Here is a 115,343-nt window from a genome sequence, read left to right as displayed (position 1 = left end):
ACATTACAATCTGCGGTGAGTTAAAACACGGAAAAGGAAATGTCACAGAAGAAATGACAAAAGAAGAATGTATGGGACATGAACTGGTTGTATTAGGAGACGAATATGCAGGCGCAGATACGATTAAGGCATGGGCAGAGTCTGGCATGAAGTTCATGGGAGTTGCCAAGGGAACACCCGCAACCGTAGATCACAATGCGATCAAAGAAGCAGGTCTGGAATTATCTTATACACCTGGAAGAAACCGTGTTGCAGTTGCAGAATTTACAATCGGACTTATGATCGCAGTTGCAAGAAAACTGACATTGAGTTGTACAGGATTATCCAAGGGAGAACATGTAGGAGAACCTATGGAAGACATTTATGACGTACCGGATGTAAAGAATGTTACATTTGGACCTCTGGATGAGAAGCATCCATTTGTGGATTACGGAATCGGATTTGAATTATACGGAAAGAAACTTGGTGTTGCAGGATATGGTGCGATCGGACGTGAAGTAGCCGTAAGAGCAAAAGCATTCGGAATGGAAATCCTTGCATATGATCCATACATGCCGGCAGAGAAGATCGAAGCAGACGGAGCAAGAGCTGTTGATCTGGACACTATGCTTGCAGAAAGCGACATGATCAGCATCCATCTCCCGGTTCTTCCATCTACAAAGGGGATTGTAAATAAAGACTGGTTCTCTAAGATGAAGCCAACTGCTTATGTGATCAACACAGCCAGAGCAGCCGTTATTGATCAGAAAGATTTCGTAGAAGCACTTATGAACAAGACAATCGCAGGTGCAGCTGTTGATGTGTACTGGAAAGAGCCGGTACCGGCAAATCATCCACTGTTATCTATGCGTAATGTAGTATGTACACCTCACATGGCAGGACTTACAACAGACGTAGATAACTGGTCAGGTACGATGATGGGAGAAGAGATTACTGCTTACCTGAAAGGTGAACCAAGAAAATATATATGGAAAGTAAAAAAATAAAAATCAGAAACAAGGAATAAAGGAAATGTAATGGGCTGTTCTTCAGCCCATTTTCAAAAGGAGGATCTATATGGGAGCCAAATGTTGTAAAGGAAAAGAAAAATACCCGCATTTGTTTTCGCCAATCAGAATCGGTAACATCCGATTAAAAAACCGTATTATCGCAGCACCGACAAGTCCTAGTATGATTACGACAGAAGGACACTTTACACCGGAAATGACTGCTTATTTGGAAGAGAAAGCTAAAGGAGGAGTTGCTGTTGTAACGTATGGGGAATCAATCGTACATTCTGCGACAGGAAAATCTCATAACAAACAGTTACAGTTAGATTCATTCGGAGTCAAACAGGGAATGGCACAGACTGCACGTGCGATCCACAATGCCGGAGCTTATGCCAATATCCAGCTGTCACACGGTGGAAAATACGGCGGACTCGTCAGCGTAGGCGGTGACCAGGATGGCTGTGAAGTTGCATATGGTCCAAGCCATGAGATGACACCAGCCGGGGAAGTACAGGAGATGCCGAAAGAGCTGATCCTGGAGATCGTGGAATCTTATAAGACAGGAGCAAAACTGTGCAAAGACTGTGGATTCGATATGGTACAGGTACATGCAGCACACGGATGGCTGTTCTCACAGTTCCTTTCACCTGTGATGAATCAGAGAACGGATGAATTCGGAGGCTCTCTTGAGAACCGTGCAAGATTCCTTATGATGGCACTGGATGCAGTCAGAGAAGGTGTCGGACCAAGATTTCCGATCGAGATTCGTATCTCAGGAGATGACCTGACAGATGTCGGACTGGGACTGGAAGACTGTGTAAAAGTTGCAAAAATGGTAGAGGATAAAGTAGATCTCTTTAATGTATCCTGTGGAAACCATGAAGATCCTGCCATGTTCTGTCGTACCCATCCATCCGCATTCTTCAAGCGTGGCGTGAATGTATATCTGGCAGCCGAGATCAAAAAAAATGTAAGCAAGCCGGTAGCCTGTGTCGGATCGTTAAATGACCCTGCACAGATGGAAGAGATCATTGCAACCGGACAGGCAGATATCGTAGAGATCGGAAGAGCACTGCTTGCAGACCCATATCTTGCCAAGAAAGCACTGGAAGGAAATGCAGAAGATATCACACCATGCCTGAGATGTTATGAATGTTTCGGAGAGACTTCCAAGAGTGAGACTGTAAAATGTACAGTAAATCCAACTATGGGACAGCAGTATCCGGAGAAGACAAGAAAGCAGACCGCAGACACGAAGAAGCGTGTCCTGATCGCAGGCGGAGGTCCGGCCGGAATGGAAGCAGCGATCACGGCAGCTTTAAGAGGCCACGATGTAACACTGGTAGAAAAGAGCGGCGAACTTGGCGGTAATCTGCATCCGGCAGGAGCGGCATATTTTAAAGAAGATATCCGTAAATTATGTAAGGTCCTGATCAGCCGTGTAGAAAAAGCAGGTGTGAAAGTAGTTCTGAATACAGAGGTCACACCGGAGTATGTAGAAACATTTGACCCGGATGCATTATTTGTGGCAATTGGATCGAATGAACTGCGCCCGCCGATCAAAGGTATGGATCTGCCACATGTGATAATGGCGATCGATGCAGAGCTTCATCCTGAAAAATTAGGAAAGAAAGTTGCAATCATGGGAGGCGGACTTGTCGGAGGAGAAGCTGCAGTATCCTTCCACCATGAAGGCAAAGAATGTTCGATCATTGAGATGAAGAGTAAGATTGCAGGAGAAGTGAATTCGTTCTACAGAGGAGGTCTGATGCCGGAGATCGAGAAAGCAGCCACATGCTATGCCGATACTAAGGTAAAAGAGATCGTTCCAGAGGGAGTACTTTGTGAGAAAGACGGAAAAGAATTCGTAATAGAAGCAGATTCTGTTGTATGTGCACTCGGATTCCGGGCACCATACGACAAAGTCGATGCATTATGCGATAAAGTGGATGAATATTATATCATCGGTGACTGCAAGAACGTCGGACAGATCTATCACGCAACCAATCAGGCTTATTACGCAGCAATGCGTCTGTAAAAAAGGAGGGAAAATGGATGGAGAAGCTGAATATTCTGCTTATCACCGGAATTGTAACAGATGAACACACTCCGCTTATGAACCCGATGATCCGCTATATGTTGGAATCAACAGAGAGATTTAAAGTTAAAATTACGGAGGAATTTACGGGGTGTACTGCTGAGACACTGAAAAAATACGATGCAGTATTTATTAATTATGATGGCAAGGAATCCATTGAGACACCGTTTGTGAACTGGGGAAAGACAGCAGAAGAGGCACTTTATGAATATGTAAAGAATGGCGGCGGATGTGTTCTCTTACATACTGCAATTATGAACCCTACAGGACGTGTACACGATGATGAATATGTAAAGCTTGTCGGATTCGATTTTGAACTGAAGGGGGCTGCCGGCGATATTAACGGCGTTCGTAAGAATCCGGCATTGGAGTATGTCATTCATACGCACCGGGATGCGCATGAAATTGTGGCTGTAAACCAGGAAAGCTGGATGACGGTTCAGGAAGACGTATTTGCGAATGCAAAACAGGTGGATCCGGACATTACGGTACTGGCATCGGTGACAGACAGACTGGAAGACTATGATCTTAATAAGATGCAGGATCATGTGGCAGCCGTTTATAAAGGATTCGATATGAGCAAACTTCCGGGCATCAATGAGGAAGTACCGGTGGTATGGACACACAACTATGGAAAAGGACGTGTATTCGTATGCGCAATCTGCCATGGCCCGGACACGTTATGCCGTCCGAATATGACTTCTATGCTTTGTCGAGGTACCGAATGGGCTGCTTCAGGAGAAGTCACGATTCCATATCCAGATATTCAAGGTGAACGACGCAAGAATGCATGGCCGTTCTACAACAATATTACATGGTCTCAGATGGGTGAGATTAAAAAATGGTAACCTTTTAAAATTTTATTTTCTTTTGTGGGACAGGTATGGCTTTTGCTGTACCTGTTTTTTTGAGTTAAATTATATTGCCGTAATAAAGCGGAAATTATGAAATTGTCTTCTGCACAAGAAATATCTATACTGAATTTAACAAATAAAGCATGAACATTTGAAGCAGTGCTTCGTCCATGGAATAAAAATGCAATACAAGGAGGATACAGTGATGAACAGAGAGGAACTTTTAGCAAAAATTATTGAATTCGCAGCAATGGCATTCAACAAAGATGCAGCTACAATCAATGAGAACACAAATATCTCAGAAGAATTAGGGGTGGCATCTTCACAACGTGTAGCAATGAGTGCTTCCATTGAGAATGATTTCGATGTCATGATTCCGGTTGCAAGATTTGGAAAATTTGAAACTATCGGAGATCTTGTTGATTTTGTAATGGATGAGATGTAAGGAGGAAATTATGGTACACAATGTAAAACTTGGAAAAAATATGAGAAGTGTATCGATTGTTGGAATCGGTGCAACACCATTTTTTAATGGCGTACAGAATGAAACATACAAAGGACTTACGAACGGGGAACTCTTTGGACATGCTGCACTGGATGCAATGAAAGATGCTGGAGTAGAGCCAAGAGATGTGCAGTACTTCTTCCACGGATCTGCAAACCCGCACGTGCTGAACAACTGTATTACACCGAACCTTCAGGTGGCAGACTGGTTTGGAATGAGAGGAAAAGGATCATTATCTCATTCGGAAGGTTGCTGTACCGGTTACATTGCACTGGAGGAAGCAGTATTCGCAGTCGCCAGTGGAGCGTATGATGTTGTGCTTACAGGATGCAGCGAACAGGGAACAGGAATGCCAGATGGAAACACACCGGATCATATGCGTGTTCCACTTACTTCAGAAGTATTATTCCCGGATCTGGATTCCATCTTTGACCGTGCTTATGGAAGATACCTTGGAGGTGGTCCTGGTATGAACCATGATGACTGGATCAACTATTATGCAAAAGAAAATGGACTGACACCGGAACAGATTGATGACGTTCTTGCACATCAGGCATATCATTTCCGTCGTGCGGCAGAACTGTGCCCGAGAGCAATCCGACGTACACCATTTGACCAGATGGCAAAAGAGGCTGGATATGATGATGTATGGGAATATATGAGATCCAGTCATAACCCGAAGATGACACAGTACTTAAGAACTGCAAGTGATTCCTGTGTTGCTGACGGAGCTGCGGCATGTATCGTCGTTCCGACAGAGATTGCTCATAAGTTTACAGATAAGCCAATCGAAGTATTAGCAGTTGGAGCATCTGTACTGGATGCAATCGTTCCACATCTTGAAAAGAAAGCAACTGCAGAAGCAGCACGTCAGGTATTTGAGGCAACAGGTCTGACAGCTGACGATATGGATCTTGTTATGGTCAACGATTTTATCGGATCTTCTGCATTCCTTGCAGCTGAAGAGATTGGATATCTTCCGAAAGGAGAAGGATGGAAGTATGTTCTTGACGGAAGAATCGCTTATGATGGAGACAAACCAATGAATACGAACGGAGGAAGAACTTCTTACGGACATGCATTCGGTGCATCCGGAATGGCAGACGTCTTTGAAGCAGTTACTCAGATGCGTGGAGAAGCCGGAGAACGTCAGGTTAAGAAACTTCCGAAATATACCTTCCTTAGAGGATTTGGTGGAGCGCAGAACGTTCGTGCAATTATTTTGAAATCTAATTTTTAAGGAGGTATAAAGATGAGTCCAGAGAGAATGAAAACAGAAGAATTTTGGAATCCGGAACATATTGTTGAGAAGTTCTGGAATGGATTAAAAGATGGTGTGATATACGGAAGAAAATGTAAGGAATGTGGAGCAATCGAATTTCCTCCTCATCTTGCATGTAATAGCTGCGGATATCATGAAACAGAGTGGACAACACTGACCGGAAAGGGAGAGTTAAAAAGCTTTGTGTTCACAGGTGTTCTGAATGCAAGACTGGAACTGGAAGACCGTGGTCTGAAATATGTATGCGGTGAAGTCCAGTTAGATGAAGGACCTGCCATTAATGCTGTTATTCTTGGTGTAAACAAGAAGAAAGCAAGAGAGATTGATGGAAAACTTCCGGTACGTGTCCGCCCGGTATTTTACGATATGGGAAGATATACGACGTTATTTTTTGAATTAGATGAGTAATACAGGACAACAGTAACAGTATGGAGGAAAATTCCATGAACGTATTAGAACAGATTTATGCGAAAGCAAAAGAAAATCCACAGAAAGTGGCTTTTCCGGAGGCTTCGAATGAGAAAATGATGCAGGCCGCTTATGAAACTGGAAAAGAAGGATACATCATTCCGGTTCTTGTGGGGGAAGCAGAGAAACTGAAAGAACTTGCTGAAGAAAGAGGCTATGATCCATCGGTATTTAGTTTTGTAGATATTCATGATGAGACATACACAAATGATGTGATCAGAAGATATGTAGAACTTCCGGATACAATTTTTAAAGAGAAGGCAATTGGAAGACGTATGCAGGATCCACTGTATTATGCAATGGCAATGCAGAAAGTCGGCGATGCAGATGTTACATTTGCCGGAATCGATAACACAACTGGTGATGTACTGCTCGCAGGTCAGATGATCATTGGAATGAAGCCGGGAATCAGTACAATTTCAAGTATCGGACTGGCAGATATACCAGGATATGAAGGCAGTGAAGGCTCTCTTCTGGCTGTCGGTGACAGTGCAGTGTGTACAAACCCGGATGCTGAGCAGTTGGCAAGCATCGCAATATCAGCGTGTGACACGGTGCAGGAACTTCTTGGCTGGGAGCCGAGATGTGCGATGGTATGTTATTCTACACTTGGAAGTGGTCAGGGAGAACTGATTGATAAAGTGACGGAAGCTCTGAAAATTGCAAATGAACTTCGTCCGGAACTGGCAATTGATGGAGAGTTTCAATTAGATGCAGCTATCGTTCCGGCGGTAGCGGAAAAGAAAGTAAAGCGCGAAAGTAAAGTAGCCGGTAAAGCTAATATTCTGATCTGGCCTGATCTGAATGTTGGAAACACAGCAGTAAAGCTAATCCAACAGTTTGGTCATGCGAATGCATATGGACCGATGCTCCAGGGATTTAACAGTATTGTATGTGACTGCTCAAGAGGAGCACCGGTAAGTGAAATCAAAGGAAACGTTGTTATCTCGGCGGTACGTGCTGCTGAGAGCAAGAAACGAGTTTAACAGAAGGTTCAGGACCTTCGTAGCAAACAGATAAAATGTGCCCATGATTTAAGTTCGTTTGATAACATAAGATAGCCGGATCTGAACAGGAGACGGACAATGTACCTTGTACATTGGAAAACGTAAAAGAAAAATCTGTCAGATCCGTATCAACTCCAATTCCATATTTTTTAACGTAGGCTTCCTTCAATGTCCACAGGCGGTAAAACCATTCCCGATTCTCGGAAAGGTCTGCATTGTGGGACTGAAGGAAGTCTTTTTCAGATTCGGAGAGTGCACGGTCAACTAAGACATCCGGATAATATCCGGGAAATTCAGCATCGATTCCGATCGGACGGTCATGAAAGACGCAGGCAGCGAGCTGGTCACAGTGTGTAATGTTAAAACAAATTTCCGGGTGGTCTGGCAGGTATGGTTTGCCATTAGCGTCGGTTTTCAGGGCCTGTTCCAGTTCTTCCGGTGAAAAGGAAAGCTGGAAAAGATCCTGCAATCCCTGAAGCAGAAGCGTATGTCCAAGGTTGTGTTCCTGTGAGCTGATAGCGGAAATGGAGTCAGAAATAGGTGTATAATAAGCGTAATAGATAGTTGGCATAAGTGTTTCCTTTCTGATTTAGAAATCAAAATTCAAATAATACAACGATAAATCTTTTGTATATTATAACCCGTCGGAGAAAGAAAATATAGTGAAATCAGGTGAAAGAGTATGATCTTAAAAAGAGAGTTTGGAGAATTATATTATGAAGTTCGCGGAGAGGGAAAGCCTCTTCTTCTTATACATGGTGTGATTGTGGATGCAAGTCTGTATGAACAGACGGCAGAGATATTATCCAGGTATTATAAAGTGATCTGTTATGATCGGAGAGGATATTCCAGAAGTAAATGTAAAAAAACTCCGGAATTTCGCATGGAAGATCAGGTAAAGGACATTTTGGATATTCTAAACGAGTTGAAAATAGATCGGATCATTGTAACAGGTGCAAGTGCCGGAGCGGTAGTGGGACAATATTTTTTACAGAAATATCCAGAAAAAGTAGAATATTTACTCATGTATGAACCTGCGATGTTAGGAAACATGATGCAGGAAGAGGAGACATTTAAAAACTGGGCAGAAGAAACAGAAGAATTGATCAGAAAGCGAAAGTATAATATGGCATTACTGCGTTTTTCTAAACATATAGGGTATCAGGATCCAAGAAGTCCTCAAAAGTCAGAAGAGGTATCGTTGCGGGAACTGGATAATGTAGAGTATGCATTCAATAAAGAGATTCCTGTACTTTTAAGATATTATCCAGATATAGATAAGATGAACCAACATGCTGATAAGATTACGATTGCAGCAGGAGAAAAGAGCGAAGATTCTGTGTATGTGCAGGCAGCAATCCGGCTGGCCGCGCAAATAGGAAAGAAGGTTGTCTATTACCCGGGAGGGCATAATCTTCCGTATGATCTTCCGTTAGAGTTTGCAATTTGTGTAATAGGGACACTTGCTATAGTGAAAAAATAATCTTTCTTTTTATTTCCGTTTATATATGGCAAATATGCTTTTGTGACAAATACAGAAGTCTGCTATCGTTAAATCAACATAGAAAAGATAGGCGGAGGGTTTTTTTAGATGTCAAAAGTAGAAAGTTATTTGTTGGGCATGGATTGCGGAACAACGAACTTAAAAGCAATTATATTAGGAGAAGATGGAACAGTTGTTGCGGAGGCAAGCAGACCAAGTACCTTTATGGATCTGAAGTCTGATATGCGGGAACAGGATGCAAATGAATGGTGGAGTAATACAGTAGAGATTTTCAAAAGCCTTGTAGAACAGGCGGGACATGATATTGTAAAGAGAATCAGAGGTATTTCCATCAGTTCACATACAGTTACCATGCTTCCGGTGGATGCAGAGGGAAATCCCCTGAGAAATGGGATTACATGTCAGGACAGCCGTTCTATAGAGGAATTGCATTATATTGTAGAGACAATAGGTTATGACAGGTTTGTGAAAATTGTAGGTGGACGGCCTGCAGTTGCATTTCTTCCAAATAAGATTCTATGGTTTAAAAAGCATGAACCGGAATTATTTGCAAAGACAGTGTGTTTCCTTCAGGCAAGTTCCTTTATTAATTACAAGCTGACTGCGAAGATGACGATGGATATCGATCAAGCGACCAGAACACAGTGCATGGATATCAGCACGATGGAATGGTCCAAAGAGATAGGGGATGTTATTGGAGTGGATTTGGATGCAATGCTTCCAAAGCCGAGACTGGTAGATGAAATCATCGGATTTGTAACAGAAGAAGCGGCAGAAGAAACAGGACTGGAAGAAGGGATACCGGTCATTGCAGGCTGCAGTGATGCCATGGCATCAATGCATGCAACAGGCATGAGCCGTCTCGGAGAAGCAGGAGAATCGTCAGGAACCACATCACTTGTATTTGTGGGAAGTGATACGAAGAGTGCACCAGATATTCCGGTTGTCACAAAGCCATGTACTATTGATGGAATGCCATGGATCTTTGATGCACCGATCCAAGCAACTGGTGCATCATTAAAATGGTTTATTGAAAAAATGGCAGCAGAAGAAGTTGCATATGCAAAAGAGCATGATCTTAATATCTATACTTATCTGAATGAACTTGCTCTGGAATCAAAGCCGGGGGCCGGCGGCTTATTCTTCTTCCCATATCTGCTGGGAGAACGGGCACCGCTCTGGAATGAGTATGCAAGAGGTATGTTCATTGGAATGGGCATGGATATGAAGAGAAGCGATCTGGTCCGTGCGGTATTTGAAGGAACGGCTTTTGCACTCAGACATGTCATGGAGACGGTGAAAGAAGCCGGAGCGACAGCAGAATTGCTGCGTATCTGCGGAGGCGGAGCCAAGAGCCGTACATGGTGTCAGATTAAAGCTTCTATGTTGAATATGCCGGTATATGTGATGGATGACAAGTCGGGAGACGTTCCGGTAGGAGATGCACTAATCGTCGGACATAAGCTGGGTGTGTTCCCAGAACTTACAAAAGCAGCTGAGAAGATCGTAAAAGTCAACGAGATTATCGAACCTGTTGAAGAATGGGTAGAAGCCTATGACAAACTGTACCCATACTATGTAGAAATGTATAAGCATCTGGATACAGATCTGAAATCTCTGAAAAATACAGTCGATCAATTATAATAATGTGAAAATAAAACTGCCGGTATAGAAAAAGTGTACCGGCAGTTTATATGTCTTAAGTATTCTTAACTATGCGCCACACTTTACTCACTGTAAAATCAAAAATGCAACAAATTTCGTAAAAAAATATCACCAAAATTTAGACTGTATTCCAAACATTTATTTTAACAAAATTACCTCTTTCATTTTCGCCTGTTATAGAGTATCATATTACTTGCACAATATCTTGTGCGGAAATGATGTTGAAAAAACAATATTTAGTAGTATTTGAGGGTGAGCACATACTACATCGGCAATAAAAACAAGAGAGGGATAAACATGAACGCAGAAATAAAGACGAACGTAATTAAGAGAAACGGCGAAGAGGTAGCCTTCGACCTGGAGAAGATCATTAATGCGATCAAAGGTGCAAACAAGGACGTCGATAAACTGCATCGGATGAATGAATATCAGATTATGGCAGTGGCGGACAACGTTGCAAAGAAAATTGAGGAATCCACTCATGCTGTCAATGTAGAAGATATACAGGATATGGTAGAGACCGGAATTATGGAACTGCGCGGCTATGAAGTCGCACAGAAATATGTGCGCTATCGTTATAAAAGAGAACTGATGAGAAAGACGAATACAACAGATAACGGAATTCTTGCACTTCTGGAGCATATGAATGAAGAGGTGAATCAGGAGAACTCTAACAAGAATCCTGTGATCAACTCTACACAGCGTGATTATATGGCCGGAGAAGTAAGTAAGGACTTGTCAAGACGTGTCCTTCTTCCGGAAGAGGTTGTACGTGCGCATGAAGCGGGAATCATTCATTTCCATGATTCCGACTATTTCGCACAGAAAGAGCATAACTGTGACCTGATCAATCTTCAGGATATGCTTCAGAATGGAACTGTCATTAGTGAGACCATGATCGAGAAGCCGCACAGCTTCTTTACAGCATGTAATGTAACGACACAGATCGTTGCACAGGTAGCAAGTAACCAGTACGGCGGACAGTCATTTACACTGGCACATCTGGCACCGTTTGTCGATATCAGCCGTAAGAAGATCCGCAGAAATGTAATCGCAGAGCGTGAAGAATGCGGAGAAGCTTTAGATGAGACAATTATCAATAAGGTGACAGAGCGCCGTTTAAGAGAAGAAGTAAAGAGTGGTATCCAGACAATTCAGTATCAGCTTATCACATTAATGACATGTAACGGTCAGGCACCATTTGTGACGATGTTCATGTATCTGGATGAGGTAGAAGAAGGCAGAACCCGTGATGACCTGGCTATGATCATTGAAGAAGTGATGATTCAGAGAATGCAGGGAGTAAAGAATGAAAAAGGTGTATGGATCACACCGGCATTCCCGAAACTGATCTATGTACTGGATGAGGATAATATTACAGAAGATTCCAAATACTGGCATCTGACAGAACTGGCAGCAAAATGTACCGCAAAACGTATGGTACCGGACTACATCTCAGCCAAAATCATGAAAGAGATGAAGAATGGAGAAGTATATCCTTGTATGGGCTGCCGTTCATTCCTTACTGTAGAAGACAGCCAGAGAAATCCGGACGGAAGCCATAAGTTCTATGGACGTTTTAACCAGGGAGTTGTAACGATCAACTTAGTTGATGTTGCATGTTCATCAGAAGGAGATATGGAGAAATTCTGGAAGATCCTGGATGAGCGTCTGGAATTATGTCACAGAGCACTGAGATGCAGACATGAACGTCTCCAGGGAACGGTTTCCGATGTTGCTCCGATTCTGTGGCAGAACGGTGCACTTGCAAGACTGAAGAAGGGTGAGACGATCGATAAATTATTATTTAATGGTTACTCCACTATTTCGCTTGGATATGCAGGACTTTATGAGATGTGTGTACGTATGCTTGGCAAATCACATACCGATCCCGCAGCAAGACCATTTGCAATGCAGGTAATGCAGAAGTTAAATGATAAATGTGAAGAGTGGAAAAAAGCAGAGAACATCAGCTATTCTGTATACGGAACACCGATGGAATCTACCACATACAAATTTGCAAAATGTCTGCAGAAGCGTTTTGGAATCATCAAGGGTGTAACAGATAAGAATTATATTACGAACAGCTATCATGTACATGTATCAGAGAAGATCGATGCATTCAAGAAACTAAAATTCGAAGCAGATTTCCAGAAGCTTTCACCGGGAGGAGCGATCAGTTACATCGAAGTACCGAATATGCAGAATAATATTCCGGCGGTACTTTCGGTTATGCAGTATATTTACAATAATATTATGTATGCAGAGCTGAATACAAAGAGTGATTACTGTGAATGCTGTGGTTATGACGGAGAGATCCAGATCAAGGAAGATGAAACAGGAAAGCTGATCTGGGAATGCCCGAATTGTGGTAACCAGAATCAGGATAAGTTATTCGTGGCAAGAAGAACCTGTGGATATATCGGAACACAGTTTTGGAATCAGGGACGTACGCAGGAAATCAAGGACAGAGTATTGCATCTGTAACATAAATGAAGATATGTCCAGGTTATATTAACTTGTGATGTTGATAAAGATTATAGCAGGAGTATATCGAAAGATATGCTCCTTTTCTAATTTGTCTATTCTTCGTGTTTAAACATGAATCAAAATAGTATATAATTAATAAATAGCAAATGACGCAAGGGGAAATATAAGAATGGATAAGAAAAAAATGATTGGTGATATCGTGACCAGCATAACCGATAAGGAATTAAAAAAAGACTATTTTTATAATGCGGTGCCACTTGCAGTGATTCTTGGAAAGGATGCTAAAGAAGGGACATTATGGGCAGCATTTGCAAGTTATGCACCGGGATGTAAGATGATAGAAGTTGCAGCTATATGTGATAATACCATACTTGGAAGCGGTAAGAAGGGGATTCTTTTCAGTACAGAAGGAATCTATGGATCTATGTTTAACAAGAATAGGAAACAGGGACCGATAGCCATGCCGATAAAATATGAAGAACTGGATAGTGCCAGACCGAGCCCGAGAGATAAATCAGAGGTAGAACTGGTATTTAAAGGTGGAAGAGTAGAAAAAATATATGTTTATACCTATACAGGATTTGTTATTACTGCATTGAACCGTATCTTAGAAGAACTGAAAAGAGAAAAAGAACGGGAAAAAGAAGAAAAAATCCGCAAAATACAGCAGGAAAAACAACTAGATACAGAAACCATATATGAAACGACGAAAAATCCACCGAATGGAATCCGGACCAGTTTTTATGGGATAAGATTTGTGATTGATTTCATGGAGGAAAAAGAGTGTGGGCACCGCAAGTATAAACTAATGGAGGTTATTGAAGACGAAGATGATCAAGTCAGTAGTGTACTTGTAGGATGGGATGACAGGGAAGAAAATCCCGTGTACACGACTACCTATTTCTCATATACTCCAAGAGAGGGCTTCATAGATGTGTACAGGCTGAGAGATGAGCTGAAAATGCTGAAACTGGAGTTTGCCTTCCATTATCCGGAGCAGCAGGAAGCATGGAAAACACTGGAAAATGACGAATTCATGTGGGCGATAGGTGAAAATTATCAATACGTGAGAATGGAAGAGAATGTAGAATATCCGATCATTGAGGTAATACATTCCAGAGAGGAATAAAAGGAGACTTTACAAATCATGAATTACGGAAATATAAAAGAATGCGACATCGCAGACGGACCGGGCGTCAGAGTCAGCCTGTTTGTATCCGGCTGCAGGCATCACTGCAAGGGATGTTTTAATGAGGAGACCTGGAATTTCAACTATGGACAGCCATACACAGAAGAGACGGAAGCGGAAATATTGAATTCGCTGGATTCTAACTTCATTCAAGGATTCACTTTGCTCGGAGGGGAACCGTTCGAGCCGGAGAATCAGGTGGAACTGGTAAAGCTTTTAAAGAAAGTAAGAGAAACATATCCAAAGAAAGATATCTGGTGTTACAGTGGGTATCTTTTTGACCGGGATATGATCCCGGGAGGCTGTGTGCATACGAATGTAACTGACGAAATGCTGTCTTATATTGATGTGCTGGTAGACGGGGAGTTTAAGGAAGCATTAAAGGATGTGACACTGGTGTTCCGGGGAAGTCAGAATCAGAGAATTATTAATGTGCAAGAAAGTAAGAAACAAGGAAAAGTTGTACTAGAAGATTATTGATACTGGTGATGAGAATATAAAGTATCATGCAATGAAAAATATTATATATAGAAGAAAGATCATAAAGATGTATTATTGCTATGCAGGAAATAAAAAAGCAGGAGATTATTTCTCCTGCCAGATGCGTAACATCTTGATGATCTTTTCTTTTTCCGCAACTGAAAAACCACGGAATACATTGAGCACTTCGTCATTTAACTGGCGCTCTTTTTCATCCAGAGGAGGAAGATCTCTTCCCGCATCCAGAATCGTGTCCACGGATACGTTACAAAGCTTTGAGTAATAAAGAAGAACTCTTAAGTTAAGCTTAGCACGATTGTTCTCGACATTGCTGACAAAAGGAACAGTACAGTTCAGATCTTTTGCTACCTGTTCCTGAGTGATACCGCGTTCACTTCTTAATTGTTTCATTTTTAATCCGACTTTTGAAAAATCTACTTCGTTCATTGCTGGGCTCCTTTGAATTGTAATGTATAACGATATTATATAAGTATATATTATTATAAATCTTGCCAATAATCAATACAGAAAAATTTACTTTTCCTTAAAAAAATAGTATAATTAAAATAACTTATACAAAAGACAGGATGATAAGACTAAAAAGGAGGCAAAAAATATGTTGACATGTATTTATGTAGTTGAGAAGATTGATGGTGACTATGCGGAACTGAGACGTGTGGATGCGCTTGCACAGGATCAGGAAGAAAACAAGGTGATGGCAAGAGCACTACTTCCGGCTGATATTATGGAAGGAAACAAAATTCTATATGAGAATTTACAGTACCGTCTGATCACAGAGTAAGATCAGGGCGGATATATCAATTTTGAATGAGCGTACATATAAAATTGAGATATACAACAAAATAATGAAAAGTAAGAAGTGTAACAGTATAAAAGCGGTTACACTTTTTCTGTGCCCAAAACAATAGACAATCTTGAAAAAATGTCGTATTTCACAAAGAAAACGAGAGGATTTTCTCAAGAAGAAAATCGAAGAAATCGCTGTTTTGTAGAAAAAGAAGGGAATTGAAAAATAAAAATTGTGCATTTTCCTTGTGAAAAAATAAATGGAAATTGGAACTACCATTTCGGCGTGGAAATTTGATGAGAAAAATAAAAAAATTAAGAGAAATAAAAGTAAAAATACACAAAAAAATAATGAAAAATTATGCAAAATAGACAGCGGACAAAACGATTGACATTTTCAAAAAATAGCAGTAAACTAGCAAAAAAATTATGAAGGAAGGGGATAGTACGGAAAAGCTTGTTGAAAGCCTTGTAGAAGAACTTAACTGTGAAACCGTATTTACCATCCCGGTATTTGGAGGAATCGCTGTTGACGAAGGTGTTGTTGTAACTTGGATCATTATGGCGGTTCTTACTATTCTAAGTATAGTATTCGTAAGGAATCTAAGCGTAGAGAAACCGGGAAAGGTACAGCTTATGCTGGAATCAGTAATTGGCTGGGCACAGGATTTCTTTGAAGGTATTATAGGAAAAGAAAACAGGGGATATATTCCATATCTGATGACGGTAGCGCTTTATCTTGCAATATCAAATGTCATCGGGCTGTTAGGATTTAAGCCTCCGACAAAGGACATGAACGTAACAATCGCACTTGCCGTTATGAGTATGTTCGTGATCGAGTGGTCCGGTATCCATAGAAATGGTCTGGTTCACTGGTGTAAACATTTTGCAAAGCCAGTGCCGATCGTAGCACCAATCATGATACTGGAGATCGTAATCCGCCCACTGTCGCTTTGTATGCGACTGTTTGGTAATATGTTAGGCGGGTTTGTAGTCATGGAACTGATCAAACAGGTCGTTCCTTTAATTGTGCCGATACCGTTTAGTTTTTATTTTGATATATTTGACGGATTATTACAGGCATATGTATTCGTATTCTTAACTGCATTATTTATGACAGAAGAGATGGAATAAGGCGAATCAGACATTTACAACATTTAGTATAAGAAAACATAAGACAAGAAAAGGAGAACAAATTATGAGTGGAACAATTATCGCAATTGGAGCAGGTATCGCAGTACTTACAGGTATCGGAGCCGGTGTTGGTATCGGAATCGCAACAAGCAAAGCAGTAGATGCTATCGCAAGACAGCCGGAAGCAGACGGAAAGATCAGAACATCCCTGATCCTTGGTTGTGCACTTGCAGAGGCAACCGCTATCTACGGTTTCATTATCGCACTTCTGATCGTCCTTCTTTTGAAATAATGTTTGCTGACGATAACAGATTAAAAGAAGGGAAAGGCAGGTAGAGATATATGCTGAGAATAGATTTTAATCTAGTGCTGACGATCATCAACCTGATCGTTCTGTATCTGATTCTCAGAAAGTTCCTGTTTCGCCCGGTCATGGACATTATGGAAAAGCGGGAAAAGATGATTGCAGACGGAATCGGCCACGCGAATGAGGAGCAGGACAAAGCGCATGCTCTGAAGAAACAGTATGAAGATGCATTGAATGGAGCAAAAGAAGAATCCACAAAGATGATCGAACAGGCGAAACTGGATGCAAAACAGGAATACAACCAGATCCTGAACGAGGCTAACGAGAAAGCAGACAAGGTTATGAAGACAGCAAGAGAAAGCCTGAATCAGGAAAGAGAACAGGCCTTTGATGATATGAAGGCACAGGTTGCAGGGCTGGCAATGGATGCTGCGAAGAAGATATTACTTGAGAATGCTGACAACATAAGCGGCGTGAATGCATATGACCAGTTTTTGAAAGATGCAGGTGATTCCCATGACAGCGAAGAATAGAAAAGAAGCAGAGCCGGTATTCTGCCAGGTGGCAGCCCTCCGGTATGCGAAAGTTCTGAATGAACTTGGTATTTCGAAAGAAGCTGTCCTGGAGGCAGGGAATATTTTCGAAAAATCACAGGAATTGAAAGCAGCACTGGTTAATCCAGTGATCACAAAAGAGACAAAACACAATATCATTGATAAAGTATTTTCAGAAGAAATGAGAACATTTCTGAAGGTTGTCTGCGATCATGAAAAGATGACGATCGTAGAACAGATCTTTGCAGCATACGAAGAATTACAGAATCAGGCAGCAGGAGTTAAGACAGTCTATCTTCGTTATACAGCGCTTCCAAGTGAAGAACAAAAGAAGCAGATGGGTGACTTTATCAAGAAGAAATACGGTGCCGGAGACATCAAATGGGTTATGGCAGAAGACAAGGCACTGATCGGCGGATTTATCCTGCAGGTTGACGGAAAAGAATATGACTACAGTGTGCAGGGCCGTCTGAACCGTTTACAGCGGAAATTAACAAATTAACATGGAGGTGAAGGAATTGAGTGCAATCAGCTCAGATGAAATTATCTCTATATTAAAAGAAGAGATAAAGAATTATGACGTAATAAGCAGAGATCAGGAAGTTGGTACTGTCATCTCTGTTGGTGATGGAATCGCCTCCGTATACGGAATCGACCACGCAATGTATGGCGAGATCGTCACATTGGAGACAGGTCTTAAGGGCATGGTACAGGACATCAAGGAAAACGAGATCAGTTGTATCCTGTTCGGAGATGATTCAGAGATCAAACAGGGCACAAAAGTGTGCCGTACAGGTAAAAAAGCAGGTATTCCGGTAGGAGAGGGTTATATCGGAAGGATCGTAGATGCTCTTGGAGCACCGATCGATGGAAAAGGTGAGATCAAAGCAGACGGATACCGTCCGGTAGAGAATGAGGCACCTGGAATTGTTGAACGTAAGTCGGTAAGCGTTCCGCTTGAAACAGGTATCCTTTCTATTGATTCCATGTTCCCAATCGGACGCGGACAGAGAGAGTTGATCATCGGTGACAGGCAGACCGGTAAGACATCTATTGCAACCGATACGATCATCAACCAGAAAGGAAAAGATGTCATCTGTATCTATGTAGCCATCGGCCAGAAAGCATCAACTGTAGCAAGACTTGTAAATGATTTAAAAGCACATGACGCACTGGATTACACCACAGTATTCTGCTCAACAGCCAGTGAGTGTGCGCCGCTTCAGTATATTGTACCGTATTCGGCAACAGCACTTGCAGAGTATTTCATGTATCAGGGAAAAGATGTATTGATCGTATATGATGATCTTTCTAAACATGCAGTAGCTTACCGTGCCATTTCTCTGCTGCTTGGACGTTCGCCTGGACGAGAAGCTTATCCTGGTGATGTATTCTACTTACATTCAAGACTGCTTGAACGAAGCAGCCGCTTGAGCGAGGAAGCAGGCGGAGGTTCTATCACAGCACTTCCGATCATTGAGACACAGGCAGGAGATGTATCTGCATACATTCCTACGAATGTTATCTCTATCACAGACGGACAGATCTTCTTAGAGAGTGACCTGTTCAATGCAGGTATGCGTCCGGCCGTTAACGTTGGTCTTTCTGTATCCCGTGTAGGTGGAGCCGCACAGACAAAGGCAATGAAGAAAGCCAGTGGTAGTGTCCGTATCGACCTGGCACAGGCAAGAGAGATGGAATCATTTACCCAGTTCAGTTCAGACCTTGACGATGCAACAAAGAATCAGCTGAAATACGGAAGCTGTCTGACAGAACTGTTAAAACAGCCTCTGGGACGTCCGTTAAGTCTTCATGAGCAGGTGATCACACTTTGTGTCGCTACGAATAAACTGATGCTTGATATTGACACAAAGAAGATCAAAGAATTCCAGATGGATATGCTTGCATTCTTCGACAGAGAACATAAAGAAATCGGCAAAGCGATCGATGAGAAGAAAGTTCTGGATGATGAACTGAAAGAGCAGATTCTTGCAGCAGCAAAGGAATTCAAGGAAAGAAGATAAGCGGGTGTAGCTATGGCAAATGCAAAAGAGATTAAGGAAAGAATGGCCAGCATCGAAGAGACGAGAAAGATAACAAATGCCATGTATCTGATCTCTTCTTCGAAGATGAAACAGGCCAAGAAAAAGCTTGCTGACACAGAACCTTTCTTCTATGCCATGCAGGCAGAGATCGCCAGAATTTTGCGGCATGTGCCGGATATGCACAGCCAGTTCTTTGATGGCCGTGAGAGTATCCCGGCTGAGGAAAGAAAGATTGGCTATATCGTTGTAACTGCTGATAAAGGACTTGCCGGGGCATATAATCATAACGTGATCAAGGCAACTGAAGAACTGTTAAAGAAACCGGGAAAGCATAAATTATTCGTACTTGGAGAAGCCGGAAGACAGTACTTTGCCAAGAGGGAAGGAATTGAGATGGATACTCAGTTTCGTTATACCGTCCAGAATCCAACATTACACAGATCGAGAGTCATTTCTTCGGAGATGGTAGAACAGTTCAGAAATGGAGATCTGGACGAGATCCACATCATATACACACGTATGATCAATGCTATGACAGCGGAGACTGAGGAACAGAAGCTCCTTCCTATGAAGAAGACGACCTTCCTTCCGGAAGATATGCCGGCTCTTGTCGGAACCGGACTGTATCAGGAAGATATGGTGTTCTGGCCATCCACACACAGTGTGATGGCGAACATTGTTCCGAACTACATCAACGGTATCGTATATGGATGCCTGGTAGAGGCCTACTGCAGTGAGCATAATGCCAGAATGCAGGCAATGCAGAATGCAACAGACAGTGCAACAGATATGCTGAACGAATTAAATATTACTTATAACCGTGTCCGTCAGGCAGACATCACACAGGAATTGACAGAGATCATCGGCGGAGCCAATGCGCAGAAACGGAAGTAAGATACAAAGTTCACAAATGGCGGAACTGTATACAGAACAAATAATAACCACGAAATAATAAAAAAGAAAGTGGGCAGCAGTAATATGACAAAAGGAAGAATCGTACAGGTCATGGGACCTGTCGTAGACGTAGAATTTAATAGTAGAGAAGAACTTCCATTTATCAAAGATGCCCTGGAAGTAGGCAATGGCGGAAAACGTTGCGTCATGGAAGTAGCCCAGCATGTAGGTAACAACATTGCACGTTGTATCATGCTGGCTTCCAGTGAAGGTCTGCAGAAGGGAATGGAAGTTACCGCTACCGGAGCTGGTATCAAAGTGCCGGTAGGTGAGAAGACTCTGGGACGTCTGTTCAATGTACTTGGAGAGACGATCGATAACGGAGAACCAATTAAAGACAGCGAAGAATGGGTTATCCACAGAAAAGCACCAAGCTTTGAAGAACAGAGCCCGGCTGTCGAAGTATTAGAGACAGGGATCAAGGTCATTGACCTTCTGACACCTTATGCGAAAGGTGGTAAGATCGGTCTGTTCGGTGGTGCCGGTGTAGGTAAGACCGTACTGATCCAGGAGCTGATCCATAACATCGCAACAGAACATGGTGGATATTCCATCTTCACCGGTGTCGGAGAGCGTTCCCGTGAAGGTAATGACTTATGGACAGAGATGAGAGAATCAGGTGTACTTGATAAGACAGCTTTGGTATTCGGACAGATGAATGAACCACCTGGATCTCGTATGCGTGTCGCTGAGACAGGACTTACAATGGCAGAATATTTCCGTGATGTAGAGCACCAGAATGTGCTTCTCTTCATCGATAATATCTTCCGTTTCGTACAGGCTGGTTCGGAAGTATCCGCACTTCTCGGACGTATGCCGTCAGCCGTAGGTTATCAGCCGACACTGGCAAACGAAATGGGTGCCCTTCAGGAACGTATCGCTTCTACAAAGAACGGATCTGTAACATCCGTGCAGGCCGTATATGTACCAGCCGATGACTTGACGGACCCGGCTCCTGCAACAACATTCTCGCATTTGGATGCAACAACCGTACTTTCCAGAAAGATCGTTGAACAGGGTATCTACCCGGCTGTAGATCCACTGGATTCGACATCCCGTATCCTGGAGCCTGCAGTTGTAGGTGAAGAACATTACCAGGTAGCACGTAAGGTACAGGAGATCCTTCAGAAATACAAAGAATTACAGGACATCATTGCAATCCTTGGTATGGAAGAATTATCCGAGGAGGATAAGCTGACAGTAGCTCGTGCAAGAAAGATCCAGAAATTCCTGTCACAGCCATTCTCAGTGGCTGAGACATTTACCGGTGTTCCTGGAAAATATGTTCCACTGAAAGAGACTGTTCGTGGATTCAAAGCGATCATTGACGGAGAGATGGATGAATATCCGGAAAATGCATTCTTCAATGTGGGTACGATCGAAGACGTGATCGCGAAGGCGAAGGCAGAAGGAGTGGCTTAGTATGAGCACATTTTCATTGAAAATTATATCCACGGATAAGGTCTTCTACGATGGCAAATGTGAATATCTGGTGATTCCGACTATAGACGGGGAAAAAGGTATTCTGGCTCATCATGAGAACATGGTCATTGCAGTGGAGATCGGAGAACTGCGTTTCCGTAAGCCGGACGGCGAGTGGGTAACAGCAGTTGTATCCAAAGGATTTGCAGAGATCGTGAATAACCGTGCTTCTGTACTGGTCAATACGGCAGAGCGTCCGGAAGACATCGATGTGAAGCGTGCAGAGGAAGCAAAGGAACGAGCCGAAGAGCAGCTTCGTCAGAAGCAGAGCATTCAGGAGTATTATCTGTCACAGGCTTCTATGGCCCGTGCCATGACACGACTGAAAGCGTCCAGAAACAGACGCGGGGATATCTGATCTGAGAAATTAATAAAAGCTATGATAAAAAGAGCTGTCGTTTTACGAAATGTATTCGTGAAAACGACAGCTCTTTTTGCGGTGATTTATCTTGTATGCCGCCTGTAGCTTGCAGGCGTCTCTTCATATTTTTCCTGGAATAATTTATAAAAATATCCTTTGTTATGATATCCCACAGAATCAGCAATTTCCTCAATACTCTTATCGGTCGATACAAGTAGATGCTCTGCACGCTCGAGACGGATCTGCTGGAGATAAGCGGAATAGGTAAGCCCGGTCTTACGCTTGATCAGGCGATTGAAGTAATCTTCCTGATAGTGGAATTCATTTACCAGATCCTGAATGGTGATATCTCTAAAATGTGCCCGGATATAATCTGAGATCTCTTCGAATACGATCCAGTTCATCGTCTGCTTCTGCTCTTTGGAAAGAGAAAAATCATACTGCGTACTTAAGATCCTGAATATGCGGAATAACAGACCTTTTGTGATGTATCGTGATCCGCTGTCCGGCGAATAAGATTCTTTCAAAAGCAATAAAAGACTGTCGTCCAGAGCTTCACTTGCTCCGGCTGATGGACGGAAATGCAGGAATTGCTGGACATCCTTTTGCTTTAATAAGGCAGACTGCAGGAAAGAAAGAATCTTCTGCGGGGTGCTGTTCTCGTTCATGATCTCCGTAAACATATCATTGGCGATTCCAAGAAAAAGAACCACTCCCGACTGGTCCGTCAGACAGTCCTGATGCAGGCAGTTCTTGTCGATCAGGCAGAGTTCTCCTTTTTGGAATACGACATCTTTATTCAGTATCCGCTGATGAAATTCCCCATCTACAACGTAAGAAAGCTCCAGATAATCATGCGTGTGAAGCTGCGTATATTCTCCATCCGAATAAGAATAATGGTAACAGAAATTCTCCGGGGAGGGCATCATTGTTGCATACAGATTACCAGGAGAATCAAAGTTCCAGCATAACAGGAAACTGCGGTCCTGACTGAGTAACGGATAAGTCTTAACTTCCTGGACGGACTTGGAATATTCCGGACAGATAAGTCTTGCGCCTAATTTATGGTTTTCCGGAAGAAGCCGGGCATCAGGTCCTGTGATCCGGCGGCAAAAATCGGATAAATTCATACAAATACCTCCTTGACATCTAGTATGATTATACCATAACAGAGGTCGGAATAGGTAACAATTTTTCCAAAAGTGCAGAGTTTAGAGATTGAGAAAGTAAGTTTGTATTTTTATAATAGAGACATAATAAAGCTGTAGACGAAACAGAAAATTTGAATGAAAAGGAGTAAAAAATATGTTAAAAACAAAAAATTATCAGTTTTGGTTCTGTACAGGATCACAGGATCTTTATGGAGATGAGTGTCTTGCACACGTAGCAGAGCATTCAAAGATTATCGTAGATGCGTTAAATAAATCAGGAAACCTTCCATATGAAGTCGTATGGAAACCAACCATGATTACAAATGAAGTAATCAGAAAGACATTCAACGAAGCGAATACAGATGAGAACTGTGCCGGTGTTATCACATGGATGCATACATTCTCTCCTGCAAAATCATGGATCTTAGGATTACAGGAGTACAGAAAACCATTACTTCACTTACATACACAGTTCAACCGTGAAATTCCATATGACACTATCGACATGGATTTCATGAATGAGAACCAGGCAGCACATGGTGACAGAGAATATGGACACATTTTCAGCCGCTTGAATATGGAGCGTAAAGTTGTTGCAGGATATTGGGAAGATGAAGACGTTCAGAAACAGATCGGATCATGGATGCGTACAGCAGTTGGTGTTGTAGAAAGCAGCCACATCAGAGTTATGCGTGTAGCTGACAATATGAGAAACGTTGCTGTTACAGAAGGTGACAAAGTAGAAGCTCAGATTAAATTCGGATGGGAAGTAGATGCTTATCCTGTAAATGAGATCGTTGAAGCTGTAAATGCTGTATCTCAGGCAGATATTGATACATTAGTAGAAGAGTATTATGACAAATATGATATCCTTCTGGAAGGAAGAGATGAGAAAGAATTCCGTGAGCATGTAGCAGTGCAGGCTGGAATCGAACTTGGATTTGAAAGATTTTTGGACGAGAAGAACTATCAGGCAATCGTAACACACTTCGGAGATCTTGGTGGACTGAAACAGCTTCCGGGACTTGCAATCCAGAGACTGATGGAAAAAGGTTATGGATTTGGAGCAGAAGGTGACTGGAAGACAGCTGCTATGGTACGTGTTATGAAGATCATGACTCAGGGAATGAAGGATGCTAAGGGAACTTCATTCATGGAAGACTATACATACAACCTTGTACCAGGAAAAGAAGGCGTTCTGGAAGCTCATATGCTTGAGGTTTGCCCGACAATCGCAGATGGAAAGATCAGCATTAAAGAGCAGCCACTCAGCATGGGTGACAGAGAAGATCCGGCAAGACTTGTATTCACATCTAAGACCGGACCGGCTGTTGCAACATCTCTGATTGACCTCGGAGACAGATTCCGTCTGATCATCAACGATGTAGACTGCAAGAAGACAGAGAAACCAATGCCAAAACTCCCTGTAGCAACAGCATTCTGGACACCACAGCCGAACTTAAAGGTTGGAACAGAAGCATGGATTCTGGCAGGAGGAGCTCATCATACAGCATTCTCTTATGACTTAACAGCAGAGCAGATGGGTGACTGGGCAGCAAGCATGGGAATCGAAGCCGTATACATTGATAAGGATACAACAATCAGACAGTTCAAGAACGAACTCCTGTGGAACAGTGTTGCATTCCGGAAATAATTGAAATTATCACATAAGCAGTAACATTTCATTTTGCAGGGGATATCAAATAGATATTTCCCTGCAAAAATAGTATAATGGGTAGTATATAAAAAGAAAACTTATAAAAATAATATTAGGAGGAAGCGTACAATGAGTAACATAAAAGAAATCATTGAGAGCGGAAAAGCGTTTCTGGGAATCGAATTCGGTTCTACAAGAATTAAAGCGGTACTGATCGATGAGGAGCACAATCCAATTGCATCCGGAAGCCACACATGGGAGAACCGTTACGAGAACGGACTGTGGACTTACTCTCTGGATGATATCTGGACAGGTCTTCAGGACAGTTACCGTGACATGGCAGAAAATGTACAGAAAGAGTACGGAGTAACAATTAAAAAACTCGGAGCGATCGGATTCAGTGCCATGATGCATGGATATATGGCATTTGACAAAGAAGGAAAGCTTCTTGCACCATTCCAGACATGGAGAAACAGCAATACAGGAAAGGCTTCTGAAGTGCTGGTAGATTTGTTCCGGTACAACATACCACTGAGATGGAGTATTGCGCATCTGTATCAGTGTATCCTGGATAAAGAAGAGCATGTAAAAGATATTGCATTTATGACAACGCTTGCGGGGTATATCCACTGGCAGATGACAGGTGAGAAGGTTCTTGGTGTAGGTGATGCATCCGGAATGTTCCCAATTGATATGAATACAAAAGATTACGATGAAGAGATGATCCAAAAGTTCGATAAACTCATCGAAGGTGAGAACTATCCATGGAAAGTAAAAGAGATCCTTCCTAAAGTTCTGGTAGCAGGAGACGCAGCCGGTATCCTGACAGAAGAAGGAGCAAAGAAACTTGACCCTACAGGCAATCTGGAAGCAGGAATTCCACTTTGTCCTCCGGAAGGAGATGCAGGAACAGGTATGGTAGCTACAAACAGCGTAGCACAGCGTACAAGCAACATTTCCGCAGGTACTTCATTCTTCTCTATGGTTGTCCTTGAGAAGCCTCTGAAAGATTTGCATACAGAGATTGACATGGTTACAACACCTGACGGAAGTCTGGTTGCTATGGTGCATTCCAATAACGGAACCACAGACCTGAATGCATGGGTAAATCTGTTCAAAGAATTCGCAGATTCTATCGGAGCAGACGTGGATATGAACCAGATGTATGGAACACTTTACAATAAAGCACTGGAAGGCGATGCTGACTGCGGCGGAATCCTTTCTTACGGCAACTATGCAGGAGAGCCTATCACAAATGTAGAAAAAGGACGTCCGATGGTAGTAAGAACACCGGAGACAAAATTCACTCTGGCGAACTTCATGAGGTCTCATCTGTACACAGCACTTGGTGTTATCAAAGTCGGAATGGACATCTTAACAAAAGACGAAGGTGTAGAGATCGATACTGTTCTCGGTCATGGAGGACTCTTCAAGACAAAAGGTGTCGGACAGAAGATTTTGGCTGATGCGATCAACACACCGGTCGTAGTTATGGAGACAGCAGGAGAAGGCGGACCATGGGGAATGGCTATCCTGGCTGAGTACATGGTAAAACGTGCAGAAGGTGAGAAACTGGAAGATTATCTGAAGAATAAAGTATTCGGAAGCAATGCCGGAAGCAGAATTGATCCGGATCCGGAAGGCGTAGCAGGATACGAAGCATTTATGGAGACATATAAGAAGGGACTTGACGTAGAGCGTAGAGCTTGTGCTGATCTGTAAAAGCTGTCATATTGTGTAAAAGTAGAGGGGACACGGTGATGTCCCCGTATCTGTTATGATATAGAAGAGGTAAAGGAGATAAGAAAAATGCTGGAAGAATTGAAAAAAGAAGTATATGAAGCAAACATGCTTCTTCCAAAATATGACCTGGTAACATTCACATGGGGAAATGTAAGCGGAATCGACCGTGAAAAAGGTCTTTTCGTAATCAAACCAAGTGGAGTAGATTATGATAAATTAACACCGGAAGACATGGTTGTTGTTGATCTTCAGGGAAACAAAGTAGAAGGAGACTTAAATCCATCTTCTGATACAGCGACACACGTAGAACTGTACAACAGATTCCCGAATATTGGCGGCGTTGTGCATACACATTCTCCATGGGCAACAAGCTGGGCTCAGGCAGGAAGAGGAATTCCTTGTTATGGAACTACACATGCAGATTATCTGTACGGAACAGTACCATGTGTAAGAAATCTTACAAAAGAAGAAATTGACGAAGCTTATGAGAAAAATACAGGTGTCCTGATCGCAGACAGATTCGATGAAGATGATCTGGATTATGTTGCAACACCTGCAGTACTCTGCAAGAATCACGGACCATTTACATGGGGCAAGGATGCTCACGAAGCAGTTCATAACGCAGTGGTATTAGAGGAAGTTGCCAAGATGGCAGCAAGATGCGAAATGATCAACCCGGACGTAAAACCTGCACCACAGGAATTACAGGATAAGCATTACTTCAGAAAACATGGAGCAAATGCTTATTATGGACAGCCAGGGAAATAAATGAATTGGTGTTAAAAAAGGATTACAAGAGACACTGCCAGTGATGACAGTGTCTCTTGTAGTCTTGGTATTCATTCGGTTTTATACTGTTGTGAACAGGTCGACAGACTGTCCGGTCATAACTGCCGGTGAATCTGCCAAAAGGTAGATGATTGCTTTTGCAACATCTTTTGAGCTTCCCATCGGGCAGCCGTCCTGTCCTACAGAGTGGTTGTAGACTCTCTGTCCCGGTGTGTCCACGATTCCAGGAGATACGGCATTGCATTTGATTCCGTATTCTTTGGTCTGGATAGCAGTTGTCTTGGTCATGGTTACGATACCGCCTTTTGCAACAGCGTATGCACCCATCTGAGATGCAATACGACCCATTCTTGAAGATACATTTACGATATCTCCTTTTTCTTGTTTTATCATTACAGGTACAACATTTTTAGTTACAAGGAATGGGATTCTCAAGTTTGTTTTGATGATCTGATCCCACTGTTCTTCTGACCATTCCCAGATCTTAATTGCCTGATGTTCGATATTTTTGTAGATCTCTTTTGGGTATCCGCCTGCATTGTTAACGAGAATATCAATTCTTCCGTATTTATCAACAACAGTTTTGACCATGTCGGCAACCTGTTCTCCGTCTGTAAGGTCTCTGGAAAGTGAGATTGCTGTTCCGCCGGCATCTTCGATCATTTTTACTGTTTCATCAAGATCAGACTGTGTTCTTGCTACTGTTACGACAGTGGCACCTTCAGCAGCAATAGCAAGTGCTGCGTCACGTCCGATTCCTTTTCCTGATCCTGTTACGATTGCGATTTTTCCTTCTAATTTACCCATGACATATATCCTCCAAAATTATATTTATACAAGCCTTGCTGTTTCAGCAAAGAACTGAATGTCTGTAGCTTCGATGTAGCTGTTACCGATTTCATGAAGTAGTATGACGTTGAGATTACCGTTCAGATTCTTCTTGTCTAAGGCGATCGCTTCGGTTAATGTCCCAAGAGTGAGACCGCATTCAAAAGGAAGTCCGTAGGTTTTTAAAACCTGCTGGATACGGTCTGCAGTTCCTTTTGGTGTTAATCCTTTTTCCTCGGCAATCATGGTAATCTGATACATGCCAATGGCAACGGCTTCGCCATGACTTTCCCGCTGATAATGGAAATGTTGTTCAATGGTGTGAGCCAGTGTGTGTCCGAAATTCAGTAACATACGCTCACCTGTGTCAAACTGATCATTTTCTACAACCATTCGTTTGATATCTACACAGCGTGTGATGATGGCAGGCAGTTCTTCTTTTAAATCTTCAAAAGAACTGTGTGATTCCAAGGTACTAAATAAATCCGCATCTTTGATGCAGCCGTATTTGATAACCTCTCCCATACCATCGTTGATAAATCGTTCCTTCAGCGTGTTAAGTACCAGTGGATCGATCAGCACCAGTGAAGGCTGATAGAATGCGCCGACCAGATTCTTGCCTTCCGGAAGGTCTACTGCGACTTTTCCACCGACAGAAGAATCAACCTGCGCCAACAGTGAAGTTGGGATCTGTACCAGTCTTACACCTCTTAGATAACTGGAAGCGGCAAATCCTGCAAGATCACCGATGACACCGCCGCCAAGAGCAATGACCAGATCACTTCTGGAAATCTTTGCTTCCAGCATGGCTTTGTAGACTGTCGGAAGTGTCTGGAAATCCTTGGTGGCTTCTCCGTGAGGGAGTACCAGATGATGGCATTCATAATCTGAATCCAGTGTACGGATCAGTGTATCTCCGTATAGAGGAAATACATTATCGTCCGAAATGATCATAATGCGTTTGCCGTGATACATCTTACGGATATAGTTCCCTGCCTGGGACAATATATTATTTTCAATATAAATAGGATAACTGTCTTTTTCCAGATTAACTGTAAGTTTCATTTTAAAGCTCCTGTAAACTATGAGGCTGCATACATTAGATGGATTTTCCGACTACATTTGCAATCTGTGCAACCTGTTTGAGTAATTCGTCGTATTTATTAGGTTTTAATGACTGTGCTCCGTCGCAGAGTGCAGATTCGGGATCGTTGTGTACTTCTATCATCAGTCCGTCTGCTCCGGCGGCTATAGCAGCCATTGCCATGGAATCTACTAACCACCATTTTCCACCTGCATGACTTGGGTCAACGATGATTGGAAGATGTGTCAGTTTACGAAGTACAGGTATACTCTGAAGATCCAGAGTATTTCTTGTATAGCTTTCGAAAGTACGGATTCCACGTTCGCAGAGGATGACATTTTCATTACCGGATGCCATGATGTATTCTGCTGACATGATCCATTCTTCGTAAGTAGCATTCAGACCCCTTTTTAAGAGGATTGGACGATCAAGCTGCCCCAATTCTTTTAACAGGTCGAAGTTCTGCATATTACGTGCACCGATCTGGATAAGATCTACTTTTTCGTTAAATACATCAAGGTATTTGTCGGACATCAGTTCAGTTACGATCGGAAGACCGGTCTCTTCTTTAACTGCGGTTAAGATATCAAGACCTTCAAGCCCGAGTCCCTGGAATGAATAAGGGCTTGTTCTTGGCTTGAATGCACCTCCGCGGAGTAAGTTGGCTCCGGAAGCTTTTGCTGCCCGGGCAATTTCAAGAACCTGTTCGTATGATTCTACGGAACAAGGACCGGCGATCATTGCAAGATTGTCTCCGCCGACTTTTACGCCGGATACATTGATAATGGAATCTTCCGGATGGAATGCACGGTTAGCTAATTTGTACGGTTCCTGTACATGCATAACTTTATCAACTGCAGAATCAATCTCGAATAATTTGGAATCAACTTTGGCTGTGTCACCGATACAGCCGATCACTGTCATCTCCTTGCCTTGTACAATATGTGTGTCAAGACCTCTCTTTTTGACCATGTTCTCAACACGAGAAACATCATCTTTTGTAGTATATGGTTTTAATACGATAATCATAATTAATATCCTCCAATATGTATGATCATTGTGCCTGTGTGATATTTTCTTTCTCGTGTGAATCTGTTGTGGTCGCACTGTAAAATATTCGCACTGCAAAACTTTAAATACTTAAAGTATAAAACTAATGATATATTAACGCAATGGAATTTGATTGTCAATACTTTTATTGGATAAATTCTTTCATTTTTTTAAAAGTGTGTTAGACTAAAATTGTATAGTAAAAAGGGAGTGGGAAAATGGTAAATGTATGGGCAGCAGATATTACACCACTATTAATAGAAGAAATATATCGTGCATATTATAACAGGGTGCCAAAGTGGAGAAAGGAAAAAGCGGATAAGCTGCGGAATGTGGCAGACCGTGCAAGGAGTGTCGGTGCATGGATCTTATGGGAGAAGATACAAGAGATGACCGGACTTCAGGAAGATGCTGTATTCAATCTGTCGCATTCGGGAAAGTATGTATTGTGCGCCTGCAGTGACCGGGAAGGCGTGCAGGTCGGATGTGATGTGGAGATGACGGGAGCATTAAGGATGTCAGTAGCTGAACGCTATTTCTGTCCATCAGAATGTAAGATCATCCGTGCAGGTGCGGATGAAAAAGAACAGGCAGAATGGTTCTACCGTTTCTGGGTATTAAAAGAAAGCTTTATGAAAGCCACCAGGAGGGGCATGGGACTGGATATGCGGACATATGAATTTGCCTGGAGGCCGGATGGCATACCATATATGAGAAAGCAGCCGGATGAATATCCCGGGATCTACCTGTGCAGGGAATATGAATTGAAGCAGGGGGATGCAAGAGCCGCAGTGATTACGACAGATGATGAAATCGGGGGGAGATTACAAGAAGTCAGACTTGCTTAAAAAGGGGTGTATGAACATGAGACAGTTAAAGACGAAATGGGCAGACAATATAAATGAAAAGAATGTATTAGGGGAATATCCAAGACCATTGATGCGCCGGAAAAGTTATGTGAATCTGAACGGTGTGTGGAAATATGCAATAAAAGACACAAAAGGATTTCCAAAGAAAATGAACGGAGACATATTGGTCCCGTTTTCACCGGAGGCAGCACTGTCGGGAGTCGGAAGACAGTTAAAGCCGGATGAGTTTTTATGGTATAAAAGGAGTCTTCCGGAAGAGATAAGACCAGAAGCAGGAAGCCGCTGGCTGCTTCATTTCGGAGCTGTGGATCAGTGTGCAGTTGTCTATGTAAATGGAAAGAAACAAGGAAAACATGTGGGCGGATATCTGCCGTTTTCATTCGATGTTACGGATGCATTGCAAGAAGAAAGAAATATACTGACAATAAAAGTAAAAGATTATTCCGATACATATTATTACAGCAGGGGAAAACAGAAATTAGAAAATGGCGGGATGTTCTATACGGCGCAAAGTGGAATCTGGCAAACGGTATGGATGGAAAAGGTTCCGGAGTATCACATCAAAGATCTGAAGATCACACCGCTTTATGATCAGTCTTCCGTTATGATACAGCTGGAAGATGCCGCCGGAAGAAAAGATATCGACTATGATGTGACGGTAACGGCAAGAACGATGTGGCCGTTAAAAACTGCCGGTAGGACAGGGAGACCATGTATGGTGAGAATTCCGCATATGAGAAACTGGAGTCCGGAGGATCCGTTTTTATATGATGTGCATATAAAGATGGGGAATGATTCGGTAGAGAGTTATTTTGCCATGCGTAAGATAGAAGTGAAGAATGACAAAAACGGAATCCCGAGGATCTTTTTGAACAACAAACCATATTTTCAAAAAGGAGTTCTGGATCAGGGATACTGGCCGGACGGCTTGTATACACCACCGTGTGATGAAGCAATGATCTATGATATCCAGAAGATGAAGGATCTGGGGTTTAATATGATCCGGAAGCATATCAAGATAGAACCGCAGAGATGGTATTATCATTGTGACCGGATTGGCATGCTGGTATGGCAGGATATGGTGAATGGAGGACGTGAATATAAGAGCTGGTATGTTACCTGGCTGGCAACAGCTATGGAAGGAACACATATCCGTGCAAAGGATACAAGGCTGCATCTGATGGGACGTCAGGATCCGACCGGACAGAAACAGTTTGAAAGTGAAATGAAAGAAACGATCCGGCGGTTATATAATCATCCGTCCGTTGTGACATGGGTGATATTTAATGAGGGCTGGGGACAATTCAAGACGAGGAAGATGACAGACATTGCTCTGGCAGAAGATCATACCAGATTGATTGATTCTGCAAGCGGATGGTTTGATCAGGGATGTGGGGATATCAAAAGTATTCATGATTATTTCTTCCCGTTGAATATCACACCGGAAAAGCGGGTGACAGCGCTTACCGAATTCGGGGGATACTCGCTTCAGATTCCGAAGCACAGTATGTATGAAAAAGATATTTACGGATATAAGATATTTAAAAGAAAAAAAGATCTCAGCAGAGCGTATGAAAAATTGATAAAAAAACTCGTTATCCCGAATATCAGCAGGGGGTTAAGTGCGACGGTCTATACGCAATTATCGGATATAGAAGAAGAGGTAAATGGAATTCTTTCTTATGACAGAAAAATAGTAAAAATCGATGAAAATGTGGTGAGGGAATGGAACGAAAAACTTCATTTTTAACCGGAAATTCAGGGAAAATTGATGAGTTGCGTAGTTGACGTGATTTCGGTGATTTGTTAGAATATAAAAGGGAAAAATAAAGATTTATCAAGATAGAAAATTGTTTACAAAACCATAAAAAAACACATGAGGAGAGTATGGGAGCGTAAGAATAATTAAGGAGGAAGACGATGTTGGAATTAACATTTGGAGAACAGGTCAAGATCATTCTGAGCCGTAAAGGAATGACCATCAAAGAACTTGCAGAAAAGATAGAAAAACAGACAGGAAAAAAGATGTCGCGCCAGAACCTGACACAACGTCTCGGAAGAGATAATTTCCAGGAGCAGGATATGCGTATGATCGCAAAGATTCTGGAATGCCCGTTCTATTTAGATATATTAGAAGAACATGAAGACCGCACAGAGAAACCGGTGAAAGAACAGAAAGCTGCAGAACCGGAACAGAAAGAGGCACCTACAAGAGCGGAAGAAAGGGATATTACGATTGGAGAACTGGTCGATATTCATAAAGAATTAGATGCGATTGAGAAGAAGAAAAGCAAGAAAAAAGCAAAGAAAGTTGTAGAAGAGAATCCGGAATATGTCCAGGAGACGATTTTTGACTTCTTTGTGAATGAGAAAGCAGCAGAGCCGGAAGTAGAAGCAGAGGCGGAAGTGGAAGCAGAGCCGGAAGTAGAAGCAGAGCCGGAAGTAGAAGCAAAGCCGGAAGTAGAAGCAGAGCCGGAAGTAGAAGCAGAGGCGGAAGTAGAAGCAGAGGCGGAAGTGGAAGCAGAGCCAGTATATGAAGAAGCAGAGCCGGAGTATGCAGAAGAGCCGGAAGTAGAAGCAGAGCCGGAGTATGCAGAAGAGCCGGTATATGAAGAAGCAGAGCCGGAGTATGCAGAAGAGCCGGTATATGAAGAAGCAGAGCCGGAAGTGGAAGCAGAGCCAGTATATGAAGAAGCAGAGCCGGAGTATGCAGAAGAGCCGGTATATGAAGAAGCAGAGCCGGAGTATGCAGAAGAGCCGGCATATGAAGAAGCAGAGCCGGAGTATGAGGAAGAGCTGGAAGTAGAAGAGCCGGAAGTAGAAGAACCGGAAGTAGAAGAACCGGAACCAAAGAAGACTGAGACAGAGAAGAAGGCACATGGCTGGAGAGCATTTTTCGGAATCCATAAAAAGCATGAAGAACCGGTGAAAGAAGAAAAAGAGGAAGAAAAACCGGAAATCCAATATCATGAATTTGATTATTCAGAAGATGGAGAATCAGGAGAACTTGCAGAAGAGTTTCTTCCAGATGAACCTGAGGAAGCAGAGACATATGCCGCAGAGACAGAAACGGCTGCTTATGAAAATGCAGAACAGTTAAATACGAACTATGATGCAGGACATCAGAACAGGTATGCACAGGAGAATGAAGAGGATTTATTTACATCAACGGAAGAGGATCTTGAGAAAGGGGAACTTAACCCTTACACCGGACATGAATATGAATCGAACAGTGTAAGAATGCATCCGAACCGGATCGGCTATGTGCAGGTATATGACCGTGGAAGTCATCAGTGGACAGATATGACGGAGTGGGCGTTTCTCGGATATCAGGAGCGTAAGAAAGCGTTACTTGGCAAAGATTATGAGCCGCCGATCTATCTGGATTAATGGAAAATGAACTTAAGAAAGTAATGCTGTAAATAAGGTGTTCAGCCGGAGATCCGGCTGGACACTTTTTGACAAAAAGGAGGATGTAAAATGGAGTGGACAAGACTTTTATCGACAAAGAGACAAAGGCCGGGCAGACATCAGGATGTACGTTCCGCCGATACCGATCTGAGAAGCGAATTTGAAAAGGATTACCACAGGATCATCGGAAGTGCATCATTTCGGAGACTTCAGGACAAGACACAGGTATTTCCATTAGATAAAAGTGATTTTATTCGGACCAGGCTGACCCATTCTATGGAGGTATCATCGCTGGCAAAATCGCTGGGACAGAATATCGGCGAAAGCATACTGGCACATAAGAAAGATACAAGTTTCACTCCGGGGATGAAAGAAGATATTTGCAATATTCTTCAGTGTGCAGGACTGATTCATGACATTGGAAATCCTCCGTTCGGACATTATGGGGAGTTTGCGATCAGAGAGTGGTTTGAACGGAATCTTCCGGTGTTAAAATATCACGGAACACCGATAGAAGAATTACTGGAAGAACAGATGAGGGAAGATTTTTATCATTTTGAAGGAAATGCACAGGCGCTCAGGCTGGTGAGTAAGCTTCATTTCCTGGTAGATGAAAATGGAATGAATCTTACCTATGCGCTTTTAAACACAATTATAAAATATCCGGTGGCATCTACACAGATCCGGCCAAAGTCCGGGGATATCCGTGAAAAAAAGATGGGATATTATTATGCGGACCGGGAGTTATTCGAAGATATCGTGATGGAGACAGGGGCGGGAAATTGCAGACATCCTCTGACATTTATTCTGGAGGCAGCAGATGATATTGCATATAAAACGGCAGATATCGAAGATGCATTTGTGAAAGGGTTCATTACTTATCACAGTCTGCGGGATGAATTGCGGAAGCTTCAAAACAGGGAAAAGAAGCTGGCAGTTCCGGAACAGGCGGAATGGAATAGGTTCCGGCCGGCAGATAAACTGGTGGAATTATATGAACGTGCAAAGAAAAACGGGGTAGATAACCCCGGAGATTATGCAGTGAAAAACTGGATCGTAAAGGTACAGGGAGTTCTGATCGGATATGCAACATCTGGATTTACTACTCATTACGATGAGATTATGAATGGAGTATATAAAACAGATTTATTCGCAGATACACCGGCGGAAGGACTTGTAAAATTACTTGGAGAGATTGCATGCAAATGTGTGTTTAAGTCAGAAACAATCTACCGGATGGAAGTGAAGGAAGCAGTGATGCTTGACAATCTGATGGACCGCTTCATGGGTGCGATAATTAAATATGATGATCCGGCACAGAAACTGAATTCTATAGAAGAACGGCTGGTTTCGTTTATTTCCAATAATTACAAAAAAGCATACCGCTATCATGCGGAGGGACAGCCAGACATTTACCGGTTGTATCTGAGATTATTACTGGTTACGGACTATATCTGCGGAATGACCGACAGCTATGCGAAGAGGTTGTATCAGGAATTGAATGCGATTATGGCATAAAAGAGAATATTTCAGAATAGATTGTGATAAATAGCCGTAAACAGGAGTGGGTATTTTGAGACGGTTTATTCGATATCTGTATGAATACGAACAAGAGAAGAAGATGCGGAATGTAGGCTTCGTAAAAATAGAACAGGATATGGAACAGTGTGTGATCCATGTACACGGAAAAGGATTCCGGATGGAAGAAGACGCAAAGGGACTGGAAGTATATTTGTTCTGGAATCAGGATGAAAAATGTACCGGAATCAATATGGGAGTGACAGAGCCGCCGTCTCCCGGACTGAATTATCAATTGTGTTATACACCGGAAGATATGGGGGAGAAAGAAAATTATGGTCTGGTCAACGGAATTATTTTGAAAGACATAAGCGGGCACTGTTATGCTGCAGTGTGGAATGACGATGCGGTAAATATCTGTCAGATGGAAAAGTGGGAGATGGCGGAGGAAGAGACGCATGAAAAAGAAAAGAGTAATGCAGAGGCTTCAGAGGAACAGGAAGTAAAGGAATGTGAGAAAAGATACAAAGTCAGAAAAATCCAACGGAAAGATATGGTATGTCTTCCGAGATGTGAATGGAAGCATGCGAACAATAGTTTTCTGGTTCATGGATATTATAATTATCATCACCTGATATTGACAGTCTGTGATGGTCAGTTAAAATTAGGAGTACCTGGAGTATATCATCCACAGGAAGCAAAAGCAGCAGAAAGTTTTGGGTTTCCGGAATTTCTGCCGTTTGAGGAGACCGGACTTGCGCTTACGGAAGAAGAAACGAATGACAGAGAGACATTCGGATACTGGTGCAGAGATGTCCGCGGATCGGAAGACTGCGCAGATATACAAAGAAAAATATAATCAGATGGAGTGTGGAAATGCAAAGTACAGATGAAAAATATATGAAAGAAGCAATCAAACAGGCGAAAAAAGCTTATGCGATCGGAGAAGTACCGATCGGGTGTGTGATTGTGTATCAGGATAAGATCATAGGAAGAGGGTACAACCGGAGAACGATTGACAACAATACCCTGGCACATGCGGAACTGGCTGCGATCAGAAAAGCAAGCAGGAAAATGAATGACTGGAGACTGGAAGATTGTACGATGTATGTGACACTGGAGCCTTGCCAGATGTGTTCCGGTGCAATCGTACAGTCCCGGATGACAAGGGTGGTAGTCGGTTGTATGAATCCAAAAGCCGGTTGTGCGGGATCTATCTTAAATCTTCTGGATATGCCGGAATTTAACCATCAGGTGGAATTGACGACAGGAGTCATGGAAGAAGAATGCAGCCAGATGATGAAATCATTTTTTAAAGAATTAAGAGAGGCAAGGAAGAAGAAAAAGCAACTGGAAAAAGAGCAGACAGAGGAAATATAAGAGACAGGTGACCAGATGAATGAAAAGACGGTAGGAATGCTGATCGGTAAGAAGAATGTATATGAATATCCGGAACTTTCCAATGCAGTTACCTGTATGAATTATGTAAACAAAGAGACCGAGATACCGCCGGTACTGATGATGCACGGACTTGCAGATGACAAAGCATGGAGATCCGGCATTCTGGACAGAGAAGAATAATTTGGTATAATATAAAAAAATATCCACATGCGGGAAACTGGTATGCTCCCCGTCAAGAGGACAATAAAAAATAATAAATTTTTGTATCGTCAGCCATGCTATGGCTGGCGATATTTTATGCTGCTTTTGTATATTGCTCATGATATTTCATTGGTGTCATTACATGCAGTTTCCTTTGAAGTCGTTGGTTGTTGTAGTAATCTATGTAATTAGCTATCGCAGTAATCAAAGAGCTTCTGTCATTAAAACGCTGTTTATAATACATTTCTCGTTTTAGAATTCCCCAAAACCCTTCCATTGGTCCATTGTCAATACAGTGGGCAACTCTAGACATACTCTGCTTCATATGATGTTTTTTTAATCTAGTATAAAACTGTGCGCTTGTATATTGAAAGCCTCGATCAGAATGAACTAATGGGTGTGCATCTGGCTCCTGACGAACAGCCTCATCAAACGTGTCCATAACTAATGGATTATCATTATGATCGCTGATTTTAAAGGAAACAATCCTTCTATCATATAAATCTAAAATAGCACTCAGATAAACTTTATGAACTTCTATTCCGTTGTAGTATTTAAATTCAGAAACATCTGTAAGCCACTTTTCATTCGGTTTTTCGGCGTGAAATTCACGGTGTAAATAGTTTTTTGCTATGTGATCAGGATTTCTGTCTCCTCTGGTACAACTCTTAGGTTTCCATTTAATATTTGATTTTATATCGTATTTCCTACAAATACGAAGTACTCGTTTATCATTCACATGAATTCCTTTATGTCCATCTAATTCATCACGAATCCTTCGGTATCCCATATCTGGATGCTGGTGATGAATCCTTTGGATTTCAGTGGATAGTCTTTCGTTTCGAAGTTCATTATTACTTTTCGGATATTTTCCCCAGCGGTAATACGCAGAACGTGTAACATTAAGATATTTACAAAGTCTATCTATGGGATAATGCTTAGTAGACGATAGTTTTTGGATGGCTTCATATTCGGCTAACCGATGGATTAAAGATAGCGACCCCTCCTTTCCAGTTCTCTGACTTTTTTTAACAGATCATTCTCCATTTGTAAGTCTAGATTTCTTCTTTCCAGTTCAGCTATCTTGTCACGTAGCTCTTCTTCAGGTGTTCTGCTTGGAAGAGAAGCTATACGACGTCCACGTCTGTCTTCCAGACCCGCTTGACCCATCTTTTCGTATCGTATTACCCAATTGCGAACTTGTTGATAGGAACAATCATATTTGAGTGCCATTGCACCATAATTCTTATCATTTGCAAGACAATCTGTTACTATTTTTAATCTCTCATCAAGTGTAGTGTTCTTTGCCTTTTTCATGTAAGCACCTCCAGTGGATGTTTTTAATATTCCACCAGAATTATACACCTTAATCCAATCGGAAAGCTGTCTGTGTGAACGAATTCCGTATTTTGTGCAAATATCCTGAAGAGATCCTTCTCCGTTAAGATAATCATTTATAGCAGATATTTTTAAATCTTTTGAATAAGATTTGTTTTTCGGTTGATTGAGTAATCCAGTTGGTCCATCATACTGATAAATAGAAATCCAATTTCGAATACTATGATGATCAACTCCTAATTCTTTTCCTGCTTGCTGTATGCCAATTTCTCCTGCAAGGTAGCGTTCGACTATTTTTACTTTTTCTACTGGTTCTATCTTACTCTTTCTGAACATGAAAATACCCCCATATAGGACTTTTATATTTCATTGTCCTATATGAGGGTAGCATATCAAACTGCAGTGGATATTTTTAATATCTGTTTATTTTATTATGTGCATTGCGCTTCGAACGAGCCTTCACAGACGTTACCTTAGTAGTTAACTCAGCCCAGGCACCCTTACGGCACCCGGAAGATTCCACTTAATGCTGCTTCATTCCTGACCTGACATGGTTCATGGAGTTCCGTCGCGTAAGACCCAAACATCAACGCCACTTTCCAAGGGCAGCTCTGCAAAAACAAGCCCTCTGCGCAATATCACCCCTGCTATAGCGGATTGCAGGTGCAAGGTACCGCTAACACCCCGGCTGCACAGCTCAATATTTTAACGTGTTCCGGACAAAAAGTCAATGGAAATGTTGTAAAAAAGGCGATACCAATTTATAATACCTAGATATATGAGGATTTATCTTATCCGGTATATGACCGGAGGAGAGATTCTGATCTGGAGGAAAGCATAATGAAGATATTACTGGCAGCAGTCAATGCAAAATATATACATTCCAATCTAGCGGTCTACAGTCTGAAAGCCTATGCCGAAGATCCGGCGGTGGAGATCGGGGAGTACACGATCAATCAGCAGAAGGATGATATCCTGATGGATATCTATAAGAGAAAACCGGACATCCTCTGCCTTTCCTGCTATATCTGGAACCTGGATTATATAGAGGAGATTGTGTTGGAAATCGGAAAATTACGCCCGGATATGCCAATCTGGCTTGGTGGTCCGGAAGTTTCCTATGATGCGCAGGATGTGTTAAGACGTCTACCGTGTGTCAAAGGTGTAATGAAAGGGGAAGGAGAGAAGACATTTAAAGAAATTTGCCGGATATACCGAAATGAATTCGAAAAAAAGAAAGAGAATGTGGATAACTCCTGGAAAAAATCAGAGAGTGTGGATAACCAGTTAAAAAATGTTATAGGCATTACTTTCCGGACAGAAGAAAATGAAATCATCGATAAACCATGGCGGCCGATCATGGATTTAAGTGAGGTTCCGTTTGTCTACGACCACATAGAAGATTTTGAACACAAAATTATCTATTATGAGACAAGCAGAGGCTGTCCATTTTCCTGCAGCTACTGTCTGTCTTCGGTAGACAAGCGCCTGCGGTTCAGAGATATAGAACTGGTAAAGAAGGAACTGCAGTTTTTCCTGGACCATAATGTTCCGCAGGTGAAATTCGTCGATCGTACATTTAACTGTAAGCACGATCACAGTATTGCAATCTGGAAATATATCATGGAGCATGATAATGGAATCACGAATTTCCATTTTGAGATTGCGGCAGATATTCTGAATGAGGAAGAACTGGAATTGTTAGAACAGATGCGCCCCGGACTGGTACAGCTTGAAATAGGTGTGCAGTCAACAAATCCGAAGACGATTAAAGAGATCCACAGAGTTATGGATTTTGAAAAAGTATCCAGAATCGTGAGGAGAATCCAGGAGAGAGGAAATGTACACGAACATCTGGATCTGATTGCGGGACTTCCATACGAAGATGTGGAAAGCTTCGCACATTCTTTTGATGATGTCTATGCATTAAAACCAGAACAACTCCAGTTAGGATTCCTGAAAGTGCTGAAAGGATCATTTATGCAGGAACATCAGAAGGAATATGGAATTGTGCACAAAGCGCATCCACCGTATGAAGTACTTTATACAAAATGGATTTCTTATGAAGATGTATTGAGGCTGAAAGGCGTGGAAGAGATGGTAGAAGTGTATTATAACAGCCGTCAATTCACGAACACGATGGAAGAACTGGAAAAAGAATATGATTCTGCATTTGATATGTATGACCGGCTTGCCGCTTATTATGAAGAAAATGATTATAATTCAGTTCAGCACAAGCGGAGTGCAAGATATGAGATCCTGTTAAATTATGTGAGAAAATATCACAAAGAAAAAGAAGATTTATTCCGGGAAGTGCTCACTTATGATTATTATCTGCGTGAAAATGCAAAGAGCCGTCCAGGATTTGCCGGAGAATATCCGGTAACGAAAGATGCTGCAAGAGCATTTTATGAGACAGAAGAGGAGACGCATGAGTACCTTCCAGATTATGGAAAATACGACAGAAATCAGATGCGTAAAATGACGCATCTGGAATATTTCAAACTGACAGATACATATATTTTATTTGACTATCAGAACAGAAATCCGCTGAATCAGGAGGCAAGAGTCTGTAAGATAGAGAAAATTAAATTATGAAAAGGGCGTACGATCTGCAGTGTAAGAAGTCCGAAATGTGAGGATTGTTTCTTGCAAAAATATTGTAAAGAGTATAAAATGTAGAGAAATACGTTACTGTTTACGTAAAAATTGATAAGAATGAGAAGAAGCAGTAACGAAAATATAATCAAAGAAGGTAGAAGAATGAATTTCAACAATAAAAGAACAAGAAGAATTGTATCAATTGTTGTGCTTATCGTCATCATTGCCATGGTAGCAACGATGATTATTCCGTATCTTGTATAAATATAAAAGGGGAACATAATAAACATGAAGTTAGAGACACAGACAGAACAGCTTATAAGCGAAACAGTTACCGTCTACGGTTTATCTCCGCAGATCGGTGTCCATGCACTTGCACAGACTGTGAACGCACTGGCGGCACAGGGTGCAGTGTTCTCTGTCTGCCCTGATATAACAGAGGATGAGGAGCAGGAAGCGGATATCCGGAGTGAGGATATGCAGGATACGCATGAACCATCTGCAGGCATTAGTGTACAGATCGCCTATCCGGAATACGTGTTCAAATCCAGAATCCACAAGATTGAAAAGCTTCTCAAAAAAGCATGCAAAAAGTATAATATCATGCTTGCAGGAGTACAGGCATCTGTCAATCCGGCGGTTCGGGCGATCGCAGTGACGGTTACAGGAATCGCAAAGGCTCCAAAGGAAGAAGCATGGAACCGGGAAACCGCACGAGCCTGTAAGGATATTGTGTTCGCAGGGCATGCAGGAATGGATGGTATGCTCCGGATCACGGAAGAAAAAGAACAGGAACTTAAGACTCGTTTTGCGCCAGTTTTCATGAAGCAGATAAAGTCATACGGACAGCAGATATTTGCTCCAAAAGAAATCGAAGCCGCAAAAGCCGGGGGCGCATTTGTCGTACGTCAGGTCGCAGATGGCGGGATCTTGGCAGCACTGTGGAATCTGGCACTGGAATTAGAGCAGGGACTGGATCTTGATATGAAGAAAATCAGTATTTTACAGGAAACGATCGAGGTATGTGAACATTTCCGGCTGAATCCATATCAGATGATATCTACAGGAAGTTTTCTGGCTGTGACTGACAATGGGGAAGTACTGGCAGATGCGCTGAACAATCAGGGGATTACAGCAGCAGTAATCGGACATACAACAGACAACAACGATAAGATCTTAAGAAATGGAGAAGAGATGCGTTATATCGACCGTCCGGCTCCGGATGAGATCTTGAAGCTATATAGCGGAGGTATGAATGATGGAAGAATTAAGAAAGCAGATACTCCTGTATCTGGAGAAGCATAGCAGGGTGGACCTCGGAGAACTGGCAGTTCTTCTTGGAACCGACGAAGTAACCGTAGCAAATGAGATTTCTGCCATGGAAAGAGCAAAGATCATCTGTGGCTATCATACACTGATCGACTGGGATAAGACAGGAACAGAGTATGTGAATGCCCTGATCGAAGTAAAAGTAACACCACAGCGTGACACGGGATTTGATAAGACAGCAGAACGGATCTGTAATTATCCGGAAGTATCAGCCGTATATCTGATCTCCGGTGATTTTGATATGATGGTTCTGATCGAAGGCAAGACTTTGCAGGAAGTGTCAAGGTTTGTATCAAGTAAATTATCACCGATCGAAGATGTCACAGGAACCAGCACACAGTTCGTACTGAAGAAATATAAGGATCACGGAACAATCATGTTCGGACAGAAAAAAACAGAAAGGATGCTTGTAACACCATGATGAGAAATCCATTATCTAAGAAAATCACAGGCATCGAACCATCTGGAATCCGTAAATTCTTTGATCTGGTAAGTGAGATGCCTGACGCAATATCCCTTGGTGTAGGAGAACCTGATTTTGACACACCATGGAGAATCAGAGAGGAAGGTATCTACACCCTGGAACAGGGCAAGACTTTCTATACATCGAATGCAGGTCTTAAAGATCTGAAGATCGAGATCAGCAAATATCTGGAACGTAAGATACATGTAGAATATGACCCGGATCATGAGATCATGGTGACGGTCGGAGGAAGTGAAGGAATCGATGTGGCACTGCGCGCAATGCTGGATCCGGGAGATGAAGTACTGATCCCGCAGCCGAGCTATGTATCGTATTTACCTTGTACCATTCTGGCAGACGGTAATCCGGTTGTTATTCCGCTTCAGGAAAAGAACGAATTCAAACTGACGGCAGAAGAACTGGAGGCAGCAATCACGCCAAAGACAAAAATGTTAGTCATGCCATTCCCGAACAACCCGACAGGATCAATCATGACAAAAGAAGATCTGGAGCCAATTGCGGAAGTTGTGAAAAGACATGACCTGTATGTGCTTTCGGATGAGATTTACTCCGAACTTACATACAAGACAGAGCATGTGTCTATTGCATCTCTTCCGGGAATGCAGGAAAGAACACTGGTAATCAACGGATTTTCCAAAGGATTTGCCATGACGGGATGGAGACTTGGTTATATCTGCGGACCGTCTGTGATCATAGAACAGATGTTGAAGATCCATCAGTTTGCGATCATGTGTGCGCCGACCAACAGCCAGTACGCAGCCATCGAAGGCTTGCGTCACTGCGAAGATGAAGTGCAGCAGATGAGAAATGCATACAACCAGAGAAGAAGATATCTGGTAAATGAATTTGCGAAGATGAAGCTGGAATGCTTCGAGCCATTCGGTGCATTTTATATCTTCCCAAGTATCAAAGAATTCGGTATGACTTCCGAAGAATTTGCAATGCGTTTCCTGGAAGAGGAGAAGGTTGCAGTCGTACCGGGAAGTGCGTTTGGTGAGAGTGGGGAAGGGTTCCTGCGTGTATCGTATGCGTACTCACTGGAAGATCTGAAAGAAGCGATCGGAAGACTCAGTCGGTTTGTTGAGAGACTGAGAAGCCAGAAGTAAGGTTGACGGAAGCTGATTTGAAGAGAATTTAAAAGAAATAATAGAAATAGAAAAGCCGTCAGGGAATATTAATGTATGAATTAGAATTATATTCCCTGACGGCTTTTGTTATTGCTATGCAGCTTCTGCAGATATCAGAAAATACAGGATGAATTGTATAATCCGGAATTTACTCTTACATTTTTGGAAAAAATCTTGACTTGGAGCGAACTCCAAGTGCTATAGTAATGAACGGAAAGGTGGTGTCTGGATTGACGATAAAAGAAGTAAGTGAAACATATGACATTTCCGCTGATACCCTGCGTTATTATGAACGCATCGGCATGATACCGGAAGTAACACGTACGGCAGGCGGAATCAGAGACTATCAGGAATCAGACCTTGGATGGGTGGAGCTTGTGATCTGTATGAGAAAAGCAGGACTTCCCGTGGAGGCACTGATCGAGTATGTAAAATTATATCAGGAGGGCGACGAGACATTTGAAGCAAGACTTCAGCTTCTTTCGGAAGAAAGAGAGAAGTTAGAAGAGCAGAAAGCGCAGATAGAGTCAGCGATCAACCGGCTGAATTACAAAATTTCCAAATACGAAGAAGCAGTAAAGACAGGAGTATTAAACTGGGAGGAGAATAGTTCATGTATATAGAAAAGATTAACGGACCAGAAGATGTAAAGAAATTAACGGTAGACGAGATGACTGTAATGGCAGGCGAGATGAGAGAGGCACTGTTAAAGAGAGCCAGCATCCACGGCGGACACTTCGGACCAAACTTCGGTATGGTAGAGGCAACGATCGCACTGCATTATGTATTCGAGTCACCAAAAGACAAGATTGTATATGACGTATCACACCAGACCTATCCGCACAAGATGCTGACAGGAAGAAAGGATGCATATCTCTATGAAGAACATTACGATGATGTGTCCGGCTACAGCAATCCAAATGAAAGTGTACACGATCATTTCACTGTAGGTCATACATCTACATCCGTCAGCCTCGCATGCGGACTTGCAAAAGCAAGAGACCTGAAAGGGGAAGAAGGAAATGTGATCGCAGTGATCGGTGACGGTTCCTTAAGCGGCGGTGAAGCACTGGAAGGACTGGACTATGCAGTAGAATTAGACGGAAATCTGATCATCATTGTAAATGACAATGATATGTCCATCGCAGAAAACCACGGCGGATTATATGGCAACTTAAAATTACTCCGTGAGACAAACGGACAGGCAGAATGCAACCTGTTCAAGGCTATGGGACTGGATTACATTTACGTGGATCACGGAAATGCTGTCGGAGACCTGATCGAAGCATTCCAGAGTGTCAAAGACAGCAGGAAACCAGTTGTTGTCCATATCAATACCTTAAAAGGAAAAGGATATGCACCGGCAGAGCAGAACAAAGAAGTATGGCATTATAATGGACCATTTCATATCGAGACAGGTGAGCCGTTATACGAGATGACAGAAGAAGACTATTCGGATATTTCCATGAATTATCTTTTGGATAAGATGAAAAAAGATCCGGCAGTGGTAGCGATCACATCCGGAACACCGACTGTTATGGGATTCACAGAAGATAAGAGAAAAGAAGCAGGAAAACAGTTCGTAGATGTCGGTATCGCAGAAGAGACAGCCGTAGCACTGGCTTCCGGAATTGCCGCAAATGGCGGAAAACCGGTTTATGGAGTATACAGTACATTTGTACAGAGAACTTATGACCAGATCGCACAGGATCTCTGCATTAATAACAGCCCGGCAACTATTGTAACATTCTGTGGTTCGGTATACGGAATGAATGATGTGACACACCTTGGACTATATGACATCCCGATGATGGCCAATATTCCGAATCTGGTATACCTTGCTCCGACAACCAAGGAAGAGTACCTGGCAATGCTTGACTGGAGTATCGAGCAGAATGAGTATCCGGTAGGAATCAGACTTCCGGGCGGCAGTGTGATCTCAGACGGAAAAGAGATTACAAAAGACTTCGGTGATCTGAACAAATACGAAGTAACTCAGAAAGGCTCTAAGGTTGCAGTGATTGGACTTGGAACATTCTACGGACTTGGCAAAGAAGTTGCAGAAGAGCTTAAAAAAGAGATTGGAACAGATGTAACTGTAATCAATCCATATTATATTACAGGTATTGATGCAGAACTTCTGGAAGAGCTTAAGAAAGACCACGATGTTGTGATCACCCTGGAAGATGGTATTCTGGATGGCGGATTCGGCGAGAAGATCGCAAGATTCTACGGAGATTCGGACATGAAGGTTCTGAACTTCGGACTGAAGAAAGAGTTCCTCGACCGTTATGATGTAGCAGAAGTTCTGAAAGAGAATCATCTGACGAAAGAGCAGATTGTGGAAGATATAATGAAGTTTATTTAACAATTGAATAAATAAAACGTATGTGATATACTACTATAAACAACCGCAATATGGGTGGATTTCTATTACTCAATATGGCCAACCACTTTGAGCGGTTGTTTTTTGTATAATTATAATATCAAAGAAATATATCTTTAGCAAGTAATATAAAAACAAAAAGGAAATTTTTAATTGTAATTTGTTGGTATGCCAACAGCTAAAATCATGTAAAATAAGATAGAATCATACGATCAATAATTTTAAAAATACATACGAAAAGAAAGAGAGGACACACACATGGATCACATATATGATGTAATCATCCTTGGCGCCGGACCGGCGGGATTAAGCGCAGGCTTATATGCAGGCAGAAGCAGACTGGACACCCTGATCATCGAAAAAGGACAGGCCGGCGGCCAGATTATCAACACAGACGAAATAGAAAACTATCCGGGACAGATCGTAGAAGGAGAGACGGGAGTTTCTCTTGTACGCAGAATGTATGAACAGACAGAACAGTTCGGCGCAGAACATGTCCGTGATACGATCACAAATGCAGAACTGAGCGGAGACATCAAAGTCCTGACAGGCGAAAAAGATACCTATCAGGCGAAAAATATCATCATTGCAACCGGTGCATATGCAAGACCGATCGGATGCAAAGGCGAGCAGGAGTACAAGGGACGCGGAATCTCTTACTGTGCAACCTGTGATGCGAACTTCTTTACTGACCTGGAAGTCTATGTAGCGGGCGGCGGGGATGCAGCGGTGGAAGAAGCGCTGTATCTTACAAAATTTGCCAGAAAAGTTACGATTATTCACAGAAGAGACGAGCTGCGTGCAGCAAAGTCTATTCAGGAGAAAGCATTTGCCAATCCGAAGATCACATTTCTGTGGGATTCGGTAGTCGAAGAAGTGGGCGGCGACGGACTGCTTCAGACGATGACTGTGAAGAATGTGAAGACGGGAGAACTTACAAAGATAGAAGCCGATCCGAAAGACGGACTGTTCGGACTGTTTGGATTCATCGGTATGATCCCGAATATCGGCGTGTTTGCAGATAAAGTAGAGACGGATGACAAGGGATACATTAAGACGGATGAGGACATGCATACCAATGTATCGGGTGTGTATGCAGCAGGAGATGTAAGAGCCAAGAGCTTGCGACAGGTAGTGACTGCGGTGGCAGATGGTGCGATCGCAGCAGTGCAGGTGGAGAGGAGTATGTCAGAGTATTAGGAACATCCGGCAGAAATGATAATATTTTCTGCCGGATATTTTTTATGAATTTGTCTTTGGAGTAATCTCCCGGCTCCGGTATTTCGCCGGAGTAATATGCAGCTCTTTCTTGAACGCCCGGATAAATGTCTCTGGATTCTCATATCCAAGAATCTCACTGATATCCGCAACGGACTTTTGCGTATTCACCAGAAGCCGTTCTGCTTTCTGTATCCGGAGAAGCCGCTTCCAGTCATTAAAAGACTGTCCAGTCGTGGACTTGATCAGTCTGGAACAATACGATAGTGAGAAGCCGAAATGATCCGCGATGTCCTGCAGAGTGACATCTTCCAGATGACTCTGCATATAGTGCATAACTTTAAAATTTTCCGGTTGGTGTTCATTCTTGTCACGGTAAGAAGATTCTACCGTATTCCGGTAATGGCGCATCATCTTTGCGCTGAGCTGAGTAAGCATGCCGACCAGAACCTGATCGGAAAATGCATCGTGAAAGAGGTGCTCATGGTATACATTTAGCATCTCTTTCTGCGAATCGATCAGATGCTCACCGCCGGAGTGGAAGATAACGTAGTCGATCTGCTGGGAATGATACAATCCTTCCGAGAAGAATTCATTTAACAGATTGTTCCCCTTCATCAGCGGAATAAACATCTGTGAAAATGTGGATTTTCGCAGAAGGATGTTGAATACGATGGAATTATCGTCAAAGACTTCCATCGTATGATACACACCCGGGGCAATAAAAATCAGATCCCCTTCGGTAAAATCTTTTCTGGTCGTGGAGATAGTCTGTGAGCAATGTCCGGTAAATACAAAGATAATCTCAAAAAAGTCGTGCTTGTGTAAAAACGGAGGCGTGTACCGGTTATGTTTGCTGATGAATACATTCCGGTCATTGTCTTTAAAGTATTCATCATCATTCATTTCATAAGAAATGATATCCGGCAGCAGTTCCGGGATAATCAGATGGCGGCGGATGGCATCATCCAGATCTACCTTATCCAGAAATTTCTTCAACTGACCGGAAGAAGCAGAAACTTCAAAATAATCTTTATAAAATTTCTCATCTTCATTCAGCTCAAATAATTCATTTAATGTTTTCCCTAAATCAGCCATAATATAGTACCTCAGCATATTATGATGTAAATGTTAAAAAGTATTTGTAAGAAGTTGTTAATTCAGTATGTTGTAAAAAATAGTCAATATCTACTCATTTTTAACATTATAATCACATATATGTCAAAAAAAGTCAATTAACGTGTCAAAATATCCAATATTCATAAAGGTATTTCTGCGTTATAATCCTCTTGAAGTTAAGAAAGCGCGCGATAAATCATAAGAAAGGGATAAGAGATGGGTAATACAAAGTCATTTTTGTACAGACAGAGATTTGGCTATGGACTTGGAGATTTTGCTTGTAACTTAATATGGCAGATGATTTCTCTGTACTTACTGTATTTTTACACAGACATTATGAAACTCAATGCAGCATCGATCGCTGTTATGTTTATTGTCTGCAGGATTATTGATGCTGTTACTGATGTACTGGTTGGATTCGCAATCGATAAGACCAGAACCCGCTGGGGAAAGAGCAGACCATGGTTCCTCTTTGGAGCTGTGCCGTTTGCAGTGGCAGCATTACTGGCATTCAGTGTGCCGGACATTTCACCGGATGGGAAACTGGTGTATGCATATGTTACATACATCTTCCTGTCATTCATGTATACAGTGGTAAATATTCCGCTGGCGTCCATATTGCCAACTTTGACGGATGATATGAATGAGAGAACCGTACTTGCGACATGGAGAAAATTCTTCGCATTCATGGGTTCCACGATTGTATCTGCAACCGCATTGTATCTGGTGAAAATGGTCGGAAACGGGAACGAAGCAGTCGGATTCCGGGTGGTTATGGGAATCTTCGGAGTTGCGGGATGTGTATGTTTCTTGCTTACATTCGCACTGGTTCGTGAGAATAACTTAAGTCAGACGGAAAAGTCAGCGACCTTAAAAGAGACGATTCAGTCTGCGGCACATAATACACCGTGGAAGTTATTCGCACTTAACATTCTGTTCATGTGGACAGGTTATTTCATCCAGTCGTCTGCACTTGTTTATTACTATAAATATTACGTGGGAAGTGCAAAAATGGCAACGATGGTAGCTACGGTTATGACAATGGTACCGATGGTGGCAAATTTAACCGTTCCATTTCTGGCAAAACGTCTCGGAAAACGTAACCTTTACAGCGTATCCGCAGGATTACAGCTTGCAGGTCTGGCCGTAATCTTTATCGGAAATGTGAATACATCGGTCATTCTGGCCGGGGCAGTGATATCTGCAGCGGGATACGGATGTAAGGAGAGTATTTACTTCTCCATGCAGGCAGATCCGGTGGATTACGGAGAGTGGAAGACAGGTATTCAGACAACCGGAACGTTGTCGGCAATCAACGGTTTCCTTGGAAAAGTAGCACAGGCAGCAGCCGGAGGAATCTCGGGTCTGTTACTGAGCTGGGGAGCTTATGACGCAGATGCCGTTCATCAGACAGCAAATGCACTGACGGCGATCAAGATGATGTATATCTACATCCCGGCGTTCCTGATCATTTGCTCGATCATCACGATGTCGTTTTACCATCTGGATAAGGAATTTCCACAGATTCAGAAAGAACTGGGAGAACGCAGGAAAGTTCAGAATAAATAATAGAACCAGAACATATGAAACAAGAATGAGTGAAAGGAATTAATTATGAGTAAATCAGCAGAAACGAAGAAATATATGCCGCTGGTTGGCGCGGCAGGAATCGGATCTATGCTCGGATCCGGTATCATCATCGGACTGTCCGCTACAATTACAGTATGGCAGTCAGGACTTGGACTTACCGATGGACAGGTCGGAATCCTCTCAGGAGCACTTACATTTGCAATCGCAGCAGGATCACTGCTTGCAGGAAATATTACAAAGTTATTCGGACTGATCCGTTCATTTAACCTGATGAACCTGATGTATCTGATCGGTGCGGCAATCTGCGTACTGTCAGGTAACTTCCCGGTATTACTTGCAGGTCTGATCATCACAGGATTTGCTTCCGGAGCAGACCTTCCGATCAGCCTTACTGTAATCTCTCATGATGCACCGAATGAAAAAGTATCTGCAAGCCTGATCGCATCGACACAGGTATTCTGGCAGATCGGTGTACTTGGATCTTACGCAATGGCATTTATCGTATCTCACGTAGAAGGCGCAGCCGGAGCAAGAATGGTGTTCGCATTACTGGCCATACTTGCAGGAATCGCATTCGTATGGAGAACATTTTCTAAGAAATTCAAAGAATTTCATGTGGCAGGAGATGAATACCGCGCGGCAGAAGGCACAAAGACTTCTATAGAAGTATCATTTGCATCTCTTTTTAAAGGAACAGACGGAAGAAAATATATATCATTTTTCTCATGCATCATTATCTTCTATGTATGCTGGAACCTGTTAGCTAATACATTCGGACAGTTCCAGACTTATATTCTGGTGAAAGCAAATGCATCACAGTCACTTGCAACAGGATGCGGAATTGTATTGAATATTGTAGGCCTGATCTGCGGAATCTTATTTGCATCTGCAGCAGGAAGTAAACACAGAAACAAATTCTTCTATGTAGGTATCGTGATTCAGGCAGGTGCCATGATCGGTATCGCACTTGGCGGCGGAACGATTGCTATGATCGTAGGTATGATCGCATGCTACAACATCGGTAACCAGTTTGCCGGGGAGTCTATTTACAAAGTATGGACACAGGAGTCCTTCCCGGTTGAGGCAAGAGCTTCTATGCAGGGATTCATCAATGGATTCTCAAGATTCTGCTGTGGATTATTCGCACTGGTAACGCCTTATCTGGTAGCAGGTGACAGAATCCACACAACTATGTATGGATTTGCAGGAATCGTCCTGATCAGTGCAATTGCCGGAACAAGAATGATTATGTTACAGAAAAAACACGGCGTTGGACAGATGTAAGCAGGAGGAGAGAACATGGCATTTACATTTCAAATCAATAATGATGTAAAATTCAAACATGATGAAAAACTGTTGGCAAAAGCAGAAGGCTTCCGCCCGGAGATCAAAAAAGAAAGAATCCACCCGGCACGGATCGTTGAAGTGATCGAAGATCCATTGAAATTAAATGGTGTTGGCGTAACAGAAAGTGATAAGAGCATCGATAAGATTGAGGAATACGGACTGAAAAGAAATGATAAAATGATTCTTGACTTTGGAGATCACAGAGTCGGAACATTTAAGATTCATATCGATCAGACTGGATCCCCGATGGATGCACCGCTTTATATGCGTATCAAATTTGCCGAACTTCCGGCAGAGCTTGCAGCGGAATCCAAAGACTATGAAGGATGGCTCAGCCGTTCGTGGATACAGGAAGAGTTCATTCATATCGATGAGCTTCCGGCAACACTGGAACTTCCGAGAAGATACAGCTTCCGTTATGTGGAATTGAAGGTTCTGGATACATCTCCGAAGTGGCAGGCAGTATTCTCGGATCCGATGGTTGTGACAGAGACATCTGCAGATTACAGTGGCTTCGAACCGATGCGATTCGAAGATCCGGAACTGCAGAAGATTTATGATATCGGTGTGAAGACGCTGGCGGACTGTACACAGGACGTGTTCGAGGACGGACCAAAGCGTGACAGAAGATTATGGCTTGGAGATCTCAGACTGCAGGCGCTTGCAAACTACGCAACATTTGATCAGACGGATCTGGTAAAGAGATGCCTGTATCTGTTCGCAGCTATGACGACAGAAGAAGGTAAGATCTCTGCAAATGTATTCGTAAAGCCGGAGAATGTACCGGATGATACATTCCTGTTCGAATACAGCCTGTTCTTCATCTCGACCTTATATGATCTTCATCAGGCACACCCGGATGAGGAGCTGATAAGAGAACTGTATCCGATTGCCAAGAAGCAGATGAACATTACATTAAAGATGTTCGATGAGAATGGCAAACTGAATCCGGACGAGAACTATCCGGTATTCGTAGACTGGTCCAATGACTTTAATAAAGACACAGCAGGACAGGCAGAGATGATCTATGTCATGAAGCAGTTCATCGAGCTTGTCAAAGTCGTAAGAGACTCTGAGATCAGCATGTACGAAAAGAAACTGGAGCTGATCACAGACTATGCAAAGAACGTGCTTTTCCGTCCGGAAAAGAACCTCTTTGCAACAGCCTGGGATGAATACAACATTGCAAGTCAGGTGTGGATGGTGCTGGCACATGTAATGTCAGACGAAGAGAATAAATCCATCATGCAGACCACGATCCAGGAGTTATTCCCGGTGAAGAATATCGCAACACCATATATGTATCATCACATTGTGGAAGCATTATTCGAGGCAGGACTGGATGAAGAGGCCATCCATCTGATGAAGAGCTACTGGGGTAAGATGATCTCACTTGGAGCGGATACCTACTGGGAAGCATTCGATCCGGATCAGCCGGAGTATTCTCCGTATGGTTCACCGATCGTGAACAGCTACTGCCATGCATGGAGTTGTACGCCGGTGTATCTGCTTAAGAAGTATGTGAAGAATAAGTAGGCAGATGTGCTGACTGTAAATGGGACGGAATAAAATATTACATAGTGTGCAGGAATTCGCCGGACGGGAAAATGTCCGGCGGATTTTGCGTATAAAAATATATTCAAAAAGCCGCCAGTGGCAAATGTTTTACTTCGATTTGGATAAGATGAAATGAATTGGAATAATATATAATAAAATATGGAAAATATACTTGATAAATGGAATGATATATAATAAAATATGGAAAACAATACCAGAAATATAGATTACCACATGTTCGGAAGAATCCGTCGATGGAGAGTCCTGTAGAAGGAAGGAGATGATCCTATGACTGTAGAAGAGATGAAAAAGAAGAAAACAGAATTAGGTTTCAGTTGCGAGCAGATATCAGATCGTTCCGGTGTACCATTGGGAACGGTACAAAAGATATTTAGCGGAATAACCAAAAGACCAAGATATGACACAATTTGTCAGTTGGAAAAAGCATTTCCGATGGAACCTGATTCTAATCCATATCCTGGTATGATGGAAGAAAGCGTATCGGCTTATCGCATCTATGGAGATGGCACAGATCATGAAGGTGATATCTGGAAAAGTTTTCGTGGAAAAAAGCAAGGCGAATACACACTAAAGGATTATGAAGCAATTCCGGACGAATATAGAGTAGAATTGATTGACGGAGTCATCTACGACCTGAATACGCCAACCACGATTCATCAGCAGCTTGCATTTGAAATCAGTATCAGATTAAGAGAGTACATTAGGCAGAACAAAGGATTATGTATGGTACTGCCGTCACCGGTCAGCGTACAACTAGATGAAGATGACCGGACGATGCTGCAGCCGGACGTCGTTGTATGCTGTGACAGAGATAAAATCCTTCGAAGTCATGTCTATGGAGCTCCGGATATGGTAATCGAGATATTATCACCATCTACAAGAAAAAAAGATATGGGATTAAAACTGAAAAAATATATCACTGCAAGAGTCAGAGAATACTGGATGGTTGACCCGGATAAGAAAAAAGTTGTAGTATATGACTTGGAACATAATGAGTTACCGGCCATCTATGGCTTTGAAGACCAGGTACCGGTGAATATATTTGCTGGAAAATGTCAGATTGATTTTTCGGAAATATACAGCTATATAGAATTTTTATTTGAAAAAGAATAGAAAAAACGGAGGAACACAACATGTTAAACATCGTACTACACGAACCAGAGATCCCGGCAAACACAGGCAACATCGGAAGAACCTGCGTAGCCACCAACACCAGATTACATTTGATCGAGCCGCTCGGCTTCCGCTTAAATGAGAAGAACTTAAAGCGTGCCGGCATGGACTACTGGGAGCATCTGGATGTCAGAACCTATATTGATTACAATGATTTCCTGGAAAAGAACCCGGGAGCCAAGATCTACATGGCAACGACAAAAGCACCAAAGGTATATACAGAAGTGAACTATGAACCGGACTGCTACATCATGTTCGGAAAAGAAAGTGCCGGAATCCCGGAAGAGATTCTGGTAGATCATAAAGAAGACTGCGTGCGTATCCCGATGGTAGGCGACATCCGTTCGCTGAACCTCGGCAACTCGGTTGCGATTGTGCTTTACGAAGCACTCAGACAGAACGGATTTGCAGGTATGAATCTGGAGGGGCATCTTCACGAATTACACTGGTAAGAAAAGGAATCCAATCTGTATAAATTCCATATTATTTAGACAAAATAAGGATATTGTCCGTTTTCGTTGAGAAAATGAGATAATATCCTTATTTTCGTACCAGGTATATGAAAAAATACAGGAGGCGCTGGCAGGCGTTTCTACTTATTAATAAGTGCACAAATATAAAACGACAAAATGATAAAAATGTATCAAAGTGACGTACAATTTACAACAAATGTAATAAATGTATGGTAAAATTGCGGAAATAAGATTATAATTTAAACTAGATTTTGTATTTTTTGAAGGAGAGGTGGTAGATGAATGGTAGAAGAAACCATTAAGACCATCAAGGAAACGGAGAATGAAGCGGATGAGATCATAAGAAAAGCAGATGCAACGTGTACCGAGATCCTTGAAAAAGCTGTCAGAGAGGCAAAAGAGATAAAAGAGCAGGCTGTAGCAAATGCAAAGAAACAGGCAGAAGCAGATCTTTTGCAGGCGAAAGAAGAAGGAGAAGTCTTAAAGAAACAGGCTTCCGAGAAGACGGAACAGGAGACAGAAGCATTAAAAGCACTGGCTCAGGGAAAAGAAGAGGAGGCGGTATCCGCAGTCATCAAAGCATTGCTCTGATGATATGGGAAGAGTAAGAACGTGAAAAAATAAAAAAGGAGGGATGCAGTTATGGCAGTATTGCAGATGCAGCGAATCAGTATCTGCGCATTGAAACATGACCGGAAAGCGATTCTGGAAAAACTGCAGTCCATGGGCATGATAGAGATGCATCAGGTCGCGCAGGACGAAGCCGGATTCGAGAAGATGGATACGCAGAGTGCGAAATCAAGCTTCGAGAAACGGGTGCAGATCACGGAAAACGCACTGGATGTATTGAATCAGTATACACCGGAGAAAAAATCCATGTTCGCCAGTCTGGAAGGAAATGAGCTGATCGATAAAAAGACGATGGAAGCTGCCGCAGCGAAGCAGGAAGCAGTCATGGAAGTGGCGGGACTTCTGATCGCTGATCATAAGAAAATTGCGGAAGCACAGGCTGAGATCGTGAAGCGGAATACCCAGATAGAAGCACTTACACCATGGATGAGTCTGGAAGTTGCGATGAATTATCCGGGCACGAAAAAGACGGTAATGCTTCTTGGAACCATGGCGGCGGAGACGACACTGGAAATGATCTACGGAAAGCTTGCTGAAGATCATCCGGAGATCGAAGCCGTAGATATATCGGTTATAAGTCAGGATAAAGATGCCGTGTACTTAAGCGTGTTCTGTATGAAGGACCAGGCAGCAGATGTGGAGAATACACTCCGCACTGCAGGATTCTCAAGACCGGTTGTATCGACAGAGCAGATTCCGGCAAAGCAGAAAGAAGAACTGGAAGAACAGATCAGACAGATCGAACAGACAATTGCAGATATCCGGGGAGAGATCATATCTTACGCAGAAGACCGGGAGGAACTGAAGATCATCGGTGACTATTACCGGATGCGTGCAGAAAAGTACGAAGTACTGGGAACACTTCCGCAGTCCAGACGTACATTTATTATCAGTGGTTACGCAGCAAAAGAAGCGATACCGGCAATCCAGAAAGGAATCGGGGATGCGTATGACTGTGTGATCGATGTAGAAGAGTTAAAAGAAGACGAAGAACCACCGGTGATCCTTAAGAATAACGGATTTTCGGAAAGTGTGGAAGGAGTCCTGGAGTCTTACGGACTTCCGCATAAAGGAGAGATCGATCCGACCGCGATCATGTCATTCTTCTATGTATTTTTCTTTGGAATGATGTTATCAGATGCAGCATATGGTGCGATCATCGCAATCGTGTGTCTGATCGTCCTTAAGAAATTCCCGCGCATGAGTGCCGGTATGAGGAAATCTATGAAAATGTTCATGTACTGTGGAATTTCTACCGTGGTATGGGGAATCTTATTCGGTGGATATTTCGGAGATGTCGTAGATGTTGTATCGAGCACATTCTTTGGAAAAGAGCTGACGATCAAACCGCTCTGGTTTGCACCGTTAAATGATCCGATGAGACTTCTGATCTATTCAATGGCATTCGGACTGGTTCATCTGTTCGTGGGTCTTGGAATCAAAGGATATATGTTGTTAAAAGACGGAAAGGTACTGGATTTCTTCTGTGATATCGTACTGTGGTACATTTTCCTGATCGGACTGATCCTGATGCTGCTTCCGTCAGAGATATTTGCTTCGATCGCACAGACGAAGATCGTGTTCCCTGCAGCACTGATTACATTGTCGAAAGCAATGGCGATCATCGGAGCACTCGGACTGTTACTGATGTCCGGAAGATCAAGCAAGAATCCGGCACTCAGACTTGCACTTGGAGCATATGATATCTACAACATTACCGGATGGTTAAGTGATGTATTATCATACTCCAGACTTCTGGCACTGGGACTTGCGACAGGCGTTATCGCATCCGTTGTCAATCAGATGGGAAGTATGCTTGGTAAGAGTGTATTCGGGGTCATCTTATTTATCGTAGTATTTATAGTCGGACATGCAATGAACCTGGCAATCAACCTGCTTGGTGCATATGTCCACACCAACCGACTTCAATTTGTGGAATTCTTTGGAAAATTCTACGAAGGTGGTGGAAAACCTTTCGAACCGTTTCATGCGGAGACAAAATATGTAGATATTAAGGAGGAAAAATAGATATGAGTATTTGGAATGATATGGGAATGGTATATGCACTTCTTGGTGCGGCAGTGGCAGTATTCCTGGCAGGTGCAGGATCTGCGATCGGAGTAGGTATTGCAGGACAGGCAGCGTCCGGAGTTGTAACAGAAGACCCAAGCAAATTCGCAAAAGTACTGATCATGCAGCTGCTTCCTGGTACACAGGGAATCTACGGACTGCTGGTTGGTTTCATTACATTATCCAAGATCGGACTTCTTGGCGGCGGCGCAGCAGATCTGGATCCGAAGACCGGACTTCTGATTCTTGCAGCTTGCCTTCCAATCGGAATTGTAGGTCTGATTTCAGGAAAAGCACAGGGACAGACAGCAGCGGCAGCAATCGGAATCGTAGCAAAGAAGCCGGATCAGTTCGGTAAAGCAATGCTGTTCCCTGCAATGGTTGAGACATATGCCATCCTTGCACTTCTGATTTCTATCCTTTCCGTAACAGCAATTCAGGTATAGAAGGAGTGTGAAGGAAAATGGCTGGATTAGAGAAGATCAAAAGTCAGATCCTTGACGAGGCAAAAGTGACAGCGGATGCGAAGATCGAAGATGCGAAAGCACAGGCAGAACAGATGAAGCTTAAGGCACAGGAAGAGGGAGCCAGACAGGCAGATACTATCCTGAAAAAGTCGGAAGCAGATACTGCATCGCAGAAAGAACGTGTGAAATCAGCCATCGATCTTCAGAGAAGAACGAGACTTCTGGAAGCAAAGCAGGAGATGATCGCAGAGATCATCGGGAAGGCGTATGAAAAGGTTATAAGTCTTGCGCCGGATGAGTATTACCAGATGCTCCTGTCTATTCTGGAAGCATACGTACTTCCGCAGGAGGGAGAGATCTATTTCTCCGTAAAAGATCTGGAAAATATGCCGGTAGGATTTGGCAAAGAAATTGAAGAAATAGCTCTGGCAAAGGGAGGAAAACTTACCGTGGCCGGAGCGGGCAGAGATAATATTGACAATGGATTCATTCTTGCGTACGGTGGAATTGAAGAGAACTGTACGATCAGGGCAATGTTCGATGCGAAGCGGGATGAACTTGCGGACATCGTTCACCGGATGCTCTTTGTATGATATGGAGGGACAACATGAGTGAACAATATACCTATGCGGTCGCAAGAATCCGTGCCCTGGAAGTATCCCTGTTCTCTGACAGTACCATCGACCAGCTGATCGCGTGCCAGAGTTATGATCAGGCATTGCAGTTCTTAGAAGAGAAGGGATGGGGAGATACCGAAAGCAGCGGGGATGCGGAAAAAATCCTGACGAGAGAAGAAGAAAAGACATGGGAAGTGGTCAAAGAACTGTCGATCGGAATGGAACATTTCGATGTGCTTTCTTATCCGAAGCTTTTTCATAATTTAAAGGCAGCGGTCAAGGAAGTATGCACCGGAGATAAGAACCGGCATATCTATTATGAAGATGTTCGGATTCCCGGGGAAGAGATGCGAAAGATCGTAGAAGACAGAGACTTCGGAAAGCTTCCGGACAGTATGCGGATCGCAGGAGAAGAAGCATACGAGACACTTCTTCATACCGGAGACGGGCAGCTCTGTGATGTGATCATAGACTGGGCGGCGCTGGATGCCATCTATCAGGCCGGGAAAGAGTCACCGGATAAGATCATACAGGATTACGCAGAATCCACAGTGGCAGTGGCGGATATCAAGATTGCCGTCCGGTCACAGAAGACCGCAAAATCAACGGAATTTATGAAACGGGCAATGGCAGAATGTGATTCTTTAAGTGTGAGCCAGTTATCGAAAGCAGCACTTAGCGGCATGGACGCCATCTGCGAATACTTAAGAGGAACGGCTTATGCAGAAGGTGCGGAAGCACTGGCAGAGTCGCCGTCAGCATTCGAAAGATGGTGTGACAATCGGATCATCCAGACCATCAGTCCGGAGAAATATCATGCATTTACGATAGGACCGGTAATCGCCTATGTAATTGCAAGACAGAATGAGATTAAAACGGTACGAATCATTTTATCCGGAAAGCAGAACGAACTGCCGGATGATTCGATCCGGGAAAGGGTAAGGAAAATGTATGTATAAGATTGCAGTATTAGGCGATTACGACAGCATCTTCGGATTCGCAGCACTGGGCCTTGATACATTTGCCGTCCAGACCCGTGAGGAAGCCGCAGAGAAATTACATCAGCTGGCACAGGGTGGATATGGGATCATCTATATCACAGAGAAACTTGCCGCTGAATTAACGCATGAGATAGAAAAATATCAGGAACAGGTCACACCGGCGATCATTCAGATTCCGGGTATCGCCGGAAATACAGGCGCCGGAGTTGCAGGTGTGAAGAAATCGGTAGAGCAGGCTGTCGGTTCCGATATTATATTTGGCAGCTAAAGGAGGTTGATTCGTCCGTATGAGTACAGGAACGATTAAAAAAGTAGCAGGACCGCTGGTCATTGCAGAAGGAATGCGTGACGCCAACATGTTTGACGTGGTACGTGTAAGCAGCCAGCGTCTGATCGGAGAGATCATAGAGATTCACGGAGATGAGGCATCCATCCAGGTATACGAGGAGACATCGGGACTTGGACCTGGAGAGCCGGTAGAGTCTATGGGAGTACCAATGTCAGTAGAACTTGGACCCGGACTGATCACAAGCATATACGATGGAATCCAGAGACCGCTGGATGACATTATGAAAATCTCCGGAAATAACTTAAAGCGAGGCGTGGAAGTTGCTTCGTTAAAACGTGATAAGAAATGGGAATTTGTCCCGGCTGCAAAAGCCGGCGATGAGGTCGAAGCAGGTGACGTACTCGGAACTGTGCAGGAGACCATCGTTGTACAGCAGAAGATCATGGTTCCTTATGGAGTAAAAGGAACGGTAAAAGAGATCAAAGCCGGAGCATTTACCGTAGAAGAAGTGGTAGCAGTGATCGCTACCGAAAAAGGTGACAAAGAACTGACGATGATGCAGAGATGGCCGGTTCGAAAAGGCCGTCCGTATCAGAAGAAGCTGCCGCCGGTAAAACCACTGGTAACCGGGCAGCGTGTAATCGATACATTCTTCCCAATCGCCAAAGGTGGTGTGGCAGCCGTTCCGGGACCTTTCGGAAGCGGTAAGACAGTTATCCAACACCAGTTGGCTAAGTGGGCAGAGGCAGATATCGTGGTTTATATCGGATGCGGAGAACGTGGTAATGAGATGACCGATGTTCTGAACGAATTTCCGGAACTGAAAGACCCGAAGACCGGACAGTCCCTGATGGAAAGAACCGTACTGATCGCAAATACATCGGATATGCCGGTTGCAGCCCGTGAGGCTTCCATCTATACCGGAATCACGATCGCAGAATATTTCCGGGATATGGGATATTCTGTAGCGCTGATGGCAGATTCTACATCCCGTTGGGCAGAGGCACTTCGAGAAATGTCGGGACGTCTGGAAGAGATGCCTGGTGAAGAAGGTTACCCGGCATACTTAGGTTCCCGTCTGGCGCAGTTCTATGAAAGAGCCGGACATGTGGTATCCCTTGGTAAAGAAGGAAGAGAAGGTGCACTTTCCGTTATCGGAGCGGTATCTCCTCCGGGTGGTGATATCTCCGAACCGGTATCACAGGCAACCCTTCGTATTGTAAAGGTATTCTGGGGACTGGATTCCGCACTTGCGTATAAGAGACATTTCCCAGCCATCAACTGGCTGACCAGTTATTCACTGTATGTTGACAATATGGCAAACTGGTTCAACGAGGAAGTGGCAGCGGACTGGATGGAAGACCGTCAGAAGATGATGACAATCCTTCAGGAAGAAGCCGAGTTAAATGAGATCGTACAGATGGTAGGTATGGATGCCCTGTCACCGACCGACCGTCTGAAGATGGAAGCGGCAAGATCCATCCGTGAGGACTTCTTACATCAGAATTCCTTCCACGAGATTGACACTTACACACCGCTTCGTAAGCAGTATCTGATGATGAAACTGGTACTGGCATTTTATGAGAAATCTGTCGACGCACTGAACAAGGGTGCGGACATGAATACACTGATCGCCATGCCGGTAAGAGAAAAGATCGGCCGTTATAAATATACAACAGACGACGATATCGAAAGTGAATATAAGAATGTAGAAGAAGAACTGGACAAGGAAGTTGCGGCTGCATTCGGGAAGGAGGACTTCTAAATTATGCCAAAAGAATATAGAACCATACAGGAAGTTGCCGGACCTCTGATGCTGGTACGCGGCGTTGAAAATGTAGCCTATGACGAATTGGGTGAGATTGAGCTTGCAAGCGGTGAGAAGCGCCGCTGTAAGGTTCTGGAGATCAATGGAAATGATGCACTGGTGCAGTTATTCGAAAGTGCCACGGGTATCAACTTAAGTAACAGTAAAGTACGTTTTCTGGGACGAAGCATGGAGCTTGGTGTATCGGAAGATATGCTTGGACGTGTCTTCGACGGACTGGGCCGCCCGATCGACGGAGGACCGGAGATCCTGCCGGATGAAAGACGTGACATCAACGGACTTCCTATGAATCCGGCAGCCAGAAGCTATCCGGAAGAGTTTATCCAGACCGGTGTATCTGCCATCGACGGACTGAACACATTGGTTCGTGGACAGAAGCTTCCGATCTTCTCGGCATCCGGACTTCCACATGCCAACCTGGCAGCACAGATTGCAAAGCAGGCAAAGGTACGCGGAAGCAATGAGAAATTCGCCGTAGTATTTGCTGCTATGGGTATCACATTCGAAGAGTCGAACTTCTTCGTAGAATCTTTCAAAGAGACAGGAGCCATCGACAGAACGGTATTGTTCGTCAACCTGGCAAATGACCCAGCAATCGAGCGTATTTCCACACCTCGTATGGCACTGACAGCAGCCGAGTATCTTGCATTCGAAAAAGACATGCATGTACTGGTAATTATGACAGATATTACCAACTATGCAGATGCACTCCGAGAAGTATCTGCCGCACGTAAGGAAGTACCAGGACGCCGTGGATATCCTGGATATATGTACACTGACCTTGCAACATTATATGAAAGAGCCGGAAGGCAGAATGGCAAGAAGGGAAGTATCACATTGATTCCGATCCTGACCATGCCGGAAGATGACAAGACGCATCCAATCCCGGACCTTACCGGCTACATCACCGAAGGCCAGATCATCTTAAGCCGTGACTTATACCGCAAAGGTATCAAGCCTCCGATCGATGTATTGCCATCCCTGTCCCGTCTGAAAGATAAAGGAATCGGAGAAGGCAAGACGAGAGCTGATCATTCGAACACGATGAACCAGCTGTTCGCAGCGTATGCACGAGGAAAAGATGCAAAAGAATTAATGACCATTTTAGGAGAAGCAGCCCTTACCGATATCGACCTGGTATATGCGAAATTCGCAGATGCATTTGAAAAAGAATATGTATCACAGGGATACGATACCGACAGACCGATTGAAGAGACATTGGAGATTGGATGGAAGCTGCTGTCTATGCTGCCTAGAGCAGAGCTCAAGCGAATTGATGATAAGTTCTTAGATATGTATTATGGTAAGCAGTAAGCCATGCGCAGATTCGAGCCGGCATGGCGTCCAATATATAAAGTAAAGAAAGGAGTGATACTATGGCGTCAACCCAGGTAACCCCTACCCGTATGGAACTGACCAGGACCAAGAAAAAACTGGTCACAGCCATAAAAGGTCACAAACTTCTGAAAGATAAGCGAGACGAACTGATGCGTCAGTTCCTGGATCTGGTAAAAGTGAACATGGAGCTTCGGGAAAAGGTAGAAGCAGGTATCCGTTCGGCCAATCGGAATTTTGTCATAGCCAAAGCCGGCATGGACGAAGCGACTCTGAACACGGCACTGATGGCTCCGAAGCAAGAGGTAGATCTGGAAGTCGGACAGAAGAATGTCATGAGTGTAGACATTCCTGTATTCGAGACGAAGACAAGAACCGCCGATGCGAATGACATTTATTCGTATGGATTTGCATTTACATCGAGTGATCTGGATGGGGCCGTAAAATCTTTGGCAGATATCCTGCCGGATATGCTGAAGCTTGCAGAGACAGAAAAAGCCTGCCAGCTTATGGCGGTCGAGATCGAAAAGACCAGAAGACGTGTCAACGCCCTGGAGCATGTGATCATTCCGGAAGCACAGAAGAATATCAAGTATATTACTATGAAGCTTGACGAGAATGAACGAAGCACCCAGATCCGTCTGATGAAGGTGAAAGATATGATGCTGGAGGAAGCGCATCATTACAAAGAAAAGGAGTAGGAATACTGAGAAATTCTCAGATAAAAAATCCGCAGATATAAGTTGAAAAGCTTAAATCTGTGGATTTTTTTATGTCAGAATAAGCCGGAAAAATAGTTAGAAACCCATTCTTATTGTACGCAAATTCATTGACAAACCACTACTGTGTGATACAATATAGTTAAGAACTACTATAGTATACAAGGTAGGTGAAAATATGTATGATAAATCACAATTAATGAAGGGAACTTTAGAAGGATGTATCTTGCAGATTTTATCCGAGACGGTTACATACGGATATGAGATTGTAACAACATTAGAAGAGTTCGGATTTGAAGATGTAAAAGAGGGAAGTATTTATCCATTACTCGTACGATTGGAAAAGAAAGGGATGATTTCTTCAGAACTACGACCTTCGCCACTTGGACCAAAACGAAAGTATTATTCATTAACGGCTGAAGGAGAGGCATATTTGCAGGAGTTTATTAAATGCTGGACGGAAGTACAATCATCAGTAAATAGAATTTTGAAAAAGGAGGAGTAGATTATGTTGACGAAGAAAAATAAAAGAATGGTCAGGAAGATGAAAAAATACATCAAGACATTCCCACTTACAGAAAAAGAAATTGACCAAATGATTGAAGATATCACTGGAATGGCGGAAGAAGCACAGGAGCGTAATGAAAATTTTGAAACAGTACTGGGAAAGTCGGTTCATGAATTTTGTGATGATCTGATTTATTCTGTAGGAGGAATCAGAGCACCGGGAGGACGGAAATTAATTAGAGGAACTTCGATATATTTTCAATTGTTGGGACTTTGGGGAATTGTAGGTTGTTTGATTAATGTTTGTTTTTTGGCTGGAGAACGTGTACACACATTATGGATGCTTGCAATTTCAATAGGCATCTGGTATCTGGGACATTATGGGGAAGCAAACTGTAATAATACAGAAAAAACAAAACAGTTAACAGCAGGAATTGTTATCTATATGGGTGTTGATTTGTTAATTTATTGCAATGAAATTATTATTGCAATAGATAATGGAAAAGCTTTTTTGAAAACATCAGATTTCCCAATTTTAATTATTGGAATTATTGTTAATTTTGGTCCAGCAATTCTGTATCTGGTTGGGGCAAGAAGGAACAGGCCGGCAGGAGAACAAATAGAAGTTGAAAGTAGATGACAAGAGATGGGGAAACATTTTTCTTTAAAGGAATAGTATATGAAAGTATTATTGAAAATATTAAAAAAGAATGTGCGTAATAGTATTGTATGTTTTATGAGTACTATTTTAGCTGCAATTATATTATTCGTGTTTCTTGGAGTTAAAGAATTGGTTCTTGGAACGATGAGTATGGAAGAAAGAGTTCGGTCGCAACAAGGAGTTGCGATTCAAACGTACATGTATATATTGCTGTTTATTGGCCTGATTTTGATCAGCTATACAGTAAGCAATTATAGCCGGATAAGAATCAAAGATTATGGAATGTTTATGGTATTCGGAGAAGAAAAGAAAGATATTATCCGGATGATAATTCTGGAATATGGGATTATATGTGGTATTTCGTGGCTGATTGGGTGTGTACTGGGAACGCCTTTTGTAATTCTTCTTCAGTCTATATTCAGAAAAGAAGGGATTCAAACAGTTCAAGATCCATGCTGGTTTCTAAAGGATATTGGAAGTACATGTTTTTATATGTGTGTTATTTTGTGCATTGCAGTAATCATGAATATAATAAAAATTCAAAACAATTCACTGGCTTCGCTTTTGAATACGGAACAGAAAAGGGGGACGGTTCCGTCTGTTAAAGCAAGCGTGATAGGTGCGGTTGCAGGGCTGATCTGTTTTGTGTTTGCAATTATTCTTTTTTCGAAGGTTCCTATGACATATCCACGTATGAAATATGGAGTTCTTTTTTCGCTGACCGGATTATATCTTTGGTTTACTTATTTGGGAAATGTTATATTGCGATGGGTGAAAAAGAAAGAAAAATGGTATGACAGATATATTCTTACGCTAAAAACGTTGTATCACAGATTTTCAGAAAATAAAAATATAATTTTAATTGTTTTTATTATTAATGTATTTGTATGGGTGATTGTAAATATCAATATTATAGAATACGGTAATCTTTCTTCCGAGTATTTATGGAAATATCCATATAATTATGTATGTATGACAGAAGAAAAATATACAGACGAAATTCATAAGGTTATAAAAGAACCAGATGAAAAAATAGATGAATATGCGTATATTCCGCTCATAAGCAATGATGGAGGGGAATATGTAGGTATTTCGGAGGATTCCTATAACAAACTTACAAAGAATAAGAAAGAGCATATCAAACAGGGAGAGGTAAAGGCAGTTCTGGAAAAATCAAAACAAGACGATGAAAACATGTTTCAGGATAAACATGTTTATTTAAAAACAGCAACAGGAATGCGTAAATTTGCGATAAAAAAAGAAGTGAAAGAAGTTTTATTTGTTGCTCAACAGTCGGATATTATACGAATTCTGGTTATGAATAATAGTGATTTTGATATGCTTAGATCTTTGCAGAAAAAGAATACGGTTATTATGACGCAGCAAACAGAAAAAGAGACGGCGATTGATGAGGGCAAATTAAAAGTATGTGAAAAGAAATATGAGATAATTGGTTTTTATAAAGGCTCATTGATGAAAGAAGACAGACAGGATGACCTGACAACTCTTATCTTTTACATTTGTATTGGTGCATTTTTGATTATTAGTGGAATAATGATTTTATCTATAAAAATATGGTCAGACATTTCTAATGTAAGTATGAAATATGGATTCTTGAAAAAAATAGGCATGGAGACCAAAGAAATAAAGAAAAATGTGAAAAAGGAACTTTCGCTTTCTTTATGGATCGTATTTATACTTTCGATTGTAATAAGTGGTGGTGCTTTGAGTTATATTACATGGAACGTTGATTGGCTCTTGAAAAAACAGGTATTGATAACATTTTTTGTGCTGTTGTTGTTTCAGGCAGGGTACATTATCTTATTAAGAGAGTATGGATGGAGACTTGTTAAGCAACAAATTCAGGGTGAAAGAAGGGAAAAGATATGGAAGTGATCAGCGGAGAGAAGATTGTGAAAAATTACGGTAAATTTGAGGTGCTAAAGGGCATCGGACTAAATGTACAGGATGGAGAATTTGTCGGGATTATAGGAAAATCAGGGAGTGGCAAGACAACACTTTTGAAAATTCTGGGATTAATTGAATCTGTAACAGATGGGACACTTCTATACAAGAAAAATGAAATCTCAAAATTGTCAGATAAAGAACTTGCGAGAATACGAAGAGAAGAATTAGGCTTCGTATTTCAAGAATTTTATTTGATGGATAGCCTAGATGTTTTTGAAAACATTATGCTGCCTTTCTATATCAGCAAAACAGTAGATGATTCCAAAAAAGAACGAGCAAGAGTGTTAATGGAAAAATTCGGAATCAGAACTTTGGAAAAAAAGATGCCAAACGAATTGTCAGGAGGCGAAAGGCAGAGAGTTGCCATTTGCAGGGCATTAATAAATGATCCAGAGATTGTTTTTGCGGATGAGCCGACCGGAAACCTTGACTCGAAGTCTGGGAAGATTGTGATTGAGTCGTTGAAGGATATTAATGAACATATGGGAAAGACGATTATTATGGTTACACATGACCCACAGATGGCAAGTTATTGCAGCCGGTTGATTCTGCTGAAAGATGGTGTGATATTGGAAGACTTGGAGAATAATAGAAATCAAGAATCTTTTTATCAAGAGATTCTTGGAAAGATGAAAGAGTTGTAGAAGGTTCACAAAAATTAAGCATTTCTAAACCACGTATTGAAAATAAAAATCAGGCATGTTATTGTATCGATACGCAGATGAATTCTAATATCTGCACTGTATTTATAGTTACCATTCATTTATTTCAGACCCAGATAATCGGGAAAGAATCCAAAATGAACAATACAACAAACAGATAATGCATGCCTGATAAAAGAAGTTGACTGTATATACTGGTATATATATAAACTCTGTGTTATCATATCCATAAAGATAAACAGCTCTTCTTTACAGGGAACATATCTGTATAAGAGCGGAGAGCTACTTATGGACCAAAGAAGATCATTAAAAGAATTAAACTTGCTGGACAAATCATTGACAGTAAACTATTACCACCGGGAGCCGCTGATTTCAACTTGTTGAATGAAGTCCTGGTTGTGATGATTACGCCATTTGATTTGTTTGGATATGGCTTATATCGCTACACATTTCAGATGAAATGTGAGGAGATCCCGGAATTGAAACTGGATGATGGAGCAACGAGGATATTTTTAAATACCAGAGGGGAACATCCAGAGTTGCTACCATCAGAGCTGATAGAACTTTTGAAGTATATGCAACATAGTACAGATGAAGTGTCAGGGGCATGCGAAAGTAAACGGATTCAAGAAATGCATAGACGTGTTTGTCAGATCAGAGCAAGTGAGAAGACAGAGGTGAAGTATATGCAGACGTGGGAAGAAAAGATACAGAACGAAAAAGCTGCTGAAGGATAATGGTGAAAGGCTGCTGCTGTAGAAGTACAGGGCAGCTTTTTGCTTGTATCAAGATAAGAAATATTAAGAAAGTTGTTATAGAATCGCCCAAAAGAATAGAGTATAATCAAAATTAAGAAATTACGAAAAGAGGATCGGCCTATGAAATTAATGACAGAATCTATCTATATCGGACATGACATGAAGCGGTTCAACGAGATCCGGGATGCGCTGGATCTAGCGAAGATTCCATACAAACATAAAGTAAGAAATCAGGACTCAGAGTGGCTTTTTCAGGGAAAAGGAACGAAGAGATCCCAATTTGGAAGTATCGAAGTAGATCAGGATAAGGCATATGAATATGAAATTCTGGTGAGAAAGGAAGATAAAGCAAGAGCAGAACATGAGATTATATAATGCAATCATGAAGCATTTTACTCAGAAGATTCTTGGAAAGATGAAAGAGTTGTAGAAGTTTTATAAAAATTGAGCATTTCTAAATTACATATTGAAAATAAAATAAGGAATGTTATTCTAATCTAAAAACAGGAGCTATATTCAAAAATATACTCTGTTTTAGGAGGTGCCGCATGTTAAAGAATAATAAAATCAAAATATTATGTCTGCTCATAATCGGAATCGTATTTTTGTATATATATGGACCAATTGCCTTCATGAAAGATGGATTAGTAACGAGACAGAGTGTAAATTCTTTTGATGAATTATACGAGCTAGGACCAGCACGCCGGCATAAATGTGAAAATGGTACACGTATTTATATTGTATATTTTGGATGGTCTGCTCCAAAAGTTAAAAAAGAAATAGTATATCAAAAGAATGAAGAAACACAAAAGCAAATAGTGGATGTTGATACGCAAAAAATTATTCCGGGATTATATTATGTTTCATGGGATACAAAAAGTTCTGTATACAGAATTGAAACAAGAAAAAAATATTATTTTGTAATACCTTATTGCTAAGGTGATTAACATTATCAAAAAAGGAAATAGTAAAAAATACATTGATTAATATTTATTGATATGTTAATATGTACCAAAGCATATTTCAAAAAAAATCAACGGTATATAAAAACAACATATACCATCTATAATCTAATTTTATTTCAGAAATCTATGCTTTCATACCAATCAATTGTAAAAAAGCAGGAGATGACTGAAAGAGTAAAAAGACATCCTCCTGCATACAGGAGGAAACAGAATATGGCGAAAAGAAAGGGTCAGAAAAGACGTAATCAAAAGTATCAGGTGAATAACCGGCAGTTAAAGGCAAAAAGGATGTACAAGGATACAATTTTTAGAATGTTGTACCATGACAAAGAGAATTTGTTATCATTGTACAATGCGGTGAATGGGAGAGAGTACACAGATCCGGAAAAGTTGCAAGTTGTTACATTGGAAAATGCGATTTATATGGGAATGAAAAATGATCTGGCGTTTATCATGGATATGAATTTATATTTATATGAACATCAGTCAACGTATAATCCGAATATTCCACTTAGAAATTTGTTTTATATTGCGGATGAGTATCAACGATTAGTGGTTCGGAAATCATTATATTCAACTGTGATACAAAAGATACCAACGCCAAGATTTTTAGTATTTTATAATGGAACAAAAGAAGTAGAAGATCGTAGTGAGTTCCGATTATCTTCTGCATACGAGAATCCAACAGAAAATCCAGATCTGGAGTTAAGAGTGACTATGCTGAATGTGAATGATGGCCACAGTTCAGATTTGATGGAACATTGTAGAACATTAAAGGAATATGCACAATATGTCGCCAGAGTAAGAAAATATGCGGCGAAACAGGATGTCTCTTTAGAAGAAGCAGTTACGAGAGCAGTTGACGAATGCATAGAAGAAGGAATCCTGGCAGAGTTTTTATTGAAGAATAAGACTGAGGTGATCAAAGTGAGCATCTATGAATATGACAAAGAGTTTGAAGAAAAGAAACTGCGGAAAGCAGAGTATGAGGCTGGAAGACAGGATGGAATCGAGATTGGAAGACAGGATGGAATCGAAATTGGAAGACAGGACGGAATCGAGATTGGAAGACAGGATGGAATCGAAATTGGAAAGCGGATACTCTTAGAAAAAATAATAAAGAAGAAATTGAAAAAAGGAAAATCAACAGAACAGATAGCAGATGAATTAGAAGAAGATATAAACATAATTCAAAAAGTGGTTGAGAAATTAAAAAGCCAAATATAGAATTTGTCAAAAGAATTCCCTGAAGTGAATAATAAAACTTCAGGGAATTTATCATTTGCTCACTACCGGTATTATTCTGTAGTATCACGTCGGATCAATACAGGCGTAATCTGCTTATGAACCGGCTCTTTTAAAGGAGTTGGTTTTCTTTTTTTCATTTCATTCATCTGGAGAACCAGAAGTTCCATGGCAGTCTGTGCAATTTTCTCAATTTGCTGTCCAACGGTTGTGATTGGAAGGATGGCTTCGCTTGCAATAGGAGAATCATCGAATCCGACAATCTGATAATCCTTCGGAAGTTTTCCGTATTTCTGGAATATCAGGTTTAGGAACATACTGGCATAAGTGTCATTCGCAAGAAAGACTCCCTTTTTTTGTGCCGGATATTTCTCTTCAATTTCATTAAATATATTCTTTAGCTGAGCTAAAGTTTCCTGATAAGTGTTTCCCATATTTCTTTGGATCAGTTCGTGAGTAATATGATGCTCATTACAGATATCTTCAAATCCCTGAATACGCCCATAAGTCGGGAGGGTATCAGAAAATATGGAATTGATATGTAAAATGACATCACAGTTATTACGTATCAACAAACTGGTTGCCTGAACACCACCCAGATAGTTGTCTGTAGACACGCTGCAGACACGGTCACATTCCCGTTCAATCGTGACAACCGGGAGTTTATAAGAAGCAAGTTCTTCAGACGAAATGGTATTGCTTAAGACAATAAGTCCCTCAATCTTATAAGCCATCAGTTCATGAATATATTTTTCTTCAATTTCTTTTTTATTATTTCCAATGAATACAAGAAATTTATAATTATACTTTTCGTAAGTAGAAAGTAACTGGTTTAACATCTCAGAGTAATAGTGAAGATACAGGTTGGGGATGATAATTCCAACAAATTCACTTTTTCCATTAGCCAGTACTTTGGCGAGCTTATTTTCCTGGTATCCAAGGACATCCAGTGCATGAGTGATTTTTTCCTGATTTTCAAGAGTCAGAGAATCCGGATTATTAAAATATCTGGAAATGGTAGTTTTTGAAAAGCCTGTATAAGCGGCTATATCTGCAAAAGTTACTTTTTTCTGTTTCATGTAAATCCTCTTCCTTATAATGTATATTATCAGTATAGCAAGTGCATTGAAAAAAATCAAACAAAAAATAACTAGTTAAGTAACCGGTAACTTTTTTCTTTGAAATCTATTGACAAGTAAGATTCTGGATAGTATTATGAACATATAAAGTAACCGGTTACTTAACTGGTTACGCAATCGTGAATCTGAAAGGAGAAAGCTATGAAGAAACGAACAGTAGGGGTACTGCTGGCAGCATTCTTTGCAATGGCATTGACGGGGTGTGGAGATAAACAGCCGCAACCAGGAGAAGTAAAGGGATATGACAAAGGCGAAGAATATCTTTCTATCTGGGTACATTCAATCGAAGACACAGAAGAAGGACAGTGCTACAGGAAATCTGTAGATGCATTTAATAAGAAATATGATGGGAAATATTTTGCAGATATTGAATTTATTCCACGAAATGACAGTGGTGGAGGCTATTCGGATAAGATTAATGCATCGGTTATGTCAGGAGATCTGCCGGATGTGCTGACTGTTGACGGACCGAACATTGCGGCATATGCAGAGAATGGAATTATTCAGCCGCTTGCAAAATTAACAGACGAAGAAAAGAGCGTGTATCTGGATTCCATTATTCAGCAGGGAACGTATAATAACAAGCTCTATGCGCTTGGAGCAATGGAATCCAGCGTGGGACTTTATTATAACAAAGATATTCTCGCAGAAGCGGGTGTAGAAGTTCCAGATGCAGATCACCCATGGACATGGAGTGAATTCACAAAGGTGTTAAAGAAAGTACAGCCGGTAGTAGAGAAGAAAAAAGGTTATGCGCTGGATATGACTTTCCCGACAGGAGAAGCTACGATTTATTATTATGCACCGTTTTTCTGGTCAAATGGCGGTGACTTTGTAAGTAAAGATGGACTGAAGGTGAACGGTGTATTCAATTCAAAAGAGAATCTGGAAACAGTGAATTATTTTAAATCGTTTTTGGATAATGGATATATGTCTAAAGTACAGATCACAGACCTGTTCGAAAGCGGAAGAGCAGCATTTAAGTTTGACGGGGCATGGGAAGTAAATACAATCTATAATAACTATCCGGATGTAAACCTTGGAGTTGCACCATATGTAGTATCCGATAACTGGGATGGCGGAAGATATACACCAACCGGTTCCTGGGCATTTGCGGCATCATCAAAGACGAAGAAACTAAAAGGTGCGACAAAGCTGGTACAGTGGATGAGTGGTGTAGAAAGTGGAAAGCGTCTGTGGGATGAAAGTAAGAGTTTCCCATCTACATATGAAGCGTTTGAGAGCAGTCCGATTTTTGAAGAAGATGAGAATTACAAAGCCTTATATCATCAGCTGAGTAAATATGGACATCCAAGATCAAAAACACCTGTATATCCACAGGTTAGTGCATCGGTACAGGAAGTACTGGAAAATTCGGTACTTACCGATAATGATGCGAAGACAGAATTGGATAAATCTGTAGAAAGGATTAACGCAAAATTAAAGCGTTATGTGATGAAATAATGAAGAAAAGAACAGAATCCATTATGGGAATGGCGTTTTTTGGACCGGCACTTGTGTTACTTACGATATTTTTATTCCTGCCGATGATCCTGACATTGATTTTCAGTTTTACTGATTTCTTTGCTTTAAATCCGGGACTGACGCATTTTGTCGGACTGGACAACTATATTCAGATTTTTAAAGATGATGTGTTTTCACAGGCATTTTTTAATACTGTAAAGTTTGTGATCATTATTGTTCCGCTGCAGGGAATTGGAGCGCTTGTGATGGCACTTCTGATTAATAAAGTGACGCATTGTAAGAAGTATTTCAAAGTAGCATTCTTTGTTCCGGTGGTCATGTCACTTGCTGTTGTGTCAACACTGTGGATCCAGATCTACAGCCCGGAAGGAATTATGAATGCAATCCTTTCTTTCTTTGGAATTGATGCACAGCCATTCATCAACAGTGCCAGTCAGGCACTTCCATCCATTGCAATCATGAGTGCATGGCAGGGAATGGGATATCAGATGATCATCTTCTTGGGAGGAATCCAGGCAATCAATCCGGCACTTTATGAAGCGGCCGAGATGGACCATGCAACACCGTGGCAGAAATTCAAGGACATTACCCTGCCGGAATTGAAACCATTGTGTGTGTTCGTTTTAATTACGATTACGATTGGAGCATTCCGTATGTTGGTACAGCCAATGGTTATGACCGGAGGAGGACCATCGAATTCAACGTATACGGTTGTGTATGATATATATGAAACAGGTACTGTTAACTGGGAAATTGGACTGGCATCTACAATGGCTATTGTATTCGCATTCTTTGTAATGATACTGACCGTGATCCAGACAATCGCAACAAGAGATAAGGAGGATCAGAATGTTAACAAAAAAGCAAAAAAGAAATAATTGGATACTGACGGTCGTACTTCTGATCGTATCATTGTTGTTCCTGTTCCCGGTTATCTGGATGCTGGCAAACTCATTCAAACCAGACGCGGCAATCACTGCTGATATGAACAGTATGGCGGCATTCATTCCACCGGCATTGAACGGCAATTTCTTTGAAAATTATGTATCTGTATTAACAAATACAGGATTTGTACGATATATGTGTAATACCTTGTTCTATGCAGCAATATTGATCGTACTTGGTGTAATTGTAAATGGACTGGCAGGATATGCATTGGCTAAGATTAATTTTCCATTCAGAGAACGCTGGCTTCTGATCATTATGCTTCTGATGATCGTACCGATGGAGACGATCATTACGATACATTTCCTGATCATTGCAAAACTTGGACTTCTGAATACGGTGCTTGGATATGTACTTCCAATGATCGTGAATCCGTTTAACATTTTCCTGTTCCGTCAGGTATTCCTGGGACTTCCGGATGATGTATATGAGGCAGCACAGTTAGATCACTGTGGACCGGTAAAATACTTTTTTACTATGGTTCTTCCAATGTCAAAGAGTGTAGTGGCAACGGTTAGTGTATTTACATTCCTGAATGTATGGAATGATTATCTGTGGCCGTCACTTGTATTTACATCCAGTGATCTTTTGACTGCACAGATTGGTCTGAATGCGATTACATCAAATGATAACACAACAACAGGACAGACCCTTGCAGTTATCACAATGGTAACAATTCCGGTCATTATTATCTATTCACTCTTCTCAAAACAGATCGTAGAGGGTGTAATATCAACAGGTTCCAAGGAGGGCTAAAAGATGAGCTTTATCGAATTTAAAAATATATGTAAAAAATATGCAGGAAACGATAAGAATTCCGTGACAGACTTTAACTTAGATATAGAAGAAAAAGAATTTATCGCATTTGTCGGACCATCCGGATGCGGTAAATCCACAACACTCCGAATGATCGCAGGATTTGAAGAGATTACAAGTGGAGACCTTTTTATTGATGGAAAACGTGTGAATGAGGTTGCACCGGCGGATCGAGGAATCTCTATGGTGTTCCAGAACTATGCACTGTATCCACATATGACGGTAGAAAAAAATATTTCTTATGGATTGAAGAACATGAAGGTTCCGGCAGATGAGATCAAGAAAAAAGTAGACTGGGCAATTGATATCCTGGGACTCGAAGAATATCGTTACCGTAAGCCTAAGAATTTATCAGGTGGACAAAGACAGAGAGTGGCACTTGGAAGAGCGATTGTAAAAGACCAGAAAGTCTTTCTGATGGATGAGCCACTTTCTAACCTGGATGCAAAACTGCGTGTCAGCATGAGAAATGAGATCAGCAAATTACATAGAAATCTTGGAAGTACAACCATCTATGTTACACATGACCAGGTAGAAGCCATGACAATGGCAGACCGCATTGTAATCATGAAAGATGGCGTGATACAGCAGGTTGGAAAACCGATGGATCTGTACGAACATCCGGTGAATAAATTTGTGGCAGGATTTATCGGCTCTCCGCAGATGAACTTCTATGATGTAAAAATAGACGGAAGAAATCTGATCTTCAAAGATGGAAATAAGATTGAACTTCCGGAAGCAATTGCAAAACGTATTGCGGGATACTCAGAAGTTATCATGGGAATCAGAGGAGAAGATATCAAGTTTGATACAACTAATCTGGATGTCTATGGAAGTCATCAGAAAGCAGTTATTGACAATACGGAGATTATGGGAAATGAGAATAATCTGTATTTTGACTTCGGAGGAAGCGTAACGATTGCAAGAGTATCAAAATATGAAGTAAGCCAGGTGGGAGATGAGGTGGAATTTACCTTTATGCCACATAAGATGCATTTCTTTGATAAGGAAACAGAGCAGGTGATCGGAGCAGAATAATTTAGAATAAAAGAGGAAGAACGTATGCTTGAAAAAGCCAATGAATATATCAGACGGAATCACATAGATGAAAAAGAAAAACCATTATTCCATGTGACACCGGAAACAGGATGGATGAATGACCCGAATGGTTTCTCTGTATATCAGGGAAAAGTACATTTATTCTATCAGTTCTATCCATATAAAACAGAATGGGGACCGATGCACTGGGGGCATCAAGTGACCGAAGATCTGGTAAAATGGGAAGCATATCCGGTAGCTATGGCACCTGATCAGGATTATGATCACATTGGATGTTTCTCGGGAAGTGCAGTAGAAGCTGATGGAAAGCATGTGCTGCTTTATACAGGAGTAAGCCAGAAAGACGGAAAAGAAATCCAGAATCAGTGCATTGCCATTGGAGATGGGAAGAATTATGAAAAATGGCAGGATAATCCAGTTATAAAAGGAGATATCATGCCGGAGAAATTTGACAGAAAAGACTTCCGTGATCCGAAGATATGGAAAAAGGATGGCAGATATTATTGCGTTGTAGGCAATCGCTATGAGGAAAATTGTGGGCAAATAGTCTTATTTAGCAGTGAGGACTATAAAAACTGGCGGTATGAAAAAGTCCTTTTGAGAAATGACGGAAAGAATGGAGATATGTTAGAGTGTCCGGATTATCTGGAAGTAGACGGGTATCCTGTAATCATTTGTTCTCCGCAGAATATGCATGCTCAAAAGTACGAATTTCATAACGGTCATAATTCCATTTATATTATTGGAGATGCAGAAAAAGAAATATCGGATTTTGCATGGGAGAAAAAGAGAAGCCTAGATTATGGACTAGATTTTTATGCACCACAGACAACAGAGCTTCCGGATGGCAGGCGGATCATGGTCGCATGGATGAAGTCGTGGGATGCACGTGTCATGACAAAAGGACAGAAATGGCAGGGAATGATGACACTCCCAAGAGAATTAAAAATCAAAGATGGGAAAATCTGGCAAAGTCCGGTGAGAGAACTGGAAAAGTATAAGAAAAATCCAATCATCTATACAGAACAGAAAATTAGCGGACAGATATCTTTGGATGGTATCAATGGCCGGGTGATTGACATGACGGTAGAACTTACGAATGTAGAAGGCCGGGAGTTCAAGGTAGATGTGGCACATAATGAAGAATATACAACAACATTTACATATTATCCGGAAAAACATCAGATTGAAATTGACCGGACCTACAGTGGTGTAAATGCAGATGTTGTCTGTGTGAGAAAGATAGAAATTGCGGAAAAACATCATGCGCCGAAACTACATTTTATCATGGACAGATATTCTGTAGAATTATTTATTAATGATGGAGAGCAGACGGCGAGTGTGGTCATTCCTACGCCATTGGAAGCAAATGAAATTATATTTACTAGTGATGAAGCGGCAACCGTTAATATTGAAAAATATGAGATAACATTCAATTAGAAGAGATAGTTTCTCATTCACCGATTGATGTCCCCGTGCATATCTTAATACAGATAGAACCGCCAAGGAGCAATCAGGATTATGGAGAACAAATTACCGTTCTATATGGCTTATCCGGTTCCGCTGCTGTATAATGATGACCGGAATGCGAGAAGAGACTATGACTATATGAAAAGCATTTACCCGGATACGGCAAAGAGAGTACTTCCTTATATGGAAGAGGAATGTGACAGAATGGAATATGACGGAAGCATGATGTATGATGAATATCCGGACCGCCTGCAGCTTCGTCTGATGTGCCGCAGGATCTATGATAAGGCGGAGAAGGAAGAAGAGAACCCGGGTGCCTGGCTTATGGATCTGATCGAGGTTATGACATATCAGGAACTTTGCAGGAGACGTGTGGAACATAGAGAGATACGTAAAAAAATATATTGATCTACAAGAGGGCATCTGGAAAAAAACTTCCACTTCGCCCTCTTGTATGTTATACTGTGCGATGATAATTATAGTTTTCAAATGAAAGAAAAAATCAGAACATAACATACAGGAGGGCACATCATGGCAGATAATAACATTATTTTTATCGGAATGCCGGCAGTCGGGAAAAGTACAGTTGGTGTGGTAATTGCAAAGAGACTGGGATACAGATTTGTAGACACGGATATTCTGATCCAGGAATCAGAAGGAAAACTTCTGAAAGATATTATTGCTGACGTTGGACCGGATGGCTTCCTGAAAGTAGAAGACCGGGTCAATGCACAGGTGAAAGCGGAACGTACCGTTATCTCGCCGGGAGGCAGCGTAGTATATTGTGAAAATGCGATGAAACATTATAAAGAAATCGGAAAAGTCGTATATTTACAGGCATCCTTTGAGACAATAAACGGCAGACTTAAAAACGCCAAAGGCCGTGGAGTGGTACTGCGTGACGGACAGACGCTCAAAGATCTGTATGATGAAAGAGTAAAGCTTTTTGAAAAGTATGCAGATATTACAGTGTGTGAAGATAATCAGAAGCTGGAAGATACGATTGAATCGGTATTAGATGCATTAGGGGAGTAAAAGTGCACAAGTATAGATAGAACAATTGAAATATGTTACAATAAAATTACATAACTGTAAAAAATATTTTACAATTGAGAAATTTGTGCTATAATAGGCGCGAACCCTTTTGGGGTTATATTGTGATGCAGAAATTTATGTACAATTTGAGATAGTTATAAATATTGAACAAAAGATTTATTGTAATTAGAGATTCATATAAATATTAATGAGGTGTAATTAATGGAACAGTATATTATTAAGGGCGGTCATCCGCTTGTGGGAGAAGTGGAAATCGGCGGTGCCAAGAACGCGGCACTTGCAATTCTTGCAGCAGCAATTATGACAGATGAGACCGTATTAATCGATAACTTACCAGATGTGAATGACATTAACGTACTGATCGATGCAATCGAGGGGATTGGAGCGAAGGTACACCGTGTCGACCGTCATACAGTAAAGATTAATGGAGCCAGTATCAAGAACGTAGATATTGAGTATGATTATATTAAGAAGATCCGTGCTTCCTATTATCTTCTTGGCGCATTACTTGGAAAGTATAAACGTGCCGAAGTTGCACTTCCGGGAGGATGTAATATCGGAAGCAGACCAATCGACCAGCATCTCAAAGGATTCCGTGCGTTAGGTGCAGATGTAGATATTGAACATGGCAAGATCGTTGCAGAGGCAGACCGTCTTGTCGGAAAGCATATTTATTTCGACGTGGTAAGTGTTGGAGCAACGATTAACGTTATGATGGCAGCAGCTATGGCAGAAGGACTTACCATTCTGGAAAATGTTGCAAAAGAGCCACATGTTGTAGATGTTGCAAACTTCCTGAACAGCATGGGGGCCAACATCAGGGGAGCAGGTACAGATGTGATCAAGATCCGTGGTGTACAGCGCCTTCACAGAACAGAATATTCTGTGATCCCGGATCAGATCGAAGCAGGAACATTCATGTTCGCAGCAGCAGCAACAAAGGGAGATGTAACGGTACTGAATGTTATTCCGAAGCATCTGGAGGCTACGATCGCAAAACTGGTAGAAATCGGATGTGAAGTGGAAGAATTCGATGATGCTGTACGTGTCGTATCAAAAGGAGATCTTACAAGCACACATGTGAAGACCCTTCCGTATCCTGGATTCCCGACAGATATGCAGCCGCAGATCGGCGTAACACTGGCTTTATGTAAGGGGACAAGTATCATTACAGAGAGTATTTTTGAAAACCGTTTCAAATATCTGGATGAGCTTGCAAGAATGGGTGCAAATGTGAAAGTAGAAGGTAATTCTGCAACGATTGAAGGCGTGACAGAATTTTCGGGAGCCAGAGTGAGCGCACCGGATCTTCGTGCAGGAGCAGCACTCTGTATAGCTGGTCTGGCAGCTGACGGAATCACAATCGTAGACGATATCGTATATATCCAGAGAGGATATGAAAGATTCGAAGAGAAGCTCCGTGGTATCGGCGGAATCATCGAAAAAGTAGATTCCGAAAAAGCAATCCAGAAATTCAAATTAAAAGTAGGCTAGATGATACATTTTCTTAGATATGTCTATTGACAGTATGTGTAAAATAGAGTAAAGTCTTAGTCGTACCAGAAATATAATAAAAGCAAACTTTCTCTTATTCAGAGCAGTGGAGATACAAAGGATCTATGAAACTGCGGCAACCCCATATATGGAAGGTGCCAGCCTGAGCGAGTGATCGAACAATAAGAGGATTGGTTTATGAAGATATCAAACCGTCCACTTATGTAAGTGGACGGTTTTTCAGTTCGGTAAAACAGGGGAATCTACAAAAAACTGCCGGCAATCCTGGGAGAAAGAATGCAGGAATGTTTTAAGAAAAAAGGAGAGAAGAACGTGGAAAGAAGATTATTTACGTCAGAATCAGTAACAGAGGGACATCCGGATAAAATGTGTGATCAGATTTCTGATGCCATTCTGGATGCATTGATGGCACAGGATCCAATGAGTCGTGTTGCATGCGAGACAGCAACTACAACAGGTATGGTACTTGTTATGGGTGAGATCACAACGAATGCATACGTTGATATTCAGAAGATCGTACGTGACACGATCAAAGAAATCGGATATACAAGAGGAAAATTCGGATTCGATGCAGAGACTTGCGGTGTGATCACAGCAATCGATGAGCAGTCGTCTGATATTGCTATGGGTGTTGATAAAGCGCTGGAAGCAAAAGAACATACAATGTCCGAAGAAGAGATCGATGCGATCGGAGCCGGAGATCAGGGAATGATGTTTGGTTATGCTTCTGATGAGACACCGGAATATATGCCATACCCGATCGCACTTGCACACAAGCTCTCAAGAAAGCTTACAGAAGTAAGAAAGAACGGAACACTTCCGTACTTAAGACCGGATGGAAAGACACAGGTTACGGTTGAATATGATGAGAATGGTGTTCCGGCACGTCTGGATGCAGTCGTACTTTCGACACAGCATGATCCGGAAGTGACACAGGATCAGATCCATAAAGATATTAAGAAATATGTATTCGATGCAATCATTCCGGAGGGCATGGTAGATGAGAAGACAAAGTTCTTCATCAACCCGACAGGACGTTTTGTAATCGGCGGACCACACGGAGACAGTGGACTTACAGGACGTAAGATCATCGTAGATACTTACGGTGGAATGGCACGTCACGGCGGCGGGGCTTTCTCTGGAAAAGACTGTACAAAGGTTGACCGTTCTGCCGCTTATGCAGCACGTTACGTTGCCAAGAATATTGTTGCTGCAGGACTTGCTAAGAAATGTGAGATTCAGTTGTCTTATGCAATCGGTGTAGCACATCCGACATCTATCATGGTAGATACATTCGGAACAGGTGCAGTAGAAGATGATAAACTGGTAGAGATCGTTCGTGAGAATTTTGATCTCCGCCCGGCAGGAATCATTCAGATGCTTGATCTTAGAAGACCAATCTACAAACAGACAGCGGCTTACGGACATTTCGGACGTACAGATATTGATCTTCCATGGGAGAAACTGGACAAAGTAGAAGATCTGAAAAAATATTTATAGAAATTTTATAAAAGTTTATGGGTGCTTTGGTGTGAAGCACCCATTTTTCATGCTATAATTTTTTTGAGTGGAGGACAGATACATGAAGCTGAAAACGCGATTAGTTATAGCATTTTTTACGATTATCATCATACCGGTCCTTATGGCAGCCATGATGGTTTCAATGGTATGCCGCTATCAGATCGGAGTGGTGGAGAAGAATTATGGGATTACAGGAACGACGATTTCCGATTTTACGAATTCCATGCAGGTACTTGCACGTGTTACGGAGAAGCCGTATCATGAACTGAAGAAGATGTCAGAGCATACATTTGAGATGGAAGATGCGACAGAACTGGATCAGTTTAATAAAAAACTGGAGAATAAGAATGCATATCTGTTGGTGAGAAAAGACGGAACAATCGTATATACGGGCAACGATGATGATCGTGTAAAAGCGGTGATCGAACAATTGCCGGGATATGGAGATACAGATACAACATCGGAGAACGGAATTTATCTTGGCGGAGATGCAGAAGCATTGGTAAAACAGGTAGATTTCAGATATGATGACGGCAAAGAAGGAAGTGCGTTTATCGTGTCAGATGTATCCAATGTAATTCCGGAGGTTGGACATTTTTTATGGGAAATTCTGATTGGAATTGTAGTGATACTGATACTTACTTCGGCGGCTCTTATTATATGGATCTACCGTGCGGTTATGGGACCGATCGGCAAGATGCAGACAGCGGCACAGAATATCAAGGAGGGAAATCTGGATTTTGAGTTGAAACCGGAGGCTGACGATGAACTTGGAAAACTCTGCCAGAGCCTGGAAGAGATGAGAGGACGCCTGAAGGATAGTGCCGAAGAAAAACTGAAATATGACAAAGAAAGCAAAGAACTGATCAGTAACATTTCACATGATCTGAAGACACCGGTGACAACGATCAAAGGTTATGCCGAAGGAATTATAGATGGCGTTGCTGATACACCGGAGAAGATAGACCGGTATGTCAGAACAATCTACAATAAGGCGACAGAGATGAATACGCTGATCAATGAGCTGACATTATATTCTAAGATCGATACGAATAAGATCCCTTACAATTTTAATATCGTGTCGGCGAATGAATATTTCAACGACTGTGCGGATGACCTGTCGGTTGAACTGGCGGCACAGAATGTAGGATTTGGTTATTTTAATTATGTGGAGAAGAATGTACGGATCATTGCAGATCCGGAGCAGGTAAAACGTGTGATTCACAATATTGTCAACAATTCGTTGAAATATATGGACAAACCAAAGGGAATGATCAATCTGCGTGTCAAAGATGTAGGAGATTTTGTACAGATTGAATTGGAAGACAACGGAAAAGGAATTGCAGCAAAAGACCTGCCGAATATCTTTGACCGGTTTTATCGTACCGACGCATCGAGAAATTCTTCCACCGGAGGAAGTGGAATCGGTTTGTCTGTAGTAAAGAAGATTGTAGAAGAACACGGCGGTAAGATCTGGGCAACAAGCAGAGAAGAGACCGGAACGACAATGTATTTTGTACTAAGAAAGTATCAGGAGGTACCAGTCAATGAGTAAGATATTAATAGTAGAAGACGAAGAAGCAATTGCAGATCTGGAACGGGATTATCTGGAACTGAGCGGGTTCACCGTAGAGGTTGCAAATGACGGAGATACAGGACTTCAGAAAGCACTGAACGAAGATTATGATCTTCTGATCCTGGATCTGATGCTGCCGGGAACGGACGGATTCGATATCTGCCGTCAGGTGCGTGATGTGAAGAATACACCGATCGTGATGGTATCTGCGAAGAAAGATGATATCGATAAGATCAGGGGACTGGGACTCGGTGCGGATGATTATATGACAAAGCCGTTTAGTCCAAGTGAACTGGTGGCGAGAGTAAAAGCGCATCTGGCAAGATACGACCGTCTGACCGGAAGTGCGGCAGAGAAGAATAAAGTGATCGAGATCAGAGGACTGAAGATTGATACAACTGCAAGACGTGTGTGGGTGAACGGAGAAGAACGTACATTTACGACGAAGGAATTCGATCTGCTGACATTCCTTGCGAGCCATCCGAACCACGTATATTCGAAAGAAGAGTTATTCCGGGAGATCTGGGATATGGAGTCCATCGGGGATATCGCAACGGTAACGGTGCATATCAAGAAGATCCGTGAGAAAGTAGAAGTGGATACATCCAACCCGCAGTATATCGAGACGATATGGGGCGTTGGATATCGGTTTAAGGTGTAAGTAAAAATATAGCAAAATATTTTGAGATGCAAAATCCTCCGGAGGTCTGGTACACCTCCGGGGGTTTTTATTCAATGGAGGATATGATATGATAATGTAAATAAATAAGAAACACGAGGAACAATATATATGATTACAAGCACATCCAACGCCAGAATCAAACGTCTGGTGAATTTAAAGAAGAAGAGAAAATTAAGAGACGAAGAAAGCGTCTTCCTGGTAGAGGGAATCCGTATGTTCAGGGAAGTGCCGCTCGACAAGTTAAAAGAAGTCTATGTATCCGAATCCTTTTACAAAAAAGAAAAAGATACCGTAAAAGAAGTCCTGAAAGACTCTAAAGTAAGAGTGGAAGAACTGACAGATACTGTATTCGCCCATGCATCAGATACTAAGACCCCTCAGGGAATCCTGTGCGTGGTGGAACAGATGAACCATGAAATCAATGAACTGACTTCGGCAAAATGCCCGCTGATCATGGTATTAGACCATCTGCAGGATCCGGGCAATCTTGGAACCATCCTGCGTACAGCAGAAGGAGCCGGCGTGACCGGCATCCTCATGGACAGAGAATGCGTCGATGTCTATAATCCGAAGACAATCCGCTCAACGATGGGATCGATATACCGCATGCCGTTCGTATATGTGGAAGATCTTGGCAAAGGAATACAGGATTTAAAAGACAAAGGTATCACCACTTATGCTGCACATCTGGAAGGAACGAATTCCTATGATGAGGAAGACCTGACGAATCCATGTGCATTCCTGATCGGGAACGAGGGGAATGGCCTGAGACGCGAGATCGCAGACATGGCAGACTGCTATGTCAAGATCCCGATGCTTGGACAGGTAGAGTCATTGAATGCGGCAATCGCTTCTTCGGTGTTGATGTTCGAAGCCGCAAGACAGAGAAGGAAAGTGTAATTAAATGAGATACAATCCACTCATTTTACAGAAGAAAATTGCTTTCTTTATCAGAGTATAGTAATATAGTGAACAAGAAATAATATATACGGAAAAGAGGGGACGGCTTATGAGAGTGATCTATTGGCTGGCAATATTCATTGTACTGTTGATCATTGAAATTGCGACAATGGGACTTACCACGATCTGGTTCGCAGGAGGCGCACTGATCGCATTCTGTGCAGGACTTGTCGGTTTTGGGCTGGGAGTGCAGATCGGAGTATTTGTTATAGTTTCCATTCTGCTTCTGATTCTGACAAGACCGATCGCGGTGAAGTTCTTCAATCAGGAGAGACAGAAGACGAACGCAGAGAGTCTGATCGGACAGCATGCACTGGTGACAGAAGATATTGATACGATAAAGGCAAAAGGGCAGGTAGAGATCTGCGGTCAGATATGGTCGGCTAAGACGGATGAGCCGGACGGAAAGATTCCAAAGAACACAGTTGTTGTAGTAAATGGTATTCAGGGCGTGAAACTGATCGTGCATGCCAGAGAGGAGTAGAGTATGATTTTTGGATTGATTTTATTAGCGATTATTATCTGCGTGGTGATTTCCTGTGTAAAGGTAGTCAGACAGGCGCAGGCATTGGTTATTGAAAGACTGGGGGCATATCAGGCAACATGGGGAACCGGACTTCACTTTAAGATTCCGATTTTTGACCGTGTGGCAAGAAGAGTGGATCTGAAAGAGCAGGTAGTGGATTTTGCACCGCAGCCGGTTATCACAAAAGATAACGTAACGATGAGAATTGATACCGTTGTATTTTATCAGATCACGGATCCGAAGATGTTCTGTTATGGTGTGGCGAATCCGATCATGGCGATCGAGAACCTGACAGCGACAACACTTCGTAACATCATCGGTGATCTGGAGTTGGATCAGACACTGACATCCAGAGAGACGATCAACACGAAGATGAGAGCATCTCTGGATGTGGCAACCGATCCTTGGGGAATCAAGGTAAACCGCGTGGAACTTAAGAACATTATCCCACCGGCAGCCATCCAGGATGCAATGGAGAAGCAGATGAAGGCAGAACGTGAACGCCGTGAAGCAATCTTACGTGCAGAAGGTGAGAAGAAATCTACAATCCTTGTGGCAGAAGGCCACAAAGAGTCTGCAATTCTGGATGCGGAAGCTGAGAAGCAGGCGGCTATCCTGAAAGCAGAAGCACAGAAAGAAGCCACGATCCGTGAGGCTGAAGGTAAGGCAGAAGCCATCATGAAAGTACAGCAGGCAAATGCCGATGGAATTCGTTTCCTGAAAGAAGCAGGAGCCGATGAGGCTGTTCTTACCATGAAAAGTCTGGAAGCATTTGCAAAAGCTGCTGATGGAAAAGCAACGAAGATCATCATCCCGTCAGAGATCCAGAGCATTGCAGGTCTGGTAAAATCTGTTACAGAGATTGGCGCAGATGATAAAAAAGAAGAAAAGTAGACAAAAGACATAAGATAAAAGTCAAAGAATAAAAACGAGGTACAAAACAATGGATTTAAAAGGCAGAAATTTCCTGACACTGAAAGATTTCACACCGGAAGAGATCACATATCTGCTTGATCTTTCCGCAGAATTAAAAGAAAAAAAGAAAAAAGGAATTCCGGTTGATAAATACAGAGGAATGAATGTGGCATTGATCTTTGAAAAGACCAGTACCAGAACCCGCTGTTCTTTCGAAGTAGCTGCTCACGATATGGGTATGGGAACGACTTACCTTGATCCTTCAGGTTCACAGATCGGGAAGAAAGAAAGTATCGAAGATACAGCAAGAGTTCTCGGAAGAATGTTTGATGGAATCGAGTATCGTGGATTTGGACAGGAGATTGTGGAGGAACTGGCCAAATATGCAGGCGTTCCGGTATGGAACGGACTGACGAATGAGTATCATCCGACACAGATGCTGGCGGATATGCTGACGATCCGTGAACATTTCGGACATCTGAAAGGTATCAAACTGGTATACATGGGTGATGCAAGATACAATATGGGCAATTCCCTGATGATCGCATGTGCCAAATTAGGTATGCATTTCGTGGCATGTACGTCTAAGAACTATTTTCCGAATGAGGAACTGGTAGAGACTTGCAAAGGATATGCAAAAGAGACAGGAGCAACCATCACACTGACAGAAGATATCGAAAGCGGAACCAAAGATGCAGACGTTATCTGTACAGATGTATGGGTATCCATGGGTGAACCGGACGAAGTATGGGAAGAACGTATCCGTGAACTGTCCCCATACAAAGTGACAAAGAAAGTAATGGAAAATGCAGGAGAACAGGCTATCTTCTTACACTGCCTGCCGGCATTCCATGATCTGAAGACGAAGATCGGCAAACAGATTCATGACAAATTCGGCCTGGACGATATGGAAGTTACAGATGAAGTATTCGAGTCTCCGCAGTCAAAGGTATTTGACGAGGCTGAGAACCGTATGCATACGATCAAGGCTGTCATGGTGGCAACACTTGGTGAAAGAGAGTAGGCAAGAGCAGACAGAGTATGAAATCAGAAATATTACGTTTGTTAAAAGAGAATGATACATATATTTCCGGACAACAGCTGTGCGAACAGTTCCAGGTGTCCAGAACAGCCATCTGGAAAGTGATCGATCAGCTTAAGAAGGAAGGCTATCAGATAGAGGCGGTGCGTAACAAAGGCTACCGCCTTATCGAAAGTCCGGATGTTATGTCAAAAGCAGAGATCGACAGTCTGGTAGATACAAAGTGGGCAGGAAAGAACGTCATATATTATGATGAGACTGATTCCACAAATAACCGGGCAAAGGAAGCCGGAAATAATAAGGAACCTCATGGGACATTATTTGTTGCAGATATGCAGATGGCAGGGAAAGGGCGAAGGGGCCGCGTCTGGAAATCGCCATCCGGGAGCAGTATCTATATGACGATATTGTTGTATCCGGATATTCCGCCTGTAAAAGCGCCACAGCTTACACTGATCATGGCGATTGCCGTGGCAGAAGGAATCCGGGAGGTTACCGGTCTTGAGACAAAGATTAAGTGGCCGAATGATATCGTTGTGAATGGAAAGAAAATCTGTGGTATCCTAACAGAGATGAGTACAGAGATCGATTACATCAATCATGTAGTGATCGGAGTGGGAATTAATGTGAATCAGGATACGTTCCCTGATGATATTAAGGAAACTGCCTCATCACTTAAGATGGAACTCGGAAAGCGCATAAAGCGTTCCGGGCTGATCGCAGCAGTAATGAAAATCTTTGAAAAATATTATGAGATCTTTCAGGAGACAGAAGATCTGTCAGGATTGCAGGAACTTTATAATTCCATGTTGGTGAATAAGGACCGGGAGGTCAAGGTCCTGGAACCGGGGAATGAATATAAAGCATATGCTATCGGCATCAATCAGACCGGAGAACTGATTGTAAGAACGCCGGATGGAAAAGAGAAAGAAATCTATGCCGGAGAGGTATCAGTTAGAGGAGTATATGGATATGTATGATGGAAAAGTAGTGCTTTGCGGTGCTAATTCATATGAAGAAAAGTATTATCTGAATCCGGATTTTGAACAGCTTCCGGATGATGTGAAGAATGAACTGAAGATTATGTGCGTATTGTATGTGCATGACGTAGGGGGAATCCTTACGCTGGTGTTTGAAGAAGACGGAGAATTATGCTTTGAGGTATCGACCGAGGAATTCGATCCGATGTTCGATGAGATCGGAAGCCAGCTTAAGATCAAGCAGCTGCAGAGAGAGAAACAGGATCTTCTGCAGGCATTGCAGTTATATTATAAAGTATTCTTCCTGGGCGAAGAGATAAACAGCGAAGAGTAACCAGAAGGCAGCAGACAAAACAGGAGGAGAAAGATGCTTCTTGTAATCGATGTAGGAAACACCAATATTACACTTGGTGTGTTTGATAAAGAAGAATTATTTGGTACATTCCGTATGAAGACAAAGCAGCCGAGAACATCGGATGAATATGGAATTACTTTACAGGAACTCGTAGAAAGACATGGGATTGAAAGTTCCAAGATCAATGCAGTGATCATTGCATCCGTAGTACCAGATGTGATGCATTCACTCGGCAGTGCGATCATCAAATACTTCGGCGTAAAGCCGGTGGTCGTATCTGCTGGAATTAAGACCGGAATCCGCATTGTCACAGAGAATCCGAGACAGGTCGGTCCGGACCGCATTGTAGATGCAGTCGGTGCGTATACTTTATACGGAGGTCCAACAATTGTTGTGGATTTTGGAACAGCAACAACATTTGACGTGATCGGTCCGGACGGAACATTTGAAGCAGGTGTGATCGCACCGGGAATCAGGACTTCGGCACAGTCTCTCTGGGGAGAGGCAGACATGCTTCCGGCAATAGAAATCCGCAAACCGAAATCAATTCTTGCAAAAGAGACAATTACGGCAATGCAGGCCGGTCTTGTATACGGACAAATCGGTCAGACGGAATATATTATCAGACGAATGAAAGAAGAATCCGGATATCCGAATGCGAAAGTAGTGGCAACCGGCGGACTTGGCAAGATAATTGCAAATGAGACCGATATGATCGATGTGTACGATTCACAGCTTACGTTAAAGGGACTTCGGTTCATTTACGAAAAAAATAAAAAAAATAAATAATCTGCAGTGTTGACAGTGTAGACTTGCAAAGAAATATGCAGCACTATATATCAAGAAAGCTTCGTTTATGAATGTTAGGGGCTGTCTTATCTGATATATAGTGCTGTGTGTTTCTTGAAAAAATTACAGGTAATTGTAATCTGAGCGTGATAATAGGAGTAGAAAAATGAAAATCGGGAATGTTAATCTGGCAAATCCATATATACTCGCACCGATGGCGGGAGTAACGGATCTGCCTTTCAGACTTTTATGTAAAGAACAGGGAGCAGGGCTTCTCTGCATGGAAATGATCAGTGCAAAAGCTTTGCAATATAAGAATAAAAATACAAAAGCATTGCTGGCGATCCATCCGGATGAGTATCCGGTGTCATTGCAGCTTTTTGGATCGGATCCGAAGATTATGAGCGAGATGGCAAAGATGATAGAAGAACTGCCATTTCAGATTTTGGATATTAATATGGGATGCCCGGTGCCAAAAGTAGTGCGGAATGGAGAGGGATCCGCACTTATGAAGAACCCAGAGCTGGTACATGAGATCGTATCGGCAGTATCAAAGGCAATTAAAAAGCCGGTAACGGTGAAAATAAGAAAAGGGTTCGACGATGATAATATCAATGCTGTGGAGATCGCAAAGATTATCGAAGATGCAGGAGGTGCAGCGGTCGCAGTACACGGACGGACAAGAGAACAATACTATTCCGGAAAAGCAGACTGGGATATCATCCGTCAGGTCAAGGAGGCTGTATCTATTCCGGTGATTGGAAACGGTGATGTGACTTCCGGAGAGATGGCACTTCAGATGAGAAGAGAAACAGGCTGTGACGGTGTGATGATCGGAAGAGGTGCACAGGGGAATCCATGGATATTCCACGAACTCCAGGAATACGAAAGGACCGGTGTTGTTCCGCCGAGACCGACTCCGGAGAAGATCAAAGAGACGATGCTAAGACATGCAAAACTGCAGATTGAATTCAAAGGAGATTTCATCGGAATCAGGGAGATGCGTAAGCATGTCGCCTGGTATACAAAAGGAATGAAAGGTTCTGCAAAACTCAGGGATGCGATCAATCAGGTGGAATCTTATGAGGAACTGGAAGTACTTCTGGACAAAGCAATCGTATAATGTACAAAAATGCTGAAAATAAAGGAAAAACGGGTACTTGCAGGTGATAAAAAGATTGACATAAAACATGCATTTATGTATAATAATGAAATTGTGAAAGTATCATTATTCTATGACAGATTAATTATTCAGATAGATGATTCAGGCATAAAAATGTCAGAGTAATATGGAACAGAAAAAGGAGCAGGAGACAGATGGAAGCAAAGAAAAAATTACTTACTTATGCTGGTTTAAAAGCACTGGAAGATGAACTTGAGAACCTCAAGGTTGTAAAACGTAGAGAGATCGCCCAGAAGATCAAAGAAGCAAGAGAACAGGGAGACTTATCAGAGAATGCAGAGTACGATGCAGCAAAAGATGAACAGAGAGACATTGAAGCACGTATCGAAGAACTGGAAGCAATTCTTAAGAATGCAGAAGTTGTAGTAGAAGACGAAGTTGATTTTGATAAGATTAATATCGGATGTACGGTAAAAGTATTCGACATCACATTTGATGAAGAGATGGAATTCAAACTGGTTGGTTCTACAGAAGCGAACAGTCTGGAAGGAAAGATTTCCAATGAATCACCGGTTGGCCAGGCATTGATGGGAAAACAGATCGGAGATGTCGTAACTGTAGAGACACAGGCTGGAGTAATGGAGTACAAGGTACTGGACATCAGCCGTTCATTATAAGAGACAGGCAGATACCCGTCGAAGAATAACAAGGACACAAGACTCAGGCCTCTCTTACACGGGAGGTCTGAATTCAGATAAGGAAGGAGAATAAAAAAGTGGCTAAGCAGCAGAACAATGGACAGGAACAGGACGTGAACCAGTTAAGAAAGGTTCGACGTGAGAAATTAGCAGACCTTCAGCAGAATGGAAAAGATCCATTTCAGATTACAAAATTCAATCAGACACATCACTCATTGGAAGTGAAGAGTCTGTATGAAGCACATGAAGCAGAACTTTTAAAAGACCACCAGACACCAGACGTAGAGGGAATGAATGAAGAGCAGGCGAAAGAGGTTCTGAAGAAAGATTATGAAGAGAGAAGAAGTATCATGGATGCCAATCCGATTCATGTATCTATCGCAGGACGTATGATGTTCAAGAGAGTTATGGGTAAGGCTTCTTTCTGCAACATTCAGGATCTGCAGGGAAGTATCCAGGTATATGTTGCAAGAGATGCGATCGGAACAGACTCTTACACAGATTTTAAACGTTCTGATATTGGTGACATTTTCGGATTAGAAGGATTTGCGTTCAGAACAAGAACAGGAGAGATTTCTATCCATGCAGAGAAGATGACACTTCTTTCTAAGAGTTTACAGATCCTTCCGGAGAAGTTCCATGGATTAACAGATACCGATACACGTTACCGTCAGAGATATGTAGATCTGATCATGAATCCAGAGTCAAAAGAGACATTTATCAAACGTTCTAAGATCATCAAAGAGATTCGTAACTTCTTAGATGGACGTGGATTTATGGAAGTAGAGACTCCGATGCTGGTAAGCAATGCAGGTGGAGCGGCAGCAAGACCATTCGAGACACATTACAATGCGCTGAATGAAGATGTGAAACTCCGTATTTCTCTGGAATTGTACCTGAAGAGACTGATTGTCGGAGGACTTGAGAGAGTATATGAGATCGGACGAGTATTCCGTAATGAAGGTGTAGATACACGTCACAATCCGGAATTCACACTGATGGAATTATATCAGGCATATACAGACTATGAGGGAATGATGGAACTGACAGAGAGTATGTTCCGTTACCTCGCAGAAAAAGTGTGCGGAAGCGCAGTTATCAGCTACAACGGAACAGTTATCGATATGGCAAAACCATTCGAAAGAATTTCTATGATCGATGCTGTTAAGAAGTATGCAGGTGTTGATTTTGCAGAAGTTAAGACAGACGAAGAAGCTAAAGCATTAGCAGATGAGCATCATGTAGAATATGAAGAACGTCACAAGAAGGGTGACATCCTGAACCTCTTCTTTGATGAGTTCTGTGAAGAGAAGATGATTCAGCCAACATTTGTAACAGATCATCCAATCGAGATTTCACCACTGACAAAGAAGAATCCGGAAGACCCGAATTATGTAGAGCGTTTTGAGTTGTATGTATACGGACGTGAGATGTGTAATGCATACTCAGAGTTAAATGACCCGATTGATCAGAGAGAACGTTTTGCAGCACAGGAAGAAGCATTTGCAGCCGGTGATGAAGAAGCGAACCACACAGATGAAGATTTCCTGAATGCACTGGAGATCGGTATGCCGCCAACAGGTGGAATCGGATACGGAATCGACAGACTGGTAATGCTGCTGACAGATGCTCAGGCTATTCGTGATGTGTTATTATTCCCTACAATGAAGTCACTGGACGCTGACAAGAAAGCTTCCAAGACTTCCGAAGCAGCTCCGGCAGAGGCTGAAAAAACAGTTGAGAAGATTGATTTTTCCAAAGTAAAAGTTGAGCCATTATTTGAAGAAATGGTTGATTTCGATACTTTCAGCAAGTCTGATTTCAGAGCTGTAAAGGTAAAAGCATGTGAAGCAGTTAAGAAATCCAAGAAGCTGTTACAGTTCACTCTGGATGACGGAACAGGCACAGATCGTACGATTTTAAGCGGTATTCATGCTTATTACGAGCCGGAAGAACTGGTTGGAAAGACCTTAATTGCAATCACCAACCTGCCACCGAGAGCCATGATGGGAATTGAATCTTGTGGAATGCTTCTCAGTGCAATTCATGAGGAAGAGGGCGAAGAAAAACTTCATCTTCTGATGGTTGATAACCACATTCCGGCTGGTGCAAAGCTGTATTAAAATTAAATATTAAATGTCTAAAACCATGATGTCAGACCGCATTTGACAACAATTTGACAACAAAATTTGGGATAATAATGAATCGTTATGAAGCATGACGAATTTCAGGTGAAAGGACACAGGTTTGGCAATGAAGTAAGAGCACTTCTTAGAGTTAATCTAAGAGGTGCTTTTTTGCGTTGCATATCAAAGAGGCGCCAGTGGCGCGTCTGATGATTCGGCCCTGGAAAGTTATATCCCGGCAGTCAGCTTCTGTAAAACAGCAAATCTAATTTTGGAGGAAAACATCATGGGTAAAAGTTATAAACCAATTACAAGTATGAAGGAAGTACCAGAGCAGCTTAGAAAATTACGCCGACAGTATCTGCGTTATCAACAGGCAGAGATTATTTACAGCATTTCTCATAAGAAACTTTTTGAACTCGCCAGTGATGCAGGTGCAATTTACAGAATAGATGGAACCGTATTGATTAACCGGGATATTTTTGATGACTATCTGGAGCGTTTTCATGAACCGGCAACAGGAAATGATAAGGAGAAGAAGACGGATGAGCGGTAATGTATGGATGTTTTCAGATGAAATCGATGATGAAGATCTGGAATTTATGCGCCATGATTACGTGACCTATAACATGGCGTGCGAATACTACAGACTGGGAATCAAACCCGTTGTCCGTATGGCACATGAAGCAGGGGCAGTATATAAAATTGGGAAAAAGGTGTTGATTCGAAGAAGTATATTTGAAGCATATCTGAGAGAGAAGAGAAAGATTTGATGGAGGAGAAGAACATGAGCAATCAGAGAAAAATACTACATGATGACAGGAATGGATTAGATTATGTGTTGGTAGGAGATTATTACCTGCCAGTGCTATCATTACCGGAAGAAACCAGACCGATTGGGTACTGGGGAATGCTTCGAAAAGAATATATGAAAAACTATAAATCAGGTATGTATTCTTATCTTCTGTTGACTGGGAAATTGGACAGCTATCTGGCAGATCTGAATGAACAGGCACAGGAACGGTATGAATTGATTGAGGCACAAATACGAAGTGCGGAGGGAGTTACAGAGGAATTAAAAGCATGTAATCCTATGGAGTGGGTGCGACAGTGTAATAATGTCGAGAATCGTGTGCAGGAAATTGTATTGAGTGAATTGGTATATGTATAGGAGGAGCGTATGAGATACAGGATTGAATATGCTGATGGAAGATGTTGCAATTTCGCAAACAGCAGAAAAGATTTACTGGATTGGTTGAAACTTCTGAAAGATGAACAGATTGTTGATATCCGTAAAATCTATAAAAGCGGTGTTACAGATTTAGTTCTGGATAGTTACCGAAGATATTTAAAATAGTGAAGGGGTAGATGAAGATGTTGAAGCATATATGAGCCAGCACCGTCATGATACAGACATGCAGTATAGCTATTTCTGTTTTGGTTATCTTGCTTTTAAATCAGACAAAACAGAAAAGTAATAAAGGATAAAGAGAACTTTATGAAAGTGACATAGTATAAAACATCTGCCACTCGACGGCAAAAGAAAAAAAAACGTCGCACAGCAAATATATAGGGTTAATTGTGAGATGAAAATATGAGAAATTAGCTGTATTTGATATATCTGAATCCGGCAGAGAGATTGGAGAAAAGTTGATACTTTTGCTTGATGAAAGACAACGGAAAGAACTTGCACAGTATTCGCCATATATTGCAATACCAAAGGTGTCTTCGCAAAACAGAAGATATATTCCGATGGATTATCTTGAAGGAGAAATAATTCCAGGCGATAAACTTTTTACAATGCCGTCAGCCACAAGTTACGAGTTTGGAATACTAATGTCCAATGTTCATATGGCATGGACCAGAGCAGTATGTGGTCGACTAAAGAGTGATTATAGTTATTCTAATATGATTGTTTATAATAATTTCCCTTGGCCTTCTCCAACAAATGATCAAAAGGAAAAGATAAGAAAAACGGCACAGGCTATCTTGAATGCTAGAGCACTTTATACAGATAGCAATCTTGCAGATCTTTATGATCCTTTGACAATGCCAACAGAATTACTGAAAGCACATAAAGCAAATAACAGAGCAGTGATGCATGCTTATGGATTTAGCATTAAAATGTCAGAAGCAGACTGTGTTGCTGAATTAATGAGAATGTATCAGAAATTGACAAAAGAAAAATAATGATTACCCCAAAGGGCATTAACCATAAGTGGTTAGTGCCTATTTTTTTGCTTTTTTTCAAAATCATCTGACTTTATACATTCTGCCACATGTGATTAGTGGAAAAATGATTTTTCAAGAAAATCCATGTCCTCACGTTCTCTGGAATATGCAACTAGCGAAGAAGTATTTCATTTATGTACAAAAAACTTGCAAAAAGGGGTTGGTAAATACCATTTCCAACGCTTTATAGGTAGAGGAATAATTATTTTTCAAAATTTCCCAAAATCATGTCCGATTTTGTCGCTCCCAATACAGAGTATATGAAGGGACTAACGAAAGTAAAAGAAAAAATGATAAAAATGTAAAAAAATATCACGAATCTTTTGCATCTTGCAAAGTCATTTGACTTTAGTAATTAGAGGACGTTTTGGAATGTTCCTTTGTTGAACCTTGACAATTGATAAGTGCACCCTGAAAGCCTACCAGGAGTTCTGCCATGACCTTTCTTTTTCTGAAAGCAAGCGGAATCATAATGACACTCCCGATGATGGGCGGTTGATCAAAGCCTTATGATCAGTGACCTGTGTATGCAGGCAGAGGCAGTCTGAGACGGCTGCAGGTGACAGGGAAACGCACAATAGACCGCTGATGCAACAAGTAACTAATAACAATGATTAAAGGGTATCATACCCGGAAAGGACGTAAAAACTATGAATAGAGTGATTTTAATGGGAAGACTGACAAAGAATCCGGAGATCAAATATGCCGGAAAAGATAATGATATGGCAGTAGCAAGATATACACTGGCAGTGAACAGAAAATATAAACGTGATGGTGAACAGGAAGCGGATTTTATTTCGTGTGTAACATTTGGTAAGAGTGCAGAGTTTGCACAGAAATATCTTCACAAGGGAATGCGGATTGTGATCGGTGGTCGCATCAGCACTGGCAGTTATAAGGATAAGGATGGAAAGACGATTTATACCACAGATGTGATTGTGGAAGAACATGAATTTGCCCAGAACAAGGACAGCGGTGCTGGAGCAGATTCATCAGAAACTCCGAAAACAGATAAAGACGGATTTATGGAAGCGAAGGATGGAGAAAATCCGTTTGACTAATAAAAGCAGAAATCTGTCTAATAAAAATGTGGAGGTTATTTATGAGTGTAAGTTATAACAGATTGTGGAAACAGCTCATTGATAAAAATATGAAGCGAATAGAAATGCAACACCTCACCGGGATTAGTGCAAATATCCTTGCCCGGATGGGAAAAAATCAATATGTATCAATGGAAACAGTCGAGAAAATTTGTAAGAAAATGGATTGTACTATTGACGAGATGATGGAATTTACAGATTAAAGATAGCAAGCCGGATACGGCATAATTCTCTTAGCAAAGCTAAGAGCGCACTTCTATACAGGCAATTACATCTGCCTGTATCGTGCGACCTGCGGTGCCATTCCTGACTTTGAAGAATTTCAATCCGGGAATATAGCGAAATCATAGATTTCGTACAAGGGGATAATTTCCCCTTGCGGCAAGAAGCCTATCCTATTGTAATAACTAATCTATTTTAAAATTGCGGAGGTCAGTATTTCTTTATTGTGAAACAACGACCTCTGTTTTTTATATCCAGGAATCGGCATTTATGAGAAGACCGGTTCTTTTTGTTTACAGAAAAAGGAGGACAGGAAAGTGAGCAGAGCAAAAAATCCGAAATATGAATCCATGTCATTGGAAGAACTGAGAGCCAACATGGAAAAAAGTAAAAAGGAACTGGAACATGCGATCCACAATAAAAATATTCTTGAACAGAGGAAAAGGATAGTGGAGCGAAAGGAACGTTCCCACAGATTGATCGTTAAAGGAGCAGAGTTTGAAAAAGCATTTCCATTATCCAGAGATTTGGAACAGGAAGAAGTTCAGGATGTTATGGAACAGTTGCAGAACAGTAGTTACAACAAGAGTATTGTGCGACAGGTTTACATAGCAGCCTTACACAAAGAGCAACAGCAGATTGCAGAAGCAGTTGAAAGAGCAGAAAAAGGAGATGACAGTTAATGGCATTGTATCATTTTTCGGTAAAGCAGGTGTCCAGAGGAAAAGGTCAGACAGTGGTTAATTCCGCAGCGTATATTTCGGGGCAGAAGCTTTATAACGATTATTATGGACAGACGCATGACTATACAAAAAAGTCTGGAGTAGTTTTCACAGAAATTCTGACGCCGGAATATGTGCCGGAACGTCTGACTGATCGGGAAACACTCTGGAATGAGGTAGAAAAGGTGGAGAAAAGTAAACGGGCACAGTTAGCTTATTCTTTTGATATTGCTTTGCAAAATGAACTGACGCTAGATGAAAATATAGAACTGGCAAGAGCGTTTTGCCGGGAGCAGTTCGTAGCACATGGCATGATTGTAGATCTGGCAGTTCATGAGGGAAAATCAAAGAATGAGGATGAACCAGATAATCCACATTTTCATGTACTTGCTCCAATCCGTCCTTTTACAGAAGATGGAAGATGGGGCAACAAGCAGAAACGGGAATATGTTCTGGATGAAGATGGAAACCGGATAAAAGATGCTAAAGGGAAGGATATATTCAATGCTGTTTCCACTACCGGGTGGAATGATCCGGAGCTTTTAAAGGAATGGAGAAGAGCGTGGACGGAGAAAGTAAATGAAAAATTCCGGGAGTGCCACATGGCAGCCAGAATTGATCACCGTTCTTACAAAGAGCAGGGAATTGACTTGATTCCGACCATACATGAGGGATATGAAGTTCGGGCGATGGAGAAAAAGGGGATTAAAACAATCATCGGGGAACTGAACAGAGCTATTCGACAGTTCAATCAGATGTTTATTTCTTTGAAAGAATCCATTCAGTGGATGAAGACAGCTTATGAAGAAATGAAGGTAGAACTGGATCGCAGACAGAACCCTACACTTCTGGAAAGCCTGCAAGATTATTATGATAAAAAGACACAGGGCAGACTACCGCTCCCAAATTTCTATGCGGAGATGAAACGGAGAGGGAAGAATCTCTCCAACTTACAGGAGTTTGCAAAGTCTATCAATTATCTTCAGACACATCAGATAGAGACAATGGATGACTTGAAGGAACGGATTGATGAACTGAATGGTGTTGTATCAGTCAGTAAAAAAGAGATTTCCGAAAAGCGAGATCAGTTAAAGAAACTGGAAAATCTACAAAAGATGGCAGAAGTAATAAAGATAAACCAGCCATTGATTGATGAATATAACCGTTTCTATTTTCAGAAAAGAAGGGAGAAATATTACCAGCAGCATAAGAAAGAAATCAATTACTATCGCAAATGTGAACGGGAGCTGAAACAGCATCTGGATAAAAATGGAAAAGTGCCAACTGCCAGATGGAAACGGGAAAAAGAAGAACTCCGGACAGCGATCGAAGAGCTGAAAGCAGATAAGCAGCCATATCAAGATGAGTTGGCTTTTGTGAAAAAAGTACAGACCTGTGCAGATATTGCCAGACGTGACCGGGAAATGGCAGAAGCAGATACTTCCGGGCGTTCAGAAGAAAAAAGCGAGAAGCAGACAAAGTTCCCAGCATTTCACGCAGCTCAGACGGAAGATATTTTTGAAGAAAGCGGTAAAGCAGAGCAACAGCCGGTGAATCAGCAGGAGAAGAAGCCAGAAAAGAAGACTTCTCTTCTGAGAAAATTGGATGAAAAGAAGAAAGAGTGTGCAGAGCGTGATGCAAAACAACAGGCAGTGAGGGAAAAACGGAACCATGAGATGAGTTTATAACAGTCTGTCAACAGGACAGATAGGAAAGGATGATGAAAATGCAGTATACAGAAGAACAGATTGCAAGAGCAAACCAGACCGATCTTGTTTCTTTCCTGAACGAACAGGGAGAACAGTTGGTAAAAAGTGGCAGAGAATACCGTTGGAAAAAGCATGACAGTGTAACGATATCCGGAAACCGATGGTATCGGCATAGTCAGAGTAAAGGAGGTTATCCGGTAGATTTTGTAATGGAATTTTATTATGCAACATTCCCGGAAGCAGTGAAAATGCTGATCGGGGAAGAAGGCGAAGGCAGGCAGAAGTCCTGCCCCGCCCCGTCAAAAGACTTCCGATTACCGGAGAAAAATAAAGATAATGAAATGATTGTAAAGTATCTGACAGAAAGCAGAGAGCTTGAGAAAAATCTGGTGATGGAATGGATTGTCAGAGGAGATATTTACGAAGAAAAGAAGCATCATAATGTTGTATTTATCGGCAGAGATGCAGATGGTATTCCAAGATATGCACATTGCCGTGGAACTGGTGAAATGAAATATCGTGGAGATGTAGCCGGTTCTGATAAAGCTTTTGGATTTTGCCACAGAGGAACGGATAATCAGTTGTTTGTGTTTGAAGCAGCCATTGATCTGCTCTCTTTTATTCAGTTGTTTCCCAAAGACTGGAAGAAACGCAGCTACCTGAGTCTGGGTGGAGTCTCCAGTGTGGCACTGATGACCTTTCTTTCTGAACGCCCTCAGATTACTTCTGTTTTCCTGTGCCTGGATAATGACCAGGCAGGGAATGAGGCTTGTGAGAAACTGGCAGGAGAAATCTCAGAAGGATACAGTGTAATTCGTCTGAAACCATCGCGAAAAGACTGGAATGAAATCCTCTGTGATAAAAATACTGACAGAAAGAAAGCAATCGCAGAAACAATCACAATAAAAGTACCAGAAGCAGAAGAACTGGTGCCGATGTTATGTTATGAAGATATTAAGCAGACCAGTGTGGAGTGGTTGTGGTTTCCTTATATTCCATTTGGAAAACTGACAATCATTCAGGGCAATCCGGGAGAAGGAAAAACTTATTTTGCAATGATGCTGACGGCAGCTTGTACCAATCGAAAGTTATTTCCTAATATGGAAGATATTGAACCGTTCAATGTAATTTATCAGACAGCAGAGGACGGTATGGGTGACACTATCAAGCCAAGACTGATAGAAGCAGGAGCAGATCTGAGCCGGGTTATGGTAATTGATGATACGGAAGAAGCATTAACCCTATCTGATGATCGAATTGAAAAAGCAGTCAGACAGAATCGAGTGCGGCTTGTAATCATTGATCCGGTACAGGCATTTATTGGAGCAGATGTGGATATGAACCGGGCAAATGAAGTGCGTCCGGTGTTCCGAAAACTGGGAATGATTGCCGAGAAGACCGGATGTGCCATTGTGCTGATCGGACATCTGAATAAATCTTCCGGAACACAGAGCACTTATCGAGGACTTGGTTCTATTGATATTATGGCAGCAGTGCGAAGCTTGATTTTCATCGGAAAAGTAAGAAAAGATCCAACCACAAGGGTGTTGATTCATGAAAAAAGCTCGCTAGCGCCACCAGGGGAGACAATGGCATTTAAACTGGGAGACGAAGAAGGATTTCGATGGGTGGGAGCTTATGAGATTTCCGCAGATGAATTGTTAGATGGAAAAGAAGGAAAAGCAACAGAAACAAAGCTGGAGCGAGGGAGAAAATTGATCAGGGAACTGCTTGCTGATAAAAAAGAAATTTCAATCAGGGAATTAGACGAAAAGGCAAAGGAGCAGGGAATATCCGGGAGGACAATGCGTGATGTGAGAAGCCGAATGAAGAATGAGTTGGAGTACCAAGTAAATGAAAAGCAGGAGAATAGTATTCGATTAAAAGAATGATGGGTGGCAGAGTCATCGAAGCAAATACAGATTTTTATAGATACCCTATCTGCCACCTGCCGTCTGCCGGTGCATGAATACTTTCAAGTATCAGGAGTAAGTAAAAGTAGATTGACAGATAATATAGAAAAGCGTATTATAATAATAAGAGGTGGGATTTCCCACACAAATGCTTGCGTAGGAGGTGTTGATAATGGAAGCAATGAAAGATTATGTTGCCCATCTGGATAACAAAAAAAGAATTACTCTCAGAGGAGCTGCTTATCAGTATTATAATGTAAAAGAATATGGAAATGGCTGCATTATTCTGGAACCTCGGGAACTGGCAGTGCCAGAGTGCATTTCAGCCAGAACTCTGGCAGATATGGATCGTGCAGTAAGCAATTTTAAAAGAGGCGATGTTTCCCAGGCTATTGACCTGTCAGATTTTTAAAAGGAATGAGAGATGAATTTTAATATACGAATGGGAATTCCTGAAATGCAGGAACTTTGGTTAGATCTGCAGGAGAAATATCGTTCCGGTAATATAAAAAAGAAGGAAGAACAGTTGTATAAAAAATGGGGAAAGGCTTTAAAGCTGTTGTCGGCTGATCCGGGTTATCCGAGTCTTCAAACCCATGAAATAGAGCCATTATCCAGACGTTACGGAATGAAAGTGTGGCAATCTTATCTGGAAAATAAAACCAGTGGCGCAATGAGAATGTACTGGGTTTATGGACCAGACCAGAAAGATATTACAATTATTGGATTGGAGCCACACCCGGAAGATAAGAAAAATGGCGCATACGACCGAATTTCACTGTCGGATTTGTAGAATAAAACTGAATATGGAACTTAACACGAGCAGTTAGTCTATGAAAAATAGGTTAGCTGCTTTTTTCATGCAGAAAAGGAGGTGCGGTGTATGGGATATGCACGTAAAGATGTAGAGAAAACAAAGAAAATAGCAAAGAAATTCGTCCGTTATCAGGAAGGGGCAGAGCTTTACAGCATTGGGCTGACGAAATTCCAGGAGCTGGCGAAAGAAGCCAAAGCAGTGTATAAGATTGACAAGGTTGCCCTTGTAAACTGTGAGATATTTGAAAAGTATCTGGAGACATTCCGGATTGCGTAGGGAAGAAAAAATTGTGGAAGGACGAAAAACAGGGATTGACTTTTTGTCATACGAAAACTATAATGAAGATGTGGAGGAATAAGAACAGATATGGCGAAGACAGGAAGACCAAAGTCGGAAAATGTAAAAAAGAAAGTATTGAGTATCCGGGTGGAAGATTCTATGTATAAGCGTATCTGCGATTATGCCGGAAAGCACAAAATGACTGTGACAGAAGTTGTCCTGCAGGGACTGGAAAGAATTTTGAACAGACCTGAATAACATGAAGTCCTTCCTTTATTGAAGGAGGATTTTATATGGCACAGACAAGAAAAGATCTGCGAGGCAGAGTCTTGCGGAAAGGTGAATCACAGAGACGTTCCGATGAGAGGTATGTATATACTTATACAGATCCCCTTGGAAGACGTAAGTATGTTTATGCACAAGACCTTGTAACGCTTCGAGAAAAAGAAGCACAGCTCATGAAAGACCAGATGGACGGTCTGGATATTTATGTTGCCGGAAAGGCTACAGTAAATTTTGTATTTGACCGCTACATGAGTCTCAAAAACAATCTGAAACCAACGACCAAGAGTAATTATCTTTATATGTATGACCGATTTATCCGGGATACATTTGGAAAGCGGAATATAGCAGAGATTAAGTATTCTGATGTGGTGCAGTTCTATAATCATTTGACCAAGAAGCAGGAACTGAAGATTAACACATTGGAAACCATTCATACGTTATTGCATCCAACTTTTCAACTGGCTGTAAGGGATGACATTATCAGAAAAAATCCTACGGATGGAGTCATGGCAGAATTAAAGAAAAACTTAGGCATGAAGACCGGTGTGAGACATGCACTGACAATTCCACAGCAGAGAGCATTTATGGAATATATTGCTGCGCATCCGATTTATTTTCACTGGTGGCCGATTTTTACGATTTTTCTTGGAACCGGGTGCCGGATTGGAGAAGTTTTAGGGCTTCGATGGGAAGACATTGATTACGAGAAGCGGATTATCAGCATCAATCATAATCTGACGTATTATCCGGTAGGAGAAGACCGGGCATCGGAAAATCACATTTCGACGCCGAAAACAGAAGCCGGAATGCGTACGATTCCCATGTTGGATACAGTGAAAGATGCTTTTGAAATGATCTGGGAAGAGCAGAAAGAAAATGGCTGGACAGATGCAGAGATTGACGGAATGACAGGCTTTGTTTTCTGTAACCGTTATGGAAATATAATGAATGCCCAGTCAGTCAATCGAGCAATCAAGAGAATCTCATCTGCTTATAACGCAACAGAAGAAATAGAGGCAAAAAAAGAGCATCGGGAGCCGGTGCTGTTGCCGGATTTTTCAGCGCACAGCTTGAGACACACATTTTGCACAAGGCTTTGTGAAAGAGAAACAAACCTGAAAATAATCCAGTCGATCATGGGGCATAAGGATATTCAGACCACTATGGATATCTATGCAGAAGCGACAGAGGAGAAAAAACAGGAAACATTTGAACATTTGGCTGCAACAATGGATGTATTTTAAGAAGGGCTTATGAACCCTTTCATCTGACAACAGAAATAACCAAATGACATCAAATTGACAACAGATATGATTTGACAATGATTCATCATGAATGGTGATGAAGAGAAGACAATTTAATAGAAATAGCACAGCGAAGCATCACGAAGGGTAATGAAGAAAAATCAAAAAAATTCCCGACAATGAAGTCACTGGATGCTGATAAGAAGACTGCTAAGGCTGAAACTAAAGCGGTAGAAAATGCACCAGAGAAAGAAGAAGTTATTGATTTCTCTAAAGTAAAGGTTGAGCCTTTGTTTGAAGAATTTGTTGATTTTGATACATTTAGCAAGTCGGATTTTAGAGCGGTTAAGGTTAAAGAATGTATTGCAGTACCTAAATCAAAGAAGCTGTTACAGTTCACTCTTGATGATGGAACAGGCACAGATCGTACGATTTTAAGCGGTATTCACGCATTTTATGAGCCAGAAGAACTAGTTGGAAAGACACTTATTGCAATCACAAATCTTCCACCGAGAGCAATGATGGGAATTGAATCTTGCGGTATGTTGTTGTCGGCAATCCATGAGGAAGAGGGAGAAGAAAAACTTCATCTTTTGATGGTTGATAATCATATTCCGGCGGGCGCAAAATTATATTAATCTCTCTATACAGCGAGCAGAAAAAATGTGTACTGCAACAAATACTGCAACAAATTTGTAAGTTGATATGAAGAGACATGAAGTTGAAAAAGTAGATAAATTTTGAATATCGTAAAATAACATAAAAAGGAACTTTCTTTTGGAGAAAATCTAAGAGGGAGTTCCTTTTTTTGTTGCAATATGGTTGGAGCGAAGGAGATTTATAATATGCAAGCACTTTATGGATATCATGAATGGAAGCTATGCCCAAACACATTTCCCTTGCAAGTTATGGGATGCAGGAGAAAAGGGACTTACATTATCTGCTTTTGAATGGGAGAAGGATAGAAAAACGCTGATATATGGGCAGGTAGACTATATGTATGGAGAAGCACTTTATAAGCCTGAAATGAAAGAAGGAAATCCTATAAGGTTATATAGTTTGGATGAAATCACGGAGATATTCTGTAAATTAGGACTTCGTATTTGTAACAGCTTTGCTGATTTCAGTGGAAAGCCGAGTTCTGATAATGATATTCAATTGATGGTTTATTCCATACGGGAATAAATCTTCATCAAATCTTTATTTTTTTCTGTTAGGTTATATTTCAGTAAGAAATGAAATATAGAAGGAAGGATAGTAAAGATGGAAATGATGTTACAGACACAAAATCTATGTAAATATTTTAGAAAACAGAAAGCGGTAAATAATGTTTCACTTAATATCGAAAAGAGACAGATTTATGGACTGCTTGGACCGAATGGCGCTGGTAAATCTACCACATTGAAAATGCTGACCGGTATGATGAAACCAACTGCAGGAAAGATTTACTTTGATGGAAAACTTTTGGATAGGAAAGATTTATCAAAAATAGGAGCGTTAATTGAAAATCCGCCTATTTATGAAAATCTTTCCGCCAGAGAGAATTTGAAGGTAAGACAATTATTGCTTGGTACAGATGAAAACAGAATTGATGAGGTCTTGCAGATTGTATCACTTACAAACACCGGAAAGAAGAAAGCAGGACAGTTTTCTTTGGGGATGAAGCAAAGACTAGGCATTGCAATGGCATTGCTTGGAGAACCGGAACTTTTGATATTGGATGAACCTACGAATGGATTAGATCCAATAGGCATCGAGAAATTACGAGAGCTGATCCGGTCTTTTCCGGAACAGGGAATCACTGTAATTCTCTCCAGTCATATTCTCTCAGAGGTACAGTTACTTGCAGATAAAGTCGGGATTATTTCAGGTGGAATCTTAGGATACGAAGGAGCATTAAAGCAGGGAGATAATCTTGAAGATTTGTTTATGAATGTGGTAAGAAAAAACCAGAAAGCAGGTGAAATCCATGGTTAATATTATAAAAGCAGAACATCAAAAAGCCAAAAGAACCATGCGAAAAAAGTTTATCTGGGGATTTCCTCTTCTTACATTTGTCATGGCATTTATATTTACTCTTGGGATGACAAATGCTTATGCAGAAAGTGTTTGGAACTGGTGGTATACACTTTTGCTGCCGGGGATGATTGCTCTATTTTGTTATCTTTCTGTGGCGCAGGAGAAAAAGATAAAATACTATCATTTAATGACTATTCCCACAGACAGAAGAAAATTGTTGCTGGGGAAAATTATTTATATTGGGTACATGATTTTGTTTTCTAATGTGATTGTGTTTGCAGGAGCAACGCTTGGAGGCTTTCTTCTAACGACACATGTTCCGGTTGGAGGAGCGTTGATTGCAGTATTGTTTCTGACGGTTTCTGAGTTATGGGAGATTCCGGTAGCTTTATTTTTAAGTGAACGATTTGGAATGATTGTAAACCTGTTCGTCTGCCTATTTATTACCGTCAGCGGTGTGGTAATATCACAAACCAGAATCTGGTATGTACTTGTTTCTGCAATCCCTATGCGAATGATGTGCCCGTTGCTTCATGTTTTACCAAATGGACTTGCCGCAGAAGTAGGGAATCCTCTTTTGGATACGGGAGTCATTGTTCCGGGAATGTGTCTCTCAATCATCTGGTTTGTTTTTGTAACGGTTCTGTTTTTGAAATGGTTTGAGAGAAGAGAGGTGAAATAAGATGATTGGAAGATCTCTTAATGCAGACTTGCGAAAGATGAAAGGAACATCTGTGATTCTGGCACACTTACTGATTCCGATTATAACCAGCGTTATATTTTTAATATATTACTTTTTTTCACCATGGAATGAAAATATGAAAGTGATTGCATTTTATCAGGCGATAGGAGCAGGACTTCCGGTACTTATTGGAATTTTTACAGCAAGTGTGATGGAACAGGAACAAAATGCAGGTGATTTTCAAAATCTGTTGTCTTTACCGGATAAACCTGCAGCATTTTTATCGAAACTGTTGATGCTACTGGTTTTGTGTCTGTGCTCTATCCTATTGACAGCAATCATATTCGGAATTGGATTTGGAAGAATCGCATCAAGCGATATCGAAATCATGAAAGGATGTATATTTGCAGCATTGCTGCTGTGGGGAAGCAGTGTTCCACTTTATCTGTGGCAGCTGATTCTGGCTTTTCAGTTTGGAAAAGGGGTATCCATTGGAGCAGGGATTATATCAGGACTAATTAGTGCATTGATGCTTACCGGACTTGGAGATTATGTGTGGAAATATGTATTTGTCTGCTGGACGGGTAGAGTACCATATACTTATCTGCAATCTGTATTGGGAGAAACTAGTGTAGGTGAATGGTTGTCATTCATACCAGGTTGCTTAATATTTACAGGGATTAGTATGGTATACTATTTTTGGTGGGTAAACCACTGGGAAGGAAACAGAATATCGGAATAGAATCGAGGGAAACTATGGCAAAAATACTGGCAGTTGATGATGAACCGGCAATTTTGGAAATGATAGAAAGCATTTTGAATAAGGATGGACATCTGGTTACCAAAGTAAGTAATCCACTAAAAATTAATATGGAAGAATTACATCGTTATGACCTGATTTTACTGGACATTATGATGCCTGGAATGGATGGCTTCGAATTATGCAAAAGAATCAGGGCACTTGTGGATTGTCCGATTTTGTTTCTTACGGCAAAAACGGAGGAAAACAGTCTGGTAAACGGACTTTCTTTAGGAGCAGATGATTATATTTCAAAGCCATTTGGAGTGATGGAACTTCGGGCAAGGATCAATGCACATCTTAGAAGAGAGCACAGGGAACATTCTGTCCGGATGGTTTGGGGGAGGGTCTGTATTCAAATATCTCAAAAGAAACTATTGGTTGATGATAAGGAACTTCCTCTTACGAAAGCGGAGTACGAAATCTGTGAATTTCTGGCTAAAAACAGAGGACAGGTTTTCTCGAAGGAACAGATATTGGAAGCGGTCTTTGGCTTTGACAATGAGAGTAATGACAGTACTATAATCACGCATATCAAAAATATAAGAGCAAAATTTGCGGATTATGATTATACACCGATAAAAACAGTCTGGGGGATTGGATATAAATGGGAAGAGTAAAGAGAAGCAATGCACTCAGCAGGATTTTTATGAGATATGTACTGGTCATGCTTGGATCATTAGTTGGTTTGGTGATTGTTGCTTATCTGCTGCTGTACCTTTTGATTAGTGTGGGCTGTATTTATCCGGCAAATTATGCAGAGCAAAAGATTAATGAAGCATATGATACGATTCTACGTGCAGATAAAGTGACTGCTGAGATGATTCCCGCACTTTGTGATTATGTAATCTTTTCAGAGAATGGAGAGAAAATAGGTGGAGATCTGTCAGAACAATACGAACAGATAGCATGGAATGTTGCAAAGTACGGAAACGCATCCGGGAAATATTTTTATAAAGTAATTGTAAGGGAAAATGAATATGTTGTATTGCAATATCGCCTGACACCTCAATATCATTCAGCTTTTTTGAGGGAGCATTTTATAGGACCACAGAATGTGATGAGTATTATGTCAGTGATTGGAGCGGTAGCGATTATCATCATTCCGTCCATACGTTTTGGAAAAAGAATCAAAAAGCAGATGCAGCCTGTATTAGACGCAATCAGACAAATAAAGGATCAAAATCTGGAATATGAGACATCCTGTTCCGGTATCAAAGAGTTTGATGACTGTTTATCGGCAATCGATGATATGCGAGATGCATTGCGAGAATCTTTAGAAAAGCAGTGGAAAACAGAGCAGGAAAAGAAACAACAGATGTCTGCTTTGGCGCATGATATTAAAACACCTCTTACGATTGTACGGGGAAATGCAGAACTACTTTCAGAGACTGAACTGACCACAGAACAGAAGAATAATATCACTTATGTTTTGAACGGCACAACACAGATACAAAGTTATGTAAAACAGTTGATAGATGTCACAAAATCATGGAATTGCAGTGATGTTACCTATACAACGGTGAGGTTAGAAGATTTTTTCGCAGATATAAAGGAACAGGCACTCGGACTGGTAGAAATCTATCACCAGAAAATAGATTGGAAGGCGGGACAAAGTGATAAAAAGGTAACGATTGCTTATGATCCAATGTTCCGGGCCGTAATGAATATGATTCAGAATGCAGTGGAGCATACAAAAGAAAATGGAATCATTTATATTGACGCAAAGGAGCAGGATGGCCGGCTGACATTCATTGTGGAGGATAGCGGATCAGGATTTACAAAAGAAGCATTATTGCATGGCACAGAGCAGTTTTTTATGGATGACACAAGTAGAAATGGCGAAGCCCATTATGGGATGGGACTATTTTTTGCAAAAACTGTGGCTGAAAAATATGGTGGAGGTATTAAACTTTCAAATTCTGAAAATACAGGTGGGGCGAGGGTAGAAATATTTTTCCTGAGTAGTCAAGAAACAAGCTAAATAGACCGCAATTAAGCTATGTAAAAGAAATTTTACATGCTTTTATCAATGAAACACTTGAGTATAATCCGGATGGATTGATTATATTTCTTTCTCTGCTTGTCGAAAGTGATGGATAGAATGTATAATATTGTTAATGATCCAGAGATATTTATTTTGGAAACAGCTTAATCAATTTGGAGGTATAAAATGAAAGTACATAAGCATTGGTCAATCGGAGCGTTAATTACTATGATTGGAACTTTCTATACTGGATATAAAGGATCCAAATCAGGTCATAGGTATTTTGCGTGTAGCACTCTTATATGTATGATCATGTCTATGTATACGGGACATAAAATGATTTCAGGTAATAAAAGAACAAGAAAACAGGTGGAAAATACAAAAGCGGAGGAATAGTAAATGTTAGAGTTAGGAATAAAAGCACCGGATTTTGAATTGCCGGATCAGAACGGAGAAGTGCATAAATTAAGTGATTATTTAGGTAAAAAAATAATTTTATATTTTTATCCAAAGGATAATACACCAGGATGTACGAAGCAGGCATGTGGCTTTTCTGAGCGTTATCCACAGTTTACTGAGAAGGGAGCTGTTATTCTCGGAGTAAGCAAGGACTCTGTAGCGTCTCACAAGAGATTTGAAGAAAAATACGGACTGGCATTTACGCTATTAGCAGATCCGGAGCGTAAAGTTATTGAAGCATATGATGTCTGGAAAGAAAAGAAAAATTATGGAAAAGTATCTATGGGTGTAGTAAGAACTACATATCTTATTGATGAGCAGGGAATCATTATAAAGGCAAATGATAAAGTCAAGGCGGCAGATGATCCTGAAAATATGCTTAAGGAATTGGCATAATGAAGATTATTTTATCACCTGCAAAAAAGATGATTGTAGATACCGATAACTTAGCACCGGTTGAGCTGCCTGTCTATATTGATAAGACAGCAGAAGTATTAAACTGGATGAAAAGCAAATCAAAAGAAGAACTGAAAGCTATATGGAAATGTAATGACAAGATTGCAGAGCAGAACTTTAACAGATTGGAAAATATGGATCTTTATAACAGGCTTACTCCGGCTGTTTTAGCATATGAAGGGATTGCATTTCAATATATGGCACCATCTGTGTTTGAAATCCAGCAGTTTGAGTATTTGCAAAATCATTTAAGAATCTTGTCTGCGTTTTATGGCATTTTAAAACCAATGGATGGTGTGACTCCTTATCGTCTTGAAATGCAGGCAAAGGTTGGAATTGGAGATGCAAAAAATCTGTATGAGTACTGGGGAGAATTGTTATACCACTCAGTAATCGATGACAGTAGGATTATCATTAATCTTGCATCAAAAGAATACTCAAAATGTATAGAAAAGTATCTGACACCACAGGACAGATATATTACGATTGTATTTTGTGAGTTATCCGGAGATAAATTGGTAACAAAAGGTACCTATGCCAAGATGGCTCGTGGTGAAATGGTCAGATTCATAGCGGAAAATAATATTGAAAATCCGGTGGAGATTCAGAAATTTGACAGACTCGGATATTCGTTTAGGTCTGATTTATCTTCAGATTCAGAATATGTATTTGAACGCAAAATAAATTTGCTGGAAAGAATTCATAACACTCATGGAATTGAATTTGTGGATTATGATATTTCATTTAAAGGCATTTGTCCGAAATGCAGGGAGAAGGTAAAGGAGGAACAGCATGGATAGGAAAGCAATGTATAAGTTGAGTTATGGACTGTTTATATTGACCGCTAAAGAAGCAGAAAAAGATAACGGATGCATCATTAATACAGCCATTCAGGCAGCTTCGGAACCAAATCAGTTAAGTATCTGTGTAAATAAGGCAAATTATACGCATGATATGATTCAAAGAACCGGAAAATTTACTGTATCAGTCTTAAGTCAGAAGGCACAATTTGAATTGTTCAAACATTTTGGCTTCCAATCAGGAAGAGATACCAATAAGTTTGAAGCATTTGAGCAGTGTGCCAGGGGCACAAATGGTATTTATTATATTACAGAAGGTACAAATGCATACATTTCCGTGACAGTTACTAAAACAGAGGACTTGGGTTCACATACGATGTTTATCGGTGAGATAACCGATATGGAAGTTTTAAGCAATGTTCCTTCAGTAACATATGATTATTATCAGAATAATATTAAGCCTAAGCCACAGGAGGTTGGAAAAACAGAGGACAGTCAGACAATATGGCGTTGCAGAATTTGCGGATATGAATATGTAGGCGAGGAATTACCAGATGACTTTATATGTCCTTTGTGCAAGCACCCGGCATCAGATTTTGAAAAAGTAGTAAAGAAAACGGAGGTAAAAGAGATGGCAGCAAACAAATATGCAGGAACACAAACAGAGAAGAATTTACAGGAGGCATTTGCAGGGGAATCACAGGCAAGAAATAAGTATACCTATTTTGCTTCTGTAGCGAAAAAGGAAGGTTACGAGCAGATGTCAGCATTGTTTTTGAAGACTGCAGATAATGAGAAAGAACATGCAAAGATGTGGTTCAAGGAATTAGCAGGAATTGGTGATACAAAAGAAAACTTAGCTGCTGCTGCAGAAGGAGAGAACTACGAGTGGACAGATATGTATGATGGCTTTGCTAAAACAGCAGAGGAAGAAGGTTTCCCTGAGCTTGCAGCAAAATTCAGGGCAGTAGGTGAGATTGAGAAGCACCATGAGGAAAGATATCGTGCACTTCTTAAGAATATTGAAACTGCACAGGTATTTGAAAAGAGCGAAGTTAAGGTATGGGAATGCCGTAACTGTGGACATATTGTAGTCGGAACAAAGGCTCCAGAGGTATGTCCGGTATGCAATCATCCGCAGAGTTATTTTGAAGTACGTGCAGAGAATTATTAAGGGAGAATATATTGAATGGATTACATTAAATACCAATCAGGGCGTTTATAGAAAACAGTTAAATCCAGGACAGGAGCCGGTTGCAGATTTCTGTCTTTGTGACGGAGAGCAGGTGGAGGAAGTATATGCATACTGCAATTTACATGGATTATGGAAATGTTAAAATAAACTTTGTACATACGAATACTATAGAGTAAACGTAATATTGAACAAAAAAGAAATGCACAGTTCTTAGCTTATCGTGAACTGTGCATTTTTGTAAATAAATACTTTTAATTAGCCGATTACGGCATCCTCTGCTGTAAAATGTTCCAGAGAATTTTCTTTTACCTGAATGCAGATATAAGTAATTCCAGAAATATCGGATGCAAAAAACTGACGCTTGGCAGCAGGTGCGATTTTTAGCCAGTCTCCAGTTGAAAGGCTAATTTCTTCTCCATCAATTATGACTTTGCCGTTACCTGAAAGAATTCCATAGATTTCTTCATTTTCTTTATGAGAATGAACAAATGGTACATTTGCTCCTGCAGGTAGTTCGTTTAAACTGATTTCTGCACCAGTTAAAGACAACTTTTCGTGTAGCTCAATTCGGCTTTCCTTTTCAATAGTTATTTTTGTGTAATTTGCCATAATAATACCTCCATAGTTAATTTGTAGTTTCTGGTTGCTTGGTATTAGTATAGTGTGAGGCACATACAAAAACAAGTACGCACCTTTTTGTAACTGTACACTCAAAAATGAATGTGTTACAATAGACTCGGAGGTGAGAATTATGCGAGCAAAAGAAGAATTACCGGAATGCCCAGTTGCAACAGCAGTATCTCTTATCGGAGGAAAATGGAAACTGCTGATTTTGCGTAACTTAAAAGAGCGTCCATGGAGATTCAATGAGCTACAACGAAGTATAGATGGTATTTCACAAAAGGTTTTGACAGATAGTTTAAGACAAATGATGAGTGATGGGCTGGCATATCGCCACGATTACCATGAGCAGCCACCGAGAGTTGAATACGGCTTAACGGAACTCGGAACAAAAATGCTTCCAATTGTTAATTCACTTGCTGACTTTGGTAACTACTATAAATCAATTATTGAACAGAATTAAGGACGTTAGTATTTGAAAAGCTTGAACAATTCCAGTTTGGAGAATTGAAAAAAAACGGAATTTACCTATTAAGACATATAAACTGTTGACAATAAAGCTCCTATATAGTATGTTTTTAATAAACTACTATATAGGAGCTTTTGTATGGAAATGAATGGAGGATTTCTTGTCACCAAAATAAAACAGCTTGGAGACCGGATTTTCGAGAAGATTCTCAGTGAAAAGAATATTGATGCGTTTAATGGAGCCCAGGGGCGTATTCTTTATGTGCTGTGGCAGGAGGATGGTATCTCAATCAGGTCACTCTCGACTAAATGCGGATTAGCGATAACATCTCTTACTACGATGCTGGAAAGAATGGAAAATCAAGGACTGATAAGCCGTGTTCAGTCTGAAACGGACAAAAGGAAAACACTCCTGTTTCTGACTGAGAAAGCACATGCCTTAAAGGGTGAGTACGATTCTGTATCTGATGAGATGGGCAGTATTTACTACAAAGATTTTTCAGAGGAAGAAATTATCTGGTTTGAGGAATGCCTCGACCGCATCAGAAAGAATCTTGAGGAGTGGCAGAAGTCATGAGTATTTGTATCAAAGATCAGATTCAGAACATGAATATCGTCATTGGCTGCACAGTGGGGTGTACATATTGCTATGCCCGCAACAACGTGAAACGCTGGCATATGATTGATGACTTCGCTTACCCGGAATTCTTTCCGGGTAAGCTCAAGATGATGGAAAAGAAACGTCCGCAGAACTTTCTTCTTACCGGGATGAGCGATCTCTCCGGATGGAAGCCGGAATGGAGAGACGAGGTATTTGCAAAGATCCGTGAAAATCCACAGCATCAGTTCCTGTTCCTTACCAAGCGACCTGATTTGCTGGATTTTGATACCGATCTGGAAAACGCATGGTTTGGCGTTACGGTGACGAGAAAAGCAGAACTGTGGCGTATCGACGCCCTTCGGAAAAATGTCAGAGCAAAACATTACCATGTTACCTTTGAGCCGTTATTCGACGATCCCGGCACAGTTGACCTTTCCGGAATCAATTGGATCGTTGTCGGCACCATGACCGGAGCTCAGAGCAGGAAGATTCATACGGAGCCGGAATGGGCATGGTCTCTGACGGACCAGGCACATAAGCTCGGCGTTCCGGTATTTATGAAGGAAGACCTTGTCCCTATCATAGGGGATGAA

Annotated in this window: 120 protein-coding genes, 1 other RNA gene, 5 pseudogenes and 1 riboswitch (2 of these 127 cut by a window edge); of the genes and pseudogenes, 114 read left to right on the top strand and 12 right to left on the bottom strand. The window is 41.5% G+C overall.

Going from position 1 to position 115,343, the window contains the following annotated elements; translation table 11 throughout:
- The 7 genes from NKF87_RS13345 to NKF87_RS13315 all read left to right on the top strand — a co-directional run.
- Nucleotides 1-986 carry the 3' portion of an NAD(P)-dependent oxidoreductase gene (locus NKF87_RS13345; protein ID WP_117597620.1) on the top strand. The gene continues 70 nt to the left of window position 1, outside the view, so 986 of the gene's 1,056 nt are visible here — the last part of the coding sequence; the start codon falls outside the window, past its left edge; it ends in the stop codon at nucleotides 984-986.
- A gap of 70 nt (nucleotides 987-1,056) precedes the next feature.
- Nucleotides 1,057-3,027 carry an FAD-dependent oxidoreductase gene (locus NKF87_RS13340; RefSeq protein WP_117597619.1) on the top strand — a complete coding sequence of 657 codons (1,971 nt, stop codon included), beginning with the start codon at nucleotides 1,057-1,059 and terminating at the stop codon, nucleotides 3,025-3,027.
- Nucleotides 3,028-3,044: 17 nt separating this feature from the next.
- On the top strand, nucleotides 3,045-3,935 hold the full coding sequence (locus NKF87_RS13335) for a ThuA domain-containing protein (protein ID WP_117597618.1): 891 nt from the start codon (nucleotides 3,045-3,047) through the stop codon (nucleotides 3,933-3,935).
- A gap of 211 nt (nucleotides 3,936-4,146) precedes the next feature.
- Nucleotides 4,147-4,386 carry an acyl carrier protein gene (locus tag NKF87_RS13330; protein ID WP_161143437.1) on the top strand — a complete coding sequence of 80 codons (240 nt, stop codon included), beginning with the start codon at nucleotides 4,147-4,149 and terminating at the stop codon, nucleotides 4,384-4,386.
- 10 nt (nucleotides 4,387-4,396) lie between these two features.
- Complete coding sequence (locus tag NKF87_RS13325; RefSeq protein ID WP_117597616.1) at nucleotides 4,397-5,686, top strand: thiolase family protein; 1,290 nt, start codon at nucleotides 4,397-4,399, stop codon at nucleotides 5,684-5,686.
- A 12-nt stretch (nucleotides 5,687-5,698) separates the two neighbouring features.
- Nucleotides 5,699-6,136, top strand: a complete 438-nt coding sequence (locus NKF87_RS13320; RefSeq protein ID WP_204987902.1) for a Zn-ribbon domain-containing OB-fold protein — start codon at nucleotides 5,699-5,701, stop codon at nucleotides 6,134-6,136.
- Nucleotides 6,137-6,171: 35 nt separating this feature from the next.
- Nucleotides 6,172-7,182, top strand: coding sequence for a phosphate acyltransferase (locus NKF87_RS13315; RefSeq protein ID WP_117597615.1), 1,011 nt, complete (start codon nucleotides 6,172-6,174; stop codon nucleotides 7,180-7,182).
- Here the strand turns inward: NKF87_RS13315 and NKF87_RS13310 are convergent.
- The gene (locus NKF87_RS13310) at nucleotides 7,139-7,774 is read right to left on the bottom strand and encodes a 4'-phosphopantetheinyl transferase family protein (RefSeq protein ID WP_117597614.1); all 636 of its coding nucleotides are present in this window, start codon (nucleotides 7,772-7,774) and stop codon (nucleotides 7,139-7,141) included. The genes NKF87_RS13315 and NKF87_RS13310 overlap by 44 nt on opposite strands.
- A 111-nt stretch (nucleotides 7,775-7,885) precedes the next feature.
- Between NKF87_RS13310 and NKF87_RS13305 the strand changes: the two genes are divergently transcribed.
- The 5 genes from NKF87_RS13305 to nrdG all read left to right on the top strand — a co-directional run bounded on the left by NKF87_RS13305 (nucleotide 7,886) and on the right by nrdG (nucleotide 14,531).
- Entirely contained in the window at nucleotides 7,886-8,686 is an 801-nt protein-coding gene (locus NKF87_RS13305; RefSeq protein WP_118225314.1) for an alpha/beta fold hydrolase, read from the top strand.
- Between the two features lie 108 nt (nucleotides 8,687-8,794).
- Nucleotides 8,795-10,351: a xylulokinase gene (locus NKF87_RS13300; protein ID WP_117597612.1), complete on the top strand. Its 1,557-nt coding sequence runs from the start codon at nucleotides 8,795-8,797 to the stop codon at nucleotides 10,349-10,351.
- Between the two features lie 318 nt (nucleotides 10,352-10,669).
- A complete protein-coding gene (gene nrdD, locus NKF87_RS13295) occupies nucleotides 10,670-12,859 on the top strand; it encodes an anaerobic ribonucleoside-triphosphate reductase (protein ID WP_055284337.1) in 2,190 nt (729 codons plus the stop codon).
- Nucleotides 12,860-13,031: 172 nt separating this feature from the next.
- Complete coding sequence (locus tag NKF87_RS13290) at nucleotides 13,032-13,991, top strand: hypothetical protein (RefSeq protein WP_055284338.1); 960 nt, start codon at nucleotides 13,032-13,034, stop codon at nucleotides 13,989-13,991.
- Nucleotides 13,992-14,009: 18 nt separating this feature from the next.
- Nucleotides 14,010-14,531, top strand: a complete 522-nt coding sequence (gene nrdG, locus NKF87_RS13285) for an anaerobic ribonucleoside-triphosphate reductase activating protein (RefSeq protein WP_117597611.1) — start codon at nucleotides 14,010-14,012, stop codon at nucleotides 14,529-14,531.
- A 105-nt stretch (nucleotides 14,532-14,636) separates the two neighbouring features.
- Here nrdG and NKF87_RS13280 read toward each other — a convergent pair whose 3' ends face one another.
- Nucleotides 14,637-14,978: a helix-turn-helix domain-containing protein gene (locus NKF87_RS13280; protein ID WP_117597610.1), complete on the bottom strand. Its 342-nt coding sequence runs from the start codon at nucleotides 14,976-14,978 to the stop codon at nucleotides 14,637-14,639.
- Between the two features lie 169 nt (nucleotides 14,979-15,147).
- Between NKF87_RS13280 and NKF87_RS13275 the strand changes: the two genes are divergently transcribed.
- The 9 genes from NKF87_RS13275 (at nucleotide 15,148) to atpC (ending at nucleotide 22,172) form a co-directional block, all read left to right on the top strand.
- The gene (locus NKF87_RS13275; RefSeq protein ID WP_028087288.1) at nucleotides 15,148-15,333 is read left to right on the top strand and encodes a hypothetical protein; all 186 of its coding nucleotides are present in this window, start codon (nucleotides 15,148-15,150) and stop codon (nucleotides 15,331-15,333) included.
- Nucleotides 15,334-15,767: 434 nt separating this feature from the next.
- On the top strand, nucleotides 15,768-16,472 hold the full coding sequence (locus NKF87_RS13270; RefSeq protein WP_044924915.1) for a F0F1 ATP synthase subunit A: 705 nt from the start codon (nucleotides 15,768-15,770) through the stop codon (nucleotides 16,470-16,472).
- A 64-nt stretch (nucleotides 16,473-16,536) separates the two neighbouring features.
- Entirely contained in the window at nucleotides 16,537-16,764 is a 228-nt protein-coding gene (gene atpE / locus NKF87_RS13265; protein ID WP_006428768.1) for an ATP synthase F0 subunit C, read from the top strand.
- Nucleotides 16,765-16,814: 50 nt separating this feature from the next.
- Nucleotides 16,815-17,312 carry a F0F1 ATP synthase subunit B gene (gene atpF / locus NKF87_RS13260; protein ID WP_022416169.1) on the top strand — a complete coding sequence of 166 codons (498 nt, stop codon included), beginning with the start codon at nucleotides 16,815-16,817 and terminating at the stop codon, nucleotides 17,310-17,312.
- Nucleotides 17,296-17,835, top strand: a complete 540-nt coding sequence (gene atpH / locus NKF87_RS13255; RefSeq protein ID WP_181978342.1) for an ATP synthase F1 subunit delta — start codon at nucleotides 17,296-17,298, stop codon at nucleotides 17,833-17,835. Before atpF ends, atpH begins: the two co-directional genes overlap by 17 nt.
- Before the next feature lies 1 nt (nucleotide 17,836).
- On the top strand, nucleotides 17,837-19,357 hold the full coding sequence (gene atpA, locus NKF87_RS13250; RefSeq protein WP_173791833.1) for a F0F1 ATP synthase subunit alpha: 1,521 nt from the start codon (nucleotides 17,837-17,839) through the stop codon (nucleotides 19,355-19,357).
- 12 nt (nucleotides 19,358-19,369) lie between these two features.
- Nucleotides 19,370-20,272 carry an ATP synthase F1 subunit gamma gene (gene atpG / locus NKF87_RS13245; RefSeq protein ID WP_055194242.1) on the top strand — a complete coding sequence of 301 codons (903 nt, stop codon included), beginning with the start codon at nucleotides 19,370-19,372 and terminating at the stop codon, nucleotides 20,270-20,272.
- A gap of 84 nt (nucleotides 20,273-20,356) precedes the next feature.
- Nucleotides 20,357-21,754, top strand: a complete 1,398-nt coding sequence (gene atpD / locus NKF87_RS13240; RefSeq protein WP_253583685.1) for a F0F1 ATP synthase subunit beta — start codon at nucleotides 20,357-20,359, stop codon at nucleotides 21,752-21,754.
- 1 nt (nucleotide 21,755) lies between these two features.
- Nucleotides 21,756-22,172: an ATP synthase F1 subunit epsilon gene (gene atpC / locus NKF87_RS13235; RefSeq protein ID WP_006428762.1), complete on the top strand. Its 417-nt coding sequence runs from the start codon at nucleotides 21,756-21,758 to the stop codon at nucleotides 22,170-22,172.
- Nucleotides 22,173-22,258: 86 nt separating this feature from the next.
- Here atpC and NKF87_RS13230 read toward each other — a convergent pair whose 3' ends face one another.
- Nucleotides 22,259-23,305: an AraC family transcriptional regulator gene (locus NKF87_RS13230; protein ID WP_117597608.1), complete on the bottom strand. Its 1,047-nt coding sequence runs from the start codon at nucleotides 23,303-23,305 to the stop codon at nucleotides 22,259-22,261.
- 175 nt (nucleotides 23,306-23,480) lie between these two features.
- On the opposite strand from NKF87_RS13230, the gene araA reads away from it, so the two are divergent.
- The 3 genes from araA to NKF87_RS13215 all read left to right on the top strand — a co-directional run bounded on the left by araA (nucleotide 23,481) and on the right by NKF87_RS13215 (nucleotide 27,494).
- Nucleotides 23,481-24,980: an L-arabinose isomerase gene (gene araA, locus NKF87_RS13225; RefSeq protein WP_055284346.1), complete on the top strand. Its 1,500-nt coding sequence runs from the start codon at nucleotides 23,481-23,483 to the stop codon at nucleotides 24,978-24,980.
- 132 nt (nucleotides 24,981-25,112) lie between these two features.
- Nucleotides 25,113-26,705 (top strand): xylulokinase, encoded by a 1,593-nt coding sequence (locus NKF87_RS13220; RefSeq protein ID WP_117597607.1) that lies wholly within the window; start codon nucleotides 25,113-25,115, stop codon nucleotides 26,703-26,705.
- A gap of 87 nt (nucleotides 26,706-26,792) precedes the next feature.
- The gene (locus NKF87_RS13215) at nucleotides 26,793-27,494 is read left to right on the top strand and encodes an L-ribulose-5-phosphate 4-epimerase (protein WP_055284348.1); all 702 of its coding nucleotides are present in this window, start codon (nucleotides 26,793-26,795) and stop codon (nucleotides 27,492-27,494) included.
- A gap of 81 nt (nucleotides 27,495-27,575) precedes the next feature.
- On the opposite strand, the gene NKF87_RS13210 is transcribed toward NKF87_RS13215, so the two are convergent.
- From NKF87_RS13210 to aroF, 3 genes are read right to left on the bottom strand one after another with little or no spacing between them, the layout of a single operon-like run.
- Nucleotides 27,576-28,322: an SDR family NAD(P)-dependent oxidoreductase gene (locus tag NKF87_RS13210; RefSeq protein WP_117597606.1), complete on the bottom strand. Its 747-nt coding sequence runs from the start codon at nucleotides 28,320-28,322 to the stop codon at nucleotides 27,576-27,578.
- Nucleotides 28,323-28,346: 24 nt separating this feature from the next.
- Nucleotides 28,347-29,408, bottom strand: coding sequence for a 3-dehydroquinate synthase (gene aroB / locus NKF87_RS13205; protein WP_055284350.1), 1,062 nt, complete (start codon nucleotides 29,406-29,408; stop codon nucleotides 28,347-28,349).
- 34 nt (nucleotides 29,409-29,442) lie between these two features.
- Complete coding sequence (aroF, locus tag NKF87_RS13200) at nucleotides 29,443-30,456, bottom strand: 3-deoxy-7-phosphoheptulonate synthase (RefSeq protein ID WP_117597605.1); 1,014 nt, start codon at nucleotides 30,454-30,456, stop codon at nucleotides 29,443-29,445.
- Between the two features lie 239 nt (nucleotides 30,457-30,695).
- Here aroF and NKF87_RS13195 point away from each other — a divergent pair, with 239 nt between their 5' ends.
- From NKF87_RS13195 to NKF87_RS13165, 7 genes are all read left to right on the top strand, one after another.
- Nucleotides 30,696-31,325, top strand: a complete 630-nt coding sequence (locus NKF87_RS13195) for a 4'-phosphopantetheinyl transferase family protein (protein WP_117597604.1) — start codon at nucleotides 30,696-30,698, stop codon at nucleotides 31,323-31,325.
- Between the two features lie 16 nt (nucleotides 31,326-31,341).
- Complete coding sequence (locus tag NKF87_RS13190; RefSeq protein ID WP_055284353.1) at nucleotides 31,342-33,096, top strand: glycoside hydrolase family 2 protein; 1,755 nt, start codon at nucleotides 31,342-31,344, stop codon at nucleotides 33,094-33,096.
- Between the two features lie 170 nt (nucleotides 33,097-33,266).
- Complete coding sequence (locus tag NKF87_RS13185) at nucleotides 33,267-34,736, top strand: helix-turn-helix domain-containing protein (protein ID WP_253583683.1); 1,470 nt, start codon at nucleotides 33,267-33,269, stop codon at nucleotides 34,734-34,736.
- A gap of 90 nt (nucleotides 34,737-34,826) precedes the next feature.
- Nucleotides 34,827-36,275, top strand: coding sequence for a deoxyguanosinetriphosphate triphosphohydrolase (locus tag NKF87_RS13180; protein WP_117597603.1), 1,449 nt, complete (start codon nucleotides 34,827-34,829; stop codon nucleotides 36,273-36,275).
- Between the two features lie 55 nt (nucleotides 36,276-36,330).
- On the top strand, nucleotides 36,331-37,134 hold the full coding sequence (locus tag NKF87_RS13175) for a hypothetical protein (protein WP_117597602.1): 804 nt from the start codon (nucleotides 36,331-36,333) through the stop codon (nucleotides 37,132-37,134).
- 17 nt (nucleotides 37,135-37,151) lie between these two features.
- Entirely contained in the window at nucleotides 37,152-37,655 is a 504-nt protein-coding gene (tadA, locus tag NKF87_RS13170; RefSeq protein ID WP_055284357.1) for a tRNA adenosine(34) deaminase TadA, read from the top strand.
- Nucleotides 37,656-37,670: 15 nt separating this feature from the next.
- The gene (locus NKF87_RS13165; RefSeq protein WP_181978340.1) at nucleotides 37,671-37,856 is read left to right on the top strand and encodes a hypothetical protein; all 186 of its coding nucleotides are present in this window, start codon (nucleotides 37,671-37,673) and stop codon (nucleotides 37,854-37,856) included.
- Between the two features lie 115 nt (nucleotides 37,857-37,971).
- On the opposite strand, the gene NKF87_RS13160 is transcribed toward NKF87_RS13165, so the two are convergent.
- The 3 genes from NKF87_RS13160 to ffs form a co-directional block, all read right to left on the bottom strand.
- The gene (locus NKF87_RS13160; RefSeq protein ID WP_226851847.1) at nucleotides 37,972-38,865 is read right to left on the bottom strand and encodes an IS3 family transposase; all 894 of its coding nucleotides are present in this window, start codon (nucleotides 38,863-38,865) and stop codon (nucleotides 37,972-37,974) included.
- Nucleotides 38,865-39,551 (bottom strand): helix-turn-helix domain-containing protein, encoded by a 687-nt coding sequence (locus tag NKF87_RS13155; protein WP_006426148.1) that lies wholly within the window; start codon nucleotides 39,549-39,551, stop codon nucleotides 38,865-38,867. The genes NKF87_RS13160 and NKF87_RS13155 overlap by 1 nt, the downstream gene beginning before the upstream one ends.
- Nucleotides 39,552-39,648: 97 nt before the next feature.
- Nucleotides 39,649-39,911, bottom strand: an RNA gene (gene ffs, locus NKF87_RS13150) — signal recognition particle sRNA large type.
- 144 nt (nucleotides 39,912-40,055) lie between these two features.
- Between ffs and NKF87_RS13145 the strand changes: the two genes are divergently transcribed.
- The 8 genes from NKF87_RS13145 (at nucleotide 40,056) to trxB (ending at nucleotide 48,342) form a co-directional block, all read left to right on the top strand.
- Nucleotides 40,056-41,813 carry a B12-binding domain-containing radical SAM protein gene (locus NKF87_RS13145; protein WP_117597601.1) on the top strand — a complete coding sequence of 586 codons (1,758 nt, stop codon included), beginning with the start codon at nucleotides 40,056-40,058 and terminating at the stop codon, nucleotides 41,811-41,813.
- 12 nt (nucleotides 41,814-41,825) lie between these two features.
- Entirely contained in the window at nucleotides 41,826-41,897 is a 72-nt protein-coding gene (locus NKF87_RS14570; protein ID WP_227097666.1) for a hypothetical protein, read from the top strand.
- 207 nt (nucleotides 41,898-42,104) lie between these two features.
- A complete protein-coding gene (locus NKF87_RS13140) occupies nucleotides 42,105-43,121 on the top strand; it encodes an AIR synthase-related protein (protein ID WP_117597600.1) in 1,017 nt (338 codons plus the stop codon).
- The gene (locus tag NKF87_RS13135; RefSeq protein WP_055282222.1) at nucleotides 43,075-43,566 is read left to right on the top strand and encodes an Lrp/AsnC family transcriptional regulator; all 492 of its coding nucleotides are present in this window, start codon (nucleotides 43,075-43,077) and stop codon (nucleotides 43,564-43,566) included. Before NKF87_RS13140 ends, NKF87_RS13135 begins: the two co-directional genes overlap by 47 nt.
- The gene (locus NKF87_RS13130; RefSeq protein WP_055282241.1) at nucleotides 43,566-44,735 is read left to right on the top strand and encodes an aminotransferase class I/II-fold pyridoxal phosphate-dependent enzyme; all 1,170 of its coding nucleotides are present in this window, start codon (nucleotides 43,566-43,568) and stop codon (nucleotides 44,733-44,735) included. Before NKF87_RS13135 ends, NKF87_RS13130 begins: the two co-directional genes overlap by 1 nt.
- A gap of 251 nt (nucleotides 44,736-44,986) precedes the next feature.
- A complete protein-coding gene (locus tag NKF87_RS13125) occupies nucleotides 44,987-45,379 on the top strand; it encodes a MerR family transcriptional regulator (protein WP_117597673.1) in 393 nt (130 codons plus the stop codon).
- Complete coding sequence (locus NKF87_RS13120) at nucleotides 45,370-47,124, top strand: 1-deoxy-D-xylulose-5-phosphate synthase (RefSeq protein ID WP_117597599.1); 1,755 nt, start codon at nucleotides 45,370-45,372, stop codon at nucleotides 47,122-47,124. The genes NKF87_RS13125 and NKF87_RS13120 overlap by 10 nt, the downstream gene beginning before the upstream one ends.
- Before the next feature lie 276 nt (nucleotides 47,125-47,400).
- The gene (trxB, locus tag NKF87_RS13115) at nucleotides 47,401-48,342 is read left to right on the top strand and encodes a thioredoxin-disulfide reductase (RefSeq protein ID WP_117597598.1); all 942 of its coding nucleotides are present in this window, start codon (nucleotides 47,401-47,403) and stop codon (nucleotides 48,340-48,342) included.
- A 42-nt stretch (nucleotides 48,343-48,384) separates the two neighbouring features.
- On the opposite strand, the gene NKF87_RS13110 is transcribed toward trxB, so the two are convergent.
- On the bottom strand, nucleotides 48,385-49,458 hold the full coding sequence (locus NKF87_RS13110; RefSeq protein ID WP_022416404.1) for an AraC family transcriptional regulator: 1,074 nt from the start codon (nucleotides 49,456-49,458) through the stop codon (nucleotides 48,385-48,387).
- Nucleotides 49,459-49,695: 237 nt separating this feature from the next.
- Between NKF87_RS13110 and NKF87_RS13105 the strand changes: the two genes are divergently transcribed.
- The 23 genes and pseudogenes from NKF87_RS13105 to NKF87_RS13000 all read left to right on the top strand — a co-directional run bounded on the left by NKF87_RS13105 (nucleotide 49,696) and on the right by NKF87_RS13000 (nucleotide 71,344).
- Nucleotides 49,696-51,048 carry an MFS transporter gene (locus tag NKF87_RS13105; protein WP_117597596.1) on the top strand — a complete coding sequence of 451 codons (1,353 nt, stop codon included), beginning with the start codon at nucleotides 49,696-49,698 and terminating at the stop codon, nucleotides 51,046-51,048.
- A gap of 45 nt (nucleotides 51,049-51,093) precedes the next feature.
- The gene (locus NKF87_RS13100; RefSeq protein ID WP_117597595.1) at nucleotides 51,094-52,353 is read left to right on the top strand and encodes an MFS transporter; all 1,260 of its coding nucleotides are present in this window, start codon (nucleotides 51,094-51,096) and stop codon (nucleotides 52,351-52,353) included.
- A 15-nt stretch (nucleotides 52,354-52,368) separates the two neighbouring features.
- Entirely contained in the window at nucleotides 52,369-53,952 is a 1,584-nt protein-coding gene (locus NKF87_RS13095; RefSeq protein WP_117597594.1) for a family 78 glycoside hydrolase catalytic domain, read from the top strand.
- Nucleotides 53,953-54,261: 309 nt separating this feature from the next.
- The gene (locus NKF87_RS13090; RefSeq protein WP_117597593.1) at nucleotides 54,262-55,107 is read left to right on the top strand and encodes a Uma2 family endonuclease; all 846 of its coding nucleotides are present in this window, start codon (nucleotides 54,262-54,264) and stop codon (nucleotides 55,105-55,107) included.
- Between the two features lie 20 nt (nucleotides 55,108-55,127).
- Nucleotides 55,128-55,619: a tRNA (cytidine(34)-2'-O)-methyltransferase gene (locus NKF87_RS13085; protein ID WP_117597592.1), complete on the top strand. Its 492-nt coding sequence runs from the start codon at nucleotides 55,128-55,130 to the stop codon at nucleotides 55,617-55,619.
- Between the two features lie 303 nt (nucleotides 55,620-55,922).
- The gene (locus tag NKF87_RS13080) at nucleotides 55,923-56,231 is read left to right on the top strand and encodes a hypothetical protein (protein ID WP_117597591.1); all 309 of its coding nucleotides are present in this window, start codon (nucleotides 55,923-55,925) and stop codon (nucleotides 56,229-56,231) included.
- Between the two features lie 51 nt (nucleotides 56,232-56,282).
- Complete coding sequence (locus NKF87_RS13075) at nucleotides 56,283-58,298, top strand: V-type ATP synthase subunit I (RefSeq protein ID WP_253583681.1); 2,016 nt, start codon at nucleotides 56,283-56,285, stop codon at nucleotides 58,296-58,298.
- Between the two features lie 2 nt (nucleotides 58,299-58,300).
- The gene (locus tag NKF87_RS13070; protein WP_006428729.1) at nucleotides 58,301-58,786 is read left to right on the top strand and encodes a V-type ATP synthase subunit K; all 486 of its coding nucleotides are present in this window, start codon (nucleotides 58,301-58,303) and stop codon (nucleotides 58,784-58,786) included.
- 17 nt (nucleotides 58,787-58,803) lie between these two features.
- On the top strand, nucleotides 58,804-59,400 hold the full coding sequence (locus NKF87_RS13065) for a V-type ATP synthase subunit E (protein ID WP_117597589.1): 597 nt from the start codon (nucleotides 58,804-58,806) through the stop codon (nucleotides 59,398-59,400).
- Nucleotides 59,401-59,414: 14 nt separating this feature from the next.
- Entirely contained in the window at nucleotides 59,415-60,383 is a 969-nt protein-coding gene (locus tag NKF87_RS13060; RefSeq protein ID WP_117597588.1) for a V0D/AC39 family V-type ATPase subunit, read from the top strand.
- The gene (locus tag NKF87_RS13055; RefSeq protein WP_055282197.1) at nucleotides 60,376-60,693 is read left to right on the top strand and encodes a V-type ATP synthase subunit F; all 318 of its coding nucleotides are present in this window, start codon (nucleotides 60,376-60,378) and stop codon (nucleotides 60,691-60,693) included. Before NKF87_RS13060 ends, NKF87_RS13055 begins: the two co-directional genes overlap by 8 nt.
- Nucleotides 60,694-60,712: 19 nt before the next feature.
- Nucleotides 60,713-62,479, top strand: a complete 1,767-nt coding sequence (locus NKF87_RS13050) for a V-type ATP synthase subunit A (protein WP_117597587.1) — start codon at nucleotides 60,713-60,715, stop codon at nucleotides 62,477-62,479.
- 3 nt (nucleotides 62,480-62,482) lie between these two features.
- Nucleotides 62,483-63,856 carry a V-type ATP synthase subunit B gene (locus NKF87_RS13045; protein WP_117597586.1) on the top strand — a complete coding sequence of 458 codons (1,374 nt, stop codon included), beginning with the start codon at nucleotides 62,483-62,485 and terminating at the stop codon, nucleotides 63,854-63,856.
- Nucleotides 63,857-63,918: 62 nt separating this feature from the next.
- Nucleotides 63,919-64,578, top strand: a complete 660-nt coding sequence (locus NKF87_RS13040) for a V-type ATP synthase subunit D (protein WP_117597585.1) — start codon at nucleotides 63,919-63,921, stop codon at nucleotides 64,576-64,578.
- Between the two features lie 196 nt (nucleotides 64,579-64,774).
- Nucleotides 64,775-65,101, top strand: coding sequence for a PadR family transcriptional regulator (locus NKF87_RS13035; RefSeq protein ID WP_055181362.1), 327 nt, complete (start codon nucleotides 64,775-64,777; stop codon nucleotides 65,099-65,101).
- Between the two features lie 3 nt (nucleotides 65,102-65,104).
- Nucleotides 65,105-65,743, top strand: a complete 639-nt coding sequence (locus tag NKF87_RS13030) for a hypothetical protein (RefSeq protein ID WP_117597584.1) — start codon at nucleotides 65,105-65,107, stop codon at nucleotides 65,741-65,743.
- 39 nt (nucleotides 65,744-65,782) lie between these two features.
- A pseudogene (locus NKF87_RS14635) lies at nucleotides 65,783-66,292 on the top strand (FtsX-like permease family protein); the annotation flags it as partial.
- Nucleotides 66,293-66,442: 150 nt separating this feature from the next.
- Nucleotides 66,443-67,660 (top strand): hypothetical protein, encoded by a 1,218-nt coding sequence (locus NKF87_RS13025; protein WP_253583678.1) that lies wholly within the window; start codon nucleotides 66,443-66,445, stop codon nucleotides 67,658-67,660.
- Nucleotides 67,651-68,376: an ABC transporter ATP-binding protein gene (locus tag NKF87_RS13020; RefSeq protein ID WP_117597582.1), complete on the top strand. Its 726-nt coding sequence runs from the start codon at nucleotides 67,651-67,653 to the stop codon at nucleotides 68,374-68,376. The genes NKF87_RS13025 and NKF87_RS13020 overlap by 10 nt, the downstream gene beginning before the upstream one ends.
- A gap of 395 nt (nucleotides 68,377-68,771) precedes the next feature.
- Nucleotides 68,772-69,131, top strand: a complete 360-nt coding sequence (locus tag NKF87_RS13015) for a hypothetical protein (RefSeq protein ID WP_117597581.1) — start codon at nucleotides 68,772-68,774, stop codon at nucleotides 69,129-69,131.
- A gap of 141 nt (nucleotides 69,132-69,272) precedes the next feature.
- Nucleotides 69,273-69,527, top strand: a complete 255-nt coding sequence (locus tag NKF87_RS13010) for a hypothetical protein (RefSeq protein WP_117597580.1) — start codon at nucleotides 69,273-69,275, stop codon at nucleotides 69,525-69,527.
- 173 nt (nucleotides 69,528-69,700) lie between these two features.
- Complete coding sequence (locus tag NKF87_RS13005; protein WP_055282179.1) at nucleotides 69,701-70,090, top strand: hypothetical protein; 390 nt, start codon at nucleotides 69,701-69,703, stop codon at nucleotides 70,088-70,090.
- Between the two features lie 240 nt (nucleotides 70,091-70,330).
- Nucleotides 70,331-71,344, top strand: a complete 1,014-nt coding sequence (locus NKF87_RS13000) for a hypothetical protein (RefSeq protein ID WP_227080350.1) — start codon at nucleotides 70,331-70,333, stop codon at nucleotides 71,342-71,344.
- Between the two features lie 71 nt (nucleotides 71,345-71,415).
- Here NKF87_RS13000 and NKF87_RS12995 read toward each other — a convergent pair whose 3' ends face one another.
- Entirely contained in the window at nucleotides 71,416-72,441 is a 1,026-nt protein-coding gene (locus NKF87_RS12995) for a substrate-binding domain-containing protein (RefSeq protein ID WP_253583676.1), read from the bottom strand.
- A gap of 201 nt (nucleotides 72,442-72,642) precedes the next feature.
- Between NKF87_RS12995 and NKF87_RS12990 the strand changes: the two genes are divergently transcribed.
- From NKF87_RS12990 to NKF87_RS14555, 49 genes and pseudogenes are all read left to right on the top strand, one after another.
- Nucleotides 72,643-73,965, top strand: a complete 1,323-nt coding sequence (locus NKF87_RS12990; protein WP_117597578.1) for an ABC transporter substrate-binding protein — start codon at nucleotides 72,643-72,645, stop codon at nucleotides 73,963-73,965.
- Nucleotides 73,965-74,864, top strand: a complete 900-nt coding sequence (locus NKF87_RS12985; protein WP_055181353.1) for a carbohydrate ABC transporter permease — start codon at nucleotides 73,965-73,967, stop codon at nucleotides 74,862-74,864. The genes NKF87_RS12990 and NKF87_RS12985 overlap by 1 nt, the downstream gene beginning before the upstream one ends.
- A complete protein-coding gene (locus NKF87_RS12980) occupies nucleotides 74,836-75,687 on the top strand; it encodes a carbohydrate ABC transporter permease (protein ID WP_006428714.1) in 852 nt (283 codons plus the stop codon). The genes NKF87_RS12985 and NKF87_RS12980 overlap by 29 nt, the downstream gene beginning before the upstream one ends.
- A gap of 3 nt (nucleotides 75,688-75,690) precedes the next feature.
- The gene (locus tag NKF87_RS12975; RefSeq protein ID WP_195956017.1) at nucleotides 75,691-76,785 is read left to right on the top strand and encodes an ABC transporter ATP-binding protein; all 1,095 of its coding nucleotides are present in this window, start codon (nucleotides 75,691-75,693) and stop codon (nucleotides 76,783-76,785) included.
- Nucleotides 76,786-76,809: 24 nt separating this feature from the next.
- Nucleotides 76,810-78,246, top strand: a complete 1,437-nt coding sequence (locus tag NKF87_RS12970; protein ID WP_253583674.1) for a glycoside hydrolase family 32 protein — start codon at nucleotides 76,810-76,812, stop codon at nucleotides 78,244-78,246.
- Between the two features lie 81 nt (nucleotides 78,247-78,327).
- Nucleotides 78,328-78,684: a hypothetical protein gene (locus NKF87_RS12965; RefSeq protein ID WP_028086626.1), complete on the top strand. Its 357-nt coding sequence runs from the start codon at nucleotides 78,328-78,330 to the stop codon at nucleotides 78,682-78,684.
- A 123-nt stretch (nucleotides 78,685-78,807) separates the two neighbouring features.
- Nucleotides 78,808-79,311: a shikimate kinase gene (locus tag NKF87_RS12960; protein WP_118309039.1), complete on the top strand. Its 504-nt coding sequence runs from the start codon at nucleotides 78,808-78,810 to the stop codon at nucleotides 79,309-79,311.
- Nucleotides 79,312-79,533: 222 nt separating this feature from the next.
- Entirely contained in the window at nucleotides 79,534-80,826 is a 1,293-nt protein-coding gene (locus NKF87_RS12955) for a UDP-N-acetylglucosamine 1-carboxyvinyltransferase (RefSeq protein ID WP_117597575.1), read from the top strand.
- A gap of 91 nt (nucleotides 80,827-80,917) precedes the next feature.
- A riboswitch (SAM riboswitch) is annotated at nucleotides 80,918-81,015 on the top strand.
- A 144-nt stretch (nucleotides 81,016-81,159) separates the two neighbouring features.
- Nucleotides 81,160-82,347: a methionine adenosyltransferase gene (gene metK, locus NKF87_RS12950; RefSeq protein WP_118378491.1), complete on the top strand. Its 1,188-nt coding sequence runs from the start codon at nucleotides 81,160-81,162 to the stop codon at nucleotides 82,345-82,347.
- Between the two features lie 82 nt (nucleotides 82,348-82,429).
- Nucleotides 82,430-83,923 (top strand): HAMP domain-containing sensor histidine kinase, encoded by a 1,494-nt coding sequence (locus NKF87_RS12945; RefSeq protein WP_118225208.1) that lies wholly within the window; start codon nucleotides 82,430-82,432, stop codon nucleotides 83,921-83,923.
- Nucleotides 83,916-84,605, top strand: coding sequence for a response regulator transcription factor (locus NKF87_RS12940; RefSeq protein WP_028086630.1), 690 nt, complete (start codon nucleotides 83,916-83,918; stop codon nucleotides 84,603-84,605). Before NKF87_RS12945 ends, NKF87_RS12940 begins: the two co-directional genes overlap by 8 nt.
- Nucleotides 84,606-84,734: 129 nt before the next feature.
- A complete protein-coding gene (rlmB, locus tag NKF87_RS12935; RefSeq protein ID WP_006428704.1) occupies nucleotides 84,735-85,526 on the top strand; it encodes a 23S rRNA (guanosine(2251)-2'-O)-methyltransferase RlmB in 792 nt (263 codons plus the stop codon).
- 109 nt (nucleotides 85,527-85,635) lie between these two features.
- Entirely contained in the window at nucleotides 85,636-86,070 is a 435-nt protein-coding gene (locus NKF87_RS12930) for an NfeD family protein (RefSeq protein ID WP_055282157.1), read from the top strand.
- A gap of 3 nt (nucleotides 86,071-86,073) precedes the next feature.
- Nucleotides 86,074-87,006: an SPFH domain-containing protein gene (locus NKF87_RS12925; RefSeq protein WP_006428702.1), complete on the top strand. Its 933-nt coding sequence runs from the start codon at nucleotides 86,074-86,076 to the stop codon at nucleotides 87,004-87,006.
- Between the two features lie 49 nt (nucleotides 87,007-87,055).
- Complete coding sequence (gene argF, locus NKF87_RS12920) at nucleotides 87,056-88,051, top strand: ornithine carbamoyltransferase (protein ID WP_006428701.1); 996 nt, start codon at nucleotides 87,056-87,058, stop codon at nucleotides 88,049-88,051.
- 17 nt (nucleotides 88,052-88,068) lie between these two features.
- Nucleotides 88,069-89,049, top strand: coding sequence for a biotin--[acetyl-CoA-carboxylase] ligase (locus tag NKF87_RS12915; protein ID WP_055282151.1), 981 nt, complete (start codon nucleotides 88,069-88,071; stop codon nucleotides 89,047-89,049).
- Nucleotides 89,042-89,383, top strand: coding sequence for a DUF6145 family protein (locus NKF87_RS12910; RefSeq protein ID WP_028086636.1), 342 nt, complete (start codon nucleotides 89,042-89,044; stop codon nucleotides 89,381-89,383). Before NKF87_RS12915 ends, NKF87_RS12910 begins: the two co-directional genes overlap by 8 nt.
- A gap of 33 nt (nucleotides 89,384-89,416) precedes the next feature.
- Nucleotides 89,417-90,193 (top strand): type III pantothenate kinase, encoded by a 777-nt coding sequence (locus NKF87_RS12905; RefSeq protein ID WP_028086637.1) that lies wholly within the window; start codon nucleotides 89,417-89,419, stop codon nucleotides 90,191-90,193.
- Between the two features lie 166 nt (nucleotides 90,194-90,359).
- Complete coding sequence (gene dusB / locus NKF87_RS12900) at nucleotides 90,360-91,316, top strand: tRNA dihydrouridine synthase DusB (protein ID WP_055282149.1); 957 nt, start codon at nucleotides 90,360-90,362, stop codon at nucleotides 91,314-91,316.
- A 194-nt stretch (nucleotides 91,317-91,510) separates the two neighbouring features.
- Nucleotides 91,511-91,993, top strand: coding sequence for a transcription elongation factor GreA (gene greA, locus NKF87_RS12895; protein ID WP_006428696.1), 483 nt, complete (start codon nucleotides 91,511-91,513; stop codon nucleotides 91,991-91,993).
- A gap of 98 nt (nucleotides 91,994-92,091) precedes the next feature.
- Complete coding sequence (gene lysS / locus NKF87_RS12890; protein ID WP_253583672.1) at nucleotides 92,092-94,137, top strand: lysine--tRNA ligase; 2,046 nt, start codon at nucleotides 92,092-92,094, stop codon at nucleotides 94,135-94,137.
- Between the two features lie 289 nt (nucleotides 94,138-94,426).
- Nucleotides 94,427-94,696: a DUF6462 family protein gene (locus NKF87_RS12885; protein WP_055282113.1), complete on the top strand. Its 270-nt coding sequence runs from the start codon at nucleotides 94,427-94,429 to the stop codon at nucleotides 94,694-94,696.
- Nucleotides 94,686-94,913 carry an excisionase gene (locus NKF87_RS12880; RefSeq protein WP_055282111.1) on the top strand — a complete coding sequence of 76 codons (228 nt, stop codon included), beginning with the start codon at nucleotides 94,686-94,688 and terminating at the stop codon, nucleotides 94,911-94,913. The genes NKF87_RS12885 and NKF87_RS12880 overlap by 11 nt, the downstream gene beginning before the upstream one ends.
- A gap of 14 nt (nucleotides 94,914-94,927) precedes the next feature.
- Nucleotides 94,928-95,311 (top strand): TnpV protein, encoded by a 384-nt coding sequence (locus NKF87_RS12875; RefSeq protein ID WP_055282232.1) that lies wholly within the window; start codon nucleotides 94,928-94,930, stop codon nucleotides 95,309-95,311.
- Between the two features lie 9 nt (nucleotides 95,312-95,320).
- Nucleotides 95,321-95,497 carry a hypothetical protein gene (locus tag NKF87_RS12870; protein WP_172679858.1) on the top strand — a complete coding sequence of 59 codons (177 nt, stop codon included), beginning with the start codon at nucleotides 95,321-95,323 and terminating at the stop codon, nucleotides 95,495-95,497.
- A 260-nt stretch (nucleotides 95,498-95,757) separates the two neighbouring features.
- The gene (locus tag NKF87_RS12865; protein ID WP_408609632.1) at nucleotides 95,758-96,330 is read left to right on the top strand and encodes a type IIL restriction-modification enzyme MmeI; all 573 of its coding nucleotides are present in this window, start codon (nucleotides 95,758-95,760) and stop codon (nucleotides 96,328-96,330) included.
- A gap of 692 nt (nucleotides 96,331-97,022) precedes the next feature.
- Nucleotides 97,023-97,433 carry a single-stranded DNA-binding protein gene (locus tag NKF87_RS12860; RefSeq protein WP_148872503.1) on the top strand — a complete coding sequence of 137 codons (411 nt, stop codon included), beginning with the start codon at nucleotides 97,023-97,025 and terminating at the stop codon, nucleotides 97,431-97,433.
- A 41-nt stretch (nucleotides 97,434-97,474) separates the two neighbouring features.
- Nucleotides 97,475-97,675: a helix-turn-helix domain-containing protein gene (locus NKF87_RS12855; RefSeq protein WP_055282092.1), complete on the top strand. Its 201-nt coding sequence runs from the start codon at nucleotides 97,475-97,477 to the stop codon at nucleotides 97,673-97,675.
- A gap of 336 nt (nucleotides 97,676-98,011) precedes the next feature.
- On the top strand, nucleotides 98,012-98,377 hold the full coding sequence (locus NKF87_RS12850; protein ID WP_055282090.1) for a DUF3847 domain-containing protein: 366 nt from the start codon (nucleotides 98,012-98,014) through the stop codon (nucleotides 98,375-98,377).
- Complete coding sequence (gene mobQ, locus NKF87_RS12845) at nucleotides 98,377-100,104, top strand: MobQ family relaxase (RefSeq protein ID WP_148872499.1); 1,728 nt, start codon at nucleotides 98,377-98,379, stop codon at nucleotides 100,102-100,104. The genes NKF87_RS12850 and mobQ overlap by 1 nt, the downstream gene beginning before the upstream one ends.
- Nucleotides 100,105-100,142: 38 nt before the next feature.
- Entirely contained in the window at nucleotides 100,143-102,017 is a 1,875-nt protein-coding gene (locus NKF87_RS12840; RefSeq protein ID WP_055282228.1) for an AAA family ATPase, read from the top strand.
- A gap of 193 nt (nucleotides 102,018-102,210) precedes the next feature.
- Nucleotides 102,211-102,450: a hypothetical protein gene (locus tag NKF87_RS12835; RefSeq protein WP_055282085.1), complete on the top strand. Its 240-nt coding sequence runs from the start codon at nucleotides 102,211-102,213 to the stop codon at nucleotides 102,448-102,450.
- 12 nt (nucleotides 102,451-102,462) lie between these two features.
- Nucleotides 102,463-102,831 carry a hypothetical protein gene (locus NKF87_RS12830; protein WP_015526702.1) on the top strand — a complete coding sequence of 123 codons (369 nt, stop codon included), beginning with the start codon at nucleotides 102,463-102,465 and terminating at the stop codon, nucleotides 102,829-102,831.
- Nucleotides 102,832-102,921: 90 nt separating this feature from the next.
- Entirely contained in the window at nucleotides 102,922-103,131 is a 210-nt protein-coding gene (locus tag NKF87_RS12825; RefSeq protein WP_005609464.1) for a DUF6462 family protein, read from the top strand.
- A gap of 90 nt (nucleotides 103,132-103,221) precedes the next feature.
- Nucleotides 103,222-103,392, top strand: a complete 171-nt coding sequence (locus NKF87_RS12820) for a hypothetical protein (protein WP_172677201.1) — start codon at nucleotides 103,222-103,224, stop codon at nucleotides 103,390-103,392.
- A gap of 35 nt (nucleotides 103,393-103,427) precedes the next feature.
- Nucleotides 103,428-104,663: a tyrosine-type recombinase/integrase gene (locus NKF87_RS12815; RefSeq protein WP_055282084.1), complete on the top strand. Its 1,236-nt coding sequence runs from the start codon at nucleotides 103,428-103,430 to the stop codon at nucleotides 104,661-104,663.
- A 170-nt stretch (nucleotides 104,664-104,833) separates the two neighbouring features.
- Nucleotides 104,834-105,301 (top strand): annotated as a pseudogene (locus tag NKF87_RS12810) (hypothetical protein); the annotation flags it as partial.
- 220 nt (nucleotides 105,302-105,521) lie between these two features.
- Nucleotides 105,522-105,848 (top strand): hypothetical protein, encoded by a 327-nt coding sequence (locus tag NKF87_RS12805; protein WP_021737749.1) that lies wholly within the window; start codon nucleotides 105,522-105,524, stop codon nucleotides 105,846-105,848.
- A gap of 78 nt (nucleotides 105,849-105,926) precedes the next feature.
- On the top strand, nucleotides 105,927-106,640 hold the full coding sequence (locus NKF87_RS12800; RefSeq protein WP_253583670.1) for a lantibiotic protection ABC transporter ATP-binding protein: 714 nt from the start codon (nucleotides 105,927-105,929) through the stop codon (nucleotides 106,638-106,640).
- The gene (locus NKF87_RS12795; RefSeq protein WP_253583669.1) at nucleotides 106,633-107,364 is read left to right on the top strand and encodes a lantibiotic immunity ABC transporter MutE/EpiE family permease subunit; all 732 of its coding nucleotides are present in this window, start codon (nucleotides 106,633-106,635) and stop codon (nucleotides 107,362-107,364) included. The genes NKF87_RS12800 and NKF87_RS12795 overlap by 8 nt, the downstream gene beginning before the upstream one ends.
- A gap of 1 nt (nucleotide 107,365) precedes the next feature.
- Nucleotides 107,366-108,106 (top strand): lantibiotic immunity ABC transporter MutG family permease subunit, encoded by a 741-nt coding sequence (locus tag NKF87_RS12790; protein WP_005330844.1) that lies wholly within the window; start codon nucleotides 107,366-107,368, stop codon nucleotides 108,104-108,106.
- 14 nt (nucleotides 108,107-108,120) lie between these two features.
- Nucleotides 108,121-108,783 carry a response regulator transcription factor gene (locus NKF87_RS12785; protein WP_253583667.1) on the top strand — a complete coding sequence of 221 codons (663 nt, stop codon included), beginning with the start codon at nucleotides 108,121-108,123 and terminating at the stop codon, nucleotides 108,781-108,783.
- Complete coding sequence (locus NKF87_RS12780; protein WP_118359963.1) at nucleotides 108,771-110,147, top strand: sensor histidine kinase; 1,377 nt, start codon at nucleotides 108,771-108,773, stop codon at nucleotides 110,145-110,147. Before NKF87_RS12785 ends, NKF87_RS12780 begins: the two co-directional genes overlap by 13 nt.
- 189 nt (nucleotides 110,148-110,336) lie before the next feature.
- Nucleotides 110,337-110,546: a DUF6219 family protein gene (locus NKF87_RS12775; protein ID WP_253583666.1), complete on the top strand. Its 210-nt coding sequence runs from the start codon at nucleotides 110,337-110,339 to the stop codon at nucleotides 110,544-110,546.
- Nucleotides 110,547-110,549: 3 nt separating this feature from the next.
- The gene (bcp, locus tag NKF87_RS12770) at nucleotides 110,550-111,005 is read left to right on the top strand and encodes a thioredoxin-dependent thiol peroxidase (RefSeq protein ID WP_026648211.1); all 456 of its coding nucleotides are present in this window, start codon (nucleotides 110,550-110,552) and stop codon (nucleotides 111,003-111,005) included.
- Nucleotides 111,005-111,748, top strand: a pseudogene (gene yaaA / locus NKF87_RS12765) (peroxide stress protein YaaA); the annotation flags it as partial. The gene bcp and the pseudogene yaaA, both read left to right, overlap by 1 nt.
- Nucleotides 111,749-111,857: 109 nt before the next feature.
- Nucleotides 111,858-112,454, top strand: a pseudogene (locus tag NKF87_RS14565) (flavin reductase); the annotation flags it as partial.
- Nucleotides 112,455-112,496: 42 nt separating this feature from the next.
- Nucleotides 112,497-113,039, top strand: coding sequence for a rubrerythrin (gene rbr / locus NKF87_RS14560; RefSeq protein WP_226851432.1), 543 nt, complete (start codon nucleotides 112,497-112,499; stop codon nucleotides 113,037-113,039).
- Nucleotides 113,040-113,046: 7 nt separating this feature from the next.
- Nucleotides 113,047-113,202, top strand: a pseudogene (locus NKF87_RS14555) (desulfoferrodoxin family protein); the annotation flags it as partial.
- A 113-nt stretch (nucleotides 113,203-113,315) separates the two neighbouring features.
- Here the strand turns inward: NKF87_RS14555 and NKF87_RS12745 are convergent.
- Nucleotides 113,316-113,669 (bottom strand): cupin domain-containing protein, encoded by a 354-nt coding sequence (locus NKF87_RS12745; RefSeq protein WP_118364065.1) that lies wholly within the window; start codon nucleotides 113,667-113,669, stop codon nucleotides 113,316-113,318.
- Nucleotides 113,670-113,811: 142 nt separating this feature from the next.
- Between NKF87_RS12745 and NKF87_RS12740 the strand changes: the two genes are divergently transcribed.
- From NKF87_RS12740 to NKF87_RS12730, 3 genes are all read left to right on the top strand, one after another.
- Nucleotides 113,812-114,144, top strand: a complete 333-nt coding sequence (locus NKF87_RS12740; protein WP_008373705.1) for a winged helix-turn-helix transcriptional regulator — start codon at nucleotides 113,812-113,814, stop codon at nucleotides 114,142-114,144.
- Between the two features lie 144 nt (nucleotides 114,145-114,288).
- Nucleotides 114,289-114,726 (top strand): radical SAM mobile pair system MarR family transcriptional regulator, encoded by a 438-nt coding sequence (locus NKF87_RS12735; RefSeq protein ID WP_118364069.1) that lies wholly within the window; start codon nucleotides 114,289-114,291, stop codon nucleotides 114,724-114,726.
- A protein-coding gene (locus NKF87_RS12730) for a radical SAM mobile pair protein A (protein WP_253583664.1) crosses the window boundary here: on the top strand, nucleotides 114,723-115,343 show its 5' portion. 69 nt of this gene lie beyond the right edge of the window; 621 of the gene's 690 nt are visible here — the first part of the coding sequence; the start codon lies at nucleotides 114,723-114,725; its stop codon lies off the right edge, out of view. Before NKF87_RS12735 ends, NKF87_RS12730 begins: the two co-directional genes overlap by 4 nt.

The sequence above is a fragment of the Dorea longicatena genome, assembly GCF_024168045.1.
GTDB lineage: Bacteria > Bacillota > Clostridia > Lachnospirales > Lachnospiraceae > Dorea_A.
This window is presented reverse-complemented; position numbering and strand designations above follow the sequence as displayed.

What these genes read in the sequence shown, in the direction of transcription:
- NKF87_RS13340 (WP_117597619.1), top strand. Translation starts at nt 1,057, where the DNA reads ATGGGAGCCAAATGTTGTAAAGGAAAAGAAAAATACCCGCATTTGTTT.
- NKF87_RS13335 (WP_117597618.1), top strand. Translation starts at nt 3,045, where the DNA reads ATGGAGAAGCTGAATATTCTGCTTATCACCGGAATTGTAACAGATGAA.
- NKF87_RS13330 (WP_161143437.1), top strand. Translation starts at nt 4,147, where the DNA reads ATGAACAGAGAGGAACTTTTAGCAAAAATTATTGAATTCGCAGCAATG.
- NKF87_RS13325 (WP_117597616.1), top strand. Translation starts at nt 4,397, where the DNA reads ATGGTACACAATGTAAAACTTGGAAAAAATATGAGAAGTGTATCGATT.
- NKF87_RS13320 (WP_204987902.1), top strand. Translation starts at nt 5,699, where the DNA reads ATGAGTCCAGAGAGAATGAAAACAGAAGAATTTTGGAATCCGGAACAT.
- NKF87_RS13315 (WP_117597615.1), top strand. Translation starts at nt 6,172, where the DNA reads ATGAACGTATTAGAACAGATTTATGCGAAAGCAAAAGAAAATCCACAG.
- NKF87_RS13310 (WP_117597614.1), bottom strand. Translation starts at nt 7,774, where the DNA reads ATGCCAACTATCTATTACGCTTATTATACACCTATTTCTGACTCCATT.
- NKF87_RS13305 (WP_118225314.1), top strand. Translation starts at nt 7,886, where the DNA reads ATGATCTTAAAAAGAGAGTTTGGAGAATTATATTATGAAGTTCGCGGA.
- NKF87_RS13300 (WP_117597612.1), top strand. Translation starts at nt 8,795, where the DNA reads ATGTCAAAAGTAGAAAGTTATTTGTTGGGCATGGATTGCGGAACAACG.
- nrdD (WP_055284337.1), top strand. Translation starts at nt 10,670, where the DNA reads ATGAACGCAGAAATAAAGACGAACGTAATTAAGAGAAACGGCGAAGAG.
- NKF87_RS13290 (WP_055284338.1), top strand. Translation starts at nt 13,032, where the DNA reads ATGGATAAGAAAAAAATGATTGGTGATATCGTGACCAGCATAACCGAT.
- nrdG (WP_117597611.1), top strand. Translation starts at nt 14,010, where the DNA reads ATGAATTACGGAAATATAAAAGAATGCGACATCGCAGACGGACCGGGC.
- NKF87_RS13280 (WP_117597610.1), bottom strand. Translation starts at nt 14,978, where the DNA reads ATGAACGAAGTAGATTTTTCAAAAGTCGGATTAAAAATGAAACAATTA.
- NKF87_RS13275 (WP_028087288.1), top strand. Translation starts at nt 15,148, where the DNA reads ATGTTGACATGTATTTATGTAGTTGAGAAGATTGATGGTGACTATGCG.
- NKF87_RS13270 (WP_044924915.1), top strand. Translation starts at nt 15,768, where the DNA reads ATGAAGGAAGGGGATAGTACGGAAAAGCTTGTTGAAAGCCTTGTAGAA.
- atpE (WP_006428768.1), top strand. Translation starts at nt 16,537, where the DNA reads ATGAGTGGAACAATTATCGCAATTGGAGCAGGTATCGCAGTACTTACA.
- atpF (WP_022416169.1), top strand. Translation starts at nt 16,815, where the DNA reads ATGCTGAGAATAGATTTTAATCTAGTGCTGACGATCATCAACCTGATC.
- atpH (WP_181978342.1), top strand. Translation starts at nt 17,296, where the DNA reads ATGACAGCGAAGAATAGAAAAGAAGCAGAGCCGGTATTCTGCCAGGTG.
- atpA (WP_173791833.1), top strand. Translation starts at nt 17,837, where the DNA reads ATGGAGGTGAAGGAATTGAGTGCAATCAGCTCAGATGAAATTATCTCT.
- atpG (WP_055194242.1), top strand. Translation starts at nt 19,370, where the DNA reads ATGGCAAATGCAAAAGAGATTAAGGAAAGAATGGCCAGCATCGAAGAG.
- atpD (WP_253583685.1), top strand. Translation starts at nt 20,357, where the DNA reads ATGACAAAAGGAAGAATCGTACAGGTCATGGGACCTGTCGTAGACGTA.
- atpC (WP_006428762.1), top strand. Translation starts at nt 21,756, where the DNA reads ATGAGCACATTTTCATTGAAAATTATATCCACGGATAAGGTCTTCTAC.
- NKF87_RS13230 (WP_117597608.1), bottom strand. Translation starts at nt 23,305, where the DNA reads ATGAATTTATCCGATTTTTGCCGCCGGATCACAGGACCTGATGCCCGG.
- araA (WP_055284346.1), top strand. Translation starts at nt 23,481, where the DNA reads ATGTTAAAAACAAAAAATTATCAGTTTTGGTTCTGTACAGGATCACAG.
- NKF87_RS13220 (WP_117597607.1), top strand. Translation starts at nt 25,113, where the DNA reads ATGAGTAACATAAAAGAAATCATTGAGAGCGGAAAAGCGTTTCTGGGA.
- NKF87_RS13215 (WP_055284348.1), top strand. Translation starts at nt 26,793, where the DNA reads ATGCTGGAAGAATTGAAAAAAGAAGTATATGAAGCAAACATGCTTCTT.
- NKF87_RS13210 (WP_117597606.1), bottom strand. Translation starts at nt 28,322, where the DNA reads ATGGGTAAATTAGAAGGAAAAATCGCAATCGTAACAGGATCAGGAAAA.
- aroB (WP_055284350.1), bottom strand. Translation starts at nt 29,408, where the DNA reads ATGAAACTTACAGTTAATCTGGAAAAAGACAGTTATCCTATTTATATT.
- aroF (WP_117597605.1), bottom strand. Translation starts at nt 30,456, where the DNA reads ATGATTATCGTATTAAAACCATATACTACAAAAGATGATGTTTCTCGT.
- NKF87_RS13195 (WP_117597604.1), top strand. Translation starts at nt 30,696, where the DNA reads ATGGTAAATGTATGGGCAGCAGATATTACACCACTATTAATAGAAGAA.
- NKF87_RS13190 (WP_055284353.1), top strand. Translation starts at nt 31,342, where the DNA reads ATGAGACAGTTAAAGACGAAATGGGCAGACAATATAAATGAAAAGAAT.
- NKF87_RS13185 (WP_253583683.1), top strand. Translation starts at nt 33,267, where the DNA reads ATGTTGGAATTAACATTTGGAGAACAGGTCAAGATCATTCTGAGCCGT.
- NKF87_RS13180 (WP_117597603.1), top strand. Translation starts at nt 34,827, where the DNA reads ATGGAGTGGACAAGACTTTTATCGACAAAGAGACAAAGGCCGGGCAGA.
- tadA (WP_055284357.1), top strand. Translation starts at nt 37,152, where the DNA reads ATGCAAAGTACAGATGAAAAATATATGAAAGAAGCAATCAAACAGGCG.
- NKF87_RS13165 (WP_181978340.1), top strand. Translation starts at nt 37,671, where the DNA reads ATGAATGAAAAGACGGTAGGAATGCTGATCGGTAAGAAGAATGTATAT.
- NKF87_RS13155 (WP_006426148.1), bottom strand. Translation starts at nt 39,551, where the DNA reads ATGTTCAGAAAGAGTAAGATAGAACCAGTAGAAAAAGTAAAAATAGTC.
- NKF87_RS13145 (WP_117597601.1), top strand. Translation starts at nt 40,056, where the DNA reads ATGAAGATATTACTGGCAGCAGTCAATGCAAAATATATACATTCCAAT.
- NKF87_RS13140 (WP_117597600.1), top strand. Translation starts at nt 42,105, where the DNA reads ATGAAGTTAGAGACACAGACAGAACAGCTTATAAGCGAAACAGTTACC.
- NKF87_RS13135 (WP_055282222.1), top strand. Translation starts at nt 43,075, where the DNA reads ATGGAAGAATTAAGAAAGCAGATACTCCTGTATCTGGAGAAGCATAGC.
- NKF87_RS13130 (WP_055282241.1), top strand. Translation starts at nt 43,566, where the DNA reads ATGAGAAATCCATTATCTAAGAAAATCACAGGCATCGAACCATCTGGA.
- NKF87_RS13120 (WP_117597599.1), top strand. Translation starts at nt 45,370, where the DNA reads ATGTATATAGAAAAGATTAACGGACCAGAAGATGTAAAGAAATTAACG.
- trxB (WP_117597598.1), top strand. Translation starts at nt 47,401, where the DNA reads ATGGATCACATATATGATGTAATCATCCTTGGCGCCGGACCGGCGGGA.
- NKF87_RS13110 (WP_022416404.1), bottom strand. Translation starts at nt 49,458, where the DNA reads ATGGCTGATTTAGGGAAAACATTAAATGAATTATTTGAGCTGAATGAA.
- NKF87_RS13105 (WP_117597596.1), top strand. Translation starts at nt 49,696, where the DNA reads ATGGGTAATACAAAGTCATTTTTGTACAGACAGAGATTTGGCTATGGA.
- NKF87_RS13100 (WP_117597595.1), top strand. Translation starts at nt 51,094, where the DNA reads ATGAGTAAATCAGCAGAAACGAAGAAATATATGCCGCTGGTTGGCGCG.
- NKF87_RS13095 (WP_117597594.1), top strand. Translation starts at nt 52,369, where the DNA reads ATGGCATTTACATTTCAAATCAATAATGATGTAAAATTCAAACATGAT.
- NKF87_RS13090 (WP_117597593.1), top strand. Translation starts at nt 54,262, where the DNA reads ATGACTGTAGAAGAGATGAAAAAGAAGAAAACAGAATTAGGTTTCAGT.
- NKF87_RS13085 (WP_117597592.1), top strand. Translation starts at nt 55,128, where the DNA reads ATGTTAAACATCGTACTACACGAACCAGAGATCCCGGCAAACACAGGC.
- NKF87_RS13080 (WP_117597591.1), top strand. Translation starts at nt 55,923, where the DNA reads ATGGTAGAAGAAACCATTAAGACCATCAAGGAAACGGAGAATGAAGCG.
- NKF87_RS13075 (WP_253583681.1), top strand. Translation starts at nt 56,283, where the DNA reads ATGGCAGTATTGCAGATGCAGCGAATCAGTATCTGCGCATTGAAACAT.
- NKF87_RS13070 (WP_006428729.1), top strand. Translation starts at nt 58,301, where the DNA reads ATGAGTATTTGGAATGATATGGGAATGGTATATGCACTTCTTGGTGCG.
- NKF87_RS13065 (WP_117597589.1), top strand. Translation starts at nt 58,804, where the DNA reads ATGGCTGGATTAGAGAAGATCAAAAGTCAGATCCTTGACGAGGCAAAA.
- NKF87_RS13060 (WP_117597588.1), top strand. Translation starts at nt 59,415, where the DNA reads ATGAGTGAACAATATACCTATGCGGTCGCAAGAATCCGTGCCCTGGAA.
- NKF87_RS13055 (WP_055282197.1), top strand. Translation starts at nt 60,376, where the DNA reads ATGTATAAGATTGCAGTATTAGGCGATTACGACAGCATCTTCGGATTC.
- NKF87_RS13050 (WP_117597587.1), top strand. Translation starts at nt 60,713, where the DNA reads ATGAGTACAGGAACGATTAAAAAAGTAGCAGGACCGCTGGTCATTGCA.
- NKF87_RS13045 (WP_117597586.1), top strand. Translation starts at nt 62,483, where the DNA reads ATGCCAAAAGAATATAGAACCATACAGGAAGTTGCCGGACCTCTGATG.
- NKF87_RS13040 (WP_117597585.1), top strand. Translation starts at nt 63,919, where the DNA reads ATGGCGTCAACCCAGGTAACCCCTACCCGTATGGAACTGACCAGGACC.
- NKF87_RS13035 (WP_055181362.1), top strand. Translation starts at nt 64,775, where the DNA reads ATGTATGATAAATCACAATTAATGAAGGGAACTTTAGAAGGATGTATC.
- NKF87_RS13030 (WP_117597584.1), top strand. Translation starts at nt 65,105, where the DNA reads ATGTTGACGAAGAAAAATAAAAGAATGGTCAGGAAGATGAAAAAATAC.
- NKF87_RS13025 (WP_253583678.1), top strand. Translation starts at nt 66,443, where the DNA reads ATGACATATCCACGTATGAAATATGGAGTTCTTTTTTCGCTGACCGGA.
- NKF87_RS13020 (WP_117597582.1), top strand. Translation starts at nt 67,651, where the DNA reads ATGGAAGTGATCAGCGGAGAGAAGATTGTGAAAAATTACGGTAAATTT.
- NKF87_RS13010 (WP_117597580.1), top strand. Translation starts at nt 69,273, where the DNA reads ATGAAATTAATGACAGAATCTATCTATATCGGACATGACATGAAGCGG.
- NKF87_RS13005 (WP_055282179.1), top strand. Translation starts at nt 69,701, where the DNA reads ATGTTAAAGAATAATAAAATCAAAATATTATGTCTGCTCATAATCGGA.
- NKF87_RS13000 (WP_227080350.1), top strand. Translation starts at nt 70,331, where the DNA reads ATGGCGAAAAGAAAGGGTCAGAAAAGACGTAATCAAAAGTATCAGGTG.
- NKF87_RS12995 (WP_253583676.1), bottom strand. Translation starts at nt 72,441, where the DNA reads ATGAAACAGAAAAAAGTAACTTTTGCAGATATAGCCGCTTATACAGGC.
- NKF87_RS12990 (WP_117597578.1), top strand. Translation starts at nt 72,643, where the DNA reads ATGAAGAAACGAACAGTAGGGGTACTGCTGGCAGCATTCTTTGCAATG.
- NKF87_RS12985 (WP_055181353.1), top strand. Translation starts at nt 73,965, where the DNA reads ATGAAGAAAAGAACAGAATCCATTATGGGAATGGCGTTTTTTGGACCG.
- NKF87_RS12980 (WP_006428714.1), top strand. Translation starts at nt 74,836, where the DNA reads ATGTTAACAAAAAAGCAAAAAAGAAATAATTGGATACTGACGGTCGTA.
- NKF87_RS12975 (WP_195956017.1), top strand. Translation starts at nt 75,691, where the DNA reads ATGAGCTTTATCGAATTTAAAAATATATGTAAAAAATATGCAGGAAAC.
- NKF87_RS12970 (WP_253583674.1), top strand. Translation starts at nt 76,810, where the DNA reads ATGCTTGAAAAAGCCAATGAATATATCAGACGGAATCACATAGATGAA.
- NKF87_RS12965 (WP_028086626.1), top strand. Translation starts at nt 78,328, where the DNA reads ATGGAGAACAAATTACCGTTCTATATGGCTTATCCGGTTCCGCTGCTG.
- NKF87_RS12960 (WP_118309039.1), top strand. Translation starts at nt 78,808, where the DNA reads ATGGCAGATAATAACATTATTTTTATCGGAATGCCGGCAGTCGGGAAA.
- NKF87_RS12955 (WP_117597575.1), top strand. Translation starts at nt 79,534, where the DNA reads ATGGAACAGTATATTATTAAGGGCGGTCATCCGCTTGTGGGAGAAGTG.
- NKF87_RS12945 (WP_118225208.1), top strand. Translation starts at nt 82,430, where the DNA reads ATGAAGCTGAAAACGCGATTAGTTATAGCATTTTTTACGATTATCATC.
- NKF87_RS12940 (WP_028086630.1), top strand. Translation starts at nt 83,916, where the DNA reads ATGAGTAAGATATTAATAGTAGAAGACGAAGAAGCAATTGCAGATCTG.
- rlmB (WP_006428704.1), top strand. Translation starts at nt 84,735, where the DNA reads ATGATTACAAGCACATCCAACGCCAGAATCAAACGTCTGGTGAATTTA.
- NKF87_RS12930 (WP_055282157.1), top strand. Translation starts at nt 85,636, where the DNA reads ATGAGAGTGATCTATTGGCTGGCAATATTCATTGTACTGTTGATCATT.
- NKF87_RS12925 (WP_006428702.1), top strand. Translation starts at nt 86,074, where the DNA reads ATGATTTTTGGATTGATTTTATTAGCGATTATTATCTGCGTGGTGATT.
- argF (WP_006428701.1), top strand. Translation starts at nt 87,056, where the DNA reads ATGGATTTAAAAGGCAGAAATTTCCTGACACTGAAAGATTTCACACCG.
- NKF87_RS12915 (WP_055282151.1), top strand. Translation starts at nt 88,069, where the DNA reads ATGAAATCAGAAATATTACGTTTGTTAAAAGAGAATGATACATATATT.
- NKF87_RS12910 (WP_028086636.1), top strand. Translation starts at nt 89,042, where the DNA reads ATGTATGATGGAAAAGTAGTGCTTTGCGGTGCTAATTCATATGAAGAA.
- NKF87_RS12905 (WP_028086637.1), top strand. Translation starts at nt 89,417, where the DNA reads ATGCTTCTTGTAATCGATGTAGGAAACACCAATATTACACTTGGTGTG.
- dusB (WP_055282149.1), top strand. Translation starts at nt 90,360, where the DNA reads ATGAAAATCGGGAATGTTAATCTGGCAAATCCATATATACTCGCACCG.
- greA (WP_006428696.1), top strand. Translation starts at nt 91,511, where the DNA reads ATGGAAGCAAAGAAAAAATTACTTACTTATGCTGGTTTAAAAGCACTG.
- NKF87_RS12885 (WP_055282113.1), top strand. Translation starts at nt 94,427, where the DNA reads ATGGGTAAAAGTTATAAACCAATTACAAGTATGAAGGAAGTACCAGAG.
- NKF87_RS12880 (WP_055282111.1), top strand. Translation starts at nt 94,686, where the DNA reads ATGAGCGGTAATGTATGGATGTTTTCAGATGAAATCGATGATGAAGAT.
- NKF87_RS12875 (WP_055282232.1), top strand. Translation starts at nt 94,928, where the DNA reads ATGAGCAATCAGAGAAAAATACTACATGATGACAGGAATGGATTAGAT.
- NKF87_RS12870 (WP_172679858.1), top strand. Translation starts at nt 95,321, where the DNA reads ATGAGATACAGGATTGAATATGCTGATGGAAGATGTTGCAATTTCGCA.
- NKF87_RS12860 (WP_148872503.1), top strand. Translation starts at nt 97,023, where the DNA reads ATGAATAGAGTGATTTTAATGGGAAGACTGACAAAGAATCCGGAGATC.
- NKF87_RS12855 (WP_055282092.1), top strand. Translation starts at nt 97,475, where the DNA reads ATGAGTGTAAGTTATAACAGATTGTGGAAACAGCTCATTGATAAAAAT.
- mobQ (WP_148872499.1), top strand. Translation starts at nt 98,377, where the DNA reads ATGGCATTGTATCATTTTTCGGTAAAGCAGGTGTCCAGAGGAAAAGGT.
- NKF87_RS12840 (WP_055282228.1), top strand. Translation starts at nt 100,143, where the DNA reads ATGCAGTATACAGAAGAACAGATTGCAAGAGCAAACCAGACCGATCTT.
- NKF87_RS12835 (WP_055282085.1), top strand. Translation starts at nt 102,211, where the DNA reads ATGGAAGCAATGAAAGATTATGTTGCCCATCTGGATAACAAAAAAAGA.
- NKF87_RS12830 (WP_015526702.1), top strand. Translation starts at nt 102,463, where the DNA reads ATGAATTTTAATATACGAATGGGAATTCCTGAAATGCAGGAACTTTGG.
- NKF87_RS12825 (WP_005609464.1), top strand. Translation starts at nt 102,922, where the DNA reads ATGGGATATGCACGTAAAGATGTAGAGAAAACAAAGAAAATAGCAAAG.
- NKF87_RS12820 (WP_172677201.1), top strand. Translation starts at nt 103,222, where the DNA reads ATGGCGAAGACAGGAAGACCAAAGTCGGAAAATGTAAAAAAGAAAGTA.
- NKF87_RS12815 (WP_055282084.1), top strand. Translation starts at nt 103,428, where the DNA reads ATGGCACAGACAAGAAAAGATCTGCGAGGCAGAGTCTTGCGGAAAGGT.
- NKF87_RS12805 (WP_021737749.1), top strand. Translation starts at nt 105,522, where the DNA reads ATGGATATCATGAATGGAAGCTATGCCCAAACACATTTCCCTTGCAAG.
- NKF87_RS12800 (WP_253583670.1), top strand. Translation starts at nt 105,927, where the DNA reads ATGGAAATGATGTTACAGACACAAAATCTATGTAAATATTTTAGAAAA.
- NKF87_RS12795 (WP_253583669.1), top strand. Translation starts at nt 106,633, where the DNA reads ATGGTTAATATTATAAAAGCAGAACATCAAAAAGCCAAAAGAACCATG.
- NKF87_RS12790 (WP_005330844.1), top strand. Translation starts at nt 107,366, where the DNA reads ATGATTGGAAGATCTCTTAATGCAGACTTGCGAAAGATGAAAGGAACA.
- NKF87_RS12785 (WP_253583667.1), top strand. Translation starts at nt 108,121, where the DNA reads ATGGCAAAAATACTGGCAGTTGATGATGAACCGGCAATTTTGGAAATG.
- NKF87_RS12780 (WP_118359963.1), top strand. Translation starts at nt 108,771, where the DNA reads ATGGGAAGAGTAAAGAGAAGCAATGCACTCAGCAGGATTTTTATGAGA.
- NKF87_RS12775 (WP_253583666.1), top strand. Translation starts at nt 110,337, where the DNA reads ATGAAAGTACATAAGCATTGGTCAATCGGAGCGTTAATTACTATGATT.
- bcp (WP_026648211.1), top strand. Translation starts at nt 110,550, where the DNA reads ATGTTAGAGTTAGGAATAAAAGCACCGGATTTTGAATTGCCGGATCAG.
- rbr (WP_226851432.1), top strand. Translation starts at nt 112,497, where the DNA reads ATGGCAGCAAACAAATATGCAGGAACACAAACAGAGAAGAATTTACAG.
- NKF87_RS12745 (WP_118364065.1), bottom strand. Translation starts at nt 113,669, where the DNA reads ATGGCAAATTACACAAAAATAACTATTGAAAAGGAAAGCCGAATTGAG.
- NKF87_RS12740 (WP_008373705.1), top strand. Translation starts at nt 113,812, where the DNA reads ATGCGAGCAAAAGAAGAATTACCGGAATGCCCAGTTGCAACAGCAGTA.
- NKF87_RS12735 (WP_118364069.1), top strand. Translation starts at nt 114,289, where the DNA reads ATGGAAATGAATGGAGGATTTCTTGTCACCAAAATAAAACAGCTTGGA.